The sequence below is a fragment of the Kluyvera cryocrescens NBRC 102467 genome (genome assembly GCF_001571285.1).
GTDB classification, from domain to species: Bacteria; Pseudomonadota; Gammaproteobacteria; order Enterobacterales; family Enterobacteriaceae; genus Kluyvera; species Kluyvera cryocrescens.
Genome location: NZ_BCTM01000008.1, coordinates 56,598 through 171,940, shown reverse-complemented (window position 1 = coordinate 171,940; position 115,343 = coordinate 56,598). Strand labels below are relative to the sequence as shown.

At 53.7% G+C, this 115,343-nt stretch carries 108 protein-coding genes, 2 tRNA genes and 4 pseudogenes (2 of these 114 cut by a window edge); 44 read left to right on the top strand and 70 right to left on the bottom strand.

Annotation, left to right across the window (positions count from 1 at the left end; translation table 11 throughout):
* The 13 genes and pseudogenes from KCR01S_RS06800 to KCR01S_RS06745 all read right to left on the bottom strand — a co-directional run.
* A protein-coding gene (locus KCR01S_RS06800; RefSeq protein WP_072277110.1) for a DNA cytosine methyltransferase crosses the window boundary here: on the bottom strand, positions 1 to 364 show its 5' end (the start). The gene continues 1,064 nt to the left of window position 1, outside the view; the window shows 364 of its 1,428 coding nt (coding positions 1–364); its start codon is at positions 362 to 364; its stop codon lies beyond the left edge, outside the window.
* Positions 361 to 618 (bottom strand): hypothetical protein, encoded by a 258-nt coding sequence (locus KCR01S_RS06795; protein WP_061281446.1) that lies wholly within the window; start codon positions 616 to 618, stop codon positions 361 to 363. The genes KCR01S_RS06800 and KCR01S_RS06795 overlap by 4 nt, the downstream gene beginning before the upstream one ends.
* A complete protein-coding gene (locus tag KCR01S_RS06790) occupies positions 618 to 833 on the bottom strand; it encodes a hypothetical protein (RefSeq protein ID WP_061281444.1) in 216 nt (71 codons plus the stop codon). The genes KCR01S_RS06795 and KCR01S_RS06790 overlap by 1 nt, the downstream gene beginning before the upstream one ends.
* On the bottom strand, positions 823 to 1,125 hold the full coding sequence (locus KCR01S_RS06785) for an ASCH domain-containing protein (protein WP_061281442.1): 303 nt from the start codon (positions 1,123 to 1,125) through the stop codon (positions 823 to 825). Before KCR01S_RS06785 ends, KCR01S_RS06790 begins: the two co-directional genes overlap by 11 nt.
* A pseudogene (locus KCR01S_RS25605) lies at positions 1,122 to 1,262 on the bottom strand (ead/Ea22-like family protein); the annotation flags it as partial. The gene KCR01S_RS06785 and the pseudogene KCR01S_RS25605, both read right to left, overlap by 4 nt.
* A 37-nt stretch (positions 1,263 to 1,299) precedes the next feature.
* Positions 1,300 to 1,428 (bottom strand): annotated as a pseudogene (locus tag KCR01S_RS23990) (ead/Ea22-like family protein); the annotation flags it as partial.
* Between the two features lie 218 nt (positions 1,429 to 1,646).
* Positions 1,647 to 1,880, bottom strand: a complete 234-nt coding sequence (locus tag KCR01S_RS06775) for a hypothetical protein (protein WP_061281435.1) — start codon at positions 1,878 to 1,880, stop codon at positions 1,647 to 1,649.
* Positions 1,877 to 2,125, bottom strand: coding sequence for a hypothetical protein (locus KCR01S_RS06770; RefSeq protein ID WP_061281433.1), 249 nt, complete (start codon positions 2,123 to 2,125; stop codon positions 1,877 to 1,879). The genes KCR01S_RS06775 and KCR01S_RS06770 overlap by 4 nt, the downstream gene beginning before the upstream one ends.
* Positions 2,122 to 2,322 (bottom strand): hypothetical protein, encoded by a 201-nt coding sequence (locus KCR01S_RS06765; protein WP_061281430.1) that lies wholly within the window; start codon positions 2,320 to 2,322, stop codon positions 2,122 to 2,124. The genes KCR01S_RS06770 and KCR01S_RS06765 overlap by 4 nt, the downstream gene beginning before the upstream one ends.
* Positions 2,319 to 3,068, bottom strand: coding sequence for an ATP-binding protein (locus KCR01S_RS06760; protein WP_061281428.1), 750 nt, complete (start codon positions 3,066 to 3,068; stop codon positions 2,319 to 2,321). Before KCR01S_RS06760 ends, KCR01S_RS06765 begins: the two co-directional genes overlap by 4 nt.
* A 2-nt stretch (positions 3,069 to 3,070) precedes the next feature.
* The gene (locus KCR01S_RS06755) at positions 3,071 to 4,057 is read right to left on the bottom strand and encodes a replication protein (RefSeq protein WP_061281426.1); all 987 of its coding nucleotides are present in this window, start codon (positions 4,055 to 4,057) and stop codon (positions 3,071 to 3,073) included.
* A gap of 95 nt (positions 4,058 to 4,152) precedes the next feature.
* Entirely contained in the window at positions 4,153 to 4,695 is a 543-nt protein-coding gene (locus KCR01S_RS06750) for a toxin YdaT domain-containing protein (protein WP_061281423.1), read from the bottom strand.
* 19 nt (positions 4,696 to 4,714) lie between these two features.
* On the bottom strand, positions 4,715 to 4,942 hold the full coding sequence (locus KCR01S_RS06745) for a helix-turn-helix domain-containing protein (protein ID WP_061281420.1): 228 nt from the start codon (positions 4,940 to 4,942) through the stop codon (positions 4,715 to 4,717).
* A 109-nt stretch (positions 4,943 to 5,051) separates the two neighbouring features.
* On the opposite strand from KCR01S_RS06745, the gene KCR01S_RS06740 reads away from it, so the two are divergent.
* From KCR01S_RS06740 to KCR01S_RS25600, 3 genes are read left to right on the top strand one after another with little or no spacing between them, the layout of a single operon-like run.
* Positions 5,052 to 5,750: an XRE family transcriptional regulator gene (locus tag KCR01S_RS06740; RefSeq protein WP_061281417.1), complete on the top strand. Its 699-nt coding sequence runs from the start codon at positions 5,052 to 5,054 to the stop codon at positions 5,748 to 5,750.
* Between the two features lie 41 nt (positions 5,751 to 5,791).
* Entirely contained in the window at positions 5,792 to 6,244 is a 453-nt protein-coding gene (locus tag KCR01S_RS06735; protein WP_156478749.1) for a hypothetical protein, read from the top strand.
* Positions 6,231 to 6,530, top strand: coding sequence for a hypothetical protein (locus tag KCR01S_RS25600; RefSeq protein ID WP_244886200.1), 300 nt, complete (start codon positions 6,231 to 6,233; stop codon positions 6,528 to 6,530). Before KCR01S_RS06735 ends, KCR01S_RS25600 begins: the two co-directional genes overlap by 14 nt.
* Positions 6,531 to 6,548: 18 nt before the next feature.
* On the opposite strand, the gene KCR01S_RS06725 is transcribed toward KCR01S_RS25600, so the two are convergent.
* Entirely contained in the window at positions 6,549 to 6,764 is a 216-nt protein-coding gene (locus KCR01S_RS06725) for a hypothetical protein (RefSeq protein WP_174522454.1), read from the bottom strand.
* Positions 6,765 to 6,999: 235 nt separating this feature from the next.
* On the opposite strand from KCR01S_RS06725, the gene KCR01S_RS06720 reads away from it, so the two are divergent.
* The 7 genes and pseudogenes from KCR01S_RS06720 to KCR01S_RS25095 all read left to right on the top strand — a co-directional run bounded on the left by KCR01S_RS06720 (position 7,000) and on the right by KCR01S_RS25095 (position 12,606).
* Entirely contained in the window at positions 7,000 to 7,308 is a 309-nt protein-coding gene (locus KCR01S_RS06720; protein ID WP_369691439.1) for a cell division protein FtsZ, read from the top strand.
* An 11-nt stretch (positions 7,309 to 7,319) separates the two neighbouring features.
* Positions 7,320 to 7,487: a YdaE family protein gene (locus KCR01S_RS25330; protein WP_167348817.1), complete on the top strand. Its 168-nt coding sequence runs from the start codon at positions 7,320 to 7,322 to the stop codon at positions 7,485 to 7,487.
* A 141-nt stretch (positions 7,488 to 7,628) separates the two neighbouring features.
* Complete coding sequence (locus tag KCR01S_RS06715) at positions 7,629 to 10,634, top strand: RecE family exodeoxyribonuclease (protein ID WP_061281407.1); 3,006 nt, start codon at positions 7,629 to 7,631, stop codon at positions 10,632 to 10,634.
* A pseudogene (locus tag KCR01S_RS06710) lies at positions 10,597 to 11,689 on the top strand (recombinase RecT). Before KCR01S_RS06715 ends, KCR01S_RS06710 begins: the two are co-directional and overlap by 38 nt.
* Before the next feature lie 34 nt (positions 11,690 to 11,723).
* Positions 11,724 to 12,134: a PerC family transcriptional regulator gene (locus KCR01S_RS06705; RefSeq protein WP_167348816.1), complete on the top strand. Its 411-nt coding sequence runs from the start codon at positions 11,724 to 11,726 to the stop codon at positions 12,132 to 12,134.
* 2 nt (positions 12,135 to 12,136) lie between these two features.
* Positions 12,137 to 12,445 (top strand): DUF7740 domain-containing protein, encoded by a 309-nt coding sequence (locus tag KCR01S_RS06700; protein ID WP_061281401.1) that lies wholly within the window; start codon positions 12,137 to 12,139, stop codon positions 12,443 to 12,445.
* A 7-nt stretch (positions 12,446 to 12,452) separates the two neighbouring features.
* Positions 12,453 to 12,606: pseudogene (locus KCR01S_RS25095) on the top strand (DUF4060 family protein).
* Positions 12,607 to 12,844: 238 nt separating this feature from the next.
* Here the strand turns inward: KCR01S_RS25095 and KCR01S_RS06690 are convergent.
* Positions 12,845 to 14,038, bottom strand: coding sequence for a tyrosine-type recombinase/integrase (locus KCR01S_RS06690; RefSeq protein ID WP_061281398.1), 1,194 nt, complete (start codon positions 14,036 to 14,038; stop codon positions 12,845 to 12,847).
* Positions 14,039 to 14,308: 270 nt separating this feature from the next.
* Positions 14,309 to 14,482, bottom strand: a complete 174-nt coding sequence (locus KCR01S_RS25090; protein ID WP_146751533.1) for a YciY family protein — start codon at positions 14,480 to 14,482, stop codon at positions 14,309 to 14,311.
* A 143-nt stretch (positions 14,483 to 14,625) separates the two neighbouring features.
* Here KCR01S_RS25090 and cls point away from each other — a divergent pair, with 143 nt between their 5' ends.
* Positions 14,626 to 16,086, top strand: coding sequence for a cardiolipin synthase (gene cls, locus KCR01S_RS06685; RefSeq protein WP_052284416.1), 1,461 nt, complete (start codon positions 14,626 to 14,628; stop codon positions 16,084 to 16,086).
* 33 nt (positions 16,087 to 16,119) lie between these two features.
* Positions 16,120 to 16,449 (top strand): HI1450 family dsDNA-mimic protein, encoded by a 330-nt coding sequence (locus KCR01S_RS06680; protein WP_061281395.1) that lies wholly within the window; start codon positions 16,120 to 16,122, stop codon positions 16,447 to 16,449.
* Positions 16,450 to 16,508: 59 nt separating this feature from the next.
* Here KCR01S_RS06680 and KCR01S_RS06675 read toward each other — a convergent pair whose 3' ends face one another.
* From KCR01S_RS06675 to KCR01S_RS06645, 7 genes are all read right to left on the bottom strand, one after another.
* Positions 16,509 to 17,381, bottom strand: coding sequence for an ion transporter (locus KCR01S_RS06675; RefSeq protein WP_061281393.1), 873 nt, complete (start codon positions 17,379 to 17,381; stop codon positions 16,509 to 16,511).
* Positions 17,382 to 17,396: 15 nt separating this feature from the next.
* Positions 17,397 to 18,401 carry a murein tripeptide/oligopeptide ABC transporter ATP binding protein OppF gene (gene oppF, locus KCR01S_RS06670; RefSeq protein WP_061281391.1) on the bottom strand — a complete coding sequence of 335 codons (1,005 nt, stop codon included), beginning with the start codon at positions 18,399 to 18,401 and terminating at the stop codon, positions 17,397 to 17,399.
* The gene (gene oppD / locus KCR01S_RS06665) at positions 18,398 to 19,393 is read right to left on the bottom strand and encodes an ABC transporter ATP-binding protein (protein WP_061281389.1); all 996 of its coding nucleotides are present in this window, start codon (positions 19,391 to 19,393) and stop codon (positions 18,398 to 18,400) included. The genes oppF and oppD overlap by 4 nt, the downstream gene beginning before the upstream one ends.
* Before the next feature lie 11 nt (positions 19,394 to 19,404).
* Positions 19,405 to 20,313 carry an oligopeptide ABC transporter permease OppC gene (oppC, locus tag KCR01S_RS06660; RefSeq protein WP_061281387.1) on the bottom strand — a complete coding sequence of 303 codons (909 nt, stop codon included), beginning with the start codon at positions 20,311 to 20,313 and terminating at the stop codon, positions 19,405 to 19,407.
* A 14-nt stretch (positions 20,314 to 20,327) separates the two neighbouring features.
* A complete protein-coding gene (gene oppB / locus KCR01S_RS06655) occupies positions 20,328 to 21,248 on the bottom strand; it encodes an oligopeptide ABC transporter permease OppB (protein ID WP_061281384.1) in 921 nt (306 codons plus the stop codon).
* Positions 21,249 to 21,332: 84 nt separating this feature from the next.
* The gene (gene oppA, locus KCR01S_RS06650; RefSeq protein ID WP_061281381.1) at positions 21,333 to 22,967 is read right to left on the bottom strand and encodes an oligopeptide ABC transporter substrate-binding protein OppA; all 1,635 of its coding nucleotides are present in this window, start codon (positions 22,965 to 22,967) and stop codon (positions 21,333 to 21,335) included.
* A 760-nt stretch (positions 22,968 to 23,727) separates the two neighbouring features.
* Positions 23,728 to 24,375, bottom strand: a complete 648-nt coding sequence (locus KCR01S_RS06645; protein WP_061281380.1) for a YchE family NAAT transporter — start codon at positions 24,373 to 24,375, stop codon at positions 23,728 to 23,730.
* Between the two features lie 495 nt (positions 24,376 to 24,870).
* Between KCR01S_RS06645 and adhE the strand changes: the two genes are divergently transcribed.
* Complete coding sequence (gene adhE / locus KCR01S_RS06640) at positions 24,871 to 27,540, top strand: bifunctional acetaldehyde-CoA/alcohol dehydrogenase (protein WP_061281378.1); 2,670 nt, start codon at positions 24,871 to 24,873, stop codon at positions 27,538 to 27,540.
* Positions 27,541 to 27,705: 165 nt separating this feature from the next.
* On the opposite strand, the gene tdk is transcribed toward adhE, so the two are convergent.
* Positions 27,706 to 28,329: a thymidine kinase gene (gene tdk, locus KCR01S_RS06635; protein ID WP_061281377.1), complete on the bottom strand. Its 624-nt coding sequence runs from the start codon at positions 28,327 to 28,329 to the stop codon at positions 27,706 to 27,708.
* Positions 28,330 to 29,237: 908 nt separating this feature from the next.
* Here tdk and hns point away from each other — a divergent pair.
* A complete protein-coding gene (gene hns / locus KCR01S_RS06630) occupies positions 29,238 to 29,651 on the top strand; it encodes a histone-like nucleoid-structuring protein H-NS (protein ID WP_052284405.1) in 414 nt (137 codons plus the stop codon).
* A gap of 162 nt (positions 29,652 to 29,813) precedes the next feature.
* Here hns and galU read toward each other — a convergent pair whose 3' ends face one another.
* The 3 genes from galU to rssA form a co-directional block, all read right to left on the bottom strand.
* On the bottom strand, positions 29,814 to 30,722 hold the full coding sequence (gene galU, locus KCR01S_RS06625; RefSeq protein WP_061281375.1) for a UTP--glucose-1-phosphate uridylyltransferase GalU: 909 nt from the start codon (positions 30,720 to 30,722) through the stop codon (positions 29,814 to 29,816).
* Between the two features lie 323 nt (positions 30,723 to 31,045).
* On the bottom strand, positions 31,046 to 32,059 hold the full coding sequence (rssB, locus tag KCR01S_RS06620) for a two-component system response regulator RssB (protein WP_061281373.1): 1,014 nt from the start codon (positions 32,057 to 32,059) through the stop codon (positions 31,046 to 31,048).
* Between the two features lie 91 nt (positions 32,060 to 32,150).
* On the bottom strand, positions 32,151 to 33,062 hold the full coding sequence (rssA, locus tag KCR01S_RS06615; RefSeq protein ID WP_061281370.1) for a patatin-like phospholipase RssA: 912 nt from the start codon (positions 33,060 to 33,062) through the stop codon (positions 32,151 to 32,153).
* A 112-nt stretch (positions 33,063 to 33,174) separates the two neighbouring features.
* On the opposite strand from rssA, the gene KCR01S_RS06610 reads away from it, so the two are divergent.
* From KCR01S_RS06610 to KCR01S_RS06595, 4 genes are all read left to right on the top strand, one after another.
* Positions 33,175 to 33,633, top strand: a complete 459-nt coding sequence (locus KCR01S_RS06610; protein ID WP_061281368.1) for a YchJ family protein — start codon at positions 33,175 to 33,177, stop codon at positions 33,631 to 33,633.
* A gap of 46 nt (positions 33,634 to 33,679) precedes the next feature.
* A complete protein-coding gene (purU, locus tag KCR01S_RS06605) occupies positions 33,680 to 34,522 on the top strand; it encodes a formyltetrahydrofolate deformylase (RefSeq protein ID WP_061281365.1) in 843 nt (280 codons plus the stop codon).
* A gap of 163 nt (positions 34,523 to 34,685) precedes the next feature.
* Positions 34,686 to 34,770, top strand: a tRNA-Tyr gene (locus KCR01S_RS06600).
* Between the two features lie 36 nt (positions 34,771 to 34,806).
* A tRNA-Tyr gene (locus tag KCR01S_RS06595) sits at positions 34,807 to 34,891 on the top strand.
* A gap of 101 nt (positions 34,892 to 34,992) precedes the next feature.
* Here the strand turns inward: KCR01S_RS06595 and KCR01S_RS06590 are convergent.
* The 6 genes from KCR01S_RS06590 to KCR01S_RS06565 form a co-directional block, all read right to left on the bottom strand.
* Positions 34,993 to 35,262: a hypothetical protein gene (locus tag KCR01S_RS06590; RefSeq protein WP_061281363.1), complete on the bottom strand. Its 270-nt coding sequence runs from the start codon at positions 35,260 to 35,262 to the stop codon at positions 34,993 to 34,995.
* Between the two features lie 164 nt (positions 35,263 to 35,426).
* Positions 35,427 to 36,104: a respiratory nitrate reductase subunit gamma gene (gene narI, locus KCR01S_RS06585; protein ID WP_061281361.1), complete on the bottom strand. Its 678-nt coding sequence runs from the start codon at positions 36,102 to 36,104 to the stop codon at positions 35,427 to 35,429.
* On the bottom strand, positions 36,104 to 36,814 hold the full coding sequence (narJ, locus tag KCR01S_RS06580; RefSeq protein WP_061281359.1) for a nitrate reductase molybdenum cofactor assembly chaperone: 711 nt from the start codon (positions 36,812 to 36,814) through the stop codon (positions 36,104 to 36,106). The genes narI and narJ overlap by 1 nt, the downstream gene beginning before the upstream one ends.
* Complete coding sequence (gene narH, locus KCR01S_RS06575; RefSeq protein WP_061281357.1) at positions 36,811 to 38,349, bottom strand: nitrate reductase subunit beta; 1,539 nt, start codon at positions 38,347 to 38,349, stop codon at positions 36,811 to 36,813. The genes narJ and narH overlap by 4 nt, the downstream gene beginning before the upstream one ends.
* Positions 38,346 to 42,089 (bottom strand): nitrate reductase subunit alpha, encoded by a 3,744-nt coding sequence (locus KCR01S_RS06570; RefSeq protein WP_061281355.1) that lies wholly within the window; start codon positions 42,087 to 42,089, stop codon positions 38,346 to 38,348. Before KCR01S_RS06570 ends, narH begins: the two co-directional genes overlap by 4 nt.
* Before the next feature lie 393 nt (positions 42,090 to 42,482).
* Complete coding sequence (locus KCR01S_RS06565) at positions 42,483 to 43,874, bottom strand: NarK family nitrate/nitrite MFS transporter (RefSeq protein WP_061281353.1); 1,392 nt, start codon at positions 43,872 to 43,874, stop codon at positions 42,483 to 42,485.
* Between the two features lie 311 nt (positions 43,875 to 44,185).
* On the opposite strand from KCR01S_RS06565, the gene narX reads away from it, so the two are divergent.
* Positions 44,186 to 45,985, top strand: coding sequence for a nitrate/nitrite two-component system sensor histidine kinase NarX (gene narX, locus KCR01S_RS06560; RefSeq protein ID WP_061281351.1), 1,800 nt, complete (start codon positions 44,186 to 44,188; stop codon positions 45,983 to 45,985).
* Positions 45,978 to 46,628 (top strand): two-component system response regulator NarL, encoded by a 651-nt coding sequence (gene narL, locus KCR01S_RS06555; RefSeq protein WP_052284392.1) that lies wholly within the window; start codon positions 45,978 to 45,980, stop codon positions 46,626 to 46,628. Before narX ends, narL begins: the two co-directional genes overlap by 8 nt.
* A gap of 45 nt (positions 46,629 to 46,673) precedes the next feature.
* Here the strand turns inward: narL and KCR01S_RS06550 are convergent, their stop codons facing one another.
* The 7 genes from KCR01S_RS06550 to nasR all read right to left on the bottom strand — a co-directional run bounded on the left by KCR01S_RS06550 (position 46,674) and on the right by nasR (position 59,202).
* Entirely contained in the window at positions 46,674 to 48,020 is a 1,347-nt protein-coding gene (locus KCR01S_RS06550; RefSeq protein ID WP_156478751.1) for a YchO/YchP family invasin, read from the bottom strand.
* 162 nt (positions 48,021 to 48,182) lie between these two features.
* Positions 48,183 to 50,789, bottom strand: a complete 2,607-nt coding sequence (locus KCR01S_RS06545; RefSeq protein WP_061281349.1) for a nitrate reductase — start codon at positions 50,787 to 50,789, stop codon at positions 48,183 to 48,185.
* The gene (nirB, locus tag KCR01S_RS06540; RefSeq protein ID WP_072277108.1) at positions 50,786 to 54,850 is read right to left on the bottom strand and encodes a nitrite reductase large subunit NirB; all 4,065 of its coding nucleotides are present in this window, start codon (positions 54,848 to 54,850) and stop codon (positions 50,786 to 50,788) included. The genes KCR01S_RS06545 and nirB overlap by 4 nt, the downstream gene beginning before the upstream one ends.
* A 9-nt stretch (positions 54,851 to 54,859) precedes the next feature.
* Complete coding sequence (locus KCR01S_RS06535) at positions 54,860 to 55,648, bottom strand: ABC transporter ATP-binding protein (protein ID WP_061281346.1); 789 nt, start codon at positions 55,646 to 55,648, stop codon at positions 54,860 to 54,862.
* 10 nt (positions 55,649 to 55,658) lie between these two features.
* A complete protein-coding gene (gene ntrB, locus KCR01S_RS06530; protein ID WP_061281344.1) occupies positions 55,659 to 56,534 on the bottom strand; it encodes a nitrate ABC transporter permease in 876 nt (291 codons plus the stop codon).
* A gap of 1 nt (position 56,535) precedes the next feature.
* A complete protein-coding gene (locus KCR01S_RS06525) occupies positions 56,536 to 57,792 on the bottom strand; it encodes an ABC transporter substrate-binding protein (protein ID WP_061281341.1) in 1,257 nt (418 codons plus the stop codon).
* A gap of 201 nt (positions 57,793 to 57,993) precedes the next feature.
* Entirely contained in the window at positions 57,994 to 59,202 is a 1,209-nt protein-coding gene (gene nasR / locus KCR01S_RS06520; protein WP_061281340.1) for a nitrate regulatory protein NasR, read from the bottom strand.
* Positions 59,203 to 59,276: 74 nt separating this feature from the next.
* Here nasR and KCR01S_RS06515 point away from each other — a divergent pair, with 74 nt between their 5' ends.
* Complete coding sequence (locus KCR01S_RS06515; protein WP_061281338.1) at positions 59,277 to 59,630, top strand: DsrE/DsrF/TusD sulfur relay family protein; 354 nt, start codon at positions 59,277 to 59,279, stop codon at positions 59,628 to 59,630.
* 272 nt (positions 59,631 to 59,902) lie between these two features.
* Positions 59,903 to 60,148 carry a DUF1883 domain-containing protein gene (locus KCR01S_RS06510; RefSeq protein WP_061281336.1) on the top strand — a complete coding sequence of 82 codons (246 nt, stop codon included), beginning with the start codon at positions 59,903 to 59,905 and terminating at the stop codon, positions 60,146 to 60,148.
* Between the two features lie 46 nt (positions 60,149 to 60,194).
* Here the strand turns inward: KCR01S_RS06510 and KCR01S_RS06505 are convergent, their stop codons facing one another.
* Positions 60,195 to 60,875 (bottom strand): gamma-glutamylcyclotransferase, encoded by a 681-nt coding sequence (locus KCR01S_RS06505; protein WP_061281333.1) that lies wholly within the window; start codon positions 60,873 to 60,875, stop codon positions 60,195 to 60,197.
* 364 nt (positions 60,876 to 61,239) lie between these two features.
* On the opposite strand from KCR01S_RS06505, the gene chaA reads away from it, so the two are divergent.
* The 4 genes from chaA (at position 61,240) to KCR01S_RS06485 (ending at position 66,619) form a co-directional block, all read left to right on the top strand.
* Positions 61,240 to 62,340, top strand: coding sequence for a sodium-potassium/proton antiporter ChaA (gene chaA / locus KCR01S_RS06500; RefSeq protein WP_061281330.1), 1,101 nt, complete (start codon positions 61,240 to 61,242; stop codon positions 62,338 to 62,340).
* Positions 62,341 to 62,524: 184 nt separating this feature from the next.
* Positions 62,525 to 63,970 (top strand): APC family permease, encoded by a 1,446-nt coding sequence (locus tag KCR01S_RS06495; protein WP_061281325.1) that lies wholly within the window; start codon positions 62,525 to 62,527, stop codon positions 63,968 to 63,970.
* Between the two features lie 11 nt (positions 63,971 to 63,981).
* Complete coding sequence (locus tag KCR01S_RS06490; protein WP_061281322.1) at positions 63,982 to 65,700, top strand: amidohydrolase; 1,719 nt, start codon at positions 63,982 to 63,984, stop codon at positions 65,698 to 65,700.
* A gap of 97 nt (positions 65,701 to 65,797) precedes the next feature.
* Positions 65,798 to 66,619, top strand: a complete 822-nt coding sequence (locus KCR01S_RS06485) for a helix-turn-helix transcriptional regulator (RefSeq protein WP_061281317.1) — start codon at positions 65,798 to 65,800, stop codon at positions 66,617 to 66,619.
* Between the two features lie 38 nt (positions 66,620 to 66,657).
* Here KCR01S_RS06485 and kdsA read toward each other — a convergent pair whose 3' ends face one another.
* From kdsA to hemA, 6 genes are all read right to left on the bottom strand, one after another.
* Entirely contained in the window at positions 66,658 to 67,512 is an 855-nt protein-coding gene (gene kdsA, locus KCR01S_RS06480; RefSeq protein WP_061281314.1) for a 3-deoxy-8-phosphooctulonate synthase, read from the bottom strand.
* 225 nt (positions 67,513 to 67,737) lie between these two features.
* On the bottom strand, positions 67,738 to 68,547 hold the full coding sequence (sirB1, locus tag KCR01S_RS06475; protein ID WP_061281312.1) for an invasion regulator SirB1: 810 nt from the start codon (positions 68,545 to 68,547) through the stop codon (positions 67,738 to 67,740).
* A 3-nt stretch (positions 68,548 to 68,550) separates the two neighbouring features.
* A complete protein-coding gene (gene sirB2, locus KCR01S_RS06470) occupies positions 68,551 to 68,943 on the bottom strand; it encodes an invasion regulator SirB2 (RefSeq protein WP_061281309.1) in 393 nt (130 codons plus the stop codon).
* Positions 68,940 to 69,791, bottom strand: coding sequence for a peptide chain release factor N(5)-glutamine methyltransferase (gene prmC / locus KCR01S_RS06465; protein WP_061281307.1), 852 nt, complete (start codon positions 69,789 to 69,791; stop codon positions 68,940 to 68,942). Before prmC ends, sirB2 begins: the two co-directional genes overlap by 4 nt.
* Positions 69,791 to 70,873, bottom strand: a complete 1,083-nt coding sequence (gene prfA, locus KCR01S_RS06460) for a peptide chain release factor 1 (RefSeq protein WP_061281305.1) — start codon at positions 70,871 to 70,873, stop codon at positions 69,791 to 69,793. Before prfA ends, prmC begins: the two co-directional genes overlap by 1 nt.
* Before the next feature lie 35 nt (positions 70,874 to 70,908).
* A complete protein-coding gene (hemA, locus tag KCR01S_RS06455) occupies positions 70,909 to 72,165 on the bottom strand; it encodes a glutamyl-tRNA reductase (RefSeq protein ID WP_061281302.1) in 1,257 nt (418 codons plus the stop codon).
* A gap of 209 nt (positions 72,166 to 72,374) precedes the next feature.
* Between hemA and lolB the strand changes: the two genes are divergently transcribed.
* From lolB to dauA, 4 genes are all read left to right on the top strand, one after another.
* Positions 72,375 to 72,998, top strand: coding sequence for a lipoprotein insertase outer membrane protein LolB (gene lolB, locus KCR01S_RS06450; RefSeq protein WP_061281298.1), 624 nt, complete (start codon positions 72,375 to 72,377; stop codon positions 72,996 to 72,998).
* A complete protein-coding gene (ispE, locus tag KCR01S_RS06445) occupies positions 72,998 to 73,846 on the top strand; it encodes a 4-(cytidine 5'-diphospho)-2-C-methyl-D-erythritol kinase (RefSeq protein WP_167348819.1) in 849 nt (282 codons plus the stop codon). The genes lolB and ispE overlap by 1 nt, the downstream gene beginning before the upstream one ends.
* A gap of 208 nt (positions 73,847 to 74,054) precedes the next feature.
* Positions 74,055 to 75,002 (top strand): ribose-phosphate diphosphokinase, encoded by a 948-nt coding sequence (gene prs, locus KCR01S_RS06440; protein WP_112203978.1) that lies wholly within the window; start codon positions 74,055 to 74,057, stop codon positions 75,000 to 75,002.
* A gap of 123 nt (positions 75,003 to 75,125) precedes the next feature.
* Positions 75,126 to 76,808: a C4-dicarboxylic acid transporter DauA gene (gene dauA, locus KCR01S_RS06435; RefSeq protein ID WP_061281291.1), complete on the top strand. Its 1,683-nt coding sequence runs from the start codon at positions 75,126 to 75,128 to the stop codon at positions 76,806 to 76,808.
* 51 nt (positions 76,809 to 76,859) lie between these two features.
* Here dauA and KCR01S_RS06430 read toward each other — a convergent pair whose 3' ends face one another.
* Together KCR01S_RS06430 and KCR01S_RS06425 are read right to left on the bottom strand one after the other, a co-directional pair.
* Positions 76,860 to 78,323, bottom strand: a complete 1,464-nt coding sequence (locus KCR01S_RS06430; RefSeq protein WP_061281285.1) for a pyridoxal phosphate-dependent decarboxylase family protein — start codon at positions 78,321 to 78,323, stop codon at positions 76,860 to 76,862.
* A gap of 13 nt (positions 78,324 to 78,336) precedes the next feature.
* Positions 78,337 to 79,722, bottom strand: coding sequence for a diaminobutyrate--2-oxoglutarate transaminase (locus KCR01S_RS06425; protein ID WP_112203985.1), 1,386 nt, complete (start codon positions 79,720 to 79,722; stop codon positions 78,337 to 78,339).
* Positions 79,723 to 80,338: 616 nt separating this feature from the next.
* On the opposite strand from KCR01S_RS06425, the gene lysC reads away from it, so the two are divergent.
* The gene (gene lysC, locus KCR01S_RS06420) at positions 80,339 to 81,700 is read left to right on the top strand and encodes a lysine-sensitive aspartokinase 3 (RefSeq protein ID WP_061281280.1); all 1,362 of its coding nucleotides are present in this window, start codon (positions 80,339 to 80,341) and stop codon (positions 81,698 to 81,700) included.
* 102 nt (positions 81,701 to 81,802) lie between these two features.
* On the opposite strand, the gene ychH is transcribed toward lysC, so the two are convergent.
* Entirely contained in the window at positions 81,803 to 82,087 is a 285-nt protein-coding gene (gene ychH, locus KCR01S_RS06415) for a stress-induced protein YchH (protein ID WP_061281277.1), read from the bottom strand.
* 278 nt (positions 82,088 to 82,365) lie between these two features.
* Between ychH and pth the strand changes: the two genes are divergently transcribed.
* Both pth and ychF read left to right on the top strand, forming a co-directional pair.
* A complete protein-coding gene (gene pth, locus KCR01S_RS06410) occupies positions 82,366 to 82,950 on the top strand; it encodes an aminoacyl-tRNA hydrolase (RefSeq protein ID WP_061281274.1) in 585 nt (194 codons plus the stop codon).
* A 216-nt stretch (positions 82,951 to 83,166) separates the two neighbouring features.
* A complete protein-coding gene (ychF, locus tag KCR01S_RS06405) occupies positions 83,167 to 84,261 on the top strand; it encodes a redox-regulated ATPase YchF (protein WP_061281272.1) in 1,095 nt (364 codons plus the stop codon).
* A gap of 241 nt (positions 84,262 to 84,502) precedes the next feature.
* Here the strand turns inward: ychF and KCR01S_RS06400 are convergent.
* Positions 84,503 to 85,623 (bottom strand): IS3 family transposase gene (locus tag KCR01S_RS06400; protein WP_156478748.1). Its coding sequence is split into 2 segments (ribosomal slippage): positions 84,503 to 85,365 and positions 85,365 to 85,623, totalling 1,122 coding nucleotides; the frame shifts between segments, so codons are not numbered across the junction.
* A gap of 121 nt (positions 85,624 to 85,744) precedes the next feature.
* Here KCR01S_RS06400 and KCR01S_RS06390 point away from each other — a divergent pair.
* From KCR01S_RS06390 to KCR01S_RS06370, 5 genes are all read left to right on the top strand, one after another.
* Entirely contained in the window at positions 85,745 to 87,067 is a 1,323-nt protein-coding gene (locus tag KCR01S_RS06390; RefSeq protein ID WP_061281262.1) for a PTS sugar transporter subunit IIC, read from the top strand.
* A gap of 22 nt (positions 87,068 to 87,089) precedes the next feature.
* Complete coding sequence (locus KCR01S_RS06385) at positions 87,090 to 87,404, top strand: PTS lactose/cellobiose transporter subunit IIA (protein ID WP_061281259.1); 315 nt, start codon at positions 87,090 to 87,092, stop codon at positions 87,402 to 87,404.
* A gap of 44 nt (positions 87,405 to 87,448) precedes the next feature.
* On the top strand, positions 87,449 to 88,354 hold the full coding sequence (locus tag KCR01S_RS06380; RefSeq protein WP_061281256.1) for an ROK family protein: 906 nt from the start codon (positions 87,449 to 87,451) through the stop codon (positions 88,352 to 88,354).
* 77 nt (positions 88,355 to 88,431) lie between these two features.
* A complete protein-coding gene (locus KCR01S_RS06375; protein WP_061281524.1) occupies positions 88,432 to 89,391 on the top strand; it encodes a LacI family DNA-binding transcriptional regulator in 960 nt (319 codons plus the stop codon).
* Between the two features lie 442 nt (positions 89,392 to 89,833).
* Positions 89,834 to 90,118, top strand: coding sequence for a hypothetical protein (locus KCR01S_RS06370; protein ID WP_061281253.1), 285 nt, complete (start codon positions 89,834 to 89,836; stop codon positions 90,116 to 90,118).
* A 553-nt stretch (positions 90,119 to 90,671) separates the two neighbouring features.
* Here the strand turns inward: KCR01S_RS06370 and KCR01S_RS06365 are convergent.
* From KCR01S_RS06365 to KCR01S_RS06330, 8 genes are all read right to left on the bottom strand, one after another.
* Entirely contained in the window at positions 90,672 to 91,589 is a 918-nt protein-coding gene (locus tag KCR01S_RS06365) for a M14 family metallopeptidase (protein ID WP_061281249.1), read from the bottom strand.
* A 125-nt stretch (positions 91,590 to 91,714) separates the two neighbouring features.
* Entirely contained in the window at positions 91,715 to 92,410 is a 696-nt protein-coding gene (locus KCR01S_RS06360; RefSeq protein ID WP_061281247.1) for a GNAT family N-acetyltransferase, read from the bottom strand.
* Positions 92,411 to 92,536: 126 nt separating this feature from the next.
* Positions 92,537 to 93,250 carry a fimbrial assembly chaperone gene (locus tag KCR01S_RS06355; RefSeq protein ID WP_061281244.1) on the bottom strand — a complete coding sequence of 238 codons (714 nt, stop codon included), beginning with the start codon at positions 93,248 to 93,250 and terminating at the stop codon, positions 92,537 to 92,539.
* Positions 93,216 to 94,544, bottom strand: a complete 1,329-nt coding sequence (gene stbD / locus KCR01S_RS06350; RefSeq protein ID WP_061281240.1) for a fimbrial usher protein StbD — start codon at positions 94,542 to 94,544, stop codon at positions 93,216 to 93,218. The genes KCR01S_RS06355 and stbD overlap by 35 nt, the downstream gene beginning before the upstream one ends.
* 4 nt (positions 94,545 to 94,548) lie before the next feature.
* Complete coding sequence (locus tag KCR01S_RS06345; protein WP_061281237.1) at positions 94,549 to 97,104, bottom strand: fimbrial outer membrane usher protein; 2,556 nt, start codon at positions 97,102 to 97,104, stop codon at positions 94,549 to 94,551.
* A complete protein-coding gene (locus tag KCR01S_RS06340; protein ID WP_061281234.1) occupies positions 97,088 to 97,864 on the bottom strand; it encodes a fimbria/pilus periplasmic chaperone in 777 nt (258 codons plus the stop codon). The genes KCR01S_RS06345 and KCR01S_RS06340 overlap by 17 nt, the downstream gene beginning before the upstream one ends.
* Before the next feature lie 43 nt (positions 97,865 to 97,907).
* Entirely contained in the window at positions 97,908 to 98,444 is a 537-nt protein-coding gene (locus KCR01S_RS06335) for a fimbrial protein (protein WP_061281231.1), read from the bottom strand.
* Positions 98,445 to 99,045: 601 nt separating this feature from the next.
* Positions 99,046 to 99,900, bottom strand: a complete 855-nt coding sequence (locus tag KCR01S_RS06330) for a winged helix-turn-helix domain-containing protein (RefSeq protein ID WP_082767946.1) — start codon at positions 99,898 to 99,900, stop codon at positions 99,046 to 99,048.
* 739 nt (positions 99,901 to 100,639) lie between these two features.
* Between KCR01S_RS06330 and KCR01S_RS06325 the strand changes: the two genes are divergently transcribed.
* Positions 100,640 to 101,353 (top strand): EAL domain-containing protein, encoded by a 714-nt coding sequence (locus tag KCR01S_RS06325; protein WP_061281225.1) that lies wholly within the window; start codon positions 100,640 to 100,642, stop codon positions 101,351 to 101,353.
* 35 nt (positions 101,354 to 101,388) lie between these two features.
* Here the strand turns inward: KCR01S_RS06325 and KCR01S_RS06320 are convergent, their stop codons facing one another.
* Positions 101,389 to 102,849, bottom strand: a complete 1,461-nt coding sequence (locus tag KCR01S_RS06320; RefSeq protein ID WP_061281222.1) for a glycosyltransferase family 39 protein — start codon at positions 102,847 to 102,849, stop codon at positions 101,389 to 101,391.
* A 283-nt stretch (positions 102,850 to 103,132) separates the two neighbouring features.
* Here KCR01S_RS06320 and KCR01S_RS06315 point away from each other — a divergent pair, with 283 nt between their 5' ends.
* Together KCR01S_RS06315 and KCR01S_RS06310 are read left to right on the top strand one after the other, a co-directional pair.
* Positions 103,133 to 103,885, top strand: a complete 753-nt coding sequence (locus KCR01S_RS06315) for an AzlC family ABC transporter permease (RefSeq protein WP_061281219.1) — start codon at positions 103,133 to 103,135, stop codon at positions 103,883 to 103,885.
* Positions 103,875 to 104,195, top strand: a complete 321-nt coding sequence (locus KCR01S_RS06310; protein ID WP_061281215.1) for an AzlD domain-containing protein — start codon at positions 103,875 to 103,877, stop codon at positions 104,193 to 104,195. The genes KCR01S_RS06315 and KCR01S_RS06310 overlap by 11 nt, the downstream gene beginning before the upstream one ends.
* Before the next feature lie 333 nt (positions 104,196 to 104,528).
* On the opposite strand, the gene KCR01S_RS06305 is transcribed toward KCR01S_RS06310, so the two are convergent.
* A complete protein-coding gene (locus KCR01S_RS06305; RefSeq protein ID WP_061281211.1) occupies positions 104,529 to 105,728 on the bottom strand; it encodes an MFS transporter in 1,200 nt (399 codons plus the stop codon).
* Positions 105,729 to 105,843: 115 nt separating this feature from the next.
* Here KCR01S_RS06305 and KCR01S_RS06300 point away from each other — a divergent pair, with 115 nt between their 5' ends.
* A complete protein-coding gene (locus tag KCR01S_RS06300; protein WP_061281207.1) occupies positions 105,844 to 106,803 on the top strand; it encodes an AraC family transcriptional regulator in 960 nt (319 codons plus the stop codon).
* A 12-nt stretch (positions 106,804 to 106,815) separates the two neighbouring features.
* Here KCR01S_RS06300 and KCR01S_RS06295 read toward each other — a convergent pair whose 3' ends face one another.
* On the bottom strand, positions 106,816 to 107,697 hold the full coding sequence (locus KCR01S_RS06295) for a LysR substrate-binding domain-containing protein (RefSeq protein ID WP_061281204.1): 882 nt from the start codon (positions 107,695 to 107,697) through the stop codon (positions 106,816 to 106,818).
* 108 nt (positions 107,698 to 107,805) lie between these two features.
* Between KCR01S_RS06295 and KCR01S_RS06290 the strand changes: the two genes are divergently transcribed.
* Positions 107,806 to 108,387, top strand: a complete 582-nt coding sequence (locus KCR01S_RS06290; RefSeq protein WP_061281201.1) for a nuclear transport factor 2 family protein — start codon at positions 107,806 to 107,808, stop codon at positions 108,385 to 108,387.
* A gap of 64 nt (positions 108,388 to 108,451) precedes the next feature.
* Here KCR01S_RS06290 and KCR01S_RS06285 read toward each other — a convergent pair whose 3' ends face one another.
* A complete protein-coding gene (locus tag KCR01S_RS06285; RefSeq protein ID WP_061281198.1) occupies positions 108,452 to 108,760 on the bottom strand; it encodes a hypothetical protein in 309 nt (102 codons plus the stop codon).
* A 389-nt stretch (positions 108,761 to 109,149) separates the two neighbouring features.
* Here KCR01S_RS06285 and proX point away from each other — a divergent pair, with 389 nt between their 5' ends.
* On the top strand, positions 109,150 to 110,145 hold the full coding sequence (gene proX / locus KCR01S_RS06280) for a glycine betaine/L-proline ABC transporter substrate-binding protein ProX (RefSeq protein WP_061281195.1): 996 nt from the start codon (positions 109,150 to 109,152) through the stop codon (positions 110,143 to 110,145).
* A gap of 42 nt (positions 110,146 to 110,187) precedes the next feature.
* Here the strand turns inward: proX and catA are convergent, their stop codons facing one another.
* From catA to KCR01S_RS25585, 7 genes are all read right to left on the bottom strand, one after another.
* Entirely contained in the window at positions 110,188 to 111,114 is a 927-nt protein-coding gene (catA, locus tag KCR01S_RS06275) for a catechol 1,2-dioxygenase (RefSeq protein ID WP_061281191.1), read from the bottom strand.
* 36 nt (positions 111,115 to 111,150) lie between these two features.
* Positions 111,151 to 111,432 (bottom strand): muconolactone Delta-isomerase, encoded by a 282-nt coding sequence (gene catC / locus KCR01S_RS06270; RefSeq protein WP_061281187.1) that lies wholly within the window; start codon positions 111,430 to 111,432, stop codon positions 111,151 to 111,153.
* An 11-nt stretch (positions 111,433 to 111,443) separates the two neighbouring features.
* Complete coding sequence (locus tag KCR01S_RS06265) at positions 111,444 to 112,556, bottom strand: muconate/chloromuconate family cycloisomerase (protein WP_061281184.1); 1,113 nt, start codon at positions 112,554 to 112,556, stop codon at positions 111,444 to 111,446.
* Between the two features lie 26 nt (positions 112,557 to 112,582).
* Positions 112,583 to 113,833 carry an MFS transporter gene (locus KCR01S_RS06260; protein ID WP_061281522.1) on the bottom strand — a complete coding sequence of 417 codons (1,251 nt, stop codon included), beginning with the start codon at positions 113,831 to 113,833 and terminating at the stop codon, positions 112,583 to 112,585.
* Between the two features lie 84 nt (positions 113,834 to 113,917).
* Entirely contained in the window at positions 113,918 to 114,406 is a 489-nt protein-coding gene (locus KCR01S_RS06255) for a flavin reductase (RefSeq protein ID WP_061281181.1), read from the bottom strand.
* A 10-nt stretch (positions 114,407 to 114,416) separates the two neighbouring features.
* Positions 114,417 to 114,776, bottom strand: a complete 360-nt coding sequence (locus tag KCR01S_RS25590; protein WP_244886198.1) for a 2Fe-2S iron-sulfur cluster-binding protein — start codon at positions 114,774 to 114,776, stop codon at positions 114,417 to 114,419.
* Positions 114,777 to 115,343, bottom strand: partial view of a ferredoxin reductase gene (locus tag KCR01S_RS25585; protein WP_244886197.1) — the 3' portion only. It continues 6 nt past the right edge of the window; the window shows 567 of its 573 coding nt (coding positions 7–573); its start codon lies off the right edge, out of view — the gene reads right to left on this strand; its stop codon occupies positions 114,777 to 114,779.

The window sequence follows — 115,343 nt, the reverse complement described above, 5'->3', positions numbered from 1 at the left end:
CCTCCACGTTCTCCAACATCATGACGCGTGGCCGCACCGCCAGTGCCCAGCGAATAACGATCCACGCCAGACCGCGAATCTCTTTCTCCACCGGCTTCGAGCCTTTGGCCTTCGAGAAATGGCGGCAATCTGGCGAGAACCACGCCAACCCCACCGGTCGGCCAGCAGTCGCAACCAGGGGATTTACATCAAAAACGGATTCGCAGTAGTGCAGCGTATCCGGGTGGTTCGTTGTGTGCATGGCCACTGCGTTCACATCGTGGTTGATCGCAATATCCACGCTTCGCCCGGTAGCCATTTCAATGCCAGTGGATGCCCCGCCACCACCAGCAAAGTTATCAACAATGATTTCTGAATGAATCACGCGTATTTCTCCATGGCAGTGGCCAGCGAACGCGCCGCGGCGATGATGGACGGCACCGGCATTTTTTCCAGCCACATACGATTGATATGGTGCTGCAGGCGGCGCTGGTGATGCGCCGGGAGTCCCCCGGCGACTTCAACCTGAGATAAGACCATGCCAACTTCGGCAGGCCAGGCAGTTTCAGGCACTTCCACCAGCAGCAGACCTTCCAGCTCCATGACGCGCTTACAGGCGTACTCGAGTAATGGATCCACTATTTCACCTCAGACGATTTATCAGCATCGGCTTTACGGCGCTCCAGAAGCTCGTCTATCGCTTTTATCGCATCGGCGGTGACATAGTCCTGGGTACTGCCGTTTTTGTACGTAAGCGTGCGCTGTAGCTCGTCACGTACACGGATAAGCCGCTCATCTGTCAATTTGTCATTCGCTGGATGGTTAGCTGGGTCTGTTAATAGGTTATTGGTCATTTAGAATCACCTTAATCGCGAACACCTTCACCGGCTTATCACCAAAGTGAGGATGTGTAATTGTTTTGATTTCATAGCCGCTGTACTTCACGTCAAGGCGGCGACTGGTATCGTCTTTTCGCGGATAACCTTTGGTGATAATCAGGCGGTCATATTGGCGCGGAAAGTCCTTCCAAGCCTCGGTTATTAGGCGATTACGCCAATACTCGTTATACAGCCGGTATTCTTCGGTTTTATCTCCGCGCTTCATTGCGTCGAAATACTCACCTTTAACCGCAAGTTGGAGATTCATTGTCCTTCTCCTTCGATAACCTGGATGCCAGCCACCTGCAGTATGTGCTCTACATCAAAGCGAGAGAGCCATGTGCCGTCGTCTTTCGGAATCATCACACCTCTTTCCCCTTCGTTAATCGGGTGCCCAGGCCGAACAAACATAGCCGGTCGGCAGCTTCACGGTGACGGTGCGGGATTCCGATTCCAGCGGCGGTAGGTCTGGAGTGTTCACGCCAAACAGCGCCGCCATTGCTCGGTAGTTCTGCTCGCTGTGATAGCGGCCTTTGCATCGGACTAGTTTCTCGGCTGCTGCGGTGATTGCCTGCGCCTTCTCCAGCGCCCCTACCAGCGCCAGGACGTTGGCTGGACTTGACGCGTCGTTATGGGCAATAAGCGCAGTAATGTCAGATTCAAGTTGTGCATTTTCTGCAAGCGAGGCATCGAATAGCCCATCTGACGGCATAGCGCTAAGTCGCTCATGTGCTTCGGTGGCTTTCTCTGCTGCCGCTTTCATGGTCGCCATCAGTGCGGTGATATCGTTCATTGGGCTGACTCCTCGAATAAAACCTCACCTTCAATCCCATCGACCTGATAGACGATCGAATCATCTTCCCGATATTCCACCGGTGCAGCGCTCCAGTTCTCGCCGTTAGGTTCATCATCATCGCCAACCTGCACAAACCCGCCAGCAACAACTCGGGCCGGATACATTTCGCCTTCAGTCCAATAGCCTTCAGTATCCTTGATGCATTTGAGAAATAATTGGTTACTCATAGCGCGGCCTCCAGTGCTGCGGCGATTTCTTCGAAGAACTTCTCCCGGGAATGGCTGGTCATGGCCGGTACAAACGCGGTCATCAACTTGCCAAGGTCGCAATTCTCATCATCGGAAAATAAAACGACTTTCTTATCGAGGCGTGTTTTTGCCTCCTGCAACTGCTCGTTCTTGCTCGCGCGCTGGATGTACTCGGCGATGATTGCGATCGCTTTATTCGTCTGCTTCTCGATGACTTCACTCATGATTCGCTCCCGATTTTTTCAATCGTTTCCAGCAGCAATCGGTGGCGAGTTAATTCGCCAAAATGACGACGCCCAGTATCTTTGTGGTACATCTCGTTCTTCCCGGCACACCACATGCTTTTCGTTTCGTGCAGTTTTTTACGCAGCGGCCCGTCTTTGGTGATCACTATTCCGGTGTGAGTTTTGACTATGCTCATTTCACAGTCCTCAGATGCGATACGTTCTTGCGGTAGCTGGCCCAGTCAAAGTTCACCCAGATGCCGTTATCCATGGTTAAGCGGTCGATAATTCGAAGCCCCAGCGCATCCTGAAGCCCTGCATGATTCAGGTTCGTCAGTACGCCAACAGGCTTCATCGACGACAGCCGGCGATCGATAACCTGATTCAGAATGACCTTTTCGCCACTGCTGCCGCGTTGAATACCGACCTCATCCAGCACCAGCAACTCAACTTTGCAAAGGTCATCCAGTAGCGATGCTTCTGACTGGCCGCCGTCGTAGCATTCGCGAACCCGAAGCATCAGATCCGGAATGGTGACGACCAGAACCGAATGGCCAGCAGCCAGGAGATGGTTGCCAATCGCCGCGGCAAGATGGTTTTTGCCGGTGCCCGGGCCGCCACTGAACACGAAGCTCGCAAAGCCGGTCCCGAAGTTCTGCGCGTAGCTTTTCGCCATAGTGTAGGCCTTGCGCTGCTGCTCGCTGGATACTTCGTAGTTGGCGAACGTGCAGCTGCGGTGCAAGGTCTGGATGCCAGAGCGACCGAAGATTTTCTCAGTGCGCGCCTTCTGGTTCAGTCGACTCAGCTCCTCGCAATGCTTCAGCCCCTCTTCCCGCTGCCACGCCAGCAGCTCAGCTGCGCTGGTGAACTTCGGCTGTACGCCTGGCGGAATGAGTTTCTTCAGGCGCTCAAGGGCGCTGCCGGAATTAACAATATTTTTCACTGTTACCCCCTGAACCCGGTTGGGATGGTTTTATCTGGCTCTGAAATGTGATTCACATCCCGGCCCGCTTTGCGCTCAGCGAGAGCAAACTTCGGCTTGAACAATCCCTGGTACCCGTTGGCGATGCTGGTGTTGATCACGTCAACCGGGTTATGGCCTTCGTCCAGGCAGGCTTTCAGCAGTTTGAAAGCCTTGGTGACCGTCATTTCGGTCTTGATGGCCTTGCCAGATTGCTGGCGATAAGCAACCCATTCACTCCATGACTCAGAATCAAGCCACTCAGGAACAGGGATTGTCAGCGGGTCAAACTTCACCTTCCCCTTTGGGGGATTAGAGGGGGTTAGATCTGTTTTTATATTTGTCTTTGGAAGAATGTCTTTGGTGTTCCCTGTTTTCGGGGATAGCGTTCCCTGAATTCGGGGATAACCATCCCTGTTTTCGGGGATGGTTGGAGGGTTGAAATCACCATCCCTGTTTTCGGGGATAGCCATCCCTGTTTTCAGGGATAACTGTCCCTGATTCTGGGGATTGCTAATCATGAATTCAGGGGCATTGATAACCCATGTTTCGACTTCAGCAGCCGGGAACGCCGCCGGACACTTCATGCAATTTGGCTTGGTATAAGCCCACTTATCTAGGCAGGTATTAACCCCGATGTATCTGGTTTGCCCAATTCGACGCAGGATGATGATGTTCCGATAGGCAAGGCTCAGCACAGCTTCAGAAACGTGCTTCACCTTCAGCGTCGTTTTGTCGGCAATGAGGCTATTAGCGATGCGGTCAGACTTCTTGGACCAGCCATAGGTCAGACGAACGATGGCATTCAGCACGCGGAATTCACGGCCTGATAGCTCAACGATACACAAGGCATCCTGAATCTGGTTGGCTAAACGCAAATAGCCGTTCTCCAGCTCAGCCATGCGGCTCTCCTGTTGCCCCTGTGGTGGGGCGGGAAATTTGATAACTTCAGCGGTATTTGACATACTTATCTCCGCAATTACCTACCGTTTTTGCACTAGAAAGCCGTTGGTGTTCGAGCACCGCGGCTTTCGCCATTTCACTTCGATTGTTTTTCATCGATACCTCACATAAGGCCCGGGGCAACAGCTGCTATCCCGCTGAGAACCTGAGCCATAGCTTCAACCGGCAGTAGCCCGAGCAGATGCTCGATCCCCTCACGAACCTCTTTCACCATCTGGTGCTGTGGCGCGCGAAGCATCAGCGCCTGTTTCGCCTCGCTGACCTCCTTCTCCATCGCCGCATAGCGCGTCATGAAGTCATCCTGCTGCGCCAGGCGGCCCCGGAATTCCAGAGGGAGAACCGCAGTTATCGCCGGGGTCAGTAGCTCGATATTGCGATGCGCCGCCACGGTGGTGCCGTCGAGCCAGCGGAACAGCTTCTGTCGCCGGCGGCTCAGGTCGTCAGGGAAGTCCAGCGCGCCGCCGCCCTGCCGTTCCCATTCCTCGACGATCAGACCAGCGACTACGTCCTGATTGTTGATTGACATCGCCCAGGCGCGGACGGCATCACGGATTTTTTCCGGTGATACGCTTTTCGCTGGCTGATAACGGTTTATCAGTGGCTTAGTGGAAAACGAGGTATCCTGGTGAAACGTAAGTGATTGCATAGTGCTTTCCCTTTCGTGGTTAGAATTGGCTGCTGTTTGAACTAAGCAACATGGCAAGGTCTGGACGAATGTCAGCGGGTTTAACCTTCCCGTTGGTTGCCGACACGATTTTCATGACGTATCGCGCATCAATGCCGCCGCCATGCAGCCATCGCCAGACCGTAGGCTGAGCAACACCGCAGAGATCTGCGAGTTTCTTTTGGCTGCCAGCAATGTCGATGGCGTGTTGGATGATTTTGTTGGTCATTTTCAATTCCTAAAAGTATTGAACAAAACAATAATAGCAATGCGTATTGCCCTGAGCAATAGCAAAACGTGTTTTGACCATCAATACGCAAGCGTATAAATTAAAAACTATGAAAAAAGAAACTCTTGCTGAACGCCTGAATCAGGCAATGGAACAGTCGGGAATGTCTCAAGGCGCTCTTGCGAAGGCGTCGGGTGTTGCCCAGCCAACTATCTGGAGGCTAACTAGCGGCAATGCGCGAGGGTCGACCAAGATTGTAGAAATTGCGAATGCGCTTGGGGTTCGAACGGAGTGGTTGTCTACGGGAATAGGCCCTATGAGGGCTGACGGCCAACAACCGACTTTTATTGCTCCTGTTAAAACAGATCCAAATATCTTCAGGGTTGACGTTCTCGACCTAACAGTCAGCGCTGGTCCCGGAATCATTAATAGTGAGTTCGTGGAGGTATTACGCTCCGTGGAATACTCCGTTGAAGATGCTCGCCAGATGTTTAACGGTCGCAAACAGGAACAGATCCGCATCATCAACGTTCGCGGCGACAGCATGTCAGGAACGATTGAACCGGGAGATTTGCTGTTTGTGGATATTAGCGTTCAACACTTCGACGGTGACGGCATTTACGCCTTCATCTACGACGATACGTCGCATGTTAAGCGCCTGCAGAAGATGAAAGACAAACTCCTGGTTATCTCCGACAACCCTACTTATCGACCGTGGGAGCCGATTGAAAAGGAAGAGATGAACAAAATCTTCGTCTTCGGCAAGGTGATCGGAAGTATGCCGCAAACTTATCGGAAGCATGGCTGAAAACACAGCTGACCCACCGTTCACTTAGTATAAAGAGGTTAATGATGGCTGACATCAAAGGAAAAATAGCCTTTGTTTACCCTTCGCGCTATTCATTAGGTTTAACTGTGGGTGAAACCAAGCCTAATATTTCTATAATTTGTGACAGTTACCCCTCAGAGCAAACCATCGCCATTAATTTTGGTGTAATTGATTTTAATGGCACAGATAATTATTCGCTGGAAGTATCTATTTTTCACAATGATGAAGATGTAACTATTCCTGCAAAAAAAAGTAACCTGTTCAAGTATGACCCTAGATGGGGTGATACTGGTGAGTTTGTAGCAGAGATGGCGGTCATAGATACTTTTGTGGCCACAGCTCCGGGCTACTATCGTATTAAGCTCCAATTGTTATTTAGAGACTCAAACCCAGAATCTGTGTGGGAAGTTATCGATGTCGCTAGCGCCTATTTTTCAGTGTCGACTAAGTGGAAAAGCAATGATGCCATATGATAGGAATGTTTTTCAGCTACCCAATGGAAACCTTGATGCTTCAAATGAAATAATACATGATGAGAAGCACGGTGGAGGCAATGGCGGAGGCGATGACATGCAAGCAAGAGTAGCTAAGCTCGAATCCGACGTCGAGCACATGAAAAACACCCTTAAAGAAATTAAAGATGATGTCAGAGAAATCAAGCGTGATGCGCGAAGTGACTTTCGCATTTTATTTGGTGCCATCATCGCTGTGGCACTAGGCCTTGCCGGGTTAATGGCTAAAGGATTCCACTGGCTATAGCATTGGCAACCCGTCCAATCAGGTTTTGTACTGCCCATTCCTCACGAACTCCGCAGCATCCCGCAACACTCCTTTGTGGATCACATTGCCCACAGCTTTCCGCTTCGCTTCCAGGCTATCCGCAATAGCATCCCGACTAATCACTCCCCCGCCAATAATCAACTCAACAACCGCCCCGCCAATCTCGCCAGCGATGAAAGCTGCGCGATCTTCCAGCAGTTCATCACGTGACATATCCATTCCCAAGCCCATAGAGATACCCTCTTTGATGTTTTTTTGAGCATAACACGCACATTACTAAAAAATAAATTCCTTTCGCTATCAATCTTTTAATACTAATTCAAACCAATAAATAGCAATACGTATTGATACAACCAATACCCATTGCTATTATCACCTCATCGCGAAACACAACGCGCATAAGGTTCAACAACGTTCCGCTAGCCGGCGACAAGGCAAGACACAAAAAGTGGGCTTCGCGGTGGTGAATTGCAGAGTGAAAAAGCTCAACCGTGGGTATCAGCTACACGGCGCCACCAGCGAAGTTCACTTAAGAAAACTGGAGAACATCATGGTTCATCAGCACTACGGCACACAGACGATCAACCGCGGCGCGGTTCTGCCCGGAATGCTCGTCAAACACAAAGACGCAACCTGGACTGCATCAGCCAACGCACGAGGTCGTTTGTATCTGCATCGCGGCGTAGAGCGCACTTATACAACCGAGCTTTTGGTTGAAGTGTTTCTGAATGGTGTAGGCAATGCCCTTAGTCATTAACGGGGGGAGATATGCAAGAGAAGAAATGCGCTTACCGCCTCTGCGGAAAGCCAATTGAGCAAGGAAAAGAAGTGAAGAACACGCTGACGTTGATCCACGGCGCGCAGCTGACGCACGAAGAGCGCGATTACTGCTGTGTACGTTGTGCTTCATACGACCAGATGGCTCACGAGTCATAACGTAAAAACCCGCGCAAGGCGGGCCTGTACGTCCGGTGCTTCCGACCAAAGTTACACCGGAATTTATACCAAACCAAAAAGACACCCAATGGGCGCCATCAATGGCCCGGGGATTCTAACACCCAAAAAAGAGGATCTCACATGGAATTCTTTAATGTGGTTAAAGCCACTCAGAAATCCGGCAAGAAAGATGCAGTGATTTGGCGCAGTGCGAAATCAGAAGCGCGCGCAAATCTTCAGCTCGATGTTGATCTGGAAGATGCCGGAATTGAGACCGGTCGCGGCAAGGATTACCAGAAGCCAATCCGTACTGACTTCCCGGTATTTAACGACCTGCCAGAAGAAGGCGTGGTTGATTTTTCCTGGTGCGAACGCTACGAACTGGCCGACGACCAGCGCACCTGGCAACTGAAACCCGGCGCGGCGCCGCAGGACTCTTTCCACCAGGAAGACGTTGCAGACAACAATTTAACCACTGAGCTGATGGCCGAAGAGAACGGCGACCGCAAGGTCGAATACTCAGACGACGCGAACGCAGAGTTTCAGCTGGTCACCATGCCTTTCCGCATCCAGTTGCTGGCGCAGCTGTGCTCCGAAACAGGCCACGTTTACCACATCAGCATCCCACGCCGTAAAGAGCTTTCAGCGTTAGAAATGGACATGGATAACACCTACGTTCAAAACCTGCTGCTGGCCGTAGAGAACGCGCCAGAGGTTAAAGCATACGACATGCCAAGCCTCTGGAAGCTGACCGACGCAGTGCAAAAGGCATTGTCACAGACGAAGCGCCATGAGCTGAACCACTTTATTCAGTTCGTTAAAGCGTGGGTGAGTACCGAATACATCGATCGCGTTCTGCTGGTCAAAGAATGGCAGAAAGGCAACCGTGTAGCGCTGATTCAGCGTACCGACGTAAAAACCAATGCTGGCGGCGGTAATAAGACAGACCGCAACCCAACTCTTACACACACGCTGGACACCCTGGACATTGAAATTGCGCTGGCCACTCTGCCAATGGATTTCAACATCCATGATATCCCCGGCGGTGTTTTCCGTCGTGCAAAAGAGATCGTCAGCAAGAAAGAAAGCCCGTTCAAAGAATGGTCCGAAGCTCTGCGTAAAACGGCTGGCATCCTGGATTATTCGCGCGCTGCTATCTTCGCGCTCATCCGTGGCGCCGCAGAGAACGTTCACCACTTCCCGGTCAGCCTGCAGACGTATATCAAGGCGAACCTGACGGAATCCGACCACGAACACCCAACCGAAGAAACCCTGGCGGCGGCCGGAAACGTGCCGGAAAAAAGCTGGGAAAACGAGATTAACGAGCAGGTCGCAGCAGAGCAGAAAGCCGCAGCCAAACAACCAGAAATCGCCAACGTAGGTGGAGGCATTTTCTCCATCGATGGCCTGATGAACGCCCCAGCAAAACCGACCGAGGAAACCACCAATGAGCCGATGGAAGAGACTAAGCGCACCGAAGGCGAAACTAACGATGCGGTATCAGCAGGCGAAGGTGCTGTGGAAGATGATCCGCAGACAGATACCGTAGAAGAAATTGTGTGCACCGGTTGCGGCGCTGTCGGCGGTGGCCACTGCCCGGAATGCGGGCCCGTTGCTGGCGATGCTACTTACGCAGCAATGGAAGCGGATTTGAAAGAAGAAGCTGACGCGCAGGAGCTTGAAAACTGCAACGCGGATATTCTGGCCGCCGCCGCGCCAAGCCTGGCGAACCATGAAGCGGCAGATGTAAACCAAAAACCGGAAAACGTGACTCAAAATGACGGTTCTGTGCATCAGGAAGCCCAAAATGCGCATCAAAGCAGCCCAGAAGTGAATCAGCCAGAACCGGTTGCCGAATACCCTGCTTTCTTCGAACCGGGCCGTTATGAAGGTCTGCCAAATGAGGTTTACCACGCGGCTAACGGCATCAGCTCAACACAGGTGAAAGATGCTCGCGTGTCCCTGATGTACTTCAACGCGCGCCATGTTGAGAAGACCATAACGAAAGAACGATCTCCGGTTCTGGATATGGGCAATCTGGTGCATGCGCTGGCGCTGCAACCTGAACAACTGGATGCCGAATTCAGCGTTGAACCGGTCATCCCGGAAGGTGCATTCACCACAACGGCAACGATCCGGGCGTTCATTGATGAGCATAACGCCAACCTGCCAGCGCAGCTATCTGCTGACGATATCAAAGCGCTGCTGGAAGAGTACAACGCCACCCTGCCGCCGCAGGTGCCGATGGGTGCATCGCTGGAAGAAACCGGGCAAAGCTACATGGCTCTGCCTGCGGAGTTCCAGCGCATTGAAGAAGGTCAGAAGCAGACGGCAACGGCGATGAAAGCCTGCATCAAAGAGTACAACGCCACCCTGCCGCCGCAGGTGAAAACCAGCGGCAGTCGTGACGCTCTGCTCGAGCAACTGGCGGTGATTAACCCTGACCAGGTCGCGCAGGAAGCACAGAAGCCTCAACCGTTGAAAGTCTCCGGCACGAAAGCAGACCTGATTCAGGCTGTGAAAACCGTTAATCCGGATGCGGTGTTCGCCGACGAACTGCTGGATGGGTGGCGCGAGAACCCGGAAGGGAAAGTGCTGGTCACCCGTCAGCAGTTGAGCACCGCGCTGGCCATTCAGAAAGCTCTACTCCAGCACCCGACAGCCGGCAAGCTGCTGACGCACCCTAGCCGCGCTGTTGAGGTGAGTTATTTCGGGTTCGACGACGAAACCGGGCTGGAAGTCCGTGTGCGTCCGGACCTGGAAATCGACCTGGATGGTGTGCGTATCGGTGCCGACCTGAAAACTATCAGCATGTGGAACATCAAGCAGGAAGGCCTGCGCGCCAAGTTACACCGGGAGATCATCGACCGCGATTACCACATCAGCGCAGGCATGTACTGCAATGTCGCCGACTTTGACCAGTTCTTCTGGATTTTCGTCAACAAAGACGAGGGTTACCACTGGGTAGCCGTTATCGAAGCGTCTGAAGACTTGCTCGACCTCGGTCTGCTGGAGTATCAGCGCACTATGCGCGCATTAGCACAGGCATATGACACCGACAGCTGGCCGGCGCCAGTCACTGAAGATTACACCGACGAACTGAACGATTTTGACGTGCGCCGCCTTGAAGCGCTGCGCCTGGCTTAATGGAGGATTTGACCATGCAAAATACTAACATCATCACGACAGAGCAGGCTCCGAACACCATTTCAGCCAGCAACGCTGTCTTCAACGTGCAAGCGCTGGGACAACTGACCGCATTCGCCGACCTGATGGCGCAGTCAGCCGTTACTGTTCCCAAGCACCTGGCCGGTAAACCTGCCGACTGTATGGCGATTGTCATGCAGGCCATGCAGTGGGGAATGAACCCGTACGCGGTAGCGCAGAAAACCCACCTAGTTAATGGTGTGCTGGGTTACGAAGCCCAACTGGTTAACGCGGTGATTTCCAGCTCAAGCGCGATTCAAGGCCGTTTCCATTACGAATATGGCGGTGATTGGGAAAAAATTGCCGGTCAGAAAGACGGGCGCGATGAGTTAGGCCTGTTTATCCGCGTTGGCGCAGTCCTGCGCGGTGAGGCGGAGATCACCTGGGGTGAGCCAATCTACCTGGCCGACATCACCACCCGCAACTCACCGTTGTGGAAGACAGCACCGAAGCAGCAGATCGCTTACCTCGCAGTGAAGTACTGGGCCCGCCTGTACTGCCCGGAAGTCATCTTGGGCGTTTACAGCCCGGATGAAGTTGAGCCGCGCACAGAGAAAGAGATTAACCCGGCGCCGCAGCGCGTAAACCTGAAAGAAATTGCAGGTGACACAGTTTCAACCACCAGCAGCGCACGGGAATCCACCGTGAATGTTGATGCGATCGCTGACGAATTCCGGGACCGGATTGATTCTGCCGAAGATGTGGACGCGGCAAAAGCAGTCGGTGAAGACATCAATCAGGCGAAAGCAACACTGGGCTCAGCGCTGTACACCGAACTCAAGAACAAGGCTACGCAGCGTTATCACCGGGTTAATGCTCGCAACAAAATCGAGGCGACTATTAACTCCCTGCCGAACGCCGGCGAACCGGATGCGTCCGAGTTGTTCGCGAAGGCAGAAGCAACACTCAATGCTGCGCGCCGTCACCTGGGCGACGAATTGTATGAGCAGTTCCGCGTAACCCTCGACGATATGAAACCGGAATACGTTGGCTAACGGAGGTCGGCCCCGTATGGGGCCGGATACCAGCATGGTAAGTAAAATTGAACGTCAGAACGCGGTCGCTAATTACCTGCTTGATAACCCGCAGGCCAGCCCCGCAGAGATCAGCGAAGCCCTTTGCATTACAGATCGGAACTTGCGACACATCATCAATTCACTGATCGATAGCGGGACGATTGCCCGGTGCAAACGCAGTGAAGACTCCAGATGGTACCGCTTTGTGCTGAATACTCGGCATCTCGGCAAGTCCGGCGGCCAATCAGCAGAATCAAACCAGCTTAGCCAGTTGGAGGTGGTAGCGACTCAATTAGAAAAGCGCGGCCTGTGGCGCCGGGCGGCGACAGTCTGGGCCGAATTATCCCGCATGCAGAAGACTGTAACCGGCGTGGCCATGATTGCGTCGCGGCGTAACCGCTGTATTCGATTAGGGAGAGCGTAAACATGAGCCTGAAACACCGCCTTCAAGAACTGGAAGCCAGCATTGAACCTGCTGCGCTGCGCGCGGCTGCAGACGAGTATTCCGACCTGCTGCTGACATTGTGCCTGTGCATGAAGTTGGCCGGTCCGACCCGGGCGAACGTCCGCGCCTGCGCCACCTCACTGAAAGGCCGCCTGACAACCTGGCACAGCCAGAAAGAACTGAGCGCCATCCTCAGCAGCTGGGACCCTGTTGGTTATGTCCTCGGCCTTCGCCGGGAAGCGAACCGCGCCGCCGCCAGCAATGGCGATCCGATTGATGTGTTTGTGTGAGGTGAGCATGAAGCTAATTAACCGCGGCAGCAAGCAATCACCTATCGCGCGTCAGGCATGCGAGATAGCGCTGGCAACACACCAGAAACGCTACGGCGACTATGGACGCAGCAATGACGGGGATGCGCCGGCTGCGTGCGCTACCGGGCCAGGTGAGTTGATAAATACTGAAAAATGGCCCGGCATGGGCCATTGGAGAAAAACGATGGATGATATTTTGCTGACGTCAGACCTGACCAGTCGATACAAAATTTCACGCAAAACCCTTTGGTCATGGCAAAGCGTGGACACGATGCCGCGAGGTTTCATAAGTCCATTCCCACAACCGGACTTCCCGGGCAACCCTAATCGTTGGCGCGCTGAGTCGGTCAAAGAGTGGGAAGGAAGAAAACGGATCAATTAGCTAAATGGCTCATCAATGATCTTTTCAAGATGGCTCTGCCAGACGCGGAGCCAATGCTTTTGGTCATCGATATAGTCGTGCAGGTTGTAGTGTGCCATGACTCCAACCATCTGGTGACCGAGTATCTTTTCAATAACATGTGGCGGGCAGCCAAGCTCTGAGAGATTTGTCGCGATTGTCCTTCGCATGTCGTGTAGAGACCATTCATCCATTCCGACACCTCCCCATATAGACCGCGCATAATTTGAAGCTACTGGCGGAAGCACTGGGCTGTCTTTTATCTTACCCTCAACGAGACGCTGAGACGTCACCAGGTGGACCGTGTTAATTTTCTTAAGATGGTTTTTTATCAGTTCTACCGCGGCGTCAGATAGCCCTCGGCGTACGCTAACTCTGGTCTTGTAACTCCCAGCAGGAACACTCCACTCGTTTTCATCCAGACGAAACCAGGATCGTTCACTAAGACGAATTTCTGCAGTACGGCATCCGGTCAACATAACAAACTTGACCAGAAACACCGACTCAATCGACATATGATTTTTCAGCCACTGATAAATCGTGCGTAACTCATTGTCATCAAGGCGGCGGGTTCTTTTTTTTGGTTTTTGCCCAACGTCCGTTGGAAGCAGTCCTTCCAGGGGGTTAGTACAAATCACTCCCCTGTTGATACAAAACCTGAATGCTCTTTTGCATAACGAGAGCATGTAGTGGGCCATCACCCTACTCTCCATTCTGTCAAAAGCCTCAATCCAATGAAGCCTTGTTGAATTATCAACTTTCACGTTCATCATTGGTTCTGCAATATGCTTTGCGAAGACCAGACGATAGTAATCAACTTTGGCCAGCCCATTAGCAATGCAGTGTCTTTCTATCCAATAGTTGAACGCCTCGGCGACTGACATTGAATCCTGGCGGGTCATTTTTTCCAGTTTGACCTGTTCCCGCGGATCTAATCCATCTGTTAGCCAGGCTCTGAATTGTTGTCGCCGGTCTCTTGCCTGAGCGATGCTCATTGCGGGATAATCACCGACATTAAGTTTTACAGCTTTACCGGCCCACCTGTAGCGGTAGAAGAACGAGACCTTGCCCGCCTGGCTGATTCTTGCATTTAGTCCGTGAGAATCTGAGACAACCTCTATCTCATCGCGTTTCTTGCCAAGGGCCTTCCTGAGCTTTGTGTCAGTGATCATTGAATGGGTACACATTTGGCTTTTGAGTACGCAAAAGTGTACACAAAACCCAATGCTCAAAGATACTCGCAATGTAACACTTGTACTCGAAGTGTGATGGTTAAGGACTGGAAAGTTAGGCGAGGAAGGGGTTCAGCGTAACAGAACGTTTTTAAGCGGAATTCTTCGAAATAAGCCGGATGACAATTTAAAAAAGTATTCTGATATGCCGCTGGCGTGACGCCAGCCGGAAATGACAGAGGGCACCATAGACGGTGCCCTTTTTTACCATCAGAGTTCGTAAATGGCATAAAGCAAGCAATTGCGCTGCCGGCCGACAATGCATTTTCTGATGGCATGGATGCGCATGTTACGACGCGACTGAGATTCCAGCCAACGCGATTTGCGGCGGCTTGCTTGTCTCAGCATCCGCCAGCGCCCCACTTCTGGTCTACTACGCTTCATTTCTAACGCTCTTTCTAATAAAGACGGCTCATTATAGCCCCTTGCCAAACGCTGACCAGCGCTTTCTCGTCGCGTTTTTATTTGCCAGATGACCTGTGATGCGTAAACTCATAACAACTGGCTTTCAAAAGGATTTTCGAAATATGACAACCGTCTACACCGTAGTAAGTTGGATGGCTATTCTGGGGTACTGGTTGTTAATCGCCGGGGTAACATTACGTATACTCATGAAACGCCGCGCAGTGCCATCGGCTATGGCCTGGCTGCTTATCATTTATATTCTGCCGCTGGTGGGAATTATTGCCTATTTGTCGCTGGGTGAGCTGCACCTTGGTAAACGTCGCGCCGAACGCGCCCGCGCGATGTGGCCCTCGACGGCGAAATGGCTTAACGATCTCAAAGCCTGCAAACATATCTTCGCCGAAGATAACAGCCAGGTCGCCTCTTCCCTGTTTAAACTGTGCGAACGCCGCCAGGGCATCGCAGGCCTGAAAGGTAATCAGCTACAGCTTTTGACCGAAACCGATGACGTGATGCAGGCGATTATTCGTGATATCCAGCTCGCACGGCATAATATCGAAATGGTTTTCTATATCTGGCAGCCCGGCGGCATGGCCGATCAGGTGGCTGAATCACTGATGGCAGCGGCTCGCCGCGGCGTTCATTGCCGCTTAATGCTCGACTCCGCGGGCAGCGTAGCCTTTTTCCGCAGCCCGTGGGCGGCCATGATGCGCAATGCCGGTATTGATGTGGTCGAAGCGCTTAAGGTCAATCTGATGCGTGTATTTTTACGGCGCATGGATTTACGTCAGCATCGTAAAATGATCATGATCGATAATTATATTGCCTATACCGGCAGTATGAATATGGTCGACCCTCGTTTCTTCAAACAAGACTCTGGCGTGGGGCAATGGATCGATCTGATGGCGCGTATGGAAGGCCCTATCGCAACCGGAATGGGGATTGTCTATTCCTGTGACTGGGAAATTGAAACCGGTAAACGGATTTTACCCCCAACGCCCGACCTTAATATCATGCCGTTTGAAGAGGCCAGCGGTCATACCATTCAGACCATCGCATCGGGTCCCGGCTTCCCGGAAGATCTGATCCATCAGGCATTACTGACAGCGGCCTATTCCGCACGCGAATATCTGATAATGACCACCCCCTATTTCGTTCCCAGCGACGATCTGCTGCACGCTATTTGTACCGCCGCGCAGCGAGGCGTTGACGTCAGCATCATTATGCCTCGTAAGAATGATTCGGTGTTGGTGGGTTGGGCTAGTCGCGCATTCTTCACTGAACTGCTGGCAGCCGGGGTTAAAATTTATCAGTTTGAAGGTGGTCTGCTGCACACCAAAAGCGTGCTGGTCGATGGCGAGCTGAGCCTTGTCGGAACGGTCAACCTCGATATGCGCAGTCTGTGGCTCAACTTTGAGATAACGCTGGTCATCGATGACGCAGGATTTGGCGCCGATCTGGCGGCGGTACAAGACGATTACATTTCACGCTCACGCTTGCTGGACGCGCGGCTGTGGGTTAAACGCCCGTTCTGGCACCGTATTGCCGAACGGCTGTTTTACTTCTTTAGTCCGTTGCTGTAAAACGTGCCCATCAGAACTTAACAGGTAGTCATTATGGATATGGATTTAAACAACCGCCTGACCGAAGACGAAACGCTCGAACAGGCATACGATATTTTTCTCGAACTCGCGGGGGATAATCTGGACCCTGCGGATATCATCCTTTTCAACCTGCAGTTTGAAGAGCGCGGCGGCGCCGAGCTGTTTGACCCGTCTGAAGACTGGAAAGAACACGTTGATTACGACCTGAACCCGGACTTCTTCGCAGAAGTAGTGATTGGTCTGGCCGAGACTGACGGGGGCGAACTAAACGACGTTTTCGCACGTGTGCTGCTGTGCCGCGAAAAAGATCACAAACTCTGCCATATACTGTGGCGTGAATAATAAAAAAGGGCAGCTTAGCTGCCCTTTTTTATTGCCGCCACGTCACCGCAGCGGGCCGGCTACAGTTTATTCGGAAGTGCCGTGCCACAGCTATTACAGTAATGCGCCTTTGGCTCATGATCGCGCTGCTTACAGTGCGGACACACCCGCTCCTGACGCCGCTTTTGTAACTCATTGGTCAACTGCGCGCTGATAATCCCGGTCGGAATCGCAATCACGGAATAACCAATTAAGATCAGAACCGAAGCCACCATTCTACCCGCGGGTGTATGCGGCGTAATATCGCCATAGCCGACCGTCGTCACCGTGACTATCGCCCAATAAACCGAGGTACTGAGCGTGGTAAAGCCATTTACCGGCCCTTCGATACCGTACATCAGCGCGCCGGCAACGATCATCACGATGCTAATAAAGACATAGAACAGGATCAATTGATGACGAGAGTTAACGATCGCGCCCCATAGGCTATTTAACGCCGGCATTAAGCGCAGCAATTTCAGAATACGCAGCACCCGAATCACGCGCATCGCACGCCAGGCAAAGAGATATTCCACGCCAATTTCTGGCCACAGCATGATCACATAGAATGGCAAAATGGTCGCCAGATCGATAAAACCCCAAAAGCTAAACACGTAGCGTGCGGGATTAGGCCAGCAAAAAAGCCGTAGGAAATATTCCAGGGTAAAAACCAGCGTAAACGCGATCTCCAGCCAGACGAAAGCGTGCCATTCGTCGTAGGTCAGATGGTAGGTCGTGCCGATGCCCGACTCAATAAAAATGGCAATAACGCTTAATAAGGCGAACAGACCGCATAGCGCTTCAAAGCGTCGGCTGGAATTCGTTCGTTGATCGAACAGAAAATGATAAAGACGATGGCGCAAAGCGCTAATAGCCACCACGTTGTAACCTCGTATAAAAAAGGGCTGGCACATTGCCAGCCCTGACGATTATAACGGGTCAACCTTCAGACAGGAAACGGCATGGCGGAAACTTCCTTCCAGAAGCGGACGGGTTTTCGCACATTCAGGCCCGGCCAGCGGGCAACGGGTTCGGAACACGCAGCCTGACGGCGGGTTGATCGGTGATGGCAGTTCCCCTTCCAACAGTTGGATGGTTTTATTCTGCTCAAGATCCGGATCCGGAACCGGCACCGCTGACATCAGCGCTTTGGTATAAGGATGCAGCGGGTTGTTGTAGACCTCATCATAGGTACCCAGCTCAACCGCATGTCCCAAATACATCACCAATACGCGGTCTGAAATATGTTTCACTACCGCCAGGTCATGGGCGATAAAGATCAGCGACAGCCCCATCTCACGCTGTAGCTGTTGCAGCAAGTTGACCACCTGAGCCTGGATTGAAACGTCCAGTGCGGATACCGGCTCATCGCAGATAATCAGCTTCGGCTCGAGGATGAGCGCACGGGCAATCCCGATACGCTGGCACTGACCGCCGGAAAACTCATGCGGATAGCGGTTAACCAGGTTTGGCAGCAACCCGACCTTCATCATCATGGTTTTCACTTTGTCGCGCACTTCTTCACGCGGCATTTTCGGGTAATAAGTGCGCAGCGGTTCGGCAATGATTTCGCCAATGGTCATACGTGGGTTCAGCGACGCCAGAGGATCCTGGAAAATCATCTGAATATCACTACGCACCTCGCGCCATTCGTTAGGCTTCATACCCAACAAATCTTTGCCAAGCCACGCCACTTTGCCATCTGTCGCTTTCACCAGGCCAATAATTGCACGGGCAAAAGTGGACTTACCGCAGCCGGACTCACCCACCACACCGAGCGTTTCCCCCTCGTACAGACGAAGCGTCACGCCGTCTACCGCTTTCAGCGATTTTGGCGGCTGCCAGAACCACTGTTTGCCATCTTTAATCTCGAAATGAACCTTCAGATCGGCAATTTCGAGCAGAACTTTTCTTTCGTCAGCTACGGCGTTCATACCAGCTCCCCCACGGTTCTAAAGCAGGCACGCAAACGGCCTGGCGCAAACTCTTCCAGCGGCGGTGCGCTGCTGCAGGTTTCAATCGCATGCGGACAACGGGGCTGGAATGGGCAACCGGTCGGTAAACGTAACAGGTTTGGTGGATTGCCTGGAATGGTCAGCAGCGCTTCCCCTTCCGCATCAAGGCGTGGTACTGCGTTGAGCAGGCCGATAGAGTATGGGTGCGCCGGATGGTAGAACACATCGCGCGCTTTGCCGTATTCCATGGTTCGCCCAGCGTACATCACCAGCACTTTGTCGCAGATCCCCGCGACTACGCCCAGATCGTGGGTGATCATGATAATCGCGGTGTTAAATTCGCGTTTCAGCTCATTCAACAGGGTCATAATTTGCGCCTGAACGGTCACGTCCAGCGCCGTGGTGGGTTCATCAGCGATCAATAATTTCGGCCGGCACATCAAGGCCATGGCAATCATTACGCGCTGACGCATACCGCCGGAAAATTCATGCGGGTACATTTTCATGCGCTTACGCGCTTCCGGCATTTTAACGGCATCCAGCATTTTGACCGATTCTTCAAACGCTTCGGCTTTGCCCATGCTTTTATGCAGCATCAGCACTTCCATCAGCTGTTCACCTACCCGCATGTACGGGTTGAGCGAGGTCATCGGATCCTGGAAAATCATCGATATCTGTTCGGCGCGCAGTCTGTTCAGCTCGCGCTCAGGCAGGTTCAAAATCTCTTTACCGTTAAACAGCGCCGATCCGCCAATCTGACCGTTACTGGCCAGTAACCCCATCAGGGCGAATGCGGTTTGCGATTTACCGGAGCCAGACTCACCGACAATGCCCAACGTTTCGCCCGCACGCAGGCTAAAGTTAAGATCGTTTACGGCAGTCACATCGCCATCGGGCGTTTTAAAGGTGACGCGCAGATCTTTGACGTCCAGCAGTCGCGGTGACGCGGTTGCCGTTTCAATTATGCTCATGGCAACACTCCTTAACGGTCTTTCGGATCGAGGGCATCACGCAGGCCATCGCCGATAAAGTTAAAACAAAACAGCGTCACCACCAGGAATCCTGCCGGGAACAGCAACAGCCACGCCGACACTTCCATTGAGTTAGCCCCGTCGCTTAACAGCGCGCCCCAGCTACTCAGCGGTTCCTGCGTCCCGAGGCCTAAGAAGCTCAGGAAAGATTCGAACAGGATCATGCTTGGTACCAGCAGTGAGGCATAAACCACCACCACGCCCAGTACGTTCGGCACAATATGGCGTACAACGATATTAAAGGTTGAGACCCCGCCCACCTGTGCAGCTTCGATAAACTCTTTCCGTTTCAGGCTAAGGGTTTGGCCGCGAACAATACGCGCCATATCCAGCCAGGAAACCATTCCGATAGCGACGAAAATCAGCAGGATGTTTTGACCGAAGAAAGTCACCAGCAAAATAACGAAGAACATGAACGGGAAGGAGTTGAGGATTTCCAGCAGACGCATCATCACCGAGTCGACTTTGCCGCCAAGGTAGCCGGATAGCGAACCGTAAAGCGTCCCTACCACCACAGCCACCAGCGCAGCGGCAATCCCCACCATCAGGGAAATTCGCCCACCGATAGCCACGCGAACCAGCAGATCTCGCCCGGAGGAATCCGTACCAAAATAGTGCCCGGACTCCATATCCGGCGCGTTGGACATCATGCCCCAGTCCGTGTCGAAGTAAGAGAACGGCGACAGCATCGGAGCCAGTGTCACAAACAGCGCAATCAGCACCAGCACAATTAAACTGGCTACCGCCGCCCGGTTATGCATGAAACGTCGACGGGCGTCCTGCCACAGGCTGCGGCCTTCCACTTCCAGCTTCTCACTGAATTTTTCCAGTGCCTCGCTGTTTTTTTTACTTAATATCATGGCGAGCTCCAGCCTTAGTAACGGATTTTCGGGTCAATCACGGCGTAGAGGACATCCACCACCGCGTTAAACAGGATCGTCAATGCGCCGACCAAAATGGTCAGGCTCAGCACCAGGGAGTAATCACGGTTAAGCGCCCCGTTGACGAACAGTTGTCCAATACCCGGCAAGCCGTAGATCGTCTCAATGACCATCGAGCCGGTAATAATACCGACGAAGGCAGGCCCCATATAAGAAAGCACCGGCAGCAGCGCGGGCTTCAACGCGTGACGGAAAATAATCCGGCGCATCGGCAACCCTTTCGCACGCGCAGTACGAATAAAGTTAGAGTGCAGCACTTCAATCATTGAACCACGGGTGATACGCGCAATGCTGGCGATATAGGCCAGAGAGAGCGCCACCATTGGCAGGATCATAAATTTAAGCGCCCCGCCATTCCATCCACCACCGGGAAGCCAATGTAACGTAATCGCAAATATCATGACCAACAGCGGTGCGACAACAAAACTCGGTATAACCACACCGGTCATTGCCACCCCCATCACAGCAAAATCCCAGCGGGTATTTTGTTTTAACGCAGCGGTCACCCCCGCCGTTACGCCAAGAATAACGGCGAGAAGAAATGCCGCCGCCCCCAGTTTCGCCGAAACAGGGAAACTGACCGCAACCAGATCGTTAACGGAATAGTCTTTATATTTAAAGGAAGGTCCAAAATCGCCGTGGGCTAGCTGTTTCAGATAATTGCCGTACTGAACCAGGATAGGATCGTTTAAATGATATTTCGCTTCAATATTCGCCATCACTTCCGGCGGCAGCGCACGCTCGCTGGTAAACGGACTGCCAGGCGCAAGGCGCATCATAAAGAATGAAATCGTAATTAGAATAAATAGCGTCGGAATCGCTTCCAGACAGCGACGTAATATAAATTTTAACATTGCCCGTACCTTCTGGCATGTGCCTTTGCACTGCTCTCAAATAAGACACGATGGGGCGAATATCATTCGCCCCACGTATTGCCATTAATGCTTGATAACGTAGAGATCTTTCGTATAAACGTTATCCATCGGGTCTTTACCGGTGTAGCCGCCAACCCATGGTTTCACCAGGCGGGCGTTCACGTAGTAATAAACCGGCACGATCGCGGTATCTTTATCCAGCTGCTGTTCAGCTTTCGCATACGCGGCGGTACGTTGCTCTTCATTAGATGCTTTAACTGACTCGGCCATGATCTTATCGAACGCTTCGCTCTTATAGTGCGCAGTATTCATTGAGCTGCCGGACAGCATGGTGTTCAGGAAGGAAGTCGGTTCGTTGTAGTCCGCACACCAGCCCGCACGCGCAACGTCGTAGGTCCCCTGGTGGCGCGTATCGAGGAAGGTTTTCCACTCCTGGTTAACCAACTTCACTTCGACACCGAGGTTTTTACGCCACAGAGAAGCGGCTGCGATAGCCAGCTTTTTGTGCAAGTCGGAGGTGTTATACAGCAGGTTGAAGGTCAGCGGCTTGTCGGCGGTGTATCCCGCTTCAGCCAGCAGTTTTTTACCTTCTTCGTTACGTTTTTCTTGTGACCACTTGAACCATTCTGGCTCTGTCAGTTTTGCACCGTCTGTATACGGTGGTGTGTAACCGTAGGCCGGCAGATCGCCCTGACCTTTTACTTTATTCGCAATGATATCGCGGTCCAGACCCAGCTTCAGCGCAGTACGTACGCGGGCGTCGGTAAACGGTGCTTTCTGGTTGTTAATTTCGTAGTAGTAGGTGCACAGATACGGATCGACGTGAACTTCGTTCGGGATCTCTTTTTTCAGCTTCTGGAACAGCTCGATAGGCAGCTGGTTATAGGTCATGTCCAGCTCGCCGCTACGGTAACGGTTAACGTAGGTCACTTCTGAAGAGGTCGGCAGCCAGGTCACTTCATCAACAACGGTTTTCGCGTTATCCCAGTACTGCGGGTTACGCGCCATGACGATACGTTCGTTAACAACCCAGTCTTTCAGAGTGTAAGCACCGTTGGTTACGATGTTACCTGGCTGAGTCCATTTTTCGCCAAACTTCTCAACGGCCGGTTTGTAGACCGGAGACATTGCTGGGTTCACCAGCAGTTTATAGAAATACGGGACCGGTTCGCTCAGCGTCACTTCCAGCGTATGGTCGTCCAGCGCTTTCACGCCCAGCTCGCTCGGCGCTTTTTTACCGTCGATGATGTCATCAACGTTAACAATATGGCCGTACTGTGGATAGCTGGCGTATGGAGAAGCGGTTTTCGGATCAACCAGACGCTGCCAGCTATAAACGAAATCTTGTGCGGTAACCGGCTCACCGTTAGACCATTTGGCGTCTTTACGCAGGTGGAAAGTCCAGACTTTAAAGTCTTTATTTTCCCAGCTTTCTGCCACGCCCGGAATTGGGTGACCATCTTTTGGTGAGGTATTCAGCAGACCTTCAAACAGGTCACGGCTAATATTGGCCTCAGGAACCCCTTCAATCTTATTCGGGTCGAGGGATTGTGGCTCTGCGCCACTATTACGAACCAGCGTCTGTTTGCTCGCTAACTGCACGCCCGCAGGAACATCTGCGGCCATTGCAACATTTCCTGCGATCAGCGCGGTGAGAATTCCAGCCGCAACCAGGCTTTTTTTTGTGATGATGGACATTGTGTTGATACTCCGTTCATTATTATTACTGACGTTTGTCAGCCTGTTTAGTGCCCTTTCGGGTTCCTGTACAGCGCAGGAGATTTTTGCGTCTGTCAGGTCATTTACTGCCTGCTATCACCGACTTTTTTATTACGGTCGCTCTTATGGCAACCTGACGTCGATTCATTTAAAGCCTCCCCCCTGTCGGGAGACTTCTCTTATTCGTTTCATAACCGTTTCCAATTAGGAACAGTTATCATTTACAAAACTTTATGTTGCGAATAACTAAGGCCGGAAAGTACCAAATGACTCTCACCGTCGCCAATATAATTTGCAAATTTGTTAACCAATTCTCTTTTGTTGAGAAAGCTGGGTTTTAAGCGACAGGTTAGCCGTCAATTGAACATACCCTAAATCACTATTTATCAATTAGATATGTAAAAACCGTCTACCCCTGCGCACTTTATCTGCGAGATGTTTGTTTTTTGCACAAAAAATTAACAGTTGTTCATTTTTTAGCACATAACTCTGCATTGAAAGTAAAATTACTAATATCATTTCAATTATCTAACGGCAAGCCCCAGAGTATCGTGTGACGGAAATAACATTTAAGCGACGTATCAAAGAATCGTGAAAATAGCGCATTCTATTGATAGTTAGTGATTTTTTTAAATCATTCGAATTGATTATCTCTGCGTCGGGGCAGTGACCGAGGGATAGGTTTTTCTGATATTAACGGCGCGCAAAGGAATACGCCTCCTGTTGCGCGCGGTTGTAATTAGGCTACAAGGCCAGGGAAGATAGATTTGATGCCGGTGACAATAAACTCGATGCCCAATGCCATCAGTAAAAGCCCCATGATTCGCGTGACCACGTTAATGCCCGTTTGCCCAAGCATACGCACCAGCCACGGGGAAATACGGAAAATTCCCCAGCAGCACGCCGCAAACAGCGCAATAGAGATGGAAAAACCGATTAAATAAGAGAAGGAGTGATAGCGCGTCCCCCAAACGATGGTGGAACTGATGGCCCCTGGTCCTGCCATCAATGGCAAGGCCAAAGGAACGACACCAAGGCTTTCACGTACCGCGGTCTCTGATTTCTCTTGTTTATTCTGTTTGTCTTCCCCCAGCTTGCCGCTGATCATCGACATTGCAATCGTCACCACCAGGATCCCGCCGGCTATACGGAAGGAATCAATGGAAATACCGAACAGTTGCAGAATAAAGTCGCCGAGGAATAACGAGGTCAACAGAATAATGGCCACCGACAAACTGGCGGTCAGGTTGGTTTTATTGCGCACCACCGCCGTCTGGTAGCTCGTCAGACTAATAAAGACCGGAATGATCCCCACCGGGTTAACCAGCGCAAAAAGCCCGATAAAGAACTTAAAGAAGATAGGAAAATCAAACAGCGTTTGAATCACATGAACCCCGAAGAACCATTAAAAGTTGTAGTTGACGAACAACAAACCGCGAAACGCGCTGACAATACCCTTTTTATTAGCAGTCTTCATCTGAATTATCCATAAAAAGAGGGTTAAAACAGAGTGTTATAGATTTGTGTAAACTATGCTAATGTCTCACCCGTCCTAACTCACGATTGATTAACAGTTTCCATGTTTTACTAAAAGCCCCCTGCTGAAAGGTGTCAGCTTGGCCTAGATTTGATTTAGATCACGTAAATCGTACTCAGAAGTGGGTAATCTGCTTACACCGAAAGGGATTCAGCCAGACAAAAAAGGCGTATCTCTAAAGGTAGGCTCCTTGGCTAAATCGAAGCTCTTTTAGTAAATCAGTGAATCAGTTTGTGAATAACACTTTGTTTTCTTAACTTTTTCACCAGCTGCAGGTGATTTGTCTATACTGACTTGTCGAGCAGATGATTCACTAAAAAAGTTTAACATTATCAGGAGAGCATTATGGCTGTTACTAATGTCGCTGAACTTAACGCACTCGTAGAGCGCGTAAAAAAAGCCCAGCGTGAATATGCCAGTTTCACTCAAGAGCAAGTTGACAAAATCTTCCGCGCTGCCGCCCTGGCCGCTGCAGATGCTCGAATCCCTCTCGCAAAAATGGCCGTTGCCGAATCTGGCATGGGTATCGTTGAAGACAAAGTGATCAAAAACCACTTCGCGTCTGAATATATCTACAACGCCTATAAAGATGAAAAGACCTGTGGCGTGCTGGCTGAAGACCACACCTTCGGTACCATCACCATCGCTGAACCTATTGGTATCATCTGCGGTATCGTACCAACCACTAACCCAACTTCTACCGCTATCTTCAAATCGCTGATCAGCCTGAAGACGCGTAACGCCATCATCTTCTCTCCACACCCACGTGCGAAAGATGCGACCAACAAAGCTGCCGATATCGTTCTGCAGGCTGCAATCGCCGCTGGCGCACCAAAAGATCTGATCGGCTGGATTGATCAACCTTCCGTTGAACTGTCTAACGCGCTGATGCACCACCCTGACATTAACCTGATCCTCGCGACCGGTGGTCCAGGCATGGTTAAAGCAGCATACAGCTCCGGTAAACCCGCTATCGGCGTTGGCGCAGGTAACACCCCTGTTGTTATCGATGAAACCGCTGATATCAAACGTGCTGTTGCATCGGTACTGATGTCAAAAACCTTCGATAACGGCGTCATCTGTGCTTCCGAGCAGTCCGTTGTTGTCGTTGACTCCGTATACGACGCCGTTCGTGAACGTTTTGCTAGCCACGGTGGCTACATGCTGCAGGGCAAAGAGCTGAAAGCCGTTCAGGATATCATCCTGAAAAACGGCGGTCTGAACGCCGCTATCGTTGGTCAGCCGGCGCATAAAATCGCTGAACTGGCAGGCTTCACCGTACCAGCAACCACCAAGATTCTGATTGGTGAAGTGAAGGTTGTTGACGAAAGCGAACCGTTTGCACACGAAAAACTGTCCCCAACTCTGGCGATGTACCGCGCGAAAGACTTCGAAGATGCAGTCAATAAAGCGGAAAAACTGGTTGCCATGGGCGGTATCGGTCATACCTCTTGCCTGTACACCGACCAGGATAACCAGCCAGAACGCGTCGCTTACTTCGGCCAACTGATGAAAACCGCGCGTATCCTGATCAACACCCCGGCTTCTCAGGGTGGTATCGGTGACCTGTATAACTTCAAACTCGCACCTTCCCTGACTCTGGGTTGTGGTTCATGGGGTGGTAACTCCATCTCTGAAAACGTTGGTCCTAAGCACCTGATCAACAAGAAAACCGTTGCTAAGCGAGCTGAAAACATGTTGTGGCACAAACTTCCGAAATCTATCTACTTCCGTCGTGGCTCACTGCCAATCGCGCTGGATGAAGTGATTACCGATGGTCACAAACGTGCGCTGATCGTGACTGACCGCTTCCTGTTCAACAACGGCTATGCTGACCAGATTACTTCTGTTCTGAAAGCGGCTGGCGTTGAAACTGAAGTGTTCTTCGAAGTTGAAGCTGATCCAACGCTGACTATCGTACGTAAAGGTGCAGACCTGGCGAACTCCTTCAAACCAGACGTGATCATCGCGCTGGGCGGCGGTTCCCCAATGGATGCTGCCAAAATCATGTGGGTTATGTACGAGCACCCAGAAACTCACTTCGAAGAACTGGCGCTGCGCTTTATGGACATCCGTAAGCGTATCTACAAGTTCCCGAAAATGGGCGTGAAAGCGAAAATGGTAGCGATCACCACCACTTCCGGTACCGGTTCTGAAGTGACGCCATTTGCGGTAGTAACGGACGATGCAACAGGTCAGAAATATCCTCTGGCAGACTACGCGCTGACTCCAGACATGGCGATTGTCGATGCCAACCTGGTCATGGATATGCCGAAGTCACTGTGTGCTTTCGGTGGTCTGGATGCCGTGACTCACGCGCTGGAAGCTTACGTTTCCGTACTGGCTTCCGAGTTCTCTGACGGTCAGGCTCTGCAAGCGCTGAAACTGCTGAAAGAAAACCTGCCAGCGTCCTACCATGAAGGTTCTAAGAACCCGGTAGCTCGTGAGCGTGTTCACAGTGCAGCGACCATCGCCGGTATCGCGTTTGCTAACGCCTTCCTCGGTGTATGTCACTCAATGGCTCACAAACTGGGCTCTCAGTTCCACATTCCTCACGGTCTGGCGAACGCCCTGTTGATCAGCAACGTTATTCGCTATAACGCGAACGACAACCCAACCAAACAGACTGCATTCAGCCAGTACGACCGTCCACAGGCTCGTCGTCGCTACGCTGAAATCGCTGACCATCTGGGTCTGACTGCACCGGGCGACCGTACTGCAGCTAAGATTGAGAAACTGCTGGGCTGGTTGGACGAAATCAAAGCGGACCTGGGTATTCCTAAGTCAATCCGCGAAGCGGGTGTTCAGGAATCTGACTTCCTGGCGCATGTCGACAAACTGTCTGAAGATGCGTTTGATGACCAGTGTACCGGTGCAAACCCACGCTACCCACTGATTGCTGAACTGAAACAGATTCTGCTGGATACTTTCTACGGTCGTGAATACGTTGAAGGCGCTGCAGAAGAGAAGAAAGAAGCAGCACCAGCTAAAGCAGAGAAAAAAGCGAAGAAATAATTCGTTTCAACTTTGCTGAACAGTGAATATATCAAGCCCCATCTTAGATGGGGCTTTTTTTATGGCGTAAACAACAGAGAAAAAGAGTGCGAAACATAGCGGAGCGTCATCCCTACCCCTTAGCCGTATGCAAGGGGCAGGAAACGCGTCAGGAGACGATGGGAGTTAACGGCAGGCTTGGCGATGTGTATCCTGAATCAGGGTCAGAGAACCCTTCTCCAGCGCTTCTTTGTAGTGTTTGCGGCACACCGATACATAACGCTCATTGCCGCCAATAACGACCTGTTCACCTTCGTTATACGGCCGCCCTTCCTGATCGAGACGTAAAACCATGCTGGCTTTACGGCCGCAGAAGCAGATCGTTTTTAATTCCACCAGCTTATCTGACAGCGCCAGTAAATACTGGCTACCACCGAACAGCTCGCCGCGGAAATCCGTTCTCAGCCCGTAGCACAATACCGGGATATCAAGGTTGTCGACCACATCAGAAAGCGCATAGACCTGTTCACGCGTCAGGAACTGGCATTCATCGACCAGCACACAGTTAACCGGCTCACGCGCGTTCTCCGCGCGAATTTCCTCAAACAGATTACTGTCGTGATTAAACAGTTTTGCCGGTGATGACAAACCAATACGGGAACTGACTTTACCCGCGCCAAAGCGATCGTCTATTTCAGCGGTATAAACGATGGTGCGCATACCGCGCTCCTGGTAATTGTATGACGACTGCAACAGGGCCGTCGACTTCCCTGCATTCATCGCTGAGTAGTAGAAATAAAGTTGTGCCATTGGCTGAGAGATCCTAATCAATGCGTTTTTTAAACGGCCCGCAGTGTAACATATTTTCCGTCCCTGATTCCTGCGTCACTCCCCATTGTGTATGAACATATGCTGCGCATCCCTTCCCCGTTGACCAGACGCGTCCAGCGTCTTCCGATAATAATCGGCACGCTATTTGCGTACCGATTATATTTAACGCTAATTACGGTTAACATCATCATATACCTGAAGTATTTTGTTTCTTTACTCGGCCAAACTGCGCGGTTTTCCTGAGTAATGCGATAAAATAGCGAGCATGATGAATAGTTGAAATTTTTAATGAATCCGACATAAAAAATGTGACCGATACCAATTTGTGTAGCGATATACCGACCTTTGTTATCTGTAAATTAAACAGTTTCCGGCTGAAATAACATCGTCATAACTATGGCCTTAGCGCTGCAGTCCATCATTAACCGCACTGTATTGCCCGTCCAGGCATTGAACATTGTTATCATAGTGCGACAATTTACCCGTACAGGTATGAAGGTAAATAGATAAGCAGTAGTTAAGGCAATCGATACAGTAAGCCTGGCGGGACGCAAAGTGGTTGAGGGACGTAACGATTCACAAGCTATAAAACGAAGCACAAAATGAACAACCGCTGGGTAATACATAAGGTTGATATTTATCCATACGGAGTATATTTATGGGCAGGCGCCCGGCGGCATACCGCATGTTATCTCGTTTCTCTGCACGACAATAAGGTCTACCAGGTTCAGTATCGTTGCGGACAATTTAACTTATAAATATTAATAACAGCACCAAATAACACGTTATTTTGAATTCCTTACATTCTTCCCTATTGCACAACTCATTTTATCGCTCTATTATTACAACAACAAACCACCCCACAATATAAGTTTGAGATTACTACAATGAGCGAAGCACTTAAAATTTTGAACAACATCCGTACTCTTCGTGCGCAGGCAAGAGAATGCACCCTTGAAACGCTTGAAGAAATGCTGGAAAAATTAGAAGTTGTTGTTAACGAACGCCGCGAAGAAGATAACGCTGCAGCTGCAGAAATCGAAGAACGCACTCGTAAACTGCAACAATATCGCGAAATGCTGATTGCTGACGGTATTGATCCGAACGAACTGCTGAATAGCATGGCGGCTGCTAAAACTGGCACCAAAGCTAAACGCGCTGCACGTCCGGCTAAATATAGCTATGTTGACGAAAACGGCGAAACCAAAACCTGGACTGGCCAGGGCCGTACCCCAGCTGTAATCAAAAAAGCGATGGACGAACAGGGTAAATCTCTGGACGATTTCCTGATCAAGGATTAATCCTAACGCTTCGCGAAAGTCCCGCTACGGCGGGATTTTTTATATCTGAATGTTCCCCAACCTGTGATAACTTTCCCGTCCAAAAAAGTACGTTTTTTATCCATTGCCGTTATTGAGATATAAAAAAACCGGGTTTCCCCGGTTTTAGTGGCCGTCGCTAAATTACTTTGCGATGCCCAGAGTATCTTGCAGCCAGGCTTTGAAATCTTCACCCAACGTATTGTGGCGGATACCGTATTCGACAAACGCCTGCATATAACCCAGTTTATTACCGCAGTCATGGCTTTTGCCTTTCATGTGGTACGCTTCAACCGTCTCTTTTTCGATAAGCATATCGATAGCGTCAGTTAACTGGATTTCATCGCCCGCTCCTGGAGGAGTTTTGGCCAGCAGAGGCCAGATTTCCGCACTCAGAACATAACGGCCGACAACGGCAAGGTTAGATGGCGCGACGTCAGCCTTCGGTTTCTCAACCACACCGACCATCGGTACGCTGTCACCTGGGTTCAGGGCCGTGCCCTTGCAGTCCACAACACCGTACGCAGTCACGTCTGCGACCGGCTCAACCATAATCTGGCTAGCGCCTGTTTCGTCAAATCGCGCGATCATATCAGCCAGGTTGTCACGGCTCAGATCGGACTCATATTCATCAAGAATAACGTCCGGCAGAATGACCGCGACCGGCTCATCGCCGACAACTGGGTGCGCGCACAGCACCGCATGTCCAAGCCCTTTAGCCAGCCCCTGACGTACCTGCATAATGGTCACGTGCGGCGGGCAGATAGACTGTACTTCTTCCAGAAGCTGACGTTTAACGCGCTTCTCCAGCATGGCTTCAAGCTCAAAGCTGGTATCAAAGTGGTTTTCGATGGAATTCTTGGAAGAATGGGTAACCAGTACAATTTCCGTGATACCAGCGGCAATACACTCGTTCACGACATACTGAATTAAAGGCTTGTCCACCAGCGGCAGCATTTCCTTAGGAATTGCTTTCGTCGCAGGTAACATCCTCGTCCCTAATCCCGCAACCGGGATTACAGCCTTTCTTACTTTCGAATTTAGGGCAGCCATTCAAATCTCCTGAACTGTTCAAACTTTGAACTTGCTCGTTAATTAAGTACGCATCGAGTATATCATTACAACCCTATGAGGCTGCTCTGAAAAGGACACGTTGACCTCGAATTAAGATTTATACTCGTAGTCGAAGACATTGAGCTGAAGGAGGAGCGCTTCCCAATTCCCCGGATACCTCGTTATACACCGCAACGATCATATTGGGTCGGGTCAACACACCAGCAAGCTGAAGCATGACGAGTATATCCACATCAATTTGCAGATAGTATCACCACGGCCGATAAGCCGTTAAAGCTATCCCTATAAAAAAATGCGTTTGCTCATTCTGCAGACAACATTAAGCGTAAACGGCCACCATTTCCCCAAACCTGGCACTGCCATGATGTGCAGCGCTGACTTATTTGGTTGAGATAAGCGTTTCCCAGCGTGCCTAACGGCACACCATTACTTATTTGGATTTGATGTTCACCGGTATTTAATGTCCCGTTGAGTCCTGCCGAAACCAAAATGAGATTTTTTAACCCGCTGTGATAATAACCGACGAGTAACGGAAACTGCCCGGGCAGGTTAGCCTGTCGCAGTAGCTGATTAACCTGTTTTAACAGGCTCCCTAATTCTGGTAGTCGCTGGCCTTGATGAGACAATTGTTCTTGCAACAGACCATTGAAGAGTACCCGCAGTAATAACGCGGCCAATACACCGTTATCACCGGCGCGCGTCACGTCCAGGCAATAAAAGGCTAAATCATGTTCCGATAATGGCGCTATATCCAACACCAGTCCCGGTGCATCAACCGCCATGAGCTGACGATAATTTATACGGCAATGCGATATTTGTTGCTGCACCGGCGGCTGTAGCTCTTGTAACAATTTTGCCGCCGCTGCCGGATTGTTTACCAGCGCATCCCAGTCCTCAAATAACCGCTCTTCCTCTTCCACGCGGGAATTAAACATATTGGGATAAAGGCACGCCAGAACGGTTTCACGCAGCCGATTCAAATCTTTAACCGGCTTTAATAATACGTCCTGGACGCCAAGGCGCAGCGCTTTGGCAATATCCGCCATATTCTCAGTGGCAGAGATGATAAGGATGGGCAACGTATCACCGGCGTTGCGCAGATGCTCAACCAGCTGTAGCCCATTCATGCGCGGCATCGCCAGATCGCAAATCATCAGATCCGGTTTCTGATTTTCCATCTGCGTTAACGCATCGACGCCGTCCTGGGCCAGGAGAGTGCTCGCGCCGAGTGACGAAAGCCATGAATCCATAAGTGAGCGGAAAACGGGTTCGTCTTCAACAATTAAAATCTGTTTTCCCGCCAACGGCTGCGTCATGATATCTCCCCTGCCCGACGATAAGTAAATAGTGGCATGCTATTGTGATAATCGCCTTTCAGAATTTGCTGAAGTAGTCGAAAAAAATACCTTAAGTGGAACTTTGCACTAAAGGCAAAAGCTCATCTGTCTTTTTTTCAACCGCTTGTTGACCCGCGGCTATTGCAGATGAAGCTCGATGAAAATCCAGAGTCGAAATCTGGGGGCAAAACGGTTGTATGAGGATATCCGGCGGATCGCCCGCCATACGATTTCGCTTCAGCCGATTTTCTAGCACCTGTATCGAGGTGGTCATGATTTCCATCGCCGTCGGTGCTACCACCGAACGACGCGCCGCTACGCGCCCCAGGCGTGTGCGCAGACGCTCATGCCATGATAGCTCATCCGCTGATGCATTCATCTCGCCATCTGGCTGTATATTGACGGACAGAAGATCCTGCTGCATAAGATGTGCGTCATGTTGCAAATCGACAGCAATCACAATGTCGGCGCCCAGCGCGCGCGTTAGCGAGACCGGTACCGGATTGACCACCGCACCGTCAACCAGCCAATAACCGTTATGCTGCACCGGCGCCATGAGCCCAGGAATGCTGCACGAGGCCCGCACGGCCATATGCAAATCCCCTTCGGTAAACCATAGTTCACGCCCGGTACTGAGATTAGTCGCCACCGCCGCAAAGCGCCGCTCGCACTGTTCAATCATCTCATTCGGCATTATCTGCCGGTAGTGATTAAACACGCGCTCACCGCGCAGCAGCCCACCCCGTCGCCAGGAGAGATCCATTAAACGCAGGACATCCCAGTAGCTAAACGAGCAGACCCATTTTTCCAGTGCAGGAAGACGGTTGCTGGCATAGGCGGCACCGACCAAAGAGCCGATAGAACACCCCGCGACAATATCAATCTCAATGCCCATCTTTTGTAGCGCTTTAATGACGCCAATATGCGACCAGCCTCGCGCTGCCCCTGAACCTAACGCCAGGCCAATTTTGATTTTTCTCATTATTCCCGATGAACGTCCTCTTGCTTCTGGCGTGGCATCATTGCCAGCGCTCGGTTACCATAGTGCTATCAGGCGTCACTGCGCCATTATTTGTCGATTCAGGGAGACATCTTTGTCAGAACTTTGCCCATGCGGCAGCGCTCTCGAGTATAGCCTATGTTGCCATCGTTATCTGTCCGGCAACGAATGTGCTCCAGACCCGTCGCACCTTATGCGTTCCCGCTATTGCGCCTTCGTCATGAAAGATGCAGATTATCTGGTCAGGACCTGGCATCCATCCTGTCAGGCTGATACTTTCCGCGCCGATATTCAACAGGGTTTTGCTCATACCCAATGGCTCGGGCTGACCGTTTTCGCCACGGAAGAGGGGCGCAGCCCTGATGAAGGGTTCGTCAGTTTCGTTGCCCGCTTTAGTGAAGGTAACAAGAACGGGGCCATCATTGAGCGTTCACGATTCTTAAAAGAAAACGGGCAGTGGTACTATATAGAAGGTACACGGCCAATTATTGGCAGAAACGATCCCTGCCCATGTGGTTCAGGTAAGAAATTTAAAAAATGCTGCGGGCAATAGACCCGATAACAGCTTCGCAAACATCATCAACAGGATTTACCCGGCAATGCACTCCATTCAACGAAAAGTTCTGCGCACCATCTGCCCTGACCAGAAAGGCCTGATCGCGCGTATCACCAACATCTGCTACAAGCATGAACTTAACATCGTGCAGAATAATGAATTTGTCGATCACCGCACCGGTCGCTTCTTTATGCGAACCGAACTGGAAGGGATCTTCAATGACACCACTCTGCTCGCAGATTTAGACAGCGCGCTGCCGGAAGGTTCCGTGCGTGAGCTCACTCCCGCCGGGCGTCGCCGTATCGTCATTCTGGTGACCAAAGAGGCCCACTGTCTGGGCGATCTGTTGATGAAAGCCAACTATGGTGGTCTGGACGTAGAGATTGCGGCCGTCATTGGCAACCATGAAACCCTGCGTTCTTTGGTTGAGCGTTTCGACATTCCTTTCCAGTTGGTCAGCCACGAAGGCCTGGCGCGCGAGGAGCACGATAAGCTGATGGCCGATGCCATTGACGCGCATCAACCGGACTATGTGGTGCTGGCAAAATACATGCGCGTTCTCACACCGGAATTTGTTAGCCGCTTCCCGAATAAAATTATCAACATTCACCACTCATTCCTGCCGGCGTTTATCGGCGCCCGCCCTTATCATCAGGCCTATGAACGCGGCGTGAAAATTGTCGGTGCCACCGCGCACTACGTGAACGATAACCTGGATGAAGGTCCAATCATCATGCAGGACGTTATTCACGTCGATCACACCTATACGGCGGAAGATATGATGCGAGCAGGTCGCGACGTTGAGAAAAACGTGCTGAGCCGTGCGCTTTACCAGGTATTAGCCCAACGCGTGTTCGTTTACGGCAATCGGACGATTATTCTTTAATCGCTAGCGAAATGAATTGATTAGCTTTAATCCGTTACGGATGAAAAGTACGCAAACAGTTCATTTTCGATAAAGGAATACTTTACAGCGGCGCGTCATTTGATATGATGCGCCCCGCTTCCCGAGTAAGGGAGCAGGCCAGTAAAACCAAGCAATGCCCCGTGGTGGGGTTCCCGAGCGGCCAAAGGGAGCAGACTGTAAATCTGCCGTCATCGACTTCGAAGGTTCGAATCCTTCCCCCACCACCATCTCCTCAAGCGTTACCGACAATTTGAATTACCCCTGGTGGGGTTCCCGAGCGGCCAAAGGGAGCAGACTGTAAATCTGCCGTCATCGACTTCGAAGGTTCGAATCCTTCCCCCACCACCATCACTTCAGAAAGCACATCACTCCAATCGATACGCATTACCTCATATTCTGCCCATGCGGGAAGGATGAGAAGCGTTGACCAAGGTTCGATTCGAGTGGGGTCAGGTCGCACTAGCGGCGCGCCACTGCTTCACCATTTCGGCTGTCACCTCACGGCTATAGCAAATGGGTGAATATCCCCCTTTCCGGCTCCAGGCGCTTCGTCCGCCGCAGGCGCGGCCATTACGCATGGCATTAAACGGGCATGGGCAATTTCCAGGATAGGCTGCAATTGACTCTTCAATGATGCGCTGCTTAATTTGATTCTCCGAAATACCCGCGCTTTTCGCCTGGCTGGTTACGCTGAGAAAGCCCCCCAGCAACGCGCACATAAGAATAAATACCGTTCTTAACGCCACAACACATCCTGAATAGCAAAATAAAGACCCGTATTAAATACAACGCCGCTCCCTGAGGTTTTGATTCGACACAATATTTTCTCTCACCCATAAAAAAAACCCTGCCGAAGCAGGGTTTAGCTCAACGCCATCACCTCTTAGTGACGCGCGCGTACAATCTGGTATTTACGGGTCAGATATTCGACCGGCACGCTCCAGATGTGAACCAGACGCGAGAACGGGAACAGCAGGAACAGCGTCATCCCGAGCACCAGGTGCATACGGAAAATAAACGCCACGCCATCCAGATACTGAGATGCGCCGCCGTGGAACGTCACCACGGACTGAGCCCAGTTCACCAGTTTCATCATTTCGCTACCGTCCATATGCTGGGCGGAGAATGGGATCGTCAACAGACCCAGTGCGCACTGGATAACCAGAATCGACAGCACCAGAATATCGGCACCGGTGGTGGTTGCACGCACGCGAGGGCTGAACAGACGACGCTTCAGCAACAGCACGCCGCCGACGAGGCACATCACGCCGGACGCGCCGCCCGCGAACATGGCCATCTTCTGTTTCACTTCCAGCGGCAGCCACGCTTCATACATCCAGTGCGGGGTCAGCATCCCCAGGAAGTGGCCGGCGAAAATCCCCAGAATCCCGATATGGAACAGGTTAGACGCCAGGTTCATCCCTTTACGATCCAGCATCTGGCTGGATGCGGCGCGCCAGGTGTACTGGCCATAGTCGTAGCGCAGCCAGCTGCCAATCAGGAAGACAGAACCCGCAATGTACGGATAGATGTCGAAGAAGAACATATTCAGGAAGTGCATTATTGCTGTCCTCCGTTAGAGATATTCAAATATTGCGGGGCAACGGCTCCGGCAAAACGACGCTGGTGATTGCTGATTTCTGACTCACCGCAGCCCTGGTCGGCAAAGAATTTCACCTGCTCTTCTTCCCAGACCGCATCCAGCGCTTGTGGCGTATCATCACGGGCTTCGTCCGCAATTTTTTCCGCCACTTTCGCTTCGTCAACCGCGCTATTCGCCAGTTTCAGCAGCTGTTCGAACAGCACCGCATAGGCGCTTTCACGCTGCTGCAAACGAGCACAAAGCAATGCCAGAATCGGCGCGATATCCTGCAAGCCGCCAATCGCCTCGCTCTCTGGCAGCTGCGCCAGATATTCCAGATACAGCGGCAGGTGATCCGGCAGCTCGCGGCTGTCGAGCTCCAGACCGTGCTGCTCGTACTGATTCAGCAGATCCACCATCGCCTGACCGCGGTCGCGGGATTCACCGTGCACATGTTCGAACAGCAGCAGCGATGTTGCGCGGCCACGGTCAAACAGTTCGCTGTACGCGGCCTGAGCATCCAGCGGATCCTGCGCGGTTAAATCGCGCAGGAAGATGCCCAGAGCCTGGGCATCCGCTTTATCCAGTTTCTCTGACGAGGACAGAGCATCGAAGAGTTCACCTTGATGCTGCCACAAGGCAGCATCCGGGTACTCAAGCAAACGAGATACCACCACGAGTTCGATCATGCGTGCGGCTCCGTTTTGCTGCTCACATCCACCGAGTCAATACGACGGCTGTTGAACAGATTGAACTTGGTGTCGGAACCGTGGCAGCCATCGCCAAAGCTAAAGCCACAACCGTTTTTCTCCGGGAACGCTTCACGAGCCTGTTCGCGGTGGCTGCTTGGAACCACGAAACGATCTTCGTAGTTAGCAATCGCCAGGTAGCGATACATTTCCTGCGCCTGGGCTTCGGTCAGACCGACCTCTTCCAGCGCGCGGGTATCGATAACGCCATCAACGGTTTCCGTACGTTTAAAGTGACGCATTGCCAGCATACGTTTCAGCGCCAGCAGCACCGGCTGGGTGTCACCTGCGGTCAGCAGATTGGCCAGGTACTGAACCGGGATACGCAGACTTTCTACGTCTGGCAGAATACCGTTGCTGCCCAGTTCACCCGCATCGGCCGCAGACTGAATTGGCGACAGCGGTGGTACGTACCACACCATCGGCAGCGTACGGTATTCCGGGTGCAGCGGCAGCGCCAGCTTCCAATCCATCGCCATTTTGTAAACCGGCGATTTTTGGGCTGCATCGATAACGCTCAGTGGAATGCCATCTTTCTGCGCCTGTTCAATGACTTTCGGATCGTTCGGATCGAGGAACACATCCAACTGACGCTGGTACAGGTCTTTCTCGTTCTCAGTACTCGCTGCAGTCTCAATCGCGTCTGCGTCATACAGCAGCACGCCAAGGTAACGAATACGACCTACGCAGGTCTCGGAGCACACGGTCGGCTGACCCGCTTCGATACGCGGGTAGCAGAAGATGCACTTCTCAGACTTGCCGCTCTTCCAGTTGAAGTAGATTTTTTTGTACGGGCAGCCGGTGATACACATACGCCAGCCGCGGCACTTATCCTGATCGATAAGAACGATACCGTCCTCTTCACGCTTATAGATAGCACCGCTCGGGCAGGTGGCCACACACGCCGGGTTAAGGCAGTGCTCGCACAGGCGCGGCATGTACATCATGAAGGTGTTTTCGAACTGGCCGTACATCGCCTTCTGCATATTTTCGAAGTTCTTGTCTTTCGACAGCTTCTCAAACTCACCGCCCAGATCGTCTTCCCAGTTCGGACCTTTGGTAATTTTGTCCATCCGCTTGCCGGTAATCAGCGAGCGTGGGCGGGCAATCGGCTGCGCTTTGCTATCAGCCGGCGCGTTATGCAGCGTCTGATAGTCAAAATCAAACGGCTCATAGTAGTCATCCAGGCCCGGCAGATGCGGGTTCGCGAAGATTTTACCCAGCAGCAGCGCTTTGTTACCCATGCGCGGCACCAGTTTGCCGTTGATCTTACGGATCCAACCACCCTTCCATTTTTCCTGGTTTTCCCAATCGGTCGGGAAACCGGTACCTGGCTTGGTTTCTACGTTGTTGAACCACGCGTACTCGGTGCCTTCACGGCTGGTCCAGACGTTTTTACAGGTGACTGAACAGGTGTGACAGCCGATGCATTTATCGAGATTCAGCACCATGCCGACTTGTGAACGAATTTTCATTTTACGCTCTCCTGTACCTGGTCATTGCCTTCGCCATCCAGCCAGTTAATGTTCTTCATCTTACGTACCACCACGAACTCATCACGGTTGGAACCTACGGTGCCGTAGTAGTTAAAACCGTAGGCCAGGTGTGCATAGCCACCGATCATATGGGTCGGTTTCGGCGTAATGCGGGTCACCGAGTTATGGATACCACCGCGTTGACCGGTAATTTCAGAACCCGGCAGGTTAACGATACGTTCCTGCGCGTGGTACATCATGGTCATCCCGGCCGGTACGCGCTGGCTGACTACCGCACGTGCGGTGAGCGCACCGTTGTTGTTGAAGACTTCAATCCAGTCGTTATCTTCAATACCAATCTCTTTGGCATCCTCTTCGCTCATCCATACCACCGGACCGCCGCGACCCAATGTCAGCATCAGCAGGTTGTCGCTGTAGGTGGAGTGAATGCCCCATTTCTGGTGCGGCGTCAGGAAGTTCAGCGCCTTCTCTGGGTTGCCGTTAGATTTTTTACCCATCACCTCTTTCACCGAACGGGTGTCGATCGGTGGACGGTAAACCAGCAGGCTTTCGCCGAAGTCGCGCATCCACTGGTGGTCCTGATACAGGGACTGACGACCAGACAGCGTACGCCACGGGATCAGCTCATGGACGTTGGTATAACCTGCGTTGTAGGAAACGTGTTCGTCTTCCAGACCAGACCAGGTTGGGCTGGAGATAATCTTGCGCGGCTGCGCCTGAATATCACGGAAGCGAATTTTCTCGTCTTCTTTATTGAGCGCCAGATGCGTGTGGTCACGACCGGTAAACTCACTCAGCGCCGCCCAAGCTTTCACCGCCACCTGGCCGTTTGTTTCCGGCGCCAGGGTGAGGATCATCTCCGCTGCATCAATCGCCGTATCCAGCATCGGCTGACCTTTCGCCGGGCCTTCTGCCTTGGTGTAGTTGAGCTTACGCAGCAGATCCATTTCGCTCTGGGTGTTCCAGGCAATCCCTTTACCGCCGTTACCGATTTTTTCCATCAGTGGGCCAATGGAGGTAAAGCGCTCGTAGGTCGCCGGGTAATCACGTTCCACCGGAATGATGTGCGGTGCGGTTTTACCTGGGATCAGGTCGCATTCGCCTTTTTTCCAGTCCTTCACGTCTAACGGCTGCGCCAGCTCAGCGGCGGAGTCGTGCTGGATTGGCAGCGTGACCACATCGGTTTCTTTGCCGAGGTGGCCAACGCACACTTCGGAGAATTTCTTGGCGATACCTTTGTAGATTTCCCAGTCGCTTTTCGATTCCCATGCAGGGTCAACGGCGGCGGACAGCGGGTGAATAAACGGATGCATATCCGAGGTATTCATGTCGTCTTTTTCGTACCAGGTCGCCGTTGGCAGCACGATGTCAGAGTAGAGACAGGTGCTCGACAGACGGAAGTCCAGCGTGACCACCAGATCCAGTTTGCCGTCGAGACCGTTATCCTGCCATTCCACTTCTTCAGGCTTCAGGCCGCCCTGTTTGCCCAGATCCAGCCCCTGAATGCCGTGCTCGGTACCCAGCAGGTACTTCAGCATGTATTCGTGGCCTTTACCGGAAGAGCCCAGCAGGTTAGAACGCCAGATAAACAGGTTACGCGGGTGGTTTTTACCGTTTTCCGGCTGCTCAGCCGCAAAGCGAATAGTGCCTTCTTTCAGCGCCTTCACGGTGTAGTCCACCGGCGTCATACCGGCTTTCTTCGCCTCGTCAGCGATACGCAGTGGGTTGGTACCTAACTGCGGTGCAGACGGCAGCCAGCCCATACGTTCTGCACGAACGTTAAAGTCCAGCAGATGGCCGGTGTAGCGGGATTTATCCGCCAGCGGTGACAGCAGTTCCTGCGCGGTAACGGACTCGTAGCGCCATTGGCTGGAGTGGTTATAGAAGTAGGAAGTACTGTTCATATGACGTGCCGGACGCTGCCAGTCGAGGGCAAACGCCAGCGGCTGCCAGCCGGTCTGTGGACGCAGTTTTTCCTGGCCCACATAGTGGGCCCAACCGCCGCCGCTCTGACCGACGCAACCGCAGAACATCAGCATGTTGATAAGACCGCGATAGTTCATATCGAGGTGATACCAGTGGTTCAGGCCGGCACCCACGATGATCATTGAACGGCCGTGCGTTTTATCTGCGTTATCAGCGAATTCACGGGCGGTGCGAATAATCTGCGCACGTGGAACACCGGTAATTTTCTCAGCCCAGGCTGGAGTGTACGCTTTCACGTCATCGTAGCTGGTCGCACAGTTTTCATCATTCAAGCCGCGATCCAGACCGTAGTTCGCCATGGTCAGGTCGTACACGGTGGTCACCAGCGCGGTGCTACCATCGGCCAACTGCAGGCGTTTTACCGGCAGTTTGTGCAGCAGAATGTTTTCCAGCTCAACGCTGGTGAAGTGTTCGGTGCCTTCACCGCCAAAATACGGGAAGCCCACCTGCGCGATATCATCCTGGCTGCCGAGCAGGCTAAGCTGCAGTTCGGTCTCTTCGCCGGATTTACCGTCGCGCTGTTCCAGGTTCCACTTCCCTTTTTCGCCCCAGCGGAAGCCGATGGACCCGTTTGGAGCCACCATGTCGCCATGGGTGTTGACCGCAACGGTTTTCCATTCAGGGTTATTTTCCTGGCCCAGAGAATCCACAAGGTCTGCGGCACGCAGCATACGCCCAGCGGCGTAGTAGCCTTCACGCTCTTCAAGCATCACCAGCATTGGCATGTCGGTGTAGCGACGCACATAGTCGGTGAAGTATTGGCTTGGTTTGTCGAGGTGGAACTCGCGCAGCATCACGTGGCCCATCGCCAGCGCCATCGCCGCATCGGTACCCTGCTTCGGTGCCAGCCACAGATCGCACAGCTTGGCAATTTCGGCGTAGTCCGGCGTGATAGCCACGGTCTTGGTACCTTTGTAGCGAACTTCAGTGAAGAAGTGCGCATCCGGGGTACGGGTCTGCGGAACGTTGGAGCCCCATGCGATGATGTAGCTGGAGTTGTACCAGTCTGCGGATTCCGGAACGTCGGTCTGTTCGCCCCAGGTCTGCGGAGACGCTGGCGGTAAGTCACAGTACCAGTCGTAGAAGCTCAGGCAGGTACCGCCAATCAGCGACAGATAACGCGCGCCGGAAGCGTAGGAGACCATCGACATCGCCGGAATCGGCGAGAAGCCAGCCACACGGTCCGGGCCGTAGGTTTTCACGGTATACACGTTAGATGCTGCAATCAGTTCGTTCACTTCCTGCCAGGAAGAACGAACGAAGCCGCCGCGACCACGCGCTTGTTTAAAGCTTTTCGCCTTATCGGCATCTTCAATAATGGACGCCCATGCATCAACCGGATCGCTGTGCAGCGTTTTCGCTTCACGCCACATTTTCATCAGGCGTTTACGCATCAGCGGGTATTTTAAACGGTTGGCGCTATAGAGGTACCAGGAATAGCTTGCACCGCGCGGGCAGCCGCGTGGTTCGTGATTTGGCAGATCTGGGCGGGTACGCGGGTAGTCTGTCTGCTGGGTTTCCCAGGTGACCAGACCATTTTTGACATAAATTTTCCAGCTGCAGGAACCGGTGCAGTTAACGCCGTGCGTAGAGCGAACGACCTTATCATGCTGCCAGCGCTGGCGGTATCCATCTTCCCAATCCCGGTTGGTATCTAGAATCTGTCCGTGCCCATCGGCAAATGTTTCGCCCTTCTGTTTAAAGTAGCGAAACCGGTCCAGGAATTTACTCATCGGGTCTCTCCTGTTTGGAGCCTTACGGCTCTCTGATAAGTCGACATTGCTGAATTTGCAGCGAAGGTAACGCGCTGAAACATGTAGGGAATTGATAACGATCAAGGTGGCTTTGCTTTATTACTGCCGCCAAAAACACAAATACCACCTTGGTGGTAGTTATTTTTATTTTTTAACACACTGTAAATTAAGGTTTTTTATTAAAAATTAAATATTACAAGCTGTAAAAAACGGCGCTGTCGGTATTAAGGGGTAGAGACTTTTTATCTCCTGCAAAACCATTGCGGGCACGATGCTAACGGGATAAAAAATATCACCAGTATGTTGTAACTAAGTAGCGATAAAAATAAAGGCGCGAACCCTCGCGCCTTTATTCACAAATAACACTTCAGGTTATTTCTTCGCTTTACGTCCGTAAACGGCCCACGTCACAACGACGCAGACAATATAGAACACAAGGAATATTTTCATTGCGCCAGCCGGGGAGCCGGTCATTTCCAGCGAAATACCGAACGATTTCGGAATGAAGAAACCGCCAACCGCGCCAATCGCAGAGATAAAGCCCAACGCCGCCGCCGTATCCGTTGCCGCTTCACGCTGAGCATGTTCTTCGCTGCCACCCTGCGCTTTCACGCGATCCATGGTCAATTTCCGGAAGATAACGGAGATCATCTGGAAGGTGGATGCGCTACCCAGCCCGGCCGTCACGAACAGGCCCATGAACACCGTAAAGAATGCCACGAAGTTTCCGCCCTGGCCGTTGGTTGGCAGAGTCAGGAACAACAGTGCCGAGAAAATAGCCATCGCGATGAAGTTTATCAGCGTCACGCGAGTCCCGCCCAGACGATCGGAAATACCGCCTCCGAGAGAACGCGCCAGCGCACCGATGAACGGGCCGAAGAAGGCAAAGTGCAGAATATTGATATCCGGGAACTGGGTTTTCGACAGCATGGCAAAGCCCGCAGAGAAACCGATGAACGAGCCGAAGGTCGCCAGATAAAGCACCGCCATAATCCACAGGTGGCCACGTTTGAGCACCGGCAACTGCTCACTCAGTGACGCTTTAGAAGCGGACAGATCATTCATGCCAAACCAAGCTGCCAGCGTGAAGAAAATCAGGAACGGTACCCAGATCCACGCGGCATTTTCTACGAACAAGACAGAGCCGTCTGCCTGTTCAACACCTTTGCCGCCGAAAATAGCGAAAATGGACATGCCGATGGCCAATGGTGCAACCAGCTGCATCACGCTCACGCCCATATTGCCCAGACCGCCATTCAGACCCAACGCGCTACCCTGCTTCGCTTTCGGGAAGAAGAAGCTGATGTTAGCCATACTAGAGGCAAAATTCGCGCCAGCGAAACCGCACAGTAACGCAATAACCACAAAGACGCTAAACGGCGTGGTAGGATCTTGCACCGCAATACCGAGCCACACGCACGGAATAATCATTATCCCGGTACTGAATGCCGTCCAGCGGCGTCCGCCAAAAATCGGCACCATAAATGCGTAAGGAACTCGCAGGAGTGCCCCTGATAAGCCCGGCAATGCGGTCAGCATAAAGAGCTGGTCGGTGGTAAACTGGAAGCCTACTTTGGGTAAGTTGACAGCAACGGCACTGAACAACATCCAAACGCAAAATGCCAGCAACAAACATGGTACTGAAATCCACAGGTTCCGGCTCGCGACGCGGTGACCGCGCTCTTGCCAGAACGCCGGATCTTCCGGACGCCAGTCGGTAATGACAGCGCCGGTTGCCCTTTCGGGGGCAGTGGAGTGACTCATAGACACCTCTGATTATTAATATCAACCCCTGCCACATTAGGGTTTACACCGCGCGGTAAGTTGATATAAATCAAAGGAAAAGTTGGCTATATCTCGCTCAAAAAAACAGCATCATCCTTAGTGGGTAGTTTTTTACACCTAAAAAAACCTGTTTTATCACGTGGCTGTTATGCTGCTACCCCATCCTCTCCCGCACGTTGACTATTATGGAAATAAAGGGGTAACTCTTTAGGGGTATGGGTATACTCCAGGCGATAGTCGAAAATAACGCCACTCGCCGGAGAGTCTTCCGCCAGGAGCCACATCGAATAATGTTTAAACGTTTTTTTACACCACTCACGCTAGTGAATCAACTGGCGCTGATCGTACTGCTGTCTACCCTTATCGGGGTGGCGAGTATGATGATTTCCGCACGCCTGATCAATGGCGTTCAGGGCAGTGCGCACGCCATTAACCAGGCGGGTTCCCTGCGCATGCAGAGCTATCGCCTGCTGGCGGCAATTCCGGTGAAAGAGAGCGATCAAGCGCTGTTTGATGAAATGCAGCGTACCGTATTTAGCCCCGAACTGCAGCTCGCCGCCGAGCGCGACGGGCAGGTCAAACAGTTGGCCTCACTGCAACAATATTGGCTTAATTACCTGGCACCGGACATTCGCAGTGCGCAAAGCCAGTTGGCGGTGGTCAATGATCTAACCGGCTTCGTCGACCGCATCAACCAACTGGTGACCGTTTTCGATCACACGACCGAAGAACGCATTGCCCACGTGGTCTGGATGCACCGGCTGATGGCCGTGTTCATGGCGCTGCTATTTATCTTCACCGTCTTCTGGCTCCGCACCCGTCTGCTCCATCCGTGGCGTCAACTGTTGCGTATGGCGGAAGCCATCAGTCATCGCGATTTTACCTATCGCGCGCAAATCAGCGGCCGCAATGAGATGGCGACGCTGGGTATGGCGCTGAATAACATGTCCGCCGAGCTGGCGGAAAGCTACGCCTCACTGGAAAAACGGGTGCAGGAGAAAACCGCCGGGCTTGAGCAAAAGAATGCCATTCTCTCCTTCTTATGGCAGGCCAACCGCCGCCTGCACGCCAGCGTACCGCTGTGCGAACGTATCTCCCCGGTTCTGAACGGCCTGCAGGAACTCACGCCGCTGCGCGAAATTGAGGTGCGGGTTTACGATATTGAAGACGAAGAAAACCATCAGGAGTTTAGCTGCCATTCCGGCTGGGAGTGCGATGACAAAGGCTGTTATCTGTGCCCACGTGATATTGATATGTCGGCCCCGGACGGCGTCACGCTGAAATGGCGCCTGACCGATCCGCGCAACCAATACGGCATTCTCCTCGCCACCCTTCCGCACGGTCGCGAGCTCAGCCACGATCAGCAGCAGTTGGTTGATACCCTGCTGGAGCAGTTAACGTCCACGCTGGCGCTGGATAAACAGCTTGAACGCCAGCAGCAGCTAATCGTCATGGAAGAGCGAGCAACCATTGCCCGCGAGCTGCACGACTCCATCGCCCAATCGCTATCCTGCATGAAAATGCAGATCAGTTGCCTGCAGATGATGCAAAACGAGCAGTCTTCTCCGGAGAGCCGCGAACTGCTGGGCCAGGTGCGCACTGAGCTGAACACCTCCTGGGCACAGCTGCGGGAACTGCTGACCACTTTCCGCCTGAAATTAACCGAGTCCGGGCTCCGCCCCGCGCTGGAGTCCAGTTGCAAAGAGTACAGCAACCATTTTGGCTTCCCGGTACAGCTTGATTACCAGCTCCCGCCACGCTACGTGCCTTCACATCAGGCGATTCACGTTCTGCAAATCGCCCGCGAAGCGCTGAGTAATGCGTTAAAGCACTCGCAGGCAACCGAAGTGAAAGTCAGCGTCACTCAGCATGGCAACCAGGTCAAAATGGTGGTGGAAGATAACGGCTGCGGCGTCCCGCAGCATGCTGAACGCAGTAATCACTATGGCCTTATTATTATGCGTGACCGCGCGCAGAGCCTGCGCGGCGATTGCCAGGTTCGACGCCGTGAAACCGGCGGTACTGAAGTCGCGGTTACGTTTGTCCCCGAAAAATCGCTTTCAACTCCCCAAGGAGAAATCCATGAGTAATCAGGAACGGGCTACTATCCTGCTAATCGACGATCATCCCATGCTGCGCACCGGCGTAAAACAGCTGGTCAGTATGGCATCGGATATTCAGGTCGTGGGCGAAGCCAGCAACGGTGAGCAAGGTATTGAGCTGGCAGAAGCGCTCGATCCAGACCTGATCCTGCTTGACCTCAACATGCCCGGCATGAACGGCCTGGAAACGCTCGACAAGCTGCGTGAGAAATCGCTCTCCGGCCGCGTCGTGGTCTTTAGCGTGTCAAACCATGAAGAAGATGTCGTCACGGCCCTCAAGCGCGGTGCCGATGGCTATCTGTTAAAAGACATGGAGCCAGAAGACCTGCTGAAAGCCCTGCAACAGGCCGCTGCGGGTGAAATGGTATTGAGCGAAGCATTAACGCCGGTATTAGCCGCCAGCCTGCGCGCCAACCGCGCCACCTCTGACCGCGATATCAACCAGCTCACCCCACGCGAGCGCGATATCCTGAAGCTTATCGCTCAAGGGCTGCCAAACAAGATGATTGCCCGACGTCTCGATATCACGGAAAGCACCGTGAAGGTTCACGTCAAGCATATGCTGAAGAAAATGAAGTTGAAATCCCGCGTCGAAGCGGCGGTTTGGGTCCATCAGGATCGTATTTTCTAAACCGCCGCCGCTTAATTGTCGTGACAGGAACTCCGTCACGCACAATTAAGGTGTCATCCCCGGCCAGCCGTAGTTCATCGGCGCAAAGCTGACGACCGGCTCGGTCAATGCCAGCGTGATCTCATTCGAGGTGACGCGCTGGCCCTTCTTATCTTCCACAATCACCGACAGATGCCAGGTATTGCTGGCCCCTTCGCTGTAATCCCAGGCAGGCATGATAATGCTCCAGCCGTCGGTGCCATTATTGGAGGCCGGTGGCGTCAGGCTCAGCGCCGTGGTATCCCCCTGCCACGTCAGCGACTTCACGCCGTACTCATCACGCACCTGCAGCTTCAGCTCTACCGTCTCAGAACCGGTCAGATTCCACGGCGGCGTCGCCAGGTACACCGTCAGGCTCTTACGCTGGCGATACTCCATCACCGGCAGATTATTTCGTTCCGGCGCATCGTAGCGGCTGCCGCGCAGCGTGCGCGTTTGCGCGACTTCATCAGCAGCCAACTGTTTTTTCAGCGGCACACCAAACCGGTAGTTCACCTTCATCCCCAGATTATTCTGGTTAACGCCGCTCTCCCCCTGCTTGTGCTGGGCGCTAAAGGTGAGCAGCGGCACCGGGGTATAATTCAGCCCCAGCGAGACCGCTACCGGGTTATGGTAGCCGGTACCGGTGCGAAACAGATCGACGCTATCGCCGAAATACTGCTCGACGCTCAGGCTGGTGTTGATGTGGTTATAGGCGGGGATCCACGCCTGCGCAGTCAGATCATAGCCGCGTGCCATACGCTGCTGCAGCGTAGTACCCGTATTTTGCCACTCGCGTAGCGGATGATAATAGTTAGCGGAAAACCGCAGATTTTCACCCCAGGCCTCCGCGCCAATACCACCACGGTTGAGGTTCTCATCGAGCAAACTGTCGTAAAAGGTGTTGTAGCCCAACAGCCAATGTCCGGCGACCCAACGCTGCCCAACGCCGAGATTTCCCACCAGGCCGTCATCCTGCTGGGTAACGCCAAGCTGGCTCCAGGTCAGGTAGCGGGTGTTGTCCTGAATAGGAATAAACCAGCTACCGTGGCTACCGGTCAGCTTCCCTTGTTCATCGACGAGCATCTGAATATTGGTATTGCCCCACGGCGACAGCCAGCTTTCAAGCTGTTGGTTCATCTGGCCGTTGATCCGCTCCTGAAGCTGGGTCAGCGCAAACAGCCGCGCCTGTTCGCCGGTATCAAGGCCGTTGTCGGTCATGCTCGCTTCGCCGAAGGATTTCACCATCTCCGCCAGCTGTTTTTCCGCATCATGATTTTCTGGCGCAATACTGAGATCCGGTAACGTATCGAAGGGATGTTCCGCCTCTTCAATAAACGACTGCCGCGCCCGTGCGCTGCCGCTAGCCAGCATCACCAATACCAAACATGACGAGTAAAAACGCAACGCAACCACCACAACCTCATAGCCAATGCAAAAAGAGGGCCGGAAGTCGCCGACCCTAACCTTTTTAGTTTAGCCTTTTTAGCCGCCTCCTTCAGCCTTCGCGCCGCATTCCAGGAATAGACTGAATGGTTATGGAATCATCACCTTCCGCTCGGTGCAGGCCAGCAGTGCTTTCAGCTCAGGAATGCACGAGCCGCAGTTGGTGCCGCACTTCAGCGTGCGCCCCAGTTCAGCCACCGTCGAACAGCCTTGCTTTTCAATGGCTTCGGCGATGGTTTTTTCACCGATACTGAAACAGCTGCAAACAATTTTCCCGACCTCAGGACGCGCCAGATCCCGGCCGCTGAGCAGTCCATGACGTTCAATCAGTGTCTGCGGTGCGACGTTAAACGCCGCTTCAATAAGCGCGGGGTCAAGCGCCGGCAGCGTGCGGCTGCTCCAGAATCCCAGCATCAGTTTTCCCTGCTCCCACGCCAGCAGATGCCATGTGTCCCCCAGACTGGCAAGCTGAATCTGCCAGTGATGGCGCTGACACCAGGCTAGCAGTTCCGCCTGGATCGTCCGTTCGCCGCAAACCGTCAAATGATGCAACCCTGCCGCAGCTTTACGCCACCAGTGCACATGCGGCGGTAACGTCACCGGCGTACGGGAGTACAACTCGCCCTGCCAGCGCGGTTGCCACGGTGCAATACGTACTGCCGTCTGTTTGCTCTCCGGCTGTCCGGAATCCGGGTCGACGACCGCCGCGACCAGGCTATTAATTTTTCCCTGCCGCGCAAAGCAGTCATTCCAGTGCATCGGTGTGAACAGCGATCCAGGACGCTGGCTGTCGGTCACCACAACGCGCACGACCATCACCCCACTGAGTGAACTGATCCGCGCCAGCGCACCGGTTTGCAGGTTGAAGCGACCGGCATCCTGCGGGGCTATCTCAACAATGGGCTGGGCGATATGCTGCATTAACCGCGGTACATCACCAGTACGGGTCATGGTATGCCACTGGTCGCGAATGCGGCCACTGTTCAAAATGAGCGGATAAAGCGGCTCAGGTCGCGCCTGCATCGCCCGCGGCGTAACCGGCACCATGCGCAGCCGCCCGTCGCTGCGCCAACCGCGTTGCCAATCCCACGGTTTTTCGCTGCGACTCACCGGCCAGCGTACCGGCTCCAGCGCATCCCACTCTTCGCGCGTCAGCGCTGACAGCCCGCTGATATCAAACGCCCGCTGGCCGTCGTTCTCATAACCGGAAAGCGCGGCGTGTTCACTGAACACTTCATGCGGGTGCTGCCAGTTAAAAGCAGCGGCAAAACCGAGCTGTTTTGCCACTTCGGCGATGATCCACCAGTCTGCTTTTGCCTCACCAGGGGCCGGTAAAAACGCCCGCTGGCGGGAGATCCGCCGTTCGGAGTTGGTGACGGTACCATTTTTTTCTCCCCATCCCAGCGCGGGGAAGCGAATGTGGGCATAGCGCGATGTTTCAGTCTCAGCCGTCACTTCAGAGACAATGACCAGCGGGCACGCCGCCAGCGCCTGACTCACCGCATGGCTATCCGGTAGCGACACCGCCGGATTGGTGCCCATAATCCATACCGCTTTCACTTCGCCGCGCCCGATGGCGGAAAATAAGTCCACCGCCATAAGCCCTGGCGTCTGCGCCAGCCGTTCTGTCCCCCAAAAGCGCGCGACTCGCGCGAGATCCGCCGGTTCAAAATTCATATGCGCCGCCAGCATAGTCGCCAGGCCACCGACTTCCCGCCCCCCCATCGCATTGGGCTGTCCGGTCAGCGAAAAGGGTCCGCAGCCGGCACGACCAAATTTACCGCTCGCCAAATGGACGTTAATAATGGCGTTGCATTTATCGCTCCCGCTGGAAGACTGGTTAATGCCCATGGTGTAAAGAGTGATGGCGCGCGGTGCGGCGAGAAAGCGCTGGTAAAACGCCTGAACTTCGGCGGCGGGCAGGCCGCAAAAATCCGCGACTGCGGCTACCGTCCAGCCAGCCGCCTTCTCCAACGCGATGGCAGCATCGGCAAAATCCGCGTTCACCTTATCGGTTTCCGCTATCGCCTGGAGCAGACCGACGAATAAGCCCGCATCCGTACCTGGCGCAATCGCCAGATGCTGATCCGCAATATCGCAGGTGGCCGTTCGCCGCGGGTCGATCACCACCACATTCATCTGTGGATTGTCCCGCTTTGCCTGAACCAGTCGTTGATACAGCACCGGATGAGCCCAGGCCGCGTTGGAACCCACCAGCACCACCAGATCGCTATGCTCGACATCTTCATAGCTGCACGGCACCACATCCGCACCAAACGCCCGCTTGTAGCCGGTCACCGCGGAGGACATGCACAGCCGCGAATTGGTATCGATATTCCCTGCGCCGATAAATCCTTTCATGAGCTTATTGGCCGCGTAGTAATCTTCCGTTAATAGCTGGCCGGAGGCGTAAAACGCCACCGCCTGCGGGCCGTGTTCGGCAATAATCGCCCGCAGGCGCTCACCCGCTGCATTCAACGCCTGCGGCCAGCCGACGGTTTCCCCATCAAGCTGAGGGTGCAGCAATCGCCCAGCGAGCCCGGTGGTTTCCGCAAGCGATGCCCCTTTCACGCACAGTCGGCCAAAGTTGGCCGGATGCGCCTCATCGCCCTGCACGCTCACTACCCCATCGCTTACGGTTGCCCGCACCCCGCAGCCAACACCGCAATATGGGCAGGTGGTTTGGGTTTGCATCATGATGCCTCCGCACGCATCACCAGCGCCTGGTTACCCACCCACACTTTGCCGTCTTCAATTTTGACCGGCCACGCTCGCACCATGGGCTCGCCGCTCTCGCATGAGCGCCCATCGCGCAGACGAATGCGCTGTTTATACAGCGGGGAGATAACCATCGGCTCACCGCCGGCATCCCCCAGCAAGCCACGCGAGAGCACGTTGGCCTGGCTGCCCGGCTCCTGGTTATCCAGCGCATAGACTTTATCATTCAAGCGGAACAGCGCGATTTGCATCTCCCCGAGACGGGCACCAATGCCCGCCTGCGCCGGAATTGCCTCGACGGCGCAGACGGCCTGCCACGGTTTGTTGCTGGCTGCCAGCACAGGCAGTTCCGCCACGGGCGCAAGCTGCAATTGGCCGCGTACCGGCTGGCGAGCCACGGCTTCATCCGGGCTATCGCTATTCACAAACGAGCGGAACAGCGCCAAACGCTGCGGGTCGTTGAGGGTGGTTTGCCATTCACACTGGTAGCTGTCGATGACGCGCGCCATCTCCTGCTCCAGCTCTTCGCCAATCCCCAGTGAATCATCGAGGATCACGCTTTTGAGGTAATCGAGCCCGCCTTCGAGATTGTCCATCCAGGTACTGGTGCGCTGGAGGCGATCGGCAGTGCGAATATAAAACATCAGGAAACGGTCGATGGTACGCAGCAAGGCGGCATCGTCGAGATCGCTGGCAAACAGATCCGCATGGCGCGGTTTCATCCCACCGTTACCGCATAAATAGAGATTCCATCCCTTATCCGTGGCGATCACCCCGACATCTTTGCTTTGTGCTTCGGCGCATTCCCGGGTGCAGCCGGAGACCGCCATTTTGATTTTATGCGGCGCGCGCAGCCCCTTATAGCGGTGTTCAAGCGTCACCGCCAGCCCGGTCGAATCCTGTACGCCGTAGCGGCACCAGGTGGAGCCGACGCAGGATTTCACCGTCCGCAGCGACTTACCGTACGCATGGCCGGTTTCAAACCCCGCCGCCAACAGCTCACGCCAGATATCCGGCAACTGTTCCAGCCGCGCGCCAAAAAGATCGATGCGCTGCCCGCCGGTGATTTTACTGTACAACGCGTACCGTTTGGCGATATGACCAATCGCGATCAGCCCGTCCGGTGTCACTTCTCCCGCCGGCATCCTTGGCACAATCGAGTAGGTTCCGTCCTTCTGAATATTGGCGAAATAGCGATCGTTGGTGTCCTGCAGCGGTAAGTGCGCCGGTTTGAGCAGGTATTCATTCCAGCACGACGCCAGTACTGAGCCCACCAGCGGTTTACAGATCTCGCAGCCGTCACCGTGACCATAGCGCTGAATCAGTTGTTCGAAGGTATGAATGCGGTTGACCCGCACCAGGTGATAAATCTCCTGCCGCGAATACGGGAAATGCTCACAAATGTCCTTTTTCACCTCAACGCCCTGCTGCGCAAGCTGGTATTCCATCACCTGTTTCACCAGCGCACTACAGCCGCCGCAGCCAGTCGCCGCTTTGGTACAGCTTTTGATGGCGCCGATGCTGCTTGCCCCTGCGCTGACCGCCTGACAAATATCGCCTTTACTGACGTTATGACACGAGCAAATCTGCGCACTGTCCGGCAAAGCCGCCACGCCCAAGGCTTTCGGGGCGGAACCTTCCAGCGCTGGCAGGATCAGCGACTCAGGGCGTGATGGCAGCGCTATCTCGTTCAGCATCATCTGTAAAAGCGTGGCGTAATCGCTGGCGTCGCCCACCAGCACGCCGCCCAATAGCTGTTTGCCATCGGCGCTAACCACGATTTTTTTATAGACCTGTTCCGGGCCATGGATCCACTGATAGCTCTGGCTGCCAGCGGTACGCCCTTGGGCATCGCCAAAGGAAGCCACATCAACGCCCAACAGCTTGAGTTTGGTGCTCATGTCCGCGCCGGTAAATGCGCACGCCTCGCCGGCGAGCACTCCCGCGGCGACCCGTGCCATCTGGTAGCCCGGGGCCACCAGGCCGTAAATTTTGTTGTCCCACAGGGCGCATTCGCCGATCGCGTATATATCCGCAGCGGAAGTCCGACATTGGTTGTCCACCGCGATACCGCCGCGTTCGCCAAGACGGATACCGGCGCTGCGGGCTAGCGCGTCCTGAGGGCGGATCCCGGCCGAGAACACCACCATATCGGTTTCCAGACTGCTGCCGTCGGCAAAGTTCAGCATCAGCCCATCGGCCATTGGCGTGATGGCGGTCGTGGCTTTGCTGGTATGCACGCCCACGCCTAATTCCACGATCTTCTCGCGCAGCATCGCGGCGCCGCCGTTATCGAGCTGAACGGCCATCAGGTTTGGCGCGAACTCCACCACCGCAGTCGACAATCCCAGTTGGCGCAGCGCATTCGCCGCTTCCAGCCCCAGCAGACCGCCACCGATGACAACGCCGCGAGTGGCCGTTTTTGCCCGCGCGGCTATGGCATCTAAATCATCCAGAGTGCGGTAAACAAAGCAATCCGGCAGATCGTTACCGGGGATCGGCGGAACAAACGGATACGATCCGGTGGCAAGTACCAGTTTATCCCAATGCAGCTCATGGCCTTCTGCATCGCGAATAACACGCGACTCGATGTCTATGCCGGTCACCGCCTGCGACAAACGTAGCTCGATACCGTGCTCGGCAAAAAAATCCCCCGCCACCAGCGACAGGGAGTCGGCGCTACGCCCGGCGAAATACTCAGATAAATGCACCCGGTCGTAGGCCGCGTAGCGTTCTTCGCCAAACACCACTATCTGGTACTGCTGATGCAGGTTACGGCTGACGCATTGCTCAAGAAAATGGTGGCCGACCATACCGTGCCCCACCAGCGCTAATGTTGGTTTTGTCATTGTTTGCGTTCCTGCAGCCGATGGCTGCGTCGTGAATTGGTCGAAGATCCAACCCGCTTGTGCAGGCTGCGTGGTATGCAGTAAATCGGTGAACGTCGCGGCGCTGGCGCAATCGCCAAACAACAGCACGCCCGCCAGTTGCCCATGGCGCACGAGCAGGCGGCGATAGTGTCCAGTGACAGGATCCAGCGAACACCAGCTTTCGTCCTCCGGGGTAGCCTGGATGCGCCCAGCGCTGAAGAGATCGATGCCGGTGACTTTCAGCCGTGTGCCGCTGTCCTGCCAGTGAAAGTCCTCACCGCCGTTGTCCGCAAGACGCGCCGCCAGCACGTCCGCCTGTTGCATGCAGGGCGCAACCAGGCCAAAGGTTTGGCCATCGATTTCACAACACTCACCGATGGCGCTCACCCCAGGTACCGCCGTCGCCAACCGGCGGTTGACGATAATGCCGCGCTGGCAGGCGAGTCCGGCGCTTTGCGCCAGCGTGATATTTGGCCGCACGCCGGTGGCCATCACGACTCGCGCGGCCGGTATTTCACGCCCATCGCTGAGCAGCACCGCCTGCGGTGTCACCCGTTCAACACCGGCATTGAGCGCACAGGAAATTCCCCGCTCCGCCAGACGCTGTGCCAACAGCGCACCGGCCTGTTCATCCAGCTGTTGCTCCATCAACCGATCGCCGCGATGAATTAAAGTGACGTTGTCACCTAATCGCCGTAGCGCGGCGGCGGCTTCAACGCCTAACACGCCGCCGCCAATCACCACCGTATCGCCTGCAAGCGCGAGGATGGCATCAACATCTTTGATACTGCGAAAAGCCTGGACGTGCGGCAGGTCGATGCCGGCTAAAGGGGGTAAAAAGGCCGTCGAACCACAGGCAAAGACCAACTCATCCCATGCCAGCTCACGCTGGGTGGTGCGCACCCTGCGCGCCGTGGTATCCACCATCAGCGCCGTTTCACCGCAGCATAGGGTGATACCGTGTTCGGCATACCACTGCGCCGGGTGCAACAGCGTCTGTGCAAAAGCCTTTTCACCACCGAGTACCGGCGACAGCTGAATGCGGTTATAGGCCGGATGCGGCTCATCGCCGATAATGGTTATCGCAAACGCGCCGGGCGCGGTAGCCACCAGCGTTTCCGCCAGCCGGGTTGCCGCCATGCCATTGCCGATGATCACCAGTTGCCGCATAGCCCCTCCTTACGCCGCTTTCGGCTGCTTTTCATAGAGGAAGTGAAGAATTTGCTGGCGCAGATGATGGTAACGGCTGTCATCCGCCAACTGCACCCGATTGCGCGGACGCGGCAAATTGACATCCAGGATCTCGCCAACGGTGGCCGCCGGGCCATTGGTCATCATCAGCACTCGGTCCGACAGCAGCACCGCCTCATCAACGTCGTGGGTAATCAGTACGATGGTGGTGTTCAGCGCCTGCTGGATTTGCATCACCGAATCCTGCAGGTGTGCGCGGGTCAGCGCGTCCAGCGCACCGAACGGTTCATCCATCAGCAGGACTTTGGGTTTCATCGCCAGCGCCCGTGCGATGCCCACGCGCTGCTTCATGCCGCCTGAGATTTCGCCGGGACGTTTGTGCATGGCATGCCCCATCTGCACGCGATCGAGATTGTGCTCAATCCACTCGCGACGCTCGACTTTGCTCATGGTGCGCTGGAAGACGTGGTCAACCGCCAGCGCGACGTTATCAAAGCAGCTCAGCCACGGCAGCAGCGAGTGGTTTTGAAATACCACCGCGCGTTCCGGGCCGGGCCCTGCGATTTCTCGGTTGTCGCAGATAAGCCCGCCTTCGGTCGGTAGCGTAATACCGGCGATCAGATTCAGCAGCGTGGATTTCCCGCAGCCGGAGTGGCCTATCAGGCTGACGGTTTCCCCCTCGTGGATATCGAAAGAGACATTTTGCAGCGCCAGAAACTCGCCGCTGGCGGTGTGAAAACGCTGGCTTACGGCCTGTACCTGAATTAATGGTTTCATTGCTCTCTCCTCACTTTTCTTGCCAGCTAAAACGACGCGCAATCAGCATCAGCCCTTGCTCAAGCAGCAGTCCCACCACGCCAATAATCACGATGGCGATCAGGATGTTTTCAACATTAAGGTTGTTCCACTCGTTCCAAATCCAGAAGCCAATTCCCAGGCCACCGGTGAGCATTTCCGCCGCCACAATCACCAGCCAGGCAATGCCAATCGACAAACGAACGCCGGTCAGCACCGACGGCAGCACCGCCGGGAACAGAATTTTGCGCATCACCGTCCATTCGGAAAGTTGCAGCACCCGCGCCACGTTGAGGTAATCCTGCGGTATGCGTTTCACCCCTTCGGCGGTGTTGATAACCATCGGCCAGATCGAGCAGATGAAAATCGTCCAGCTCGACGCCGGTTCCGCCTTCTGAAACAGCAGCAGACCGATCGGCAGCCAGGCCAGCGGGCTGACTGGGCGCAGCAGCGCAATTAGCGGCGTAAACATGCGCGAAGCGAAGGTAAAGCGACCAATTAAAAAGCCCAGCGGGATCCCGACCAGCGCCGCCAGCCCAAAGCCCACCGCCACGCGCTGCAAAGAGGCCAGCACATTCCAGCCAACGCCCACGTCGTTTGGCCCGTTGATGTAGAACGGATCCGCAAACAGCGTTAACGCAGAATCCAGGGTGCTGAGCGGCGTCGGGAAGCCCTTGCTGTTCACGGCGGCAAGCTGCCAGGCCAGCACCAGCAGCCCAAGCCCCAGTAGCGCCGGAATGGTGCGTTCGGCAAGCGCGCGCAAATGACGTCGGAACGCGGGCGGCTGGCGACGCACCTGCACCGGCGGTAGCGTAATCACTTCACCTGCGGGTGCAGGCACATCGACAATCGTGGTTTTGGTCTTCATCTCATGCCCCCAGGCGTTGAACGTTAAAACTCCGGGCGTACCCGGCTGGATCGGCCCCGGTCCATATCGAGCCGTCGATCAATTTGCTGCTGCGCAGCGTTTGCGTTGGCGCAGTGACCCCGCCCACCGCCAGCGCCGCCTCTTTCCACACCTCGATACGGTTAATACGCTGGGCAACGGCCAGATAATCCGGATCGCTCTTCAACAGGCCCCAACGGCGGAACTGCGTTAAGAACCACATGCCGTCAGACAGCCAGGGATAGCTAACCTCGCCCTGGTCAAAAAAGCGGATCGGATGCGGGTCCTGCCAGCGGCGACCGATACCGTTGTCGTAGGCGCCGAGCATACGGCCGGTCAGATATTGTTCTTTGGTATTCAGCCAGCCGCGCTGGGCGAGGATCTTCGCGGTCTCGCGTTTGTTATCATCGGAAGCGTCTATCCAGCGCGCGGCATCAAGCAGGGCGGCAACCAGTGCGCGGCTGGTATTAGGATGTTGCTCGACCCAGTCCCGGCGAGTGCCGAGCACTTTTTCCGGATGATCCGGCCAGATGTCCTGGCTGGTGGCGGCGGTAAAACCGATGCGGTCGTTGATGGCGCGGGCATTCCACGGCTCCCCCACGCAGAATCCCACCATGTTGCCAATCCGCATGTTCATCACCATCTGCGGCGGCGGTACCACTACCGTTCGCACATCGGTAAACGGGTTAATGCCGCCGCTCGCCAGCCAGTAATAAAGCCACATGGCGTGAGTGCCGGTCGGGAAGGTGTGGGCGAAGGTATAGGTGCCCGGCTCACTGTTAGCGACAAGCGTTTTCAGGCCACCAAGATCGGTGACGCCCTTTTCCTGCAAATCCGTCGACAAGGTGATCCCTTGGCCATTGCGGTTCAGGGTCATGAGGTTGGCCATCGCCTGCGGTTTACCGGCAATACCCAACTCCAGCCCATACAGCAGACCATAGAGAATATGAGCGGCATCCAGTTCGCCGTTAACCAGCTTGTCGCGTACTGCCGCCCAACTGGCCTCTTTGCTCGGCACCAGCGTAATGCCGTACTTTTTATCGAACCCTTTCAAGGAGGCTATCGCCAGCGGCGCGCAGTCGGTCAACGGGATAAACCCCACCTTGACCGTTGTGAGTTCCGGCTTATCCGAACCCGCCGCCCAAACCGATGGCACCATGCCGGGCAGTAGCATCGCCCCGCCCAACGCCGCTCCCGCCTGTAATAACCGCCGCCGTGATAGTGAAAACGTCTCGCCCATACTCGCTCCCGAATGCAAAAAAAAAGCGCCCGGCAATGCTTACGCATTGCAGGACGCCTTTATCCTCGTGGTTCACGCGCCGCCATTGGCGCACAACCGACTGTTTTCAGAACTAATGCAAATCAGATGCCAGGTGTGAAATCGCGTAATATCCGGGAAAAACAGTTACTGCTCTCGCCCTGTTGCACCGCGTTCAGGCATTCATGCCCGGTGATTGTGCAACGGGGCTTCCTCATCGCTGTGCCACAGTGACTTAACCGCCAACAGCGCGCGGGCGATTTCCACCATCCGCTGGTTTTTGTCCATCGCCATCTTACGCAGGCAGTGCCAGGCCTGCTCCTCGCTCATTTGCCGATGGGTCATCAGGACGCTTTTCGCCTTATCAATTAAACGCCGTTCTTCGAGCGTATCCTTCAGCGACGCCAACTGAGCGGAGAGCTGCTCCAGCTCGCGCGCCTGCTGACGAACCAACGGCAACAGTTGGCGGTCAAGATGCAGTACCAGGCTGTCGCTCTGCGGGTCGTCATACGTCGGTGCTAGCGCCTCGTCCTCGTGCAATAGATTGTCGACGGCGGCCATCAGCTCACCAATCAACAGCTCTTCCAGCCCGCGCATGTGCTCGAGACGTTGGGTTTGCAGGGTAAACCAGTGCAGCGCGCTCTGCCCATCATCCGCCGTGGGTTTTCGGGTACAGGCGATACGGCGCAGCTGCTCGATGGCAATTCCCGCCTGGCACTCGGTAAAGAACAGCATTTTGAGCGGCGCGCTGGCCAGCGATAAAAAACTGTCGAAACAGGGCTGCTGGCCGTCAATTCGGTCCACCAGACGCTGGCGCAGTTCATCACTGAAATCACCCAACGCAAAGCCCTGCGCCCCAAGCGCTCGCTCCTGGCCCACTAATTCTTTCCCCTGCATAAAGCTGTAGAGTGCCACCAAACGCGCGGCGAGCGTGGGATCGTCAATGCTGTCATTGAGCTGTGGAATGATATTCAGCAGATGGCGGATCGTCCGGCTGAACTGGACTGTGGCGGTCTCCGGACTGATTTGTCGAGCGGTCACTTTTTCGCGCAGCGCCGGCAATTGTTCCAGCGACCACACCGCACGAGCAATGCGCTGGCACAGGCCGCTGGCAGAAGGTAAATGCTGTGGGACCAAATACGCCAGCAGCGCGCGCGTCTGTTCGTCCACTAGCGCGGCGCTGGCGCGGCGTTCGGCGGCGTATAAAGCCCCTTGCGAGCACAACCAAATGTTGGATGCCCCCCGCTCACACTGTAACATGTGCACCACGTGGCTTAACTGGCTCACCAGTTGCCCCTGCTGTGCGAGCTGATGGAGCTGCTCTTTCTGCACCTGACGCGCGTAACGAAACCACTCGATAGCGCCGGGTGTCTCATCTTCACGGTTTATCATGCGCTCTCCCGTTATAGGATTTTCTTACCGATAGTCCTAACGTTAAGCAATAACCGTGCCTTAAAGGAGTTCAGATGCAACGTATCGTCATTATTGCCAACGGTGCTGCTTACGGCAGCGAATCCCTGTTCAACAGCCTGCGTTTAGCTATCGCTCTGCGCGATCAGCAGGATGACCTGCAGCTGCAGCTATTTTTAATGTCCGATGCGGTTACCGCCGGCCTGCGCGGGCAAAAGCCGGCAGAAGGCTACAACATTCAGCAGATGCTGGAGATCCTCACCGTCCAAGGCGTCCCGGTTAAATTGTGTAAGACCTGCACCGATGGCCGCGGCATCAGCACGCTACCGCTGATTGACGGCGTAGAGATCGGCACGCTGGTTGAACTGGCGCAGTGGACGCTGGCGGCGGATAAAGTGTTGACCTTCTGATTCACAGCGATTTAGCCGGGCACGCTAAAATCCACGCAATTTAAAGGATTTTATATTACCTCTGCGGCATTCCTCGTAGGAATGTCATGAAAGCTGAATGGATTCAGGGATTTTGTCATTTTTGTTGAAGCGTTACTGATTTTTTTGATCAAAATCAGCATCCCCCCTCCCCGGGTTTGGTGTTATGCCATGAGTGATTTGTGAACAATATCACAGGCGAAATAGAGGATTCGATCGCAGGAAGCGGGTTGACTCATAGGCAGCGGGGTAGATTGGCGATGGTTAAGGCAAGTTTGACATTGTTTGGTGGGGATACGGTGGTGGTGCGTTGTTCAGAGCGTTGCCATATTCATTTAATGAGCACGCAGAAGAATACCAGCAGCCACAATACCGATGTTTTGAGCGTACAGAACGAAGAAAAAGCGTATCTGACCGTACCGTATAGCGGAACCTGGAATGTGCTGATCGATAGCCACAGCCAGTCTCTTGAGCACTCCATCAGCTACGTAGCAGCCTGATGTTTCACCCCGGAAGCACGCACTTCCGGGGTTTTCACAGTACCTTCTAGGCCAGGCCCGGCGGATTCACGCCGCCAACCAGCGTCCGTACCTTACCAATCAGCTCATTCAGGCCGTCATCCGGCATTCCCAGCTTTTGCAGCTCCTGCTCAAGCGAGAACAGATATTGCGCATTGGTACCCAGCGGCCCGCTGGCGCGCGCGATCAGCGGCGCAATCACCTGCACGCTGGTATCGGACTCATACAGCGGATGACGTGGATCCATAATAAAGACCAGCGCGTTCACCGTGCGGCCATCATCCAGACACAGCTTGCACCAGGTCGGCAGGTAGCAGCCGGTGATCATCTCGCGCTTCCACAGCAGGGAAAGCTCGTTTTCAATTTCGTCGTCCGGCAATCGATAGGCCACGCCCGTGGTGCGCCCGCCTTCTTTAAGCGCCAGCATCCGCCCCGGCTGGCAGGCGCTACCGCGGCCTGCGGTAAGACGTAGGCAGAACGCCCGATGCCAGCCAACCAGCGTACCGGTGACCGACTCACTAAAATTAAGCGCCGGGTTCCACATCAGAGAACCGTAGCCGAAAATCCATACCGGACCATTATCCGGGCGGCAGGCCAGCGTTGCCGCCAGCGACGCAGCACGTTGTTCAGCAGACCACAGCAGCGATTCCTCAATGGCGCCAAACGCCGTTGTACAATCTGCCTTCATCAAGAAATCACGCGTTAACACTTTAAACCTCCACCACCACTTCTCTTCCCTGCAACACATACGCCCTTAAGGGAACGAATGGTGACCTCCGGAGCTGTCATTGATGAAATATTATCCAGATTTATGCGGCAGGATGCAATTTGTCTGCTATGGCTTCGATGAGAATTCATGGCCTTTTTAGCGACAAAAACAGTGAATCCCAACGCAGCAATATGCTGTTATTTAAAAAATATTTAACCGACATTTTATATTATAGACATCTCTAAGAAAAAATGGCGATATGGGTAAATTTTAGTAAAAGATCGCATTACCCATAGAAAAATTTGTTAATTTATACCGCTGCTTTTTTCTATAATTATAAATACCTGCACAGATGGAGACAAACATGACCCACGCGCATGAGGCGGTGAAAACTCGCCATAAGGAGACGTCGCTTATTTTCCCGATAGTGGCGCTGGCAATCCTGATATTCTGGGGAAATAATCAGTCATTGCCAGTGGTCATCGCCATTAACGCTATGGCGCTCGTCGGTATTCTTTGCAGCGCATTTAGCGTTGTACGCCACGCGGATGTTTTAGCACACCGTCTTGGCGAGCCATACGGCTCTCTGATTTTAAGTCTTTCCGTGGTTATCCTTGAGGTTAGCCTGATATCCGCATTAATGGCAACGGGCGACGCCGCCCCTACCCTGATGCGCGATACGCTCTATTCCATCATTATGATCGTGACCGGCGGGTTAGTCGGTTTCTCGTTATTGCTCGGTGGCCGAAAGTTCGCCACGCAATATATGAACCTGTTTGGCATCAAACAGTATTTAATTGCGCTCTTCCCGCTGGCTATTATTGTGCTGGTCTTCCCGACCGCTCTGCCGGGCGCCAATTTCACCATTGGCCAATCGCTGCTGGTTGCCCTGATTTCTGCCGCCATGTACGGCGTATTCTTGTTAATTCAGACCAAAACCCACCAGAGCCTGTTTATTTACGAGCATGAAGATGACAGCGATGATGATGACCCGCACCATGGGAAACCATCGGCACACAGCAGCCTGTGGCACGCGGTGTGGCTGATTGTTCACCTGGTTGCCGTTATTGCGGTCACCAAGATGAACGCCAACCCGCTGGAGACATTGCTCACCAGCATGAACGCGCCGGTGGCCTTTACCGGTTTCCTGGTGGCGCTGTTAATCCTGTCGCCGGAAGGACTGGGTGCGCTGAAAGCGGTACTGAACAACCAGGTACAGCGTGCGATGAACCTGTTCTTTGGTTCAGTGCTGGCGACCATCTCACTGACGGTACCGGTGGTGACGCTGATTGCCTATATGACCGGTAACGACCTGATGTTTGGTCTGGGCATGCCTGAAATGATTGTGATGGTGGCCTCGCTGGTACTGTGTCATATCTCCTTCTCCACCGGGCGTACCAACGTGCTGAACGGCGCGGCGCACCTGGCGCTGTTTGCCGCCTACCTGATGACAATTTTTGCCTAATGTCTGAACGCGTGCTGGCAGGAAAACTGCCAGCATTTTCTTTCCGTTAGCGATCACACTTCCCCTTTTTGCCCTTATTTTTACGACAGACGCCCCTACTCCCTTCCCCCTAGTATTGCCCTGCCTGCGCTTTTCAACAAAACAATAACCATCAGCGCTTTAGTTGCACGACAGGGAAAATTTTATGTCTGAAAAACAAACTCATGCTGCTCAACCGGCGGCAAATGCGGGTTATAGCCTTAATCGCCTGGATATTATTCTGGGACTCGTCTGCGCCATCTTCTTTATCGACACCGTAGCCCCCATTGCCGCAATGGGCGTCACCTCGATTGCCTGGATGGTGATCATCGGCGTGGTGTTCTTTTTCCCAGGCTGCCTGGTAGTTGCAGAACAAGGGGCGGCTTATCCGGAAAATGGCGGTCTTTATGCATGGATAAAACGCGCATACGGCACTCTCTGGGGCGCACGCATCGCGTGGATGTATTGGTGCGGTAACGCGCTCTGGATCTCGTCGGCCATGACGGTCATCGTTAACGTTTTCTGTCAGCTATTTGGCGTTGAGATTGGCCTCGCCGGGAAAGCCGCGCTCAATATTCTGCTGGTCTGGTTGATTACCGGCTTGGCGCTACGTCCGATGAAAAATTCTACGCGAATTATAAACTTTGCTGCCTCGGTTAAAATTCTGATGGCATTCGGGTTGATTATTAGCGGAAGCATTTGGCTCGCCTCCGGGCACGCGCCAGCCAATACCTTTGATTGGCAAGCAATACGCCCTTCCTACGGCCAGGCGATGGTGTTTATTCCGGCATTGATTTATAACTTCCTCGGCTTCGAGACCATGTCAGCCGCTGCCGCGTCGATGCGTAATCCGAAAAAAGATGTACCGATTGCATCGCTGAGCAACGTGCTATTGGTGATCGGCCTTAATATTATTGCGGTCAGCGGTGTGCTACTGATTATACCCAGCGCCAAGGTTGATATTATCGGCGGTATTTTGACCTGCTTCACTTTGGGTTTAAACCATGGAGTCCTGGGCTCACTGATTGTCTATGCCATCGGCATTCTGTATCTGGCCGCCTTGTGTTCGCAGTCGCTGATGTGGATGCTCGCTACCTGTCGAATGGCACAGGCCACCGCTCAGGCCAATGAGCTCCCCGCCGTACTCGCCAAATCTCACCCCCGTCACGACAGCCCCGCAGGCGCTCTGATTGCCGGAGCCTGTATCACGACGGTAATGACGATCACCAGCACCGTACTGTCCGGTTCGGCCCAGGAGATGTTTTGGTCTATTTTTTCCTCCACGACCATCCTGTTGCTAATCCCCTATTTCGTCAACTTCCAGGCGTTCCTGAAGTTACGTAAACACGACAAACAAACGATACGTCCCTATATCTTTCCCGCCCCCGATTGGGTCGTGACGGTCCTGATGCGGCTGGCACAACTCATTCTATTTCTGACCGCCTTCTTTCTGATTTGGGTACCGGGAGAACCGTTCAAAGCCGCCAACGCAGGGTTTATTGCCATCGGCGTCATCCTTACGCTCGCCATCGGGGAAACGCTCATCAGAAGAAGTTTGAAACGTCGCACCTCTCCAGATTCATCCACTCAACCCTCAGCAGCCGATGCCTGAAAGGAGCAATTATGTACGCAGAAATCGTGTTTAAAAATGGTGTTATCTGGACGGCCGATCGGCTGCATCCTCTCGCGCAGGCAATCGCCGTCACGGGTGAGGAGATTATTTTTTGCGGAAGCAATGCAGACGCCTGTGCCTATACCGGTGAGAAAACGCAGGTCCATGATTTAGCGGGCCGTTTCATGATGCCAGCATTCATTGACGGACACTGTCATTACACGCTGACCGCCGATGATATCTGCGGCGTTAACTTACAGGGAATGAATACGCCAGAGGCGTATCTCCGCGCGATTGGCGACAAACTTGCCGCGCGCCCAAATGCTGAGTTCATTCGCGGCGGTGGCTTTCTGGAAGCAGTCTTCCCCGACGTTGGCCCGGACAAAGCTCTACTGGACGCCATATCGTTGGATATCCCCATCGTCATCGCCTCTGAAACCTATCACTCCCTCTGGGTGAATTCGAAAGCCTTAGCGATAGCGGGGATTAACGCCCACACGCCGGATCCGCTCAACGGACGAATCGAACGTAACTCTCTGGGCGAACCCAGCGGCTGTTTACGCGAAACAGCACAGGCATTGGTGTTGGAATGCTTGCCTGACTGGTCAGTCGAGGAATATAAAGAGTCGATCCTTCACTTTCAAAACCTGGCCCATCGTTTAGGTATTACCGGCGCCTGCGATCCGTGGCTTGATATACACGGGCAAAATGCCACCAGCGCACTTATCGAACTGGATGACCAGCGACAAATTAAGATGAACCTGCGCGGAGCCATATTAGCCGCCCCTGCGCTGGGTCGGGAGCAATTCCCCGCGCTCAATAGCCGCCTTAATACGCTACGCCGTCAGGGGAAACACTTTCAGGCAACCACACTGAAGTTCTTCGCGGACGGTATTTTTGAAACGAAAACAGCGTTGATGCTTGAGCCCTACGCGGCAGCCGCCGGGAAAGGTGACAACTACTATGGGGAGCAAAACTGGAACACCTCGGAACTGCAGGCGCTGTTTACCACGGCGGATAAAGCGCATTGGCAACTGCATATTCACTGTATTGCCGATGGGGCAGTACGCCAGGCGCTCGACGCATTTGAACACCTGCAAAGAACCAACGGTAAACGCGATTCTCGTCACTGTATCGCCCATGCGACTGCCTGTGCCGCAGAGGATTTTCCCCGTTTTAAAGCGCTCGGGGTTAGCGTAATGCTCAATACCTTTTGGGCCTCCCGCGACAAAACCTGGCTAATGATAGCCGATTGGATTGGCCACGATCGCGCCGAGCGTTACCTTTATCCGGTCGAGAGCTTCTTCAACGCCGGGGCCATCGTCACCAATGCCAGCGATTATCCGGTGACGGCCTGGCCAAATCCCCTTATTGGTATTGAAACCGCCGTCACCCGTCAACCCGCCGATAATTATCATCCCTGGGTGTTTGATTACAGCAATCCCGTACATCAGCAGGTTCCCTGGCCTGAAGAACGAACTAGCGTTGAGCGCATGCTCGAGGCTTGCACGGTAAATCAGGCGTGGGCCAACTTTATGGAGTCGTATACGGGTTCAATCGTGCCGGGTAAAAAAGCTGACTTTATCATTCTGAACAACAATCCGCTGAGCGTCGCGGCAGAAGATATTGGCGTGATAACCGTGCACCAAACCTGGTTTGAAGGTGAATGCGTTTACCGCGCCTCCTCACAGCCTGATATACCCGCTACTCACGATCTTACGTCATGCTAGCAACCGCGCGATCAGCCTGCGTTTGCGGGGCCGATCGCGCTTTATTATTTCAACTTCCACTAGGGTAAGAGGCAGGATAATCAGGCTGGAGGCACCGATGTCCATCACACTGTCAGATGCAGGGGATATTGTTAACGAATTGGGCAGTGAGCGGTTCCCATGGTCCATTCAGAAATGGTTGAGTCGTCATGCCACCTTGCCCGCAATCTATCACAGCATCGCCATGTGCTACGACAGCGTCCCCGCGCCAACGCATAACATGCGGCGTTTTCATCAGGTCAGCAGTCTTTTTTCCGCCAGCGATATTGCGCCGGATTTAGTCCTGGAAGCGCTTGATTTATATACCCGCCATGGAGAATGGCGCCAGGACGAACTGATTTCACGGCTTGAACGTAAGTCAACCGCCGACATGCGCATTGAACAAATTCCCCCGCCCGCCGCCGAGAACGCCCGATTTAACCCCTATCTTCAACTGTTTAATTACAGTCAGCTTGGCATTGAATATGCTCTGACGCTGACTGACGAACATCGGGTTTACACGTATTCGCTGTTCCAGAAACGCGGGGATTTGCCCTTTAGCGCAAACGCATTACGCGGGCTGTCGATCTACGGGCCCTTTATTTTGACCCTACTCCGAAAGCATGCGCAGTTTACTCTCCGCTCGCGGCCCAATTTATCAACCCCTCAGCAGCAGTTCAGCGCACGGCTATCGGGCTGCGGAGTGAAATTATCAGCGCGCGAGTACGAAACCTGTCTTGGTGTCCTGAACGGCGAAAACATCACTCAACTTGCTCAGCGCATGCAGGTGAAAGAGACATCGGTCAGAACGTATCTCGACCGGGCGTTGATAAAATTACACCTATCGGGGAAGCGCGCGCTGTATCAATGGAGTATTGCGGGACAACAGAGTGAGGAATGAAAAAGGCCCGCAAACAGAACGTTTACGGGCCTACTAGCTTACTTGCTGGTATCCAGCTCATCGAAGCCTTTTACCAGGTCATCGATGGCTTTCATTTGCTTCAGGAACGGTTCCAGTTTATCCAGCGGCAGCGCAGACGGGCCGTCGCAGCGCGCGTGGTCTGGATCTGGGTGCGCTTCGATGAACAGACCGGCGATCCCAACCGCCATACCGGCGCGCGCCAGTTCTGCAACCTGCGCACGACGACCGCCAGATGCGGCGCCAAACGGGTCGCGGCACTGCAGCGCATGGGTGACGTCAAAGATAACCGGTGAATTGTTGGAGGCTTTTTTCATTACGCCAAAGCCCAGCATATCCACGACCAGGTTGTCGTAACCGAAGTTTGCGCCACGGTCGCACAGAATGACCTGGTCATTACCGCCTTCAATAAATTTGTCGACGATGTTACCCATCTGACCTGGGCTCACGAACTGTGGTTTCTTCACGTTGATCACCGCGCCGGTTTTCGCCATCGCTTCAACCAGATCGGTCTGGCGAGCGAGGAACGCAGGCAACTGGATTACGTCAACCACATCGGCAACCGGCTGAGCCTGGCTGGCTTCGTGAACGTCGGTGATGATTTTCACGCCGAAGGTTCGCTTCAGTTCCTGGAAAATTTTCATCCCTTCTTCCAGGCCCGGGCCACGGTAAGAATGGATAGAGGAACGGTTGGCTTTATCAAATGAAGCTTTGAACACATAAGGGATGCCCAGCTTCTGGGTCACGGTCACGTAGTGTTCGCAAATACGCATTGCCAGGTCGCGTGACTCCAGCACGTTCATGCCGCCAAACAGAACAAACGGCAGGTCGTTTGCTACTTTGATATCACCAATGCTAACCACTTTTTCTTTCATAAGATCGCCTTGTTAGGGTATTTCCGCGATTATATACGCAAATCATTTAAGTTACATCAAAGGGGGCAAGGGAACGAATCAGCCCCGCTTAAGACGGGTCTTCGCTGAGAAAACGGCCTCCCACCGCCCTCCCGGTAACGTACGGCGGTACGTTGCCAGGATGTGGCATTCAGCCAGCGCCAGGGCAGTCTGAAGGAGGATATGGATAACCGAGGTTACCACCGACTAGTGAAGCGTAATTTGCTTATGCGCGATGGTATTAATCTGCGCACGGATCATTTCACTGATCGGGTCTTCCGGACACTGTTCAACGAAATAATTCAGATCATTCAGCGCAATGTGTTCACATTCCAACTGCGCGTAGATGAGTCCGCGGTCGCGAATCTCATACGGGTCCTCAGGATTAAACTGCAGCAGCGTTTGACTGGCACCCAGCGCAAGCTCCATCTGCCGCTCTTCCATCAGCGCCGATTTCAGCGTGTCGAGCAGTTTGCGGATCACTTCAGCGTTATCCGCTTCATCGAGATCTTCATTAAACAGCTCCGCCGTCGGGCTGATGTTGCCCTTAAGCCACACTTCGAGCGTGTGCTCGTCGAGCGTATCGCCGTTAAACGGATTCACCAGCCACAGCTCTTCGTCATCGACATCGGCACGCAGCAGCAGTTGCGTCGGGAAAATGACCGGCACCACGGGAATATCGAGATGGCTGGCAATCCACAGCACAATCGCTCCTAGCGCCACCGCACTGCCCTGACGATTTTTCAGCACCTGATCCAACCACAGCGCGTCTGACAGGCGGTAGACGCCAGAAGAATCGCCAAAATTCCACTCATGATAGAACAGCTCAATCAGACGCTCCATTTGGCGCGTCAGCGTCCACGAAGGGCTAATCTCCTCGCGGGCCAGTGCGACCAGACATTCGAGTTGTTCACGCACCTTCTGCGACGGAAAATCATCACGAATCATTTCGGAAATAAGGATCATGCCATCGCACAGCGGCGCTTTATTAAATTCAAAATCAGCCAGTGACTTCATACCTTACCCCAACAACGGAACTTTAGTGATGGCGAGTTTAACGATGATGCACAACACCACCAGCGCGAGCAGAAAGGCAATAAACCCACTCTGCTGGCTGCGCGGACGACGACGTCCAAGCGCGACAAAACCCAAAAAGATGTAAATGATAACGCCAAACAGCTTTTCCGTCAGCCATGTCCCTTCTTCGGTGAAAGGAAAATAGCGCGTTATCAGCATCAGCGCGACGCCGCTGAGCAACAGAACGCTGTCAACCGCATGCGGTAACACGCGCACCCAGCGCGCCTCCAGCATGGCGTTTTGATGATGTTTCCACCAATAACGTAATGCAAAAAAGCTGACAGAAACAATGGCCGCCCCAATATGCAGATAGAGCACCCACAGGAATAAATTCATGAACTCACCTCCGCATCGCCCGGCCACTGCGCCAGCGTCAGGCGATCGTTGTCGCCGTAGTCGCGACAGGTTTCTGCGTACTGATAACCCGCGGCCCGGAACAGTTCTCGAACCGCTTCGCCCTGCTTCCAGCCGTGCTCCAGCAGCATATAGCCGCCCGGTAGCAAATGCTGACGCCCAAGACGAATAATGTACGCAAGATCGGCCAGCCCATTTTCGGCGGCCACCAACGCGGTTTTTGGCTCAAAACGCACATCCCCCTGCGCAAGATGTTCATCCTGCTCATCAATATAGGGGGGATTACTGACGATGACGGCAAAACGCTGACCGTCTAATGCGCTAAACCAGTCGCTTTGCAGAATCCGAATATTGCGGATACCGAGGTTATCGGCATTTCGCTGCGCCAGCGCCACCGCATCGGCAATAAAGTCGACGGCGGTCAACTGGCAATCCGGGCGTTCGCTGGCCAGCGCGAGGGCAACCGCGCCAGTGCCGGTGCCCAGATCGAGAATGTGACAGGGCGATTGCGGCAGGCGCGCCAGCGCCTGCTCAACCAGGCATTCCGTGTCCGGCCGCGGGATCAGCGTAACCGGAGAGACAAAAAGCGGCAGTGACCAAAACTCCCGCGTCCCCACCAAATGCGCTACCGGCTCACCATTGGCGCGTCGCGCCAGCAGTTCAGCCAGCGTTGCCATCTGCGACGCGGTCAATTCGGTCTCATCGAAGGCCAGAATGTATGTCCGCGCCTTGCCGGTTACATGCCCCAGCAGGATCTCGGCGTCGCGGTGCGGGCTTTCGCCTGCCGCAAGCGCCGTGATGGCCTGTTGCAGCCACTGTCGAAAGGTCATCATTCCGTGTCGGACAGCGCCGCCAGCTGATCGGCCTGATATTCCTGCACGATAGGCTCGATAAGCATATCCAGCTTGCCTTCCATCACTTCATCCAGACGGTAAAGCGTCACGTTGATGCGGTGGTCGGTCACTCGCCCCTGTGGGAAGTTATAGGTGCGGTTACGATCGCTGCGATCGCCGCTGCCCAGCAGGTTACGGCGCTCAGAGGCTTCCGCCTGCTGACGACGGGCAATTTCAGCGGCACGGATACGCGAACCCAGTACCGACATCGCTTTGGCTTTGTTTTTATGCTGGGAACGTTCGTCCTGACACTCCACCACAATACCGGTTGGCAAGTGGGTAATACGGATCGCGGAGTCGGTGGTGTTAACGTGCTGGCCGCCCGCCCCTGAGGAACGGAAGGTATCAATACGCAGGTCTGCCGGGTTGATATCCGGCAGTTCGGCTTCCGGCACCTCTGGCAACACGGCCACGGTACACGCCGAAGTATGAATACGCCCCTGGGATTCGGTTGCCGGAACGCGCTGTACGCGGTGACCGCCGGATTCAAACTTCAGCCGGCCGTAAACGCCTTCGCCGCTGATTTTCGCGATCACTTCTTTAAAACCACCATGCTCGCCTTCGTTGGCGCTCATGATTTCCACGCGCCAGCGGCGGGATTCCGCATAGCGGGTATACATACGGAACAGATCGCCCGCAAACAGCGCCGCTTCGTCGCCGCCGGTACCGGCGCGTACTTCAACAAAGGCGTTACGCTCGTCGTCCGGATCGCGCGGCAGCAGCAGCACCTGGAGCTGCTGTTCGAGCTGTTCTTCGCGCGCTTTGGCTTCCTGTAACTCTTCCTGCGCCATTTCGCGCATTTCAGGATCGTCGAGCATCATCTGCGCGGTTTCAATATCTTCCTGAACCTGGCGCCAGTCGGTATAACAACGGGAAACGTCGCCCAGCTGTGCGTACTCACGCGACAGCGCCCGGAAACGGTCCTGATCGGCAATAGTTGCTGCGTCTCCCAGCAGCGCCTGAACTTCTTCATGGCGCTCGTAGAGAGCTTCCAGTTTAGCAACAATAGAAGGCTTCATTGGCGTAAATGCACCTTGTAATAAATAGAGTTGTGCTACTCCAGCCCGAGGCTGTTGCGCAGAATATGCAGGCGTTCATCATCCCCGTCACGGGCGGCCTGCTGAAGTGATTTGGTTGGCGTGTGGATCAGACGGTTGGTTAATTTACGCGCCAGATCCTGCATGATGGCCTGCGGATCGCCGCCCTGTTCGAGCGCCGCTAACGCTTTCGCGGTGAGTTCTTCACGCGCACTTTCCGCCTGGGCACGATAATCACGAATGATTTCGCTGGCGCTTTGCGCGCGCAGCCAGGCCATAAATTCACTGGCTTCCTGCTCAACAATCGTTTCAGCCTGGACCGCCGCCGCTTTGCGCTGCGCCAGATTGTGCTGAATAATATTTTGCAGGTCATCCACGCTGTAAAGATAGGCGTTGGCGAGTTTCCCCACCTCCGGTTCAACGTCGCGCGGTACGGCGATATCCACCAGCAGCATTGGCTGATTGCGGCGCGCTTTGAGGGCACGCTCAACCATGCCTTTGCCGATAATCGGCAGCGGGCTGGCGGTTGAACTGATAATAATGTCGGCTTCTTTTAGCCGCTCGTCGACGTCGCTTAAGGCAATCACTTCCGCCCCCACTTCGTCCGCCAGCACCTGCGCCCGCTCACGGGTACGGTTGGCAATCAGCATTTTTTGCACGTGATGTTCGCGCAGATGGCGCGCCACAAGCTCGATGGTCTCACCTGCGCCAACCAGCAGCACCGTGACCGTCGAGAGAGATTCAAAAATTTGTCGCGCCAGCGTACAGGCCGCAAAGGCCACTGACACCGCGCTGGCGCCGATATCCGTTTCCGTACGCACCCGCTTGGCCACGGAGAATGATTTCTGGAACATGCGTTCCAGTTCGCTAACGTTGAGATGGCCGCGGCTGGAGTCGGCAAAGGCTTTTTTGACCTGACCCAGGATTTGCGGTTCACCGAGCACCAGCGAGTCCAGCCCGCTGGCGACGCGCATCAGATGGCTGACGGCGTCGTTATCCTGATGCCAGTAAAGGCTCTGGCGAAGCTCGGCTTCGTTTAATCCGTGGTAATCGCACAGCCAGCGGATAATCGCTTCATGCTGATTATCCTGCTCTTCGACGCTCAGGTAGAGCTCAGTGCGGTTGCAGGTCGATAGGACCACTCCCCCTTGTACCATTGGCTGAGCCAACAGGCTCTCCAGCGCCTGGTCAAGCGTATCTGGCGAAAACGTTACACGTTCTCGCAGCGCTACCGGGGCTGTTTTGTGGTTAATGCCAAGAGCTAAAAGGGTCATTGTGCGGGAGTAGTACCAGCGTTGATAAGGTTAGTCTGAGCGCATCATACAGGATGCGCGAGATCAATAAAAGGGAGGCTCCCCTTTTGGAGTAATAGGCAAGCTGGGTTAATTTTATGATTTAAGACAACTTGAGCGTAGACGCTGCCCCCCGGCGACGCTAGCATTAAGCGTAATAACTGCAACGCATTTCAAGGATTGTCATTATTATGGCCCTGTCTGATTTCCGCATGGTTCGTCTGCTGCCGCTGGCAGCGCTGGTTCTTACCGCCTGTACCACTACTCACCCACAGGGTCCGGGTAAAAGCCCAACCTCTCCCGAGTGGCAGCAGCATCAGCAAGAAGTGCGCAAGCTTAACCAGTTCCAGACGCGCGGCGCCTTTGCTTATCTCTCTGACCAACAAAAGGTTTACGCTCGTTTCTTCTGGCAGCAAACCGGCCAGGACAACTATCGTCTACTGCTGACCAATCCGTTAGGCAGCACCGAGCTTGAGCTGATTGGCCAGCCGGGTTCTGCCCAGTTGACCGATAATAAAGGCCAGCATTACACCGCCGCCGATGGCGAAGAGATGATCGGTAAGCTGACCGGGATGCCAATTCCACTCAACAGCTTACGCCAGTGGATCGTTGGTCTACCGGGCGATGCCACCGACTATAAGCTTGACGATCAGTACCGTCTGAGCGAGCTCAACTACACCCAAAACGGGAAAACCTGGAAAGTGGTCTACGGCGGCTACGACAGCAAAACCCAGCCGACGCTGCCATCCAACATGGAGCTGACCCAGGGTTCTCAGCGTATCAAGCTGAAAATGGATAACTGGATCGTTAAATGATGACCCGCTGGCCCTCTCCCGCAAAGCTGAACCTGTTTTTATACATTACCGGACAGCGTCCCGACGGCTACCACACGCTGCAGACGCTGTTTCAGTTCCTGGATTACGGCGACACGCTGACCATCGAGCCCCGTACCGATGGGCAACTGCGTCTGCTCACCCCGGTGGATGGCGTACCGAATGAAGAGAACCTGATTATTCGCGCCGCCCGCCTGCTGATGAAAACGGCCGCCGAGACGCAACGTCTGCCGGAAGGCAGCGGCGCTGATATCCGTATCGACAAACGGTTGCCGATGGGCGGCGGCTTGGGCGGCGGTTCGTCTAACGCCGCGACCGTGTTAGTCGCGCTGAACCATCTCTGGCAGTGTCATCTTTCGGAAGACGAGCTGGCGACCATCGGCTTAACGCTGGGTGCGGACGTGCCGGTATTTGTTCGTGGCCGCGCCGCCTTTGCGGAAGGCGTCGGCGAAGTTCTGACGCCGGTGGACGTGGCGGAAAAATGGTATCTGGTCGCCCACCCCGGCGTCAGTATCCCGACACCGGTCATTTTTGGCGATCCGGAGCTGCCACGAAATACCCCTGTCAGGTCAATAGATACGTTATTAAATTGTGAATTCGCTAATGATTGCGAGGTTATCGCAAGAAAACGTTTTCGCGAGGTTGATGATGTGCTTTCCTGGCTGTTAGAATACGCGCCGTCGCGCCTGACTGGAACAGGAGCCTGTGTCTTTGCTGAATTCGACACGGAACTCGCTGCCCGCCAGGTGCTTGAGCAAGCCCCGGAATGGTTGCAAGGCTTTGTGGCGAAAGGTGTAAACCTCTCTCCATTGAAGCAAGCCCTACTCTGAATTATTCGGATTTCCGCCAGTTTTGCTGACGAAAGAAGAAAAGTGATGAGTAAACCCTGCCGGGCAAACTGAGCTCCGGTGACAACGTCACCCCGTTCCAGACGTTGCATCGCGCTCTTTAATACACCGCCTGGATGAAATCGCGCCTGGCCCGCACAGTTTTTGGCCCGTTTCATCCACCACTGGACGCATGCCTGAGGTTCTTCTCGTGCCTGATATGAAGCTTTTTGCTGGTAACGCCACCCCGGAACTAGCACAACGTATTGCCAACCGCCTGTACACTTCTCTCGGCGACGCCGCTGTAGGTCGCTTTAGCGACGGCGAAGTCAGCGTACAAATTAATGAAAACGTACGCGGTGGTGATATTTTCATCATCCAGTCCACTTGTGCCCCTACTAACGACAATCTGATGGAATTGGTTGTTATGGTAGATGCCCTGCGTCGTGCTTCCGCAGGCCGAATCACTGCCGTTATCCCTTACTTCGGCTATGCCCGTCAGGACCGTCGCGTACGTTCTGCGCGTGTACCGATCACCGCTAAAGTTGTCGCTGACTTCCTGTCCAGCGTTGGCGTTGACCGCGTACTGACCGTAGACCTGCACGCTGAACAGATCCAGGGCTTCTTCGATGTACCGGTTGATAACGTGTTTGGTAGCCCGATTCTGCTTGAAGATATGCTGCAGCTGAACCTGGAAAACCCAATCGTGGTTTCTCCAGACATCGGTGGCGTAGTTCGCGCACGTGCTATCGCTAAACTGCTTAACGATACCGACATGGCTATCATCGACAAACGCCGCCCACGTGCGAACGTTTCCCAGGTTATGCATATCATCGGTGATGTTGCCGGTCGTGACTGCATTCTGGTTGATGACATGATTGATACCGGCGGCACGCTGTGTAAAGCAGCTGAAGCGCTGAAAGAACGTGGTGCTAAACGCGTATTTGCCTACGCAACTCACCCGATCTTCTCCGGTAACGCGGTAAACAACCTGCGTAACTCCGTCATCGACGAAGTTATCGTCTGCGATACCATCCCGTTAAGCGATGAGATCAAAGCGCTGCCAAACGTCCGTACCCTGACCCTGTCCGGGATGCTGGCCGAAGCGATTCGTCGTATCAGCAACGAAGAATCCATCTCCGCCATGTTCGAGCATTAATCGGATTTGGTTAAAAAACCCGCTGCGGCGGGTTTTTTTGTCTATAGTGTTTATTTGTATGATTTATGCCAACTTCACTGCCATTCACCTGACAGATGATGCGCTCATGGATGAAACAGTATTGTGAATAAATTATTCTCCCCCGATATCATGCCTTTCCGCGCGCTAATTGATGCCTGCTGGAAAGAGAAGTACAGCTCCGCGCGCTTTATGCGCGACCTTATCGCCGGGATCACCGTCGGTATTATCGCGATCCCGCTGGCCATGGCGCTGGCGATTGGTAGCGGCGTTGCGCCACAGTACGGCCTTTATACCTCTGCCGTCGCTGGGATTGTCATCGCCCTAAGCGGCGGTTCCCGCTTTAGCGTTTCCGGGCCAACCGCGGCCTTTGTGGTGATCCTCTATCCGGTTTCTCAGCAATTCGGTCTGGCCGGTTTACTGGTCGCCACGCTGATGTCCGGCCTGTTTTTGATCCTTTTTGGCCTCGCCCGTTTTGGCCGTCTGATCGAATATATCCCGCTGTCGGTGACCCTCGGTTTTACCTCGGGGATCGGTATCACCATTGGGACCATGCAGATAAAAGATTTCCTCGGCCTGCAAATGACGCATGTACCGGAGCATTATCTGCAGAAAGTGGGGGCGCTGGCGATGGCCCTGCCGACCATTAATTTCGGCGACGCGGCGATAGGCGTTGTCACTCTTGGGACCTTGATCCTCTGGCCACGTCTCGGTTTGCGTCTGCCGGGACACCTGCCGGCGCTGATTGCTGGGTGTCTGGTGATGGTTATCGTCAACCTGCTCGGCGGCCAGGTTGCGACGATTGGCTCTCAGTTCCACTATATTCTGGCGGACGGCTCCCAGGGTAACGGCATTCCACAGCTGCTGCCCCAGTTTGTCTTGCCGTGGGATCTCCCCGGTTCCTCCTTTACGTTAAGCTGGGCTTCACTTCACGCCCTGCTGCCTGCTGCTTTCTCCATGGCGATGCTGGGTGCGATTGAGTCGCTGCTGTGCGCCGTGGTGCTGGACGGCATGACCGGTACCAAACATAAAGCTAACAGTGAACTCATCGGCCAGGGGCTGGGTAATATTGTTGCGCCGTTCTTCGGCGGTATCACCGCGACTGCGGCCATTGCCCGTTCCGCCGCCAACGTGCGTGCGGGTGCCACCTCACCGGTATCCGCCGTCATTCACGCGATTCTAGTCATTCTGGCGCTGCTGGTTCTTGCCCCCGTGCTATCGTGGCTGCCGCTTTCGGCCATGGCTGCCCTGCTGCTGATGGTGGCGTGGAACATGAGTGAAGCGCATAAAGTGGTGTATCTGCTGCGCAAAGCGCCGAAAGACGACATCATCGTGATGCTGATTTGTATGTCGCTGACCGTGCTGTTCGATATGGTTATCGCCATCAGCGTCGGCATCGTGCTGGCATCGCTGCTGTTTATGCGCCGTATCGCCCGCATGACGCGTCTTTCGGCAGTAAACGTCACCGTCCCGGACGATGTGCTGGTGCTGCGCGTCATTGGCCCGCTGTTCTTTGCCGCCGCCGAAGGGTTATTTACCGATCTGGAAACGCGTATTGCTGGCAAACGGATTGTGGTGCTGAAGTGGGATGCGGTGCCGGTGCTGGATGCTGGTGGTCTTGATGCGTTCCAGCGTTTCGTCAACAAACTGCCGGAAGGCTGTGAGCTGCGGGTCTCGAATCTTGAGTTCCAGCCGCTGCGCACCATGGCGCGCGCAGGTATCCAGCCAATTCCGGGGCGACTGGCCTTCTTCCCGAACAAAGACGCCGCGCTGGCGGATATTCAGTAAAAAAAATGGCTCCCCAGGGAGCCATTTTCATTTCCGCATCAACGCCAAACGTTACGCTTTCAGCAGCTTCTCTGCGGTCTCTTTCACGCTGGCCAGCAGGACTTTGACATCTTCCAGGCACACGGTCGGGTTCAGCAGAGTCAGCTTGAGGCAGGTGATGCCATCGGCTTCGGTAACGCCAACGTTAGCGCTGCCGGAGGCCAGCAGCACGTCGCCAATGCGTTGGTTCAGCAGGGCTACAAACGCCATATCCGTGCTTTCCGGACGGAAGCAGAACAGAACGCTTGCCAACTGCGGCTGCATCACCAGTTCCAGATGCGGCTGTGCTGCCACAAACTCGGCTACGTCGCGTGCCAGCGTTACGCCGTTATCAATGATTTCGGCATACTGCTTTTTACCCAGTGCTTCAAGGCCCATCCACAGCTTCAGCGCATCAAAACGACGCGTGGTCTGCAGGGATTTCGACACCAGGTTCGGTACGCCGTGCTCTTCATCAAAATCAGAGTTCAGGTACGCAGCCTGGTAGCGCATCAGCTCGTAGTGGCGCGCTTCTTTTAACAAGAATGCGCCGCAGCTGATGGTCTGGAAGAACTGCTTGTGGAAGTCCAGGGTGACCGAGTCAGCCAGTTCCAGGCCATTCAGGAAGTGACGATACTTCTCAGACAGCAGTAACGCCCCACCCCATGCCGCATCCACATGCATCCAGATCTGCTGTTCAGCCGCCAGTGCCGCGATTTCTGCCAGCGGATCAATAGCGCCCGCATCGGTAGTTCCTGCGGTAGCGACAATGGCCATCACCTGTTCACCGTTGGCTTTCGCCTGCGCCAGCTTCTCACGCAGATCGTTGAGATCCATGCGCGAGAACTCGTCGGTCTTCACCAGCGTGACCGAACGATAGCCCAGCCCCATCAGCGCCATGTTTTTCTGCACGGAGAAGTGAGCATTTTCAGAGCAGAACACTTTGATTTTGCTCAGATCGCCGGTTAAACCATCCTGCTGGATAGAGTGCCCCTGACGCGCGAAGAACGCGTCGCGAGCCAGCATCAGCCCCATCAGGTTGCTCTGGGTTCCACCGCTAGTGAAGACACCGGCATCGCCTGCGCTGTATCCCACCTGCTCACGCAGCCATTCAATGAGTTTGATCTCAATAATGGTCGCGGACGGGCTTTGATCCCAGGAGTCCATGCTCTGGTTCGTGGCGTTAATCAACACTTCCGCCGCCTGGCTAATCACCAGGCTTGGGCAATGCAGATGCGCGACGCACTGTGCGTGATGCACGGACAGGCTGTCTTTAAGGAAATATTCAACCGCACGCTCGATAGCGGCCTGGTTACCCAGGCCCCCGGAGGTGAAATTCAGGCTGATACGAGAGCGCAGCTGTTCAACAGTTTTGCCCTGATACATTTCAGGCTGCTTCAACCATTCAACAACGGCTTTAGTGCTCTGCTCGATAGCGTCCTGATAGGCGGCAATACTCTGCGCCGAGCCGGACAGAATCGGGTTTACATCAGACATTCGACCCACTCCGTTAAACCGGCTTCACGCCAGCGCCCAGCAAGGCGTTTTCAAATTTATCGAGGAAGATTTCCAGCTCTTCATTGGTGATCAGCAGCGAAGGCAGCAGACGCAGTACGCAACCGTTACGCCCACCGCGCTCCAGAATCAGACCGGATTCGAAGCATTTTTTCTGCAGCAGAGCAGACAGTTCGCCATCGGCCGGATAGCAGCCCATGTGATCCTGCGCTTCGTTAGGTTTCACGATTTCGAGACCAATCATCAGACCCAGGCCGCGAACCTGGCCGATAACCGGATAGCGCTTCTGCAGTTCTGCCAGTTTGCCTTTCAGCCACTCGCCCTGGGCGGCAACTTTGTCGGCAATTTTGTCGTCTTTGAGGATCTTCAGCGTCGTCAAACCAGTGGCCATTGCCAGCTGGTTGCCGCGGAAGGTACCGGTATGGTGACCCGGCGCCCACGCATCGAACTGCTTTTTAATCCCCAGAACGGCCAGTGGCAGACCGCCACCTACAGCTTTGGACATCACGATAATGTCTGGCTCAATACCCGCGTGTTCAAAGGCGAACAGCTTACCGGTACGGGCAAAGCCGGCCTGAACTTCATCGATAATCAGCAGGATGCCATGTTCCTGAGTCACTTTGCGAATACGCTGCAGCCACTCGACCGGAGCCGGGTTCACGCCGCCTTCGCCCTGAACGGCTTCAAGGATCACTGCCGCAGGTTTACGCACGCCGCTTTCAACGTCGTTGATCAGGTTTTCAAAGTAGTAGGTCAGCGCCTTAACGCCGGCTTCGCCACCGATACCCAGCGGGCAGCGGTATTCATGCGGATAAGGCATGAACTGAACTTCTGCCATCATGTTGCTGACGGCTTCTTTTGGCGACAGGTTGCCGGTCACGGACAGTGCGCCATGGGTCATCCCATGGTAACCGCCGGAGAAGCTGATAATGCTGGAACGGCCGGTGACTTTCTTCGCCAGTTTCAGTGCCGCTTCAACGGCATCTGCACCGGATGGGCCGGTGAACTGCAGGCAATACTCTTTGCCCTGTCCCGGTAATAAAGAGAGTAAATAAGATGAAAATTCATCTTTTAATGGCGTAGTAAGATCGAGTGTATGTAACGGTAGGCCACTGGAGATGACACTTTGAATGCTTTGAAGCACATCGGGATGATTATGACCAAGCGCCAGGGTACCGGCACCTGCCAGACAATCAAGATATTGATTATTTTCAACATCAGTAATCCAGACGCCCTGCGCTTTGGCAATAGCCAATGGCAGTTTACGTGGATAGCTTCTGACATTAGATTCAAACTCAGCTTGTCTTGCTAAAAAGGTATCATTGCTTTGCGGTAATGAATTAGCATTTAAAGTATCAATACGGACTTTATCCGTCATCATATCACTCCTACAAGCAGGCGTAGATTTGCGCCCGATTGAATAAATGGTTAAAAGGATTGCCTGTAAAAAAACGCGGCTAATATATGTTGTTTTAAGCATGGACTCAATCATTTATTTTTAAACGCTTTTTTACAACTTTAATCCCTTTAAAATCAATGATTAACAAAAGATCACCAACAATGATTTTACCAAAAATTGTTACCATTTATCTTAAACAGCAACAGTTGGCTACAATGCGGACAATCTAATGAAATCCATCGCGTTGACAGGGTTTTATTAATCTTTTACACGTTTTTACCGTTAATAGCGTAGGGTCTCTTTAGTTAAAGCACGATCTTTGACTTGTTTATGGTTAATTAAAATAAATAAGTCGATCCCTAAGGATAAATCACTTAGTATGGCGCGCTTATTTACATACTCTGTGAATAAACAGTTAATGCGCATTCCCCGGTAACGAGCGACAGGCGAAACTCGTTATCGACAACAGGAAGTATTTCCTGGGTTGTCATTAGAAGTGTTCGCGGGCGGACATTTCGTAAGGCGAAGAGATCTTCCCTTATGCCGAGAATGAAAATTTTCTAGCCATGTATTTATGGCGCCCTGATATGAGATTGTTATGACTCGCATTTATCCACAGTTCATCGTTGCCAAATTTGGCGGCACTAGCGTTGCTGATTTTGATGCAATGAATCGCAGCGCCAGCATTGTCCTTGCCGATCCAAATGTTCGTTTAGTGGTTCTGTCGGCCTCGGCAGGCGTCACAAACTTGTTGGTGGAGCTTTCTGAAGGTCTGGAAAGTCATCTGCAATTCGATAAGCTTGAGACACTCCGCACTATCCAGTACAACATTATTTCTCGCCTGAAGAACCCATCCATCATCAGCACGGAAATTGATAATCTCCTCGAAAATATAGGCCGCCTTGCGCATATTGCGATGACGTCTCCGTCAACTGCTTTGAGCGATGAACTGGTCAGCCATGGGGAGTTGATGTCGAGCCTGCTTTTCACCGAAGTTTTGCGTGAACGCGGCGTGGAAGCCAGCTGGTTTGACGCGCGTAGCGTGATGCGCACCGATTCCAACTACGGCTGCGCGGAGCCTGATGTCACCACGCTGGCTGAACTCGCGGAACTGCATCTGCGTCCGCGTATTGAGCAGGCCATCATGATTACCCAAGGTTTTATTGGCCGCGATGAGTCGGGGCATACAACAACCCTTGGTCGTGGCGGCAGCGATTATACTGCGTCCCTGTTGGGGGAGGCGCTGCATGCGGCGCGCGTGGATATCTGGACCGATGTCGCCGGGATCTATACTACCGACCCGCGCATTGCGCCAAAAGCCAAACGCATCGATAGCATCTCATTTTCAGAAGCCAGCGACATGGCGGCTTACGGCGCCAAAGTTCTGCATCCGGCAACCTTGATGCCCGCCATGCGCAAAAATATTCCGGTATTTGTCGGCTCCAGTAAAGATACTGCCGCCGGCGGCACGCTGGTCTGTTGCACCACCGAAAATCCGCCGAGCTACCGCGCCGTAGCGGTGCGACGTAAGCAGACGCTGGTTCGCTTGCACAGCCTGAATGCGCAGCCATCCTACCGCTTTTTAGCGCAGATTTTTGCCCTATTAGAACAACATACGGTGGCGGCAGATCTGGTCACAACCTCAGAAAACAGCATTGCGCTGGCGCTGGACTCGACCAATGCCACATCCGGCGAAGATCCCACGCTGACGACGGCGTTATTCACCGCCCTGTCCTCGCACTGCCGCGTTGAAGTGGAAACCGGACTGGCACTGATCACGCTGATCGGCAATCAACTGACCCAAGCGTCCAGCGTGTGTAAAGATGTCTTCGCCCGCTTTGATGAGCATGCGGTACGAATGATTTGCCACGGCGCATCGAGTAACAACCTGTGCTTCCTGCTGCCTGGCGATGTGGCCGACAGCGCGGTCAAAGCGTTACATCAGCGCCTGTTCGAATAGCCGAAATCATTTACGCAGATTTGAACTGACCGAAAAACAAAGTCCCGGCCTTTCGACCGGGACTTTGTCTATAATTCCTCAGGCTCCTTTGGGAGCGTTCATTCAGCTGTGGCGATGTGAAGTGTTGTCGTTGCGACGGCAGCGTTTGTCGTAATGACGCACCCACCAATATCTGTCGCTGATGCGCTCATGTCCACCGACACGTGCCCCGGTTAACCAAAGAACGGCGCCGACGAAGATGCTGAGAATCGCACCGTGTGCAAAAAACTGCGGCAGGTTAAGTTGCGGCAACTGGTTTAAAATAGAATAACCGACGCCGACGACCATCACGATCAAGCCTAACCCCATAAGCACATTACCGAGTAACGAAGCGTTTTTGCGTTTCATAGTGTCACCTCCGTAGATTGGCTGCGGGTTTAGGGATATATCCCTATTCCTAGTGTGTAAAGTATAGACAACACCACCAAATATAATTGCGCCTCCGATCACAAATGAGCACATATAATCAACAAAACTTTACATTTAAGTTACTGAAATACATCAAATCAATATTATTACCTTTTTGAACTATTCCATTTTCTCCCCTTTCGCCGCTAATTTTTGTCAACAGCGCTGCCACGACGTAAACTAGCCGCCGGAAAGATTGCCCACTCAGGAATAACTACGTGACGATTAAACTGATTGTCGGCCTGGCCAACCCCGGTGCAGAGTACGCGCAAACGCGCCACAACGCGGGTGCCTGGTATGTCGATTTGCTCGCAGAGCGCTTTCGCGCCCCGCTGCGCGAAGAGAGTAAATTTTTTGGCTACACCTCCCGCATTAATATGGCCGGAGAAGATGTTCGTCTGCTGGTGCCAACCACCTTTATGAACCTTAGCGGCAAAGCCGTTGCGGCACTGGCGACCTTCTATCGTATTAATCCAGATGAAATTCTGGTGGCGCACGATGAGCTGGATCTGCCGCCAGGGGTGGCAAAATTTAAGCTCGGCGGCGGCCACGGCGGCCACAACGGGCTAAAAGATATCATCAGCAAATTGGGGAATAACCCCAATTTTCACCGCTTACGCATCGGAATCGGTCATCCGGGCGATAAAAGTAAAGTTGTCGGATTCGTTCTGGGAAAACCCCAGCCGGCAGAACAGAAGCTTATCGACGATGCGGTAGACGAAGCGGCGCGCTGCACCGAGGTTTGGCTGAAAGACGGCCTGACCAAAGCCACCAACCGCTTACATGCTTTTAAAGCGCAATAAGTATCCAGCGATACACAAATCCTTTGCGCCGCTTTCACGACGAGTTCGGCCCCGGTGCCGAAACGAAGCGATCGCCGACGGCGCGGGCTGCGCTTGAAGGGTAAAGTGCATACGGTATTTTTCCCGTATGACGTGTATAATAGGCAGAGTTATTTACTTTTCTACAATCTGTTTGAGATAACAGGTTGGAAATCAAAAGATTAAGGTGATTTAAACATGGGATTCAAATGCGGTATCGTTGGTTTGCCAAACGTAGGCAAATCCACCCTGTTCAACGCGCTCACTAAAGCGGGTATTGAAGCGGCAAACTTCCCGTTCTGTACTATCGAGCCGAACACCGGTGTTGTTCCGATGCCCGATCCGCGTCTGGATCAGCTGGCAGAAATCGTCAAGCCACAGCGCATTCTGCCAACCACCATGGAATTCGTTGATATCGCGGGCCTGGTAAAAGGCGCATCCAAAGGTGAAGGCCTGGGCAACCAGTTCCTGACCAACATTCGTGAAACCGAAGCGATCGGTCACGTGGTTCGCTGCTTCGAAAACGACAACATCATCCACGTGAACAACAAAGTTGACCCGGCCGATGATATTGACGTAATCAACACCGAGCTGGCGCTGTCTGACCTCGATACCTGCGAGCGTGCCATTCACCGCGTACAGAAGAAAGCCAAAGGCGGCGATAAAGACGCAAAAGCGGAGCTGGCGGCACTGGAAAAATGCCTGCCACAGCTGGAAAACGCCGGCATGCTGCGCGCGCTGAAAACCCTGACCGACGAAGATAAGGCGGCCATCAAATACCTGAGCTTCCTGACCCTGAAGCCAACCATGTATATCGCTAACGTTAACGAAGACGGTTTTGAAAATAACCCGTACCTCGACAAAGTGCGTGAAATCGCCGCTGCGGAAGGCTCCGTGGTAGTCGCCGTTTGCGCCGCTGTAGAAGCCGATATCGCCGAGCTCGATGATGCAGACCGTGACGAATTCATGGCTGAAATGGGTCTGGAAGAGCCAGGCCTGAACCGCGTGATCCGCGCCGGGTACGAACTGCTGAGCCTGCAAACTTACTTCACCGCTGGCGTGAAAGAAGTACGTGCATGGACCATCCCTGTTGGCGCCACCGCTCCGCAGGCGGCCGGTAAAATCCACACCGACTTCGAAAAAGGCTTTATCCGCGCGCAGACCATCGCGTTTGAAGACTTCATCACCTACAAAGGTGAGCAAGGCGCGAAAGAAGCCGGCAAGATGCGTGCAGAAGGCAAAGATTACATCGTTAAAGATGGCGATGTGATGAACTTCCTGTTTAACGTCTAAAACGGTCAGCCTTGTTTCGTAGAGACTCTCATTGTCTCACAGAACAAAAAACAAACTTAAAATCCACGCACTTGCGTGGATTTTTTATATCTGTAGCACTCTAATCGTCTCATAGCAGCGCACATGAAAGTGAGTACAGTGGTGAGTACAGCAATTTGATCGCCCTCCAGGGGGTGAGTACAATTGTACTCATCAACCAAATGGAGCTGTACTGACCTGCCCCCAGAATTAGATACAACCTTCAGTTAGTAATGTCGGTTGGTTTTTCTTCATATTTCCCGTTTCGCCAGCCCGCTGCAAATTCAGCCGGCGTCAGGTAATTCAGTGATAAATGTGGTCGACACTCGTTATAATCCTGCCGCCAGTCACTAATGATTTCCCGGGCATGTAGAATACCGCTGAACCAGTGCTCATTCAGGCATTCATCCCGAAAGCGACCATTGAAACTCTCAATAAATCCGTTCTGCGTTGGCTTGCCCGGCTGGATTAAGCGCAACTCAACACTATGTTCAAAGGCCCATTGATCCAGCGCGCGGCAGGTAAATTCCGGGCCCTGATCGGTTCTTATCGTCTCAGGATATCCACGAAACAGCGCAATGCTGTCCAGAATACGCGCGACCTGAATACCTGAAATCCCGAAAGCGGCGGTGATCGTCAGACACTCCTTCGTGAAATCATCCACACAGGTCAGGCACTTAATTCGGCGGCCGCTGGCAAGTGAATCCATGACAAAATCCATCGACCATGTCAGGTTCGGCGCATCCGGGCGAAGAAGCGGAAGCCGTTCAGTCGCCAGCCCCTTACGGCGCCGCCTGCGTTTTACACCCAGACCGTTAAGGTGATAGATGCGGTAAACCCGCTTGTGGTTGACGTGAAGGCCCTCCCGACGCAATAACTGCCAGATACGCCGGTAACCAAATCGACGGCGTTCAAGTGCCAGCTCTGTGATACGCAAAGACAGTTGCGCGTCAGCAGCCGGACGCTGAGCCGAATAACGGCAGGTTGAAAGTGACAGACCGGCCAGCCTGCAGGCACGGCGTTGCGACAGACCCGTTGTCTCACACATGGCTTCCACAGCTTCCCGCTTCTGGTCTGTCGTCAGAACTTTCGGCCCAGAGCCACCTGAAGCGCCTCCTTATCCAGCATGGCTTCAGCGAGCAGCTTCTTAAGGCGGGCGTTCTCCTCTTCAAGCGACTTGAGCCGTTTAACTTCGGGAACTTCCATGCCGCCATACTTCTTACGCCAGGTATAAAACGTGGCGTCGGAAATGGCGTGCTTACGGCAGAGTTCACGGGCAGAAACCCCGGCTTCCGCTTCGCAGAGAATACTGATGATCTGTTCGTCGGAAAAACGCTTCTTCATGGGGATGTCCTCATGTGGCTTATGAAGACATTACTAACATCGCGGTGTATTAATCAACGGGGAGCAGGTCACTCGATTTCGCACTCACCCTGATAGATAACAAATAATTAAGGGAAATCCCATGAGCTCTCTGTACTCTAAACTCATCAGCATCATTGAACAGAAAATCACACCGATGGCAGGTGCCGTAGGTCAACAAAAGTATGTGACCTCCATCCGCGATGGTTTCATTACCGCACTGCCCTTTATGATCGTTGGTTCGTTCATGCTGGTATTTATTTTCCCACCGTTTTCACCCGATACCACTTGGGGGTTTGCACAGGCGTGGCTGAAATTCTCGCTGGATCACCGAGATGCGCTGATGCTGCCGTTTAACTTCAGCATGGGAATTATGACGCTCTTTATCTCAGTTGGGATCGCCGCAAGCCTAGCGAAACACCATGAACTGGATCCGCTGACAGCAGGAATGCTGTCATTGATGGCCTTTTTACTGGTCGCCGCACCGCTGAAAGATGGCCAGATCTCGACGGCCTATTTTTCCGGCCAAGGGATTTTCACTGCCATTCTGGTTGCCATATATTCCACCGAACTATATGCATTCCTGAAACGGAAAAACATTACCATCCGCCTCCCACCGGAAGTACCGACCGGAGTTGCACGATCGTTTGAAATTTTGGTACCGGTTCTTGCCGTCGTCGTTACCCTGCATCCACTCAATCTTTTTATTGAATCACAGCTGGGCATGATTATCCCGGAAGCAATCATGTCATTGGTGAAACCACTGGTTGCCGCCTCCGATACCCTGCCTGCAGTACTGCTATCTGTGCTGGTATGCCAGGTTCTCTGGTTTGCTGGGATCCATGGTGCTCTCATCGTCACCGGCATTATGAACCCTTTCTGGATGGCAAACCTGTCTATCAACCAGGCTGCGATGGCGGCTGGCGAAGTCATCCCTCACATCTACGTTCAGGGCTTCTGGGATCATTATCTGTTGATCGGCGGCGTCGGATCCACATTACCGCTAGCCTTCCTTTTACTGCGCAGTAAAGCCATCCATTTACGCACCATTGGCCGCATGGGCGTAGTACCTGGGCTTTTTAACATTAATGAACCCATCCTGTTCGGCGCGCCGATCATCATGAACCCGCTGTTTTTCCTGCCATTCGTGCTGGTGCCAATGGTCAACGCCACGCTTGCCTGGTTTGCGCTTGATCTCGATTTAGTCAGCCGCGTGGTCTCAATGACGCCGTGGACTACACCGGCTCCTATCGGCGCTTCATGGGCTGCAAACTGGAGTTTCAGTCCAGTGATTTTATGTCTGATGTGCATGGTGACATCGGCAGCAATGTACCTCCCATTCCTGAAAGCCTACGAAAAACAGCTTTTAGAGCAAGAGAATGAAAACTCGGTTGAACACACGCAAGAAGCGACGCAGTCCGCCTGACAGACGTAATCAGAGGTAATACATGGAATTAGAAGAACAAGTTATGGGCATCATCATCAATGCAGGCCAATCACGTAGCCTGTGTTATGAGGCGCTGGGTTGTGCCAAACGCGGAGACTTTGCATCCGCAGATGAGCGAATGAAAGAGGCAACGCACTATGCCCGCGAGGCGCATCTGGTACAAACCCAGCTCATTGAAGCCGATGAAGGTGAAGGAAAAACAAAAATGACGCTGGTAATGGTTCACGCTCAGGACCACCTGATGACGTCCATTCTGGCCAAAGAGTTAGTGACTGAACTCATTGACTTGTACCGTACCCGCCCGCACCAGGCATAATGATAGCGGAGAGGCTTCGGCCTCTCTTTTTTGCAGAGGATTGTATGCACTATCTCGGATTGGACATTGGTGGTACAAAAATGGAAGCCGTACTGCTCTCACCTCAGGGGGACTACCTCTGGCGTCAGCGGCGGCCTACACAGAAAGACAGCTATGATGCTTTTATGCTGCATCTGACTCGGATTATTGACGAAGCGCGCGCGGTCAGCCCGGAGCCATTCAGCGTAGGGATCGGGCTACCTGGTGCAATCGACCCGCAAACCGAACTCATCAAAAACTGCAACTGTCTGGTACTTAACGGCCACGATCTCAAAACCGATTTGGCAACGCGCATCCAACAACCGGTGTGGATTGCCAATGATGCAGATTGCTTCACCCTCTCGGAAGCCGTGGACGGTGCAGGTGCGCAGGCGGATACCGTTTTTGGCGTTATTATCGGAACCGGCTGTGGTGGCGGTATTGCCGTTCATCAGCGTTTATTGCAAGGCCCGAACGCCATCACAGGTGAATGGGGACACAACCCACTTCCGGCTTACACGCCAGTGTTTGATGGGCCAGTGCAACCCTGTTATTGCGGAAACCTTAACTGTATTGAAACGTTTATTTCCGGCACTGGATTTGCCCGTCGCTTCCCGGGTGAACTCACCTCACAGGAGATTATTGACGCAGCTGAAAACGGAAACCCGCAGGCTTGTGCACACTGGCAGCATTTCATTGATGCGTTTGCCCGCAGCCTCGCGTCTGTTATCAATATTCTGGATCCACAGGTTATTGTACTCGGTGGCGGGCTGTCGAACGTCGACAGAATCTATCATGAGCTTCCAACCGCCGTTGTACCGTATCTCTTTTCAAACTCCTGTCATACACGCATTGTTCCGGCTCGCTTTGGCGACGCCAGCGGCGTACGTGGTGCAGCGTGGCTGCCCGGTTTGAATACACGGGAAACATGACATTGGCGTCAGGCGACGGGACGATTCTTCGGGAGGGTTATGTTAAGATGATGAAAACTCACCACGCAGAAAACGCTATGCCAACGATTGATGATGTATCACGATTAGCCAATGTTTCCAAAGCAACTGTTTCCCGCGTGCTGACAGGCACCCGGGGCGTACGTGAAGAGAGCCGTGAAGCGGTTTTACGGGCGGTTGAAGAACTAAATTACCGCCCGAGCTTTGCCGCGCAAAATCTGGCAAGCCAGTCATCAAGTCACATCGGCGTGGTGCTTTCCTCACGTGATGAGAGCAGTGGTGCACGTTTACTTCCCGCGCTGTCACGCGCCATGAAATTGCTCAACAAAACGCTGATCGTCCAGTATGTCGATAACGACATTGAACATGCCGCCTCTGTGGATGATTTGCAACGACAATGCGCGGCCGTTGTGGTGTTTGGCCCGGTTACACCGGAAAGTGCCGACAACGTTATCTCATTTGATCGACCAGCCATAGACACGAAAAGTCAAGGTTATGATTTCGCTTTTGCTGCTGAGAGCGCCTGCCGCTATATGATTGGGAAAGGCCATCGTAACATCGCACTGGTTATCGATAATGATATGGATGACGCCAGCAAACGAATGGTAGAAGGTTACCGAAATGTACTGCAAAACTACTCGTTTCCGTTTAATCGACAACTGGTGTTAACAGCCAATGAGGACGTTGAACGTGCACTGCTGACTCTGATAAACAGTTTAAGTAAGTTCACTGCAATTGTGGTGAAACGCGACGCTTACGCAGCAGAAGCGATGCGCTTGTTCCGTGAATTCAATATTTCCGTACCGCAGGAAGTGTCGTTGCTCAGCCTTGAAGACTCGCCGCTGGCCACGCAGTTATACCCGCAGCTGACATGTATTTCCTGGCCGATGGAACCATTGTTGAACCAATGCGTACAGCGAATCAAAAGTCTGGTTGAGGGACGTCCGATTCGTGAAACCGAACTACCACCAATTATTGGTAAGCTCACATCCCGCCAGTCAGTGATGGAAGTGAATTAACGCTTATTCTATATGGGAGTAATATAATGAATGCAGTTCGACCGTTAGGTATCCTTACGCTGCTCCTCGTTGTTTCCAACCCCGTTTTAGCCCAAGAGGCGAGCCTGCCTCTGAAAGAACAAATCCATACGGATGAGGGTACGATTTGCGTTTATGAACGTGCAGAACACCGCGAAAAGATTGTAATACCTAATGGGCGAGAGTGTCCGCGGACTATACAAAATGCCCACTGATTGCGGACAACAGCTTGTTCACTTTCTGAATTATATTGAATCACGCTTTGGTTAAATGCCAGCCCGATTGTTGGGCTGTCATATATAGCCGTTGGGCTTGTGTCGCTGAATAGTGGTCTTTGGGAATCATTTAAGTTTTTCCCGTCTCTGAGTTAGTAATTCCGTCCTTACCTACCTGTGGCAAATAACATAATGAAGAAGAGAAACTGATGAAAAAATCGTTGCTGGTAATAGTTCTGCTTGGGTTGAGTGCATCGGCAGCAGCCGGGGAAGCGCACTTTTGTGGCTCCCCTGAAGTTGGCGCGATTGAAACTGGGCGTCATGATGTTAATGACAGTACCGTTTTTACTTGCGGTGGAGGAATCAAAGGCACCCTGCCCGAACTGGCAAAACAGGGCTGGAAAGTAGTGCAAGTGAGCGATCAGATGGCATCATCTTCATCTGATCCGAGCAAATCCACTGTCTATTCACGGTTGATAATACAGAAAGACTGACAACGCGTGTTTTCTTAATGACCAACCGAACTCCATCAACTGGCGGAGTTTGGTTGTAACTATGAGTTTCTAACTTGTGGTTTTCACCAGCATCAGCACCGGTTTCGTTGTCTTGCTCATAGCCACCTTCTAGTTCAGTCAAAAAGCACCCCATCTTTTTGTTTTATCTTGAAGATACCTGAACTACAACCCCTCCCCTCACCCAAACACATTTAACAATCTGATTTTAATAGAAAAAATAGTTTTGCAGAACGATATTTTGCGCAGTCACGTCCGCTTTGTGCTGTGAGTTCAACGGGTAAGCAGGTCAGTGAGGATGCCCAAAAAGAATCCACCACAAGTAAAAATCAACAGGCTAATAACCAGCTCGCCATTTAACGTCGAAAACAAAAATCGTATTTCGTAGAAACTCTCGCGGTTTCGCAGAACAAAAATTAATTTAAAATCCGGATAATTGTGTGTTTATTAATTTATCGGATTCTATTCACCATATGCCCCTTCCACTGGGCTAAATAATCAGGCCAGAAAATCCCCCTCCCGGCCTGTAATACACTCAATTCGCTAACGCAAACGCAATCGCCGTGCGGACCACAACCACCTGCGCCTGAATGCACTCTTCCGCCGAGGTTTCTGCGCTATCGGGATAGACTTCGGTGGTGGTGGTAAACGGCGCATCGGTCATTGTCGAGCATAAATGATATGCATGATTGTCGTATTCAATCACACCCGGACTGACGACCGGGAAGCCAAGCATCTTGCCCTGAGGGTCCGCAGGCGCGATATGCGTAACTTTTGACACCGCCGAGATAATTGCGCCCTGGAAGTCGAGCCGGGAATTATTGATATCGCTCACCAGATAGAAACCATCGGGGATCGTGTCTGGCACATACTGCCCGCCATCTCTGGCGGCCAGCGCGGGGCTGAATTCGCTTTCGTCCGTGTCCGTTGTTTCGTGCAGGTCAACGTGCACCAAAAAACGCCCTTGCCACGGTTCGACAAAGGCCATCAGCGAACGTGACTCTTCCGCTTTGCCTTCGGTGAAGAATTGTCTGTTGGTGTCGATAGCCTCGTAGTTCCAGCGGGCAACGTGTTCGAAGGCCCACGGGCTCACGCAGGGCACCACCAGCAGATTTAATCGCCCTGCGTAAGCATTTTTATATTCGGTCAAAAAGCGCAGTGCCCCCAGCACACCGCTCGTTTCATAGCCGTGAACACCGCCGGTGACGAGGGCAATCGGCAGATTGTCATCCCACTCTTTTGATTTTGCTGCCATCAAGGGGTAAACATCATTGCCATAGCGCAGTTCACCATACTGAACGATGTCATACTCGTGATTGAGCTGATGGATAACATCGAGCACATCATTTTTATAGCGTCTAAAACGCGTCTGGCTCTGTTGCCACTGCTGTTTTTCGCGTTCAGTCCAGGGTTGCCCCGGCGTGCCAATCGGATAGAAACGTTCTGTTGTCATGTTTTACTCAGCGTGTGTGATTGCGGATCCAGGCCCGTCGATGCAGTCAGTCTGGCTTATGTTTTATCAGCCACCATACTGCCAGCAAGACCGCGGATTCTCCACTGATTACCACGGTGGCAAGCTTATCTAAACGCCGCTAGCCGCTGACGCTGCCGTCCGCACTCATCGAAATTATCCGGTGCTAACCAACGCTGTAATTGACCATCGCGCACTGGCCATTCATCGCTGATGATCGACAAAATATCGCTGTCGCGGGTACGCCCTTTACGGACCATTTTATTGCGTAAACGCCCCTCCCAGCTAAAGCCCAGGCGCTCGGCGGCACGGCGAGAAGCCAGGTTCATGGAATCACATTTCCACTCCAGGCGGCGGTAACCATGGGCAAAACCGTTTTTCAGCAGTAGCCAGATAGCCTCTGTTCCCAGTGGCGTATCCTTCATTTTTCGCGACCACGTGACGTGGCCAATTTCGACGCAGCCCATTTTCCGATCGATAGCCATATAGCTGACGATGCCAACCGCACGCGCCGTCTGCAAATCGATAACCGCGTAAGGGACCAGTGCGTCGTCCAGCACCTTGCCAGTGAGCCAATGCGCAGTGGCGGCGAGACTCTCCGGTCGCGTGCTAGCAAGCCACGTCCAGTCGCTATCATCCCCCAGTGCGTAGGCATCAAATAATGCCCCAGCGTGGCGGCTGGCATCCAGCGGCTCCAGTCGACAGAACCGGCCATTGAGCGCCACGCGACGAAGCGTAGCGGCCCCCTGCCAGTCCGCTATGCGGTCGTTAACCTGCTGACCAAACTCATTAATTTCCGGCACCTGTGTTCCCCTGTGAATGCGCGCTTGTCATGGAATAGGCGTAATAACAAAGCATAAAGCGACGGAAAAAGGCAACCTTCGCGTGCATCTCAGGTCATGGCGTTGTCGGTACGCGCCTGCGGAAACTCAAATACGCTTTTGGTATTCGCGATAATGACCATCATCGGTAATCACCCGGTAATTGACGATGCTAGCCGGCGACGCCGGCGTCACTAACGGCACCGTCAGTTCGTCAAACGGGGAAATCATCAGATTACCGATCGGCGGCTGCCCCGAAAGCGTTACGGACAGACTCATATGCCATGCAGTCGGGTTGATAATGTTAAGCCTGCCGCGGGCCAGGCTGAACTGCAGCGCTTCCTCGTCCTTCTGCTGCGGCGCCGATAAACCCGGAGGGCGAATAAAGACCTTTAAACGCAGACGCAGCGGCAGCGCGATCTTTTCCTGCCGCTGCGCGTCATCATTGCCGATTGGCGCTATCTGGAAAATATTCAACCAAAACACGCTTTCCCGATCATCGGCGAGGCCGTGGCGGGTGGTAAGCATCATGCGTAATGCGCGCAGTTCGCCGGGTAACATTTTAAATAACGGCGGCAACACCACCACAGGGGTGATGACCTGGTCTGGCGTCACCTGCGGATCGCCCTTATCGGTCCATACCTGCAGCAGCATGGGCGTGTTGCCATCATTGGATAAATTTAGCGTTTGCACTTGTTCATCGGCGGTAAAGATCACCCGCGTGCGATCCACATTGACGGCGGCAACACTCTGCGTCGCCACCGATAGGAGCACACCACCGATGACACTATTGAAAACTGACCACCACCTGTAGCTGCGCATTGACCGTTCCCGCCGTAATCGTTTGACCTGAAATTGCCTCAAGCGAGGCCGTAAAATCACCTCGGTAGCTATTTGTTGTTCCCGAGCTGGCCAAAGAGGTAAGATCTTTAAAAGCGTACCAGCCGCGTAAATTGCCGGTTCCCGAACTCCCTCTATCGGGCAACAGGTTTATCGCGCTGCCATTGCTGTTATAAATGCGAATGCCAACGCCTGATGCCACGCCGGGGCTGCCATAGCGGTTATCGAGGAGCCAGGTCAGCCCCCCGCCGCTGGTAACCAGACGCAGTGTCTGCGCGCTGCTGACCGCCGTCGGTTGGTTAACTAAAAAACCCATCGCAACATTGGCGGAGGTGGTGGTTGAGGCATTGGTCGATGACACCGCCCCTGCCTCGCATTCAATGCTGACGGAAAAAGGCGCCTGACTGCTCATCCCGGCATTCAGCTCACTGCGGCTGATGGCAGGCAAAAAGACCATCGAAGGGTAATCCTGCACCTGGCATAATGCACCGCGCACATAGGTCACTTTGCCGTAGGTGCTCCATGCACCCGGCCAATGGTGATGCCAGCCATAATAATAACTGGCGCTATCCATACCCGCCTTCAGGCTATTGGTATCTAAGCCTGGGCCTTTAAACGCCATATATCCCCGCGGTTGGGTATAAGCATCCTTGTACATATTACTAGCCGACACAAAATAGGTCGTGGCGCTAATTTTATACATTTCATACAGTACGTTGCTGAATGCGCTAGCCGGAATATAAATATACTGGCCATCGTCAAACCAACTTTCAGCGGTTAATTTGCGCTCTTTCCAGTAGCGGCTGTAATACTCACCAGTACTCAAGTTAGTCATACGTACCGCCACGTTTTTCGCCACGTCATAATAAGCGCCGTCAACTTCGGAGACGGCATACATGCCGGTATAGGCGTTATCGCCGTTGGTGGCGTACATTTCATACAGGCTACCCGCATCTGCGGACTGGCAGCGGAACAGGATCTGGTTGCTGGAGTACGCGACGTTGGTCGCTCCGGTCAAAAAATTGCCTACGGAGCTGGCCAGTAGCGTTCCTGCAGGCTGGAAATTATTGCCGCTATTAATGCTAATTACCGACGGCAGCCCGATATTGCCATTGCAGGTGTCACAGGCACCCGCCCAACTAGCCGCCGTGTATCCAGCCTGAATCGCAGCGGCCGATAAAGATGACGATGCGGTGACTTTAATACAGGTGGCCTGCAGCGGCAGGATGCAGAATAACGTTGCCAGCGTAATGAGTATTTTTAATAACAGCGTCATGGTATTACTCCCTTTCGCAGACCTGATTCAGGTGAATCAAATCTGCCTCGTTTTTCCCGGTCACCTGGTAACGAACCACGCAATGATGATGAGTGCCCTCGCCCCAAAGTACGCGTAACAGCCCGGAGGCATTCGGTACCCGGGCATAGATTTGCCCCCCCTGGCCAACCATGCCGATAAGTGTGCCTTCGGCGGTACGCACCTCGGCCCCCATCGGTGGAACCGCTCCTTGGGTGGATGACAAATTAATTAGCACCGCCTTTCCTTTCAGGGTCTGGAAATTCACCCGCGCGATAGCTCCGGCATAAGGCACGACGCGCTGGCTGCCGCCAACCAGCTCCGCGTCGCGGCTCATTTGACGCGTTTCAAGACTGACGTTATTGCTGCGATACGGGGATAACGCGGGGAAAATAGCGTAACCAAAACTGTCGATCACCGCCCCCTGTCCGTTTTGCACAATCGCCCCCTGCGCCCCTTCAGCATGGATCAGAGCAAACGTCTCACTCGTCCACGGCCCTAGGGTGACCCCGCCGGGATGAATCACCAGCGTTCCGGAAGCCCCCAACCCGGCCTGTCGATAGTTATCGCCCTGGTCGTAGCTGGCTCGTAAGGCCCCAATGCGGGTATTTTTTTGCACGTTGCCCCCCCAGGCGGTGGTATTGCCGCCCTGGCGATATTGCTCATACCCCCCGTAGGCCGACCAGGTTAGATCGCGGTATTCACCTGACGAGCCGGTCAGCGAAACCGTTGAAGACCGGCTCTGCTTTGACTGGCTGTAGTTATATGTCACGTTTGACATACTGCGTCCCCAGTCAAGAGGGATCGACACGTTCACCGACAGCGTGGTTTCGGTATATTTTTGCTGGCTGCTGGACGAAGGCACATCATCAATACTGCGAGTGAAGCGCCCGTAATCCCACGTGGTACGCTGACGCGCCACGTTAATGCCGTAGCTGATGCGTCGCCATTGGTTGCTGTAGCCCGCCTGGATTTGGGTAATGCGCGACTGATTATTATAATAATCCGCCGTGCTGGCATTCAGATTGAGCATTCCCCAATCGCCCATCGACTGGCTTACGGCCGCCGACAGTCGATTACGCTGCTGTAGCGTATCGGAGTAATAACTGATGCCGTTTTTGGCCTCGCGGCGTACGCCCAAAACGTCCTGTAAATCGCGAAAACCTTCGGTGGAATAACGATAGGCGGCCAACACCAGGTTCGTGCCCGATGAAAAGGTTTTGCTGTAGCTGGTTTCCGCCCGCCATCCCTGTTCGCGCTGGTTATTCAACACCCGCGCGCTCGACCAGGTTGCATTGACACCTACCGCACCAAGCCAGCTCGCCCAAACGCCCCCCGCCAGCCAGGCCTGATAATCCTTTGCCTGCCGCGTCCCCAGGTTTAAGGTCAGTTGGTTACTCACCCCTTGCTGAACAACGCCCTCAATAAAGTCGTTATCGACGCTGTAATAATCACGCACTTTTCCTGCCGCCACTGCGTAATGCCAATTCCCCGGACGAACCGAATCGGGAACGGAGGAATACGGCACCGTAAAGGTCGATATTTTGCCGTCTGCTTCAATCACATCGACATCGATATCGCCCTGGTTACGCGTGTTATAAAGATCGTCAATGAGGAAAGGTCCTGGCGCGACCTGCGTTTCATAGATAACGCGGCCTAGCTGTTTCACCACCACACGGGCCGAACTTGCGGCTACGCCACGGATCTCCGGTGCGTAGCCGCGTTTACCCTGCGGACGCATGCGCTCATCGGTGGCCAGCTTGACGCCGTTAAACGACAGGCTACCGAACAGACTGCTATCGGTATAGCCATCGCCCAGCGAGATCACGCTGTTAAGAGGCTCGATCGGCCGCTGGAGCCATGTGCGAACCGCGCTGTAGTGGTAGGCACGGTTGCCCATATTACTGTCGACGTAGCGTAAATTGCCCTGGTGACGGAGTTGCCACAGGCCAATATTTAGCCCGCTGTTAATGCCGCTCCATAAATACTGGTAACGAGAATGGCTACCGGTATTTTCCGTGGTGGTATAGCTAGTATTGTGGCGCAAAAATAGCGCCAGCATCCCCGCGTCCCATTCCGTAGGCGGGATGTATCCGCGCGTGCTGCGCACCAGCTCCGTGGAGGGAATAGACAACTGCAGACGTAATGTCGATTGGTCAAACTGCCAGCTTCCCGCCGCTGTCCATTCCCGCAATGAATGACACTCGCCCGCATCGGCCTGCTTTTCACCCGCCAGCGACTTGAGCTGGACTGCCGTCATCACCTCCCGCGAAAGGCAAGGTTCTGTCGTTCCACTCTGTGACGAATGACGAAATTCGACGTCGCTGCCGCTCGCCGCCAGCGTGTTATTCACATAGACATCAACGCGATAGTTGCCGGGCATGACGTCTCGCGCCCCAAACTGCGCCAGGTTGACGTCATAGGGCGTGCCCTGGAATAACGAGGGGTCAAATTGATATTCTTCGCCATGCGCCATTCCCGTCCAGCCGATGGCCACCAGCGATCCCAGCAGACTGACGCTAAATTCAGGGTAACGCGACATCATATTGTTCATTTATTCGGCTCCCCTGATCGTTGACCGCGGTGACCAACACCGTGCCACCGCTTTTAGGCCTGTTTTTTATCGCCGGGAACCAGAAAGTGCGCTGTGAAAATGGGCTCACCATATCCGCGTGCAGCGTGCTTTTTTGACCGACGAGCGTGACCGCGATGTCGCTGATAGAAGCAAACCAAGGATGCGGATTTGCTATTTCCACGCCCAGCCCTCGACTGCTGTTCCACAGCAGCCTGACCTTGAGATTTTTTAATTGTGCCGTGGGTGCCGATATGCCTGCCGGACGATAAAACAGTTTTACCCGAGTACGCAGCATAACCAGCATTCGGTTTTTATTTTCTGTTCCCTGCAAATTAGAAGGCGGAATTTGTAAAATATTAAACCAATAGACTGATTCACGATCTGGCGGTAGATTTTTATTTCCCGTCGCCGCAATGCGTATTATTTGGCCATTTTTCCCTTGAATCCGAAAAACAGGCGGGGTGGCAACGAATGGAATTCCGCTGGCCTGATTTGGCCCGGCATTTAGGTTACCGTCATCAAACCAGGTTTGAATAATGTAGGGAAAGTCGTCATTATTTTTAAGCTGAACGTCAACGGACCTCGCTGCTGCTGGATAAATGATACGATTGCCTAGCATCGTGACGCTGGAATATGCCGAAGGAATAATCATTAATCCGATAATAAACCCGATAACATACCGTACATGGCGACCATATAAAGCAGACTTCATCGATACCACCTTCACCGAATTAAAAGCATGGCGCCAAATGACGCCATGCCATTGATGATTACTGATAAGAAACAGCGTATTGTAACGTCGCTTCTACCGTACCCGCGGTGGCGGCAGCGGTGGCATAATATTGGGCGGTATAAGTCGCAGAGGCTTCAGACGCACCCGCAGCCAGTTTTAAGTCTCCGTTACCGGTGAAGCCGTTGGTCAAATTAATCACGGCATTTTTGGTGTCGAGCAACTGAATTTCAACATTACCTGCGCTGCCGGTATTTCCGAGGTTGCCATTGGTAGTGACCTGATTACCGACAAAGACGGTTGAAATATTGGTCTCGGTAGACGGATTACCCGTACAACCCGCTAACCCAATATCAAACGTAATATCCCCAGCGGTATCACCGCTTTTTGCCAGATCTTTGGTGCTGACGGTTGGTAATAAGATTACCGGCGTGGCGCCATTACCATTAATTGCCACAGAGCACGTTTCATCAGTCACCTCCCCCTGAAAAGTAATGGTGTTATCTGAAATAGCCATTGCACTGCTGGATGCCAGCATGACGCTTACAAACATGGCGATGGTGGTTTTTTTATTCATGGTGCTGTTTCCTGTAATTTATAAGACACGCTGTTTGTTTTTATGGTCAGGCCACCGTTTCCTGGCTATCAGAAACTTCAATAAGGTTGCCGCTACCACTGACACAAATCATATACATTTCGCCAAATCACACAACAATTAACCATCAGACGGTGATTCAATAGATTTTTATTCTATTTTTAATGTTAGAATAAGCTTTATTAAGTTCTTACCCCTGATAAAAGACCATTTGTTTTGTGGTGTTTTTGTTAATTATGTATCCTTTTGCAAAAATTAAATCGATGCCATCATTCAGCATTCATGCTTATTCATAAACCCCGTCTGGAATGCGTAGTGACTTAGCCAAAGTACGCGGGACGGTGCGTGTTGTTAAATAACGGGCGGGCGGTAGCATCAAGTTCTGACGTTAAAAAACGTATCGCGAGGAGAACAACACAATTGCACAGAAGAGTTGCGCAACGGGTCGGATAGGACCAAAAGATGGAGTAGAAGCAACAAAGTGACGGGAAAGTTAACTTAAAAAAGGCCGCTTTGATTTGGCAAAGCGGCCTTTTATAGCGGGATACCCTGAACGGAAACATTCGCGGTTAGCACCGCTCTCTCAACCAGCTGATGCAGCCGGTTCGGTAATACTCCAGCAGACTTCAGACTTACTATCACGCAGTGTGCCGCAGCGCATAAAATACAAGCGCGATAAATCTCGACTCCATGTGCGCAACGTGCGGCTTTTAATCACCAGCACATATTCATCGCTGGTACATTGTGGCTTAAGCCTTTGCGCATAACTCAACACGCCAGATTTTAGCGTCGTGCTATTATCATCCTGCAGCAAGGTTTCAGACATCAGGATTTTGCAGGTCCCGGCCTGGCCGACAAAGACTTCTCGCCGCTCCAGCGGTTTGGTTGCAAACCAAATACCCACCGCAGCGCCCAAGGCAATGATGGCGATCAGTAATATTAACAACGAGATATTAGAACGTATCAGCAAACCTGCCGTCCTCTCTTTCAACGTATGCTCAGCAGGAACATGCTCCGGTGAGTGCTCAAAATCAGATTCAACGCTGATATCACCCTCATGCGGCATTAATGTAACATCAGCACCGCGTTCAATTTCTATCTGCGGATGCAGCATAAAACCGATTTTAGGTATGGTCACAATGGCCTCATCATCGAGACCAAAATTTTTAATTAACCGGCGAAGTTTACTCACACACTGATTTAAGTTGTTGTTGCTGGAAATCATGCCAAAGTCATCCCAGACTTTTTTAAAGATAATATCTCTTTTAACCGCCTCTCCTTGATGTTGAATGAGCAGCAATAATAGTCGCTTGGTTGGATTGGATATTTGCACCCTCTCATCCAAAGAGTCAATCAGTCCAAGCATTCCTGTATCAGAATCAAAAACAATTTGTCCATTAATCGTAAATATCATATCCAAGGCTCTTTTCCACGGCATCAAAGCATCATTCACTTGCGCAACAAATTGAGGCCAATCAGAGAAACCGAATGCAGATCATTTTTAAGAAAAATCTTAATACTAATAATATTTACTAAGAGATAACTTTGAAACATTAAGTGCACAATCGATAAGATGTAATATTTTTATACCATAGAAATAGCAAAAGACGACATAATTTACTATAAAAATAGAAAAAATGACACTTCCATATTAAGTAATTAAGGAATGGATTAATGAATGACCAGATATTTATCGTAGGGGCTATGGATTATGTCTGATGATATATCCTGCACCAGCTCAATATTCACTCTGCCAATGCCAGATAATCCCTGAAAAGCACGACAAAAATGACTTGGCCACCACAAAAGCTGGGGTGATGATAGTTTACGTCGATGACAATCACGCATAACACCCAAGAACAGCCGCTTAATTTGGCGCCCGCAGATAATACTGTTATAATTTGGTTAATGATATATTAAAAGTGAGTAACGATAATTTCAACACCCTGCACATCTTGTTCTGTAAATAATCGCTTAAGTCGTTCTCACACACTCAAAACAGATTATAAGAACACGTCAAAAACGCCACCTTCAAACACGTTCACTTCCATTAAAATATTAAAACAGGCAATAAACAAGAATAAACATCTATTTAATTGAGCATTGGTGGTATATGTGGAAAGCCATCAGGGCAGCACCTTAATATTGGGCGAGATATCTGAGAAAGGCGAAGCAAAATGCGTATGGAGAAAATTCGGTTACAGCCTATTGTTGCGCTGGCTAACCCTCGCCCTACCGACTACTACGAAGTGCTGGCCGATGCGCACGCCACCATCCCACTCGAGCTGTTTTTTGCTCAGCACGACGCATCGGTTCTGCTCAAATTACGCGAGTGGCAACTCCAATCGCTGAAGCTTGCGGGACTCAAGAGCAAATGGTTCATCAACTTAACGATTGAGGTGCTGATCCGCGAAACGCATATCCGTAGCCTTTTGCTCTCTCCCTTTCGACAGGTCATAGAGCTACAGGATCCGCAAAACCTCGGGCAACTGACGCCGTTGCAGCACATTTTGCTGGCGAAAAATCTTGAAATGCTGCGTACCGCTGGGTTTGAAATTTGGTTGGATGACTATCACGCCAGCTATTTCTCCGCCTTAAGCCGACTGGGCTGGCAGTTTGATGGCATCAAAATCGATCGCGCTTACTTTCATCTCCATCGCCAGAACCCTGACGAACTGGCAGAGCAAATCGCACGCGTAAAGATTTATGGCGAGCAGACCATTGTTGAAGGTATCGAAACGGCGAACGATCTGCGGTTAGCACAGCAGCTCAATGTCCAATACGGGCAAGGTTTTTACTGGCAGGAAGCCGCGATTAAGCAGCCCGATGCCTTTATTTTTCCCTCGTGTCACCATTGGCCTGAGATTCTTCACACTGCCAACGGTCTCTGAAGCAGGTCCAGCCGTAAATGCCGTCGTCAGGAACCTCACCGAGTGGATCTCGGTGGCGAGGGCTCTTGCGGCCTGATGAAACCGACACAGAGCGCCTTCGTTCCCTGCCGCTCATCTTCCTGATACAGGGTCTCCTCGATTGCATCAAGCGAAAGCGTCGGCCACGGTTCCAGGACCCTGGTAAACGACGCCACGGTGCACCCATTATTTGGCAAACCAATCAATAGTGCACCGGATCGCTCGATTTCACCGCGGCTGATGTCGGTGTTATAGATATTCGGCTTCGTCTTGTTGTCCCACGGAGTAATGATTTTGGGCCTCGAGGGGGCATAAAAGGTGAGCCATTCAGCCAGTCGAATCCCTCCCACCAAGCGCAGCGGCGTCCCGTAGCGCTGTTGCCACAGGCGTTCCATCTGCTGGCTGAACGGAATCACGCCGCTCATTTTGCGCCCGGCATTCTCTACATTCATGACCATAACCGTGGTGTAACCAAGCAGAATCAGAGCCGCAGCGCCAATCAGCGCCAACAAAGCGCTTCTGGCCGGTTGCCGGTGGGGTGCGGCGGCGCAGGCCACAACCAACGCAGGCGCCAGACTAAAGAATGGCTGCAACCACTCGGTTAGGCGTCCGCCGTCATGAAACAAAAACCACAGCACAATCGGCGCCAGAGGGAGTACGGCCACCAGAATCAGGACGCGTTTACCGCCATCGCCGGGCCAGCGCAGCGGAATTTGGCTGTGGTGCAATATCCCCCCTAAAAACAACAGCGGATAATAGATAGACAGCAGCGTTATCAAAATCTCAGGATTAAACTGGCGTTTAATCTGCGAATCCACCCAGCTAAAGGCCGCGAAGTCATGCTGCCAAAGCCACACCAGATTAGGCGCAATCATGGCAATCCCGGTGAATAATGCGAGGTAGAATAGCGGCTGGCGATAGCAAACCCGGAGCCTGGGCACTATTAACGTGGCAACAAACACCCCGGCGACAAAAGCTAAGGTCGAATATTTGGCCATCGTCCCGAGTCCAGCCGCAATGGCGAATGCTATCCACCATGCGCAATGACGGCTCATCGCCAGGTAAAAGAACAGCAGCATCCACGGCCACAGCATCACCAGCAGATAGTTATCGTTATAGCTAATGATGTCGAAGTTAATCAGGCCGGACAGATTCAGCGTCAGGAGCGCCAGCCAGGCCAGACGCTCGCTGCCGCTTAACGTCTTCGCCAGAAACCAACTTCCGCCCATACCGACAGCAATCGCGACAAAATGCGTTATGTACCAGTAGGCGTTCAGCGGAATACCGCTAAACCACACCACGGGACGCCATACCATGCCCACCAGCCAGGGATTTTTCGGCGATCCCCATTGCGCGTTTTGCGCCCAGTTCAAAGCTTCGACGGCATCATAAGGAACGGCGGGATCCAATAAAAGGGTCGCCACACTCCACAGCAGTGCATAAAGGCTTACCCACCCCACCAGCAGCACACGGCTCATTCATTTTCCTGCACATTATTAGCGAACGGTGATGGGTTGAGTGTAGAAGACCCATACTATTTTTTAGCTAAACGATACGTCGCTTGTGGGGCACGTTTGTTCGCAGCAGCCAGTAGGAGACGAGGTGACGCTGGCTCAATCGGCACCTCGCATCACGACAAAGAGTGTGATGCGACAACCTGACACGACGCCACCGTGAAATTCATTCACTTACCCTATATTTTCGGTTCCAGCACCGACAGGCAAAAGTTATTATTAAGTAAATAAATAATAGGAAAACTTGATGTTAACAGACACAACGGCCTCACCGCGCAGTGAGGCCAAAACGGAGTTTCGCGCCGGAATCATGGCCTGTTTACCGACCATTCCCGGCTACTGGAGCATTGGTTTCGCGGCGGGTGCGATCGGTACCCTCGCCGGATTCACCACTTTCCAGACGGCGCTACTGGCAACACTGCTCTACGCCGGCTCGGCGCAATTCCTGTTCTACTCCCTTTGGGCTGCGGGCGCGGAGACCCTTTCCGTCGTGTTAAGCGTCCTGCTGGTCAACCTGCGTTACCTGTTGATGAGCTCAGCGATGAGCGTCTATTTTCGCGAACAATCCACCGTACAAAAAATTATCAGCGGCCTGCTGCTGACCGATGAAACCTTCGGGGTGGCGGTGCAGCACGGCAGCCCGCAAAGCAAAGTCTCTTTCGCCTGGATGTTTGGCTTAAACGTCGCCGCCTGGCTGAACTGGATTATTGCCTGCGTGATTGGCGCAGGTCTGGCATCTGCGCTGCCGCAGGCCTTAATGGAAGGATTAAGCTTTAGCCTGGTGTCGATGTTTATCGGGCTGGTGCTGATGCTGTGGTTTGCCAGCCGTCGTAAGCTGCTGGAGTCATTCAGTATTGCCGCGGCGGTCATCATTACTCTGCTGATGTCCGGACATGCGGATACCAGCGTCATCGTGATCGTCGCCGCCTCCGTGGCCGCCACGCTGGCCACGCTGGGTTTGCGATATTTCTTCAATAAGGAGCGCAAACATGGAGCGTAATATTCTGCTGGCCATTCTCGCCTCGGCGGCGGTGACGGCGCTGATGCGCGTAGTGCCGGTGCTTTTACTGTCGCGTTTTCGGATGCCGCCCGCCCTGCAGCAATGGCTGAGTTTTATTCCTGCTGCCATTATGGCGGCCATCATTACGGCCGAACTGCTGGGTAAACCGGCGCTGAACAGCAGCGGTATCAGCATCTCACTGCTGGCGGCCGCCGTTGCCACGCTGGTCGGGGTTTTAAGTCGTAGCCTATTTGCCACGGTGCTCGCGGGAATGGTGGCTTTTACCGGGTTAAGCTACCTGCTTGTTTGAGGTGGGAAGTCCTGTAGTGCTTATCACTATCGTGTGAAATTCCGTTCACCTTATGTTTTGTAGAATATGAAACATCGGCACCCGTGAACGGGCAAAGGGGAGCACCGCGCTCCCCTTTCCTATCCCCACAGCCCGCGGTGAAACCGGTACTTCGCACTGCGTTCACCTGTGAACTCCAGCCTGCGGCACGGCTCAACTCGACGCTACTCGTCCCATCCCTGGGACTCGCCCTTCGGGCCAACTCTTCCTTTCTCCGTCTCACCGATTTCAGGCGGGGGCACGTCGGTTTCAGCGACACTGATTTTGACTGTTAGTAGAAAGGGCATTGCCCTTTCACTCTTCAGCTGTTGCCGCTTTCACCTTTACACCGGCAAACACCATCACCATCGCTGCCACCAGCAGCACACCGCTGGCGGTGAATACGCCGTTCGCGCCATTCATATCAAATACCAGCCCGCCGCCTGCCGCGCCCGCGCTAATGGCCAATTGAATAGACGCTACCATTAGGCCGCCTGCGCTTTCTGCCTCGTCAGCTACCGTGGTCGCAAGCCAGGTTGACCAACCGACTGGCACCAGACCAAACGCAAATCCCCACAGAGTCACCAGCAGGCCATCCACCAACGCCAGATGACCATAGGCCACCATCGTCAACGCCAGGACGCCCATGGCGAACGGCACCAACGCCAGCGTCAGGCGCAGATTGCGCGCCAGCAAATATCCGGCAATCGACGTGCCGATAAAATTAGCGACGCCAAAGCCGAGCAGAATCAGCGAAATGGTTTCCACGTTCGCCCGGCCAACGGTCTCAAGGAATGGGCGCAGATAGGTGAAGAAAGCGAAGTGACCGCTGAAGATAAAGATCGTTGCCAGCAGCCCACCGACCATGCCCGGACGGCGCAGCACTTTGAACAACGTGCCGAGGCTACCGCTATTCTCTGGCCGCATTGACGGCAGTACCCACAGTTGCCAGAACAGCGCCAGCACGCCGGGAATAACGCACAGAATAAATACATTACGCCAACCAATCAGGCTGCCAAGATAGCTGCCAAGCGGCGCCGCCACCACGGTAGCAATCGACACTCCGGCGAAAATTATCGACAACGCTTTCGGCACGTCCTTCGCCGGCACTAAGCGCATCGCCGTTGCGGTCGACATGGCCCAGAAGCCACCAATCGCCACGCCCAGCAGCAGGCGTCCCAACAGCAATACCTGCAACGAAGGCGCAAACGCCACCAGCAGGCTGGAGACAATTTGCAGTAAGGTAAAGAACATCAGCACCCAGCGGCGGTCAATGCTTTTGGTGGCTGACGTGATCAGCAAGCCGGTGACCAAGGCCACCAGCGCAGTTGCCGTCACCGTCTGCCCGGCCACGCCCTCCGTGACCCCCAGGCTCGATGCCATCGGCGTAAGCAGGCTGGCGGGTAAAAACTCAGCGGTGATCAGGCCGAATACCCCCAGACCGAGCGACCAGACGGCTCGCCAGGCAGGTTTGGCCGGGGCCAGTGACGCACTGGTGGTAGCGCATGAATCCATTTGTAACTCTCCGGTTAAAAAAATGAGATAACGGTCACAAAGAATAGAAAACCTCCCCCGGACGATCTATGATGTAAAATCTTTTATTATTGATAATTCGTCCGGAGTTGAGGCCATGACCGTCCACACACCTGATTTGATAAGCGAACTGCTGAGTGGGATGCGCCTCTCCGGCGTTAACTATCGACGGATTGAGGCCAGCGCGCCGTTTGGTCTGGCGTTCGGCAATGTCGCCGGCAAAGCCCAGTTTCACTTTGTGAGTCGCGGGCCGGTGGTTTTACGTATGCACAGCGGTGCGCGCTTCACGCTCAATAGCGGTGATGCCGTCTTCATCCCAAACGGAGACGCACACGCCCTGCTCTCCGACGATCACGCCGTGGTGACGCCCATTGCCGACTTACCCAGCGAACCTATCTGCAACCAGGTGCAAGACATTCACTGCAAAACCTGCCCCGATGGCGATAACGCGGTGATTTTTACCGGCTGTATGGATTTTGAGCTGGGTGGAATGCAGCCGCTGATTAAAGCGATGCCGGAAGTAATGATGGTAAGCAGCCTGATGGCAACGCGACCAGAAATTCATCCATTGCTCGCCGCCATGGAGCGCGAATCGCTAGGCCGTCAGGTCGGTTTTGCGGGGATCCTCGCCCGGCTGGCCGACGTGGTGGCAGCGCTGATTGTGCGCGGCTGGGTGGAAAGCGGCTGCGGCAAGGCTACTGGCTGGATCCAGGTCTTGCGCGATCCGCGCCTGAGCCGCGCGATTTTTGCTATGCACCAACAGCCCGGAATCAACTGGAGCGTAGCGGCTCTGGCCAAAGAAGCGGGCACATCGCGCTCCGTCTTTGCCGAACGCTTCCTCGCGGCGACCGGCACGACGCCGGCCAAGTATCTTGGGGAACTCCGCATGCGGCTGGCGGTACAGTATATTGGCCAGGAACAACAGGCGATCGAAACCGTGGCCCTTCGCTTAGGCTACGGCTCCGTCGCGGCGTTTAGCCGGGCCTTTAAACGGGTGGTGGGACAACCACCGGGCGCGCTGCGAGAAACCCACCAGGCCGCGCAAAGTGTGGCGTAACGGCGCAACGTATTATTCCGTCCGGCAAGCCAGCGCCAGAAAAGCTGCGACCGTTTGATTCGGTTCAACCACCCGCCGTACCAGCATCAAATTCGCGTGCAACGCGGGTTCATCCAGGCGGCGATAAGCCAGACCGGGGATCGTCACCTGCTGAAGCGGTGATGGAATAAGCGCCAGCCCCAGCCCGGTAGCGGCAATCGCCAGTACGCTCAAGGTGCTGGCACCGCGGTGCGCAACGTGCAGTTTATCGCCCAGCTTTTGCTCAAGCCACTGGTAGAGGCGTTCATGCTCGTCATGCGCTTCATACAGAATGAGCGCTTCGCCCGACAGCATTTCAAGCGTGATGGACTCATGGCGTGCAAGCGCATGATCCTCCGCGAGCGCCACCAGAAAATCCCACTGCCCAAGCGGCTGTACCATAATATCCGGCGTGGCGGTTTTACTGTTATCCGGGGTATATCCAACGTCCAACTGCCCGGACTGAATGGCGGCAACCTGCTGTTGTGGAGCAATTTCCTGAATGACCAATTCAGCATCCGGATAGCAGCGATGAAACTGGCGCAAATCCGCAATCATCTTGCCGCTGAATATTGCATTGCCGGCAAAACCCACCCGCACCCGCCCGGTCTCTCCCCGCAGCGCGCGCGCAACGGCCAGCCGCGTATGCTCAACCTGCGCCAGCGTGCGCTGTGCTTCGGTTTGCAAAAGACGTCCGGCCTCGGTGAGCGCCACGTGGCGGCTGGTGCGAATAAACAGCGCGCCGCCCAGCTCTTCTTCTAGCGCTTTAATCTGCATACTCAGCGCAGGCTGCACAATATTGAGCCGCTTTGCCGCACGCCCGAAGTGGCCCTCTTCGGCGACGGCCAAAAAGTAGCGTAGATGACGAAGATCCATAGCCCCTCAATCAATCATTAAAAATGATTATTCGTTCAATTCAATATATTTGAGTTTAACTCGGTTGGCGACCAAACTGAATCTCAGCTAACCGACAGGAGAAAGATCATGCAAACAACCGACAGCGATCGCCAACAGCTTAATGACCTAATGAATGGTTGGATCCACCGCGATCTCGGCGAGTGGGAATCACTGCGCCAGCTATTCCATCCCGACGGTACGATTGAAATAACCTGGTTTGAGGGGCTGGCCAGCGATTTTGTTGACGGATCAATGCGGATGGGGGCGTCAGATTTACGTACCAAACATATGATTGCCTCACCGCGCGTCACCTTTAATGCCGCTGGCAATAAGGCGCTGCTGGAAACCAATGCCATGATTATGGCGGAAAACACCCGGCTGAATTTAGGCTGCGAATGCCACAATCGCTTTTACGATCTGGCAGAAAAAAGAGAGGGCTGCTGGAAGCTTTTTCACCGCCAGAGCATTTACGACATGGGCACCTTCACCTTCCCGCTGGGCGTTGTGGAAATAGACCCGCAAACCGTTGCCCGCTATCCGCGCGAATACGCCGCGCTGGCGTACCTGCTGGAAAAAAGCGGCTTCCCGCTGGGCCGGGTATTTGCCACCCGCGGCAGCCAACTTGAACAAGACATGAAGACGGCGGGACAGCGCTGGCTGGCACAATAGCCACAAAGGCCTACAGCCCGGGGATAACGCCATCAACCATGGTGTCTTATCCCACGACAGCAGTTTAATAGTAGGTGATCGTCATTTCCCGCAGTTCTGGATGACCCGGAATGGAACGCTGCGCGATCGTCCCCAGCTTCTGCATCGCAAGGGGATTGCCGCTGGCGTTTAAAGCAACATGCTGAACGTGATTGGCGCCATTGCGATAGCAGGAAATTTGCACCTGCGTCCGCTGTAGTTGGGTGCCACAGCCCTCTTCCACGATTTGACCGACAAAGTGGATAACGCCGGAGCTTGCATTATGAGTCGCCTGCACAGTAGTGGCCCACATCAGGCCAAGCGCAGCAAAACAAACGATACGGACTAATTTCATCTTCTTCCCCCACATCCTGTGAGACTGACTGGCATCGGCGGTGTCGCCGCGGCCTCCTCGTAACTTCAATCTTGTTTCAACTAAAACGAAACGATTTCACTATAGCGTGGAATGCGGATTTCAAATATCGGACGTTCGTCGTATTCACCGGCGTTATTTATGTTCCCCTCAGTCATGCGTATTTAAGAATAACCTGATCCTATGAAGAATGCCGATCCGGCCGCCAGGGTATATTTAGGATTGTCAGAGCCGCTCAGTATGTTAGGGTAAAGTATTATTACTGATACTTTGGAGGACTATTTTCACTACCATTTTCTTTCTATCTTTGGTTTCCGCAGAAATAACCTGCCCGCGCTGGCTTAACACACGAAAATAATAAGGTTACTCCTATGCAAACACCGACAATACTCGCCACTACGCTGGCAGCTGTACTCATCTCCCCCGCGCTTTTTGCCGCCGACCTGCCCGGTAAAGGCATTACCGTTCATCCCGTACAAAGTACCCTGCCGGAAGAGTCATTCCAGACGGAGATTATCAACCGCGCGCTAACCCAGCTCGGCTACGATGTCTCCGCCACCGAAGAGGTGGAATACAATGTCGCCTACACCGCGATTGCTGCCGGAGACGCCACCTACATGGCCGTCAACTGGGAGCCGCTGCAAAAGGACATGTACGCCGCCAGCGGTGGCGATAAAAAATTCTACCGCCAGGGCACTTACATTAGCGGTGCCGCTCAGGGTTATTTGATTGATAAAAAAACCGCCGAGAAATATCACATTACCGATATTTCGCAGCTTAAAGACCCCAAACTGGCGAAATTATTTGACGCCAATGGTGACGGTAAAGCCGATTTAGCCGGCTGTAATCCAGGCTGGGTTTGTGGATCGGTTATTGATACCCAAATAAAAGCCTACGGCCTGAGCAATACGGTCACGCAGAATCAGGGCAACTATTCGGCCATTATTGCCGATACTCTCACCCGTTTTAAAGCCGGTAAACCTGTGCTCTATTTCACCTGGACACCATACTGGGTCAGCGACGAATTAAAACCGGGTAAAGACGTGGTGTGGTTAACCGTGCCGTTCTCCGCCAACCCTGGATCGCTTAAAGATCTCAACACCGAATTGTCGAACGGCAAAAATTACGGCTTTGCGGTGAACAACGAATATATTGTGGCCAACAAAGCGTGGGCGGCGAAAAATCCGGCTGCGGCGAAGCTGTTCGCGGTGGCGAAATTACCGCTCGGTGACGTGAATGCGCAGAATCAACTGATGCATAAAGGCGAGTCTTCCGCCGAGGATATTCAGCGTCACGTTGACGGCTGGATAGCGGCTCACCAGGCGACCTTTGATGGCTGGATAAAACAGGCGCTGGCCGCGCAGTAAGATAATGCTCTGGGCGAACCGACGCCGCCCAGAGCGTTTGGATTACTCCATCACGCGGGCGCGTTTAATACGCGTCTCTTCGGCGGTTTCTGCCGAGTCCACCAGCGTGAAATCGAAGCTGACTTCGGTATGCGGCTGGTTAATTTTACGCGCCTGCGATAACTGCTCATCGGTGATTTTCACCGGATCGGCAATCAGCTCTTCGCGGGTGGCAAACGCAAAATCGTCCCACAGATAGGCATCGCCATTGAGGTTAATCTGCGTGGTCAGGTGCTTATAACCCGGCGCGGAGACGAAGAAATGCACGTGCGCCGGGCGGTTACCGTGACGACCTAACTGGGTCAGCAGCTTCTGGGTCGGGCCATCCGGCGGGCAACCGTAGCCGCATGGCACGATACTGCGCACCGCATAACGGCCATCGGCACCGGTTTCCACGCGGCGGCGCAGATGGTATTCACTCTGCGATTGGTCGAAGAAGGAATAGCCGCCCAGGGTGTTGGCGTGCCAGATATCGACAATCGCCCCGGCTACCGGGTTGCCTTCTAAATCACGCACCTGGCCGTGCAGCCACATTGGCTCGCCCGGCTCACTGCCGTCATCCATGCGCGCATACTGCTGGCTGAGCGGTGCACCCGCTACGTATAGCGGGCCTTCAATGGTGCGCGGTGTCCCAACGTCCTGTCCTGCTGCGGCCTCTTTTTCATCGGCACGCATATCCAGATAGTGCTCCAGCCCCAGCCCGGCGGCCAGCAGCGCGGCTTCTTTGCGCTCACCCAGCTCGTTTAAGTAGTTCACCGCCAGCCAGAACTCTTCATCGCTGATATCGAACTTCTTGATGGTCTGGCACAGGTCGCTCAACACCTGATGCATAATGGCCTTGAAGCGTTCGTTGCCCTGTTCGGAGTTTAAGCCGCTGCTGATCGCCAGCAACGATTCCAGTTCGGTCTGTTTTGCAGGATTCACTGACATTGCATATTCCTCTTTTTTGTAGGGTAAGGTTTATTGTTATGAGTTCACGGATGAGGGGTGTCGACACAGCGGTTGTACCGACATCGTCATAAAGGGATACAGCGGCAGCCCGGTGAGAATATCGTGCAGCTCCTGGTTGTCGGCGACGTCAAAAATGCTGACGTTGGCGTAAAGCCCGGCGACGCGCCAGATATGCAGCCACTTGCCTTCGCGCTGCAGGCGCTGCGAGTAGGCTTTCTCCTCGGCCTTGATGGCATCGGCCTGATCTTTAGGCAGCGACGCCGGAATATTGACGGTCATTTCAACTTTAAACAGCATGCGGATGTCCTCTATTTTCGAGCGTAGAAACGCAATTTATCGTCGTCGATCTCCACGCCCAGCCCCGGCCCCTGCGGCAGCGTGACCTGCCCCTGGCTGAAGGCGAGCGGCGTCACCACGATGTCGTCTTTGAGCAGCAGCGGCCCGAACATCTCGGTGCCCCACTGCAATTTCAGGGTCGACCAGGCATGCAGCGAGGCCACCGTGCCGAGCGTGCCTTCCAGCATGGTGCCGCCGTACAGCGCGACGCCTGCGGCCTGCGCCACGTGCGCCAGCTTCAGCGCCTGCGCCGGGCCACCGGCTTTGGCAATCTTCAGCGCATAGGCGCCGCTAAAACCGCCATTGGCCAGCGCATAGCCATCGTGGCTGGTCGCCACTGCTTCATCGGCGAGAATCGGCAGCGTAAAGCGCTGGCTCAGCGCGATAAGCCCCTGCCGGTCCCACAGTGGGATCGGCTGCTCGACCAGGCAAATACCGCCGGCCTGTAGCTGGCTCATTCCCTGCACCGCAGTGGTGAAATCCCACGCCTGGTTGACGTCAACGCGGATGCTGACGTCATCCCCCAGCGCGGCTTTAATCGCCAGCGCGTGACGGATATCGGTCGCCAAATCGCGGGCACCAATTTTCAGTTTGAAAGTGTCGTGTCGCCCTTCCACCAGTAGCCGTTTTCCCTCGTCGATATCTTTCGCAGTATCGCCGCTGGCCAGCGTCCACAGCACCGGCAGCCGATCGCTTAGCGCACCGCCAAGCAGCGCGCTGACCGGCACGCCCAGCGCTTTGCCTTGCGCGTCGAGGAAGGCGGTTTCCAGTGCCGATTTGGCAAAAGTGTTGCCCTTCACGCTGGCATTCATCGTTTCGGCGAGTGCCGCCACGCCGCTGAAGGTCTGCCCGCACAGCAGCGGCGAGAGATAGGTTTCAATCGCCAGCTTCATCGCTTCCGGGCTTTCTGCGCCGTAGCTCAGGCCGCCGATAGTGGTTCCCTCCCCCCAGCCCACCACGCCGTTAGCGCACTGCATGCGGACAATCATCAGGGTCTGGCAGCCCATCGTCGCCATCGACAGCTTGTGCGGGCGGACGGTCGGGATATCCACCAGCCAGCAGGCCAGTGATTCAATCGTTAACATCGGTTGCTCCTGCAAAGAAAAAGGGATCAGGGTGTTGTTTTGCCCGATGGCAGGCTACGCAGCGCAATCCACGCCAACAGCGCGTAGGCGATAAGCAGCAGCGAAACCGGCCACGAGGCGTCGAAGGCCATCAGCAGCGCCACCGCCAGCATTGGCCCAAGTCCACCGGAAAAAATCGAGCCGACCTCATGCCCCAGCGCAAGGCCGGAATAGCGCACGCGGACCGGGAACAGATCGCTCATGATGCACGGCTGGGTGCCAATCATCGCGCCGTGACACACCGGCAGGCCGAGGAACATCGCCAGCAAAATGTAGCCGTAGCTGCCGGTAGACAGCAGCCAGAAGAATGGGAACGCCATCACCAGCAGGCCAATCACGCCGATGTAGTACACCGGTTTTAAGCCAATGCGATCGGACAATGCTCCCCAGAACAGAATCGAGAAAAACTCAACCAGCATGGCGAGGGTGACGGCACTGATAATTTCCCCGGTGCCAATCCCAATATGTTTGGCGTACACCACCGAGAAGGTGAAGAAAATATAGGACGCGCCGTTTTCCGGCAGGCGCAGCGCAATCGCCTGCAGCAGCGCTTTCGGGTGTTCGCGCAACAGGATCAGCAGCGGGATCTTCTCGTGCTTTTCCTCGGGTTTCGCTTGGGTAAAGGCTTTGCTTTCGCGAATGTTTTTGCGAATGTAGACGCCCACCAGGAAGATGACGATGCTCAGCACGAACGGTACGCGCCAGCCCCAACTCATAAAGTCACTTTCCGGTAGCTGTTGCACCAGATAGAAGGCAAACGCCGACAGCACGAAGCCACCGGAGACCCCCATCTGACTCCACGCGGTGTAGAACCCGCGCTTTTGCTCAGGGGCATTTTCACTGAGCATGAGCACCCCGCCGCCCCACTCGCCGCCGGAGGCCACGCCCTGTAAAAAACGTAAAGAGATCATCGCCAGCGGCGCCCAGAGACCAATCTGCGCGTAGGTCGGCAGCAGGCCAATCACAAAGGTGGTCGCCCCCATCAACGTCAGGGTCATGATGAGCGTCATTTTACGGCTATAGCGATCGCCAAGATGACCGAAAACAATACCGCCGAGCGGCCGCGCCAGGAAGCCGACCGCAAAGCCGGAAAACGCCAGTAGCGTTCCCTGGAGCGGATCGCCGCCCACCGGGAAGAACAGCGGGCCAAACACCAGCGCCGCCGCGGTGCCGTAGAGGAAAAAGTCATACCACTCCAGCGCGTTGCCCAGCACCGAGGCCATCACCAGTTTGCGCATCTGCTGCGCATCATGGCGAGTCTCGGCGGGCGTGACTACGGTTTCAGAAACGACATTACTCATCCGGCATCCCTCTTTAAACGGTTATGCTTCGTGACCGACGGCGTGATAGCGACGGTTGAAATAGACCAGCCCGCGCGGCTGTTCGCTGCTGCGAATCGCCTGCACCCGGCAGTAGAAGACCGAATGGCTGCCCACTTCGTGGCAGTCATCAATCAAGCAGTCAAAGCTGGCCACCGCCGAGCTCAGTACCGGCGCGCCGCTGGCCATCACCTGCCAGCTATCGTGGCAAAACCGCTCTTCCGAACGCAGGCTGGCGTTCGCAAAGACGCCGGACAGCGCCTGGTGATCGCTGGAGAGCACGTTCACGCACAGCGTGCCGTTTTGCTTAAAGTGCGCGTGGGCGAATGAATTACGGTTCATACACACCAACAGCGTGGGCGGCTGGTCAGTCACGCTACAGACGGCGGAGGCGGTAAAGCCAAACTTACCCGCAGGGCCATCGGTGGTGATCACCGACACCGCGCTGCCCAACTGCGCCATGGCGTTACGAAATTCGGTTTGCAGAGTCATTAGAAGATCCTCAAAGATCGATAATCAGACGGGCGCTTTTCGCCCGGGAACAACACAGCAGGATCTGATCGCCATCGGCCTTCTCATCGTCGGTCAGATAGTGGTCACGGTGATCCGGTTCGCCTTCGAGCACATCGGTCAGGCAACTGCCACAGATCCCCTGCTTACAGGAGACGCAGACCTTCAGCCCCGCCAGCGCCAGCGCTTCGACGATGGTTTGATTGGCAGCAACCTGCACGGTAATGCCGCTGGTTGCCGCCACCACTTCAAACGGCTGGCCGCCGGTTTCTACCTCGGCGCTAAAGCACTCCTGGTGAATCCGCTCCGGGTCATAGCCCTGCGCGAGCGCGCGTTCATGAACGGCATCCATTTACCGCGCCGGGCCGCAGACGTAGACATGCGTTCCTTCCGGTACGTCGCACAGCACCGCGTCGAGATTGATACGTTGTTCATCGCTGCAGTGCAGGTGCACCTGCGACGCATAGGCCGAGGCTTCCAGCTGCGGGAGAAACGCCGCCTGATCCCGCGTTTTTGCACAGTAATGCAGGCTAAACGTGCGTCCGGCGGCCAGCAGTTCCGCCGCCATCGCCAGCATCGGCGTAATGCCAATGCCCCCGCCAATCAGCAGGCTGTGACGCGCCTTCTCGTCAAGCGCGAACAGATTGCGCGGTTCGCTCACCGCAATGGCGTCACCTTCGCGCAGCGCATGCACCGCCAGTGAGCCGCCCTGCGATTGGCTGTCTTTGAGCACACCGAGCTGATAGAAATGCCGCTCCTGCGGGCTGCTGCACAGCGAATACGGGCGCAGCAGATCGTCGCTCAGGTGCAGGTCGATATGCGCCCCGGCGGTAAATTCGGGCAGCGCCCGCCCGTCGGCATGAGCCAGCGTCAGCAGCACCACCTCGCCGCGCAGTTCGCGGCGGACTACCTGTAATGT

What these genes read in the sequence shown, in the direction of transcription:
- KCR01S_RS06385 (WP_061281259.1), top strand. Translation starts at nt 87,090, where the DNA reads ATGGAATTAGAAGAACAAGTTATGGGCATCATCATCAATGCAGGCCAA.
- ntrB (WP_061281344.1), bottom strand. Translation starts at nt 56,534, where the DNA reads ATGAAGACCAAAACCACGATTGTCGATGTGCCTGCACCCGCAGGTGAA.
- KCR01S_RS06310 (WP_061281215.1), top strand. Translation starts at nt 103,875, where the DNA reads ATGGAGCGTAATATTCTGCTGGCCATTCTCGCCTCGGCGGCGGTGACG.
- KCR01S_RS06515 (WP_061281338.1), top strand. Translation starts at nt 59,277, where the DNA reads ATGCAACGTATCGTCATTATTGCCAACGGTGCTGCTTACGGCAGCGAA.
- narJ (WP_061281359.1), bottom strand. Translation starts at nt 36,814, where the DNA reads ATGATCGAACTCGTGGTGGTATCTCGTTTGCTTGAGTACCCGGATGCT.
- narL (WP_052284392.1), top strand. Translation starts at nt 45,978, where the DNA reads ATGAGTAATCAGGAACGGGCTACTATCCTGCTAATCGACGATCATCCC.
- KCR01S_RS06790 (WP_061281444.1), bottom strand. Translation starts at nt 833, where the DNA reads ATGACCAATAACCTATTAACAGACCCAGCTAACCATCCAGCGAATGAC.
- hemA (WP_061281302.1), bottom strand. Translation starts at nt 72,165, where the DNA reads ATGACCCTTTTAGCTCTTGGCATTAACCACAAAACAGCCCCGGTAGCG.
- narI (WP_061281361.1), bottom strand. Translation starts at nt 36,104, where the DNA reads ATGCACTTCCTGAATATGTTCTTCTTCGACATCTATCCGTACATTGCG.
- KCR01S_RS06255 (WP_061281181.1), bottom strand. Translation starts at nt 114,406, where the DNA reads ATGACTCTGCAAACCGAATTTCGTAACGCCATGGCGCAGTTGGGCAGC.
- KCR01S_RS06735 (WP_156478749.1), top strand. Translation starts at nt 5,792, where the DNA reads ATGATGGCTGACATCAAAGGAAAAATAGCCTTTGTTTACCCTTCGCGC.
- proX (WP_061281195.1), top strand. Translation starts at nt 109,150, where the DNA reads ATGCAAACACCGACAATACTCGCCACTACGCTGGCAGCTGTACTCATC.
- narH (WP_061281357.1), bottom strand. Translation starts at nt 38,349, where the DNA reads ATGAAAATTCGTTCACAAGTCGGCATGGTGCTGAATCTCGATAAATGC.
- prfA (WP_061281305.1), bottom strand. Translation starts at nt 70,873, where the DNA reads ATGAAGCCTTCTATTGTTGCTAAACTGGAAGCTCTCTACGAGCGCCAT.
- KCR01S_RS06725 (WP_174522454.1), bottom strand. Translation starts at nt 6,764, where the DNA reads ATGTCACGTGATGAACTGCTGGAAGATCGCGCAGCTTTCATCGCTGGC.
- KCR01S_RS06565 (WP_061281353.1), bottom strand. Translation starts at nt 43,874, where the DNA reads ATGAGTCACTCCACTGCCCCCGAAAGGGCAACCGGCGCTGTCATTACC.
- KCR01S_RS06680 (WP_061281395.1), top strand. Translation starts at nt 16,120, where the DNA reads ATGGATATGGATTTAAACAACCGCCTGACCGAAGACGAAACGCTCGAA.
- KCR01S_RS06380 (WP_061281256.1), top strand. Translation starts at nt 87,449, where the DNA reads ATGCACTATCTCGGATTGGACATTGGTGGTACAAAAATGGAAGCCGTA.
- oppA (WP_061281381.1), bottom strand. Translation starts at nt 22,967, where the DNA reads ATGTCCATCATCACAAAAAAAAGCCTGGTTGCGGCTGGAATTCTCACC.
- lysC (WP_061281280.1), top strand. Translation starts at nt 80,339, where the DNA reads ATGACTCGCATTTATCCACAGTTCATCGTTGCCAAATTTGGCGGCACT.
- KCR01S_RS06305 (WP_061281211.1), bottom strand. Translation starts at nt 105,728, where the DNA reads ATGGATTCATGCGCTACCACCAGTGCGTCACTGGCCCCGGCCAAACCT.
- KCR01S_RS06775 (WP_061281435.1), bottom strand. Translation starts at nt 1,880, where the DNA reads ATGAGTAACCAATTATTTCTCAAATGCATCAAGGATACTGAAGGCTAT.
- KCR01S_RS06285 (WP_061281198.1), bottom strand. Translation starts at nt 108,760, where the DNA reads ATGAAATTAGTCCGTATCGTTTGTTTTGCTGCGCTTGGCCTGATGTGG.
- ychH (WP_061281277.1), bottom strand. Translation starts at nt 82,087, where the DNA reads ATGAAACGCAAAAACGCTTCGTTACTCGGTAATGTGCTTATGGGGTTA.
- sirB1 (WP_061281312.1), bottom strand. Translation starts at nt 68,547, where the DNA reads ATGAAGTCACTGGCTGATTTTGAATTTAATAAAGCGCCGCTGTGCGAT.
- KCR01S_RS06740 (WP_061281417.1), top strand. Translation starts at nt 5,052, where the DNA reads ATGAAAAAAGAAACTCTTGCTGAACGCCTGAATCAGGCAATGGAACAG.
- KCR01S_RS06590 (WP_061281363.1), bottom strand. Translation starts at nt 35,262, where the DNA reads ATGTGCGCGTTGCTGGGGGGCTTTCTCAGCGTAACCAGCCAGGCGAAA.
- KCR01S_RS06430 (WP_061281285.1), bottom strand. Translation starts at nt 78,323, where the DNA reads ATGTCTGATGTAAACCCGATTCTGTCCGGCTCGGCGCAGAGTATTGCC.
- KCR01S_RS25600 (WP_244886200.1), top strand. Translation starts at nt 6,231, where the DNA reads ATGATGCCATATGATAGGAATGTTTTTCAGCTACCCAATGGAAACCTT.
- KCR01S_RS06370 (WP_061281253.1), top strand. Translation starts at nt 89,834, where the DNA reads ATGAAAAAATCGTTGCTGGTAATAGTTCTGCTTGGGTTGAGTGCATCG.
- KCR01S_RS06675 (WP_061281393.1), bottom strand. Translation starts at nt 17,381, where the DNA reads ATGTGCCAGCCCTTTTTTATACGAGGTTACAACGTGGTGGCTATTAGC.
- oppB (WP_061281384.1), bottom strand. Translation starts at nt 21,248, where the DNA reads ATGTTAAAATTTATATTACGTCGCTGTCTGGAAGCGATTCCGACGCTA.
- ispE (WP_167348819.1), top strand. Translation starts at nt 72,998, where the DNA reads ATGACCCGCTGGCCCTCTCCCGCAAAGCTGAACCTGTTTTTATACATT.
- chaA (WP_061281330.1), top strand. Translation starts at nt 61,240, where the DNA reads ATGACCCACGCGCATGAGGCGGTGAAAACTCGCCATAAGGAGACGTCG.
- catC (WP_061281187.1), bottom strand. Translation starts at nt 111,432, where the DNA reads ATGCTGTTTAAAGTTGAAATGACCGTCAATATTCCGGCGTCGCTGCCT.
- sirB2 (WP_061281309.1), bottom strand. Translation starts at nt 68,943, where the DNA reads ATGAATTTATTCCTGTGGGTGCTCTATCTGCATATTGGGGCGGCCATT.
- KCR01S_RS06355 (WP_061281244.1), bottom strand. Translation starts at nt 93,250, where the DNA reads ATGCGCAGCTACAGGTGGTGGTCAGTTTTCAATAGTGTCATCGGTGGT.
- KCR01S_RS06750 (WP_061281423.1), bottom strand. Translation starts at nt 4,695, where the DNA reads ATGCAATCACTTACGTTTCACCAGGATACCTCGTTTTCCACTAAGCCA.
- KCR01S_RS06535 (WP_061281346.1), bottom strand. Translation starts at nt 55,648, where the DNA reads ATGAAACCATTAATTCAGGTACAGGCCGTAAGCCAGCGTTTTCACACC.
- KCR01S_RS06330 (WP_082767946.1), bottom strand. Translation starts at nt 99,900, where the DNA reads ATGCCGTGGAAAAGAGCCTTGGATATGATATTTACGATTAATGGACAA.
- catA (WP_061281191.1), bottom strand. Translation starts at nt 111,114, where the DNA reads ATGTCAGTGAATCCTGCAAAACAGACCGAACTGGAATCGTTGCTGGCG.
- KCR01S_RS06345 (WP_061281237.1), bottom strand. Translation starts at nt 97,104, where the DNA reads ATGTCGCGTTACCCTGAATTTAGCGTCAGTCTGCTGGGATCGCTGGTG.
- rssB (WP_061281373.1), bottom strand. Translation starts at nt 32,059, where the DNA reads ATGACGCAGCCGTTGGCGGGAAAACAGATTTTAATTGTTGAAGACGAA.
- KCR01S_RS06390 (WP_061281262.1), top strand. Translation starts at nt 85,745, where the DNA reads ATGAGCTCTCTGTACTCTAAACTCATCAGCATCATTGAACAGAAAATC.
- lolB (WP_061281298.1), top strand. Translation starts at nt 72,375, where the DNA reads ATGGCCCTGTCTGATTTCCGCATGGTTCGTCTGCTGCCGCTGGCAGCG.
- hns (WP_052284405.1), top strand. Translation starts at nt 29,238, where the DNA reads ATGAGCGAAGCACTTAAAATTTTGAACAACATCCGTACTCTTCGTGCG.
- KCR01S_RS06495 (WP_061281325.1), top strand. Translation starts at nt 62,525, where the DNA reads ATGTCTGAAAAACAAACTCATGCTGCTCAACCGGCGGCAAATGCGGGT.
- KCR01S_RS06295 (WP_061281204.1), bottom strand. Translation starts at nt 107,697, where the DNA reads ATGGATCTTCGTCATCTACGCTACTTTTTGGCCGTCGCCGAAGAGGGC.
- tdk (WP_061281377.1), bottom strand. Translation starts at nt 28,329, where the DNA reads ATGGCACAACTTTATTTCTACTACTCAGCGATGAATGCAGGGAAGTCG.
- KCR01S_RS06315 (WP_061281219.1), top strand. Translation starts at nt 103,133, where the DNA reads ATGTTAACAGACACAACGGCCTCACCGCGCAGTGAGGCCAAAACGGAG.
- KCR01S_RS06375 (WP_061281524.1), top strand. Translation starts at nt 88,432, where the DNA reads ATGCCAACGATTGATGATGTATCACGATTAGCCAATGTTTCCAAAGCA.
- KCR01S_RS06550 (WP_156478751.1), bottom strand. Translation starts at nt 48,020, where the DNA reads ATGCTGGCTAGCGGCAGCGCACGGGCGCGGCAGTCGTTTATTGAAGAG.
- KCR01S_RS25330 (WP_167348817.1), top strand. Translation starts at nt 7,320, where the DNA reads ATGCAAGAGAAGAAATGCGCTTACCGCCTCTGCGGAAAGCCAATTGAG.
- KCR01S_RS06290 (WP_061281201.1), top strand. Translation starts at nt 107,806, where the DNA reads ATGCAAACAACCGACAGCGATCGCCAACAGCTTAATGACCTAATGAAT.
- KCR01S_RS06700 (WP_061281401.1), top strand. Translation starts at nt 12,137, where the DNA reads ATGAGCCTGAAACACCGCCTTCAAGAACTGGAAGCCAGCATTGAACCT.
- KCR01S_RS06325 (WP_061281225.1), top strand. Translation starts at nt 100,640, where the DNA reads ATGCGTATGGAGAAAATTCGGTTACAGCCTATTGTTGCGCTGGCTAAC.
- KCR01S_RS06770 (WP_061281433.1), bottom strand. Translation starts at nt 2,125, where the DNA reads ATGAGTGAAGTCATCGAGAAGCAGACGAATAAAGCGATCGCAATCATC.
- KCR01S_RS06690 (WP_061281398.1), bottom strand. Translation starts at nt 14,038, where the DNA reads ATGATCACTGACACAAAGCTCAGGAAGGCCCTTGGCAAGAAACGCGAT.
- galU (WP_061281375.1), bottom strand. Translation starts at nt 30,722, where the DNA reads ATGGCTGCCCTAAATTCGAAAGTAAGAAAGGCTGTAATCCCGGTTGCG.
- KCR01S_RS06425 (WP_112203985.1), bottom strand. Translation starts at nt 79,722, where the DNA reads ATGATGACGGATAAAGTCCGTATTGATACTTTAAATGCTAATTCATTA.
- KCR01S_RS06260 (WP_061281522.1), bottom strand. Translation starts at nt 113,833, where the DNA reads ATGCGCAAACTGGTGATGGCCTCGGTGCTGGGCAACGCGCTGGAGTGG.
- oppF (WP_061281391.1), bottom strand. Translation starts at nt 18,401, where the DNA reads ATGAACGCCGTAGCTGACGAAAGAAAAGTTCTGCTCGAAATTGCCGAT.
- stbD (WP_061281240.1), bottom strand. Translation starts at nt 94,544, where the DNA reads ATGACGCTGTTATTAAAAATACTCATTACGCTGGCAACGTTATTCTGC.
- prmC (WP_061281307.1), bottom strand. Translation starts at nt 69,791, where the DNA reads ATGACCTTTCGACAGTGGCTGCAACAGGCCATCACGGCGCTTGCGGCA.
- KCR01S_RS06490 (WP_061281322.1), top strand. Translation starts at nt 63,982, where the DNA reads ATGTACGCAGAAATCGTGTTTAAAAATGGTGTTATCTGGACGGCCGAT.
- KCR01S_RS06545 (WP_061281349.1), bottom strand. Translation starts at nt 50,789, where the DNA reads ATGATGCAAACCCAAACCACCTGCCCATATTGCGGTGTTGGCTGCGGG.
- adhE (WP_061281378.1), top strand. Translation starts at nt 24,871, where the DNA reads ATGGCTGTTACTAATGTCGCTGAACTTAACGCACTCGTAGAGCGCGTA.
- cls (WP_052284416.1), top strand. Translation starts at nt 14,626, where the DNA reads ATGACAACCGTCTACACCGTAGTAAGTTGGATGGCTATTCTGGGGTAC.
- KCR01S_RS06715 (WP_061281407.1), top strand. Translation starts at nt 7,629, where the DNA reads ATGGAATTCTTTAATGTGGTTAAAGCCACTCAGAAATCCGGCAAGAAA.
- KCR01S_RS06320 (WP_061281222.1), bottom strand. Translation starts at nt 102,849, where the DNA reads ATGAGCCGTGTGCTGCTGGTGGGGTGGGTAAGCCTTTATGCACTGCTG.
- KCR01S_RS06570 (WP_061281355.1), bottom strand. Translation starts at nt 42,089, where the DNA reads ATGAGTAAATTCCTGGACCGGTTTCGCTACTTTAAACAGAAGGGCGAA.
- KCR01S_RS06785 (WP_061281442.1), bottom strand. Translation starts at nt 1,125, where the DNA reads ATGAATCTCCAACTTGCGGTTAAAGGTGAGTATTTCGACGCAATGAAG.
- KCR01S_RS06300 (WP_061281207.1), top strand. Translation starts at nt 105,844, where the DNA reads ATGACCGTCCACACACCTGATTTGATAAGCGAACTGCTGAGTGGGATG.
- KCR01S_RS06745 (WP_061281420.1), bottom strand. Translation starts at nt 4,942, where the DNA reads ATGACCAACAAAATCATCCAACACGCCATCGACATTGCTGGCAGCCAA.
- KCR01S_RS06365 (WP_061281249.1), bottom strand. Translation starts at nt 91,589, where the DNA reads ATGACAACAGAACGTTTCTATCCGATTGGCACGCCGGGGCAACCCTGG.
- rssA (WP_061281370.1), bottom strand. Translation starts at nt 33,062, where the DNA reads ATGAGAAAAATCAAAATTGGCCTGGCGTTAGGTTCAGGGGCAGCGCGA.
- oppD (WP_061281389.1), bottom strand. Translation starts at nt 19,393, where the DNA reads ATGAGCATAATTGAAACGGCAACCGCGTCACCGCGACTGCTGGACGTC.
- oppC (WP_061281387.1), bottom strand. Translation starts at nt 20,313, where the DNA reads ATGATATTAAGTAAAAAAAACAGCGAGGCACTGGAAAAATTCAGTGAG.
- KCR01S_RS25090 (WP_146751533.1), bottom strand. Translation starts at nt 14,482, where the DNA reads ATGAAGCGTAGTAGACCAGAAGTGGGGCGCTGGCGGATGCTGAGACAA.
- KCR01S_RS06335 (WP_061281231.1), bottom strand. Translation starts at nt 98,444, where the DNA reads ATGAATAAAAAAACCACCATCGCCATGTTTGTAAGCGTCATGCTGGCA.
- KCR01S_RS06705 (WP_167348816.1), top strand. Translation starts at nt 11,724, where the DNA reads ATGGTAAGTAAAATTGAACGTCAGAACGCGGTCGCTAATTACCTGCTT.
- ychF (WP_061281272.1), top strand. Translation starts at nt 83,167, where the DNA reads ATGGGATTCAAATGCGGTATCGTTGGTTTGCCAAACGTAGGCAAATCC.
- narX (WP_061281351.1), top strand. Translation starts at nt 44,186, where the DNA reads ATGTTTAAACGTTTTTTTACACCACTCACGCTAGTGAATCAACTGGCG.
- KCR01S_RS06265 (WP_061281184.1), bottom strand. Translation starts at nt 112,556, where the DNA reads ATGTTAACGATTGAATCACTGGCCTGCTGGCTGGTGGATATCCCGACC.
- KCR01S_RS06525 (WP_061281341.1), bottom strand. Translation starts at nt 57,792, where the DNA reads ATGGGCGAGACGTTTTCACTATCACGGCGGCGGTTATTACAGGCGGGA.
- KCR01S_RS06765 (WP_061281430.1), bottom strand. Translation starts at nt 2,322, where the DNA reads ATGAGCATAGTCAAAACTCACACCGGAATAGTGATCACCAAAGACGGG.
- KCR01S_RS25590 (WP_244886198.1), bottom strand. Translation starts at nt 114,776, where the DNA reads ATGGATGCCGTTCATGAACGCGCGCTCGCGCAGGGCTATGACCCGGAG.
- nasR (WP_061281340.1), bottom strand. Translation starts at nt 59,202, where the DNA reads ATGATAAACCGTGAAGATGAGACACCCGGCGCTATCGAGTGGTTTCGT.
- kdsA (WP_061281314.1), bottom strand. Translation starts at nt 67,512, where the DNA reads ATGAAAGAAAAAGTGGTTAGCATTGGTGATATCAAAGTAGCAAACGAC.
- KCR01S_RS06485 (WP_061281317.1), top strand. Translation starts at nt 65,798, where the DNA reads ATGTCCATCACACTGTCAGATGCAGGGGATATTGTTAACGAATTGGGC.
- purU (WP_061281365.1), top strand. Translation starts at nt 33,680, where the DNA reads ATGCACTCCATTCAACGAAAAGTTCTGCGCACCATCTGCCCTGACCAG.
- nirB (WP_072277108.1), bottom strand. Translation starts at nt 54,850, where the DNA reads ATGCGGCAACTGGTGATCATCGGCAATGGCATGGCGGCAACCCGGCTG.